This is a genomic window from Streptomyces paromomycinus, from assembly GCF_003865155.1.
GTDB lineage: Bacteria > Actinomycetota > Actinomycetes > Streptomycetales > Streptomycetaceae > Streptomyces > Streptomyces chrestomyceticus.
The window spans coordinates 2,506,842-2,622,184 of the sequence record NZ_BHZD01000001.1 but is presented as its reverse complement, the minus strand read 5'-3'; the positions used below and the strand labels follow the sequence as shown (position 1 = coordinate 2,622,184).

80 protein-coding genes, 3 rRNA genes and 3 pseudogenes (1 of these 86 only partly in view) are annotated in these 115,343 nt (G+C 71.4%); 57 read left to right on the top strand and 29 right to left on the bottom strand.

The window, feature by feature from the left end:
* Positions 1-51 precede the first annotated feature (51 nt).
* The 4 genes from OEIGOIKO_RS10475 to OEIGOIKO_RS10460 are packed head-to-tail and all read left to right on the top strand — an operon-like array spanning position 52 to position 8,439.
* Positions 52-1,605: a TIGR02677 family protein gene (locus OEIGOIKO_RS10475; RefSeq protein WP_125053821.1), complete on the top strand. Its 1,554-nt coding sequence runs from the start codon at positions 52-54 to the stop codon at positions 1,603-1,605.
* Positions 1,602-2,879 carry a TIGR02678 family protein gene (locus OEIGOIKO_RS10470; protein WP_125053820.1) on the top strand — a complete coding sequence of 426 codons (1,278 nt, stop codon included), beginning with the start codon at positions 1,602-1,604 and terminating at the stop codon, positions 2,877-2,879. Before OEIGOIKO_RS10475 ends, OEIGOIKO_RS10470 begins: the two co-directional genes overlap by 4 nt.
* Positions 2,876-7,099, top strand: coding sequence for a TIGR02680 family protein (locus OEIGOIKO_RS10465; RefSeq protein ID WP_125053819.1), 4,224 nt, complete (start codon positions 2,876-2,878; stop codon positions 7,097-7,099). Before OEIGOIKO_RS10470 ends, OEIGOIKO_RS10465 begins: the two co-directional genes overlap by 4 nt.
* Positions 7,096-8,439: a TIGR02679 family protein gene (locus OEIGOIKO_RS10460; protein WP_125053818.1), complete on the top strand. Its 1,344-nt coding sequence runs from the start codon at positions 7,096-7,098 to the stop codon at positions 8,437-8,439. Before OEIGOIKO_RS10465 ends, OEIGOIKO_RS10460 begins: the two co-directional genes overlap by 4 nt.
* A gap of 397 nt (positions 8,440-8,836) precedes the next feature.
* Here the strand turns inward: OEIGOIKO_RS10460 and OEIGOIKO_RS10455 are convergent, their stop codons facing one another.
* Positions 8,837-9,247 (bottom strand): hypothetical protein, encoded by a 411-nt coding sequence (locus tag OEIGOIKO_RS10455; protein WP_125053817.1) that lies wholly within the window; start codon positions 9,245-9,247, stop codon positions 8,837-8,839.
* A complete protein-coding gene (locus OEIGOIKO_RS43490; RefSeq protein WP_170251685.1) occupies positions 9,207-13,076 on the bottom strand; it encodes a polymorphic toxin-type HINT domain-containing protein in 3,870 nt (1,289 codons plus the stop codon). Before OEIGOIKO_RS43490 ends, OEIGOIKO_RS10455 begins: the two co-directional genes overlap by 41 nt.
* Positions 13,077-13,979: 903 nt before the next feature.
* Here OEIGOIKO_RS43490 and OEIGOIKO_RS10445 point away from each other — a divergent pair.
* Positions 13,980-14,978: a hypothetical protein gene (locus OEIGOIKO_RS10445; protein ID WP_218039987.1), complete on the top strand. Its 999-nt coding sequence runs from the start codon at positions 13,980-13,982 to the stop codon at positions 14,976-14,978.
* A 113-nt stretch (positions 14,979-15,091) separates the two neighbouring features.
* Here the strand turns inward: OEIGOIKO_RS10445 and OEIGOIKO_RS10440 are convergent, their stop codons facing one another.
* Positions 15,092-16,366, bottom strand: coding sequence for a PIN domain-containing protein (locus OEIGOIKO_RS10440; protein WP_125053814.1), 1,275 nt, complete (start codon positions 16,364-16,366; stop codon positions 15,092-15,094).
* A gap of 241 nt (positions 16,367-16,607) precedes the next feature.
* Here OEIGOIKO_RS10440 and OEIGOIKO_RS10435 point away from each other — a divergent pair, with 241 nt between their 5' ends.
* From OEIGOIKO_RS10435 to OEIGOIKO_RS42655, 3 genes are all read left to right on the top strand, one after another.
* Entirely contained in the window at positions 16,608-17,540 is a 933-nt protein-coding gene (locus tag OEIGOIKO_RS10435; RefSeq protein WP_125053813.1) for a helix-turn-helix domain-containing protein, read from the top strand.
* A gap of 793 nt (positions 17,541-18,333) precedes the next feature.
* Positions 18,334-18,528, top strand: coding sequence for a hypothetical protein (locus OEIGOIKO_RS10425; RefSeq protein ID WP_125053812.1), 195 nt, complete (start codon positions 18,334-18,336; stop codon positions 18,526-18,528).
* Positions 18,529-18,668: 140 nt separating this feature from the next.
* A complete protein-coding gene (locus OEIGOIKO_RS42655) occupies positions 18,669-19,826 on the top strand; it encodes a DUF2637 domain-containing protein (protein ID WP_246177299.1) in 1,158 nt (385 codons plus the stop codon).
* A 79-nt stretch (positions 19,827-19,905) separates the two neighbouring features.
* On the opposite strand, the gene OEIGOIKO_RS10415 is transcribed toward OEIGOIKO_RS42655, so the two are convergent.
* Together OEIGOIKO_RS10415 and OEIGOIKO_RS10410 are read right to left on the bottom strand one after the other, a co-directional pair.
* Positions 19,906-20,607, bottom strand: coding sequence for a hypothetical protein (locus OEIGOIKO_RS10415; RefSeq protein WP_246177298.1), 702 nt, complete (start codon positions 20,605-20,607; stop codon positions 19,906-19,908).
* Positions 20,608-20,708: 101 nt separating this feature from the next.
* On the bottom strand, positions 20,709-20,951 hold the full coding sequence (locus OEIGOIKO_RS10410) for a hypothetical protein (protein WP_125053810.1): 243 nt from the start codon (positions 20,949-20,951) through the stop codon (positions 20,709-20,711).
* Between the two features lie 438 nt (positions 20,952-21,389).
* Here OEIGOIKO_RS10410 and OEIGOIKO_RS10405 point away from each other — a divergent pair, with 438 nt between their 5' ends.
* A complete protein-coding gene (locus OEIGOIKO_RS10405) occupies positions 21,390-22,793 on the top strand; it encodes an FUSC family protein (protein WP_246177297.1) in 1,404 nt (467 codons plus the stop codon).
* A 127-nt stretch (positions 22,794-22,920) separates the two neighbouring features.
* Entirely contained in the window at positions 22,921-23,898 is a 978-nt protein-coding gene (locus tag OEIGOIKO_RS10400; RefSeq protein ID WP_125053809.1) for an iron-containing redox enzyme family protein, read from the top strand.
* On the opposite strand, the gene OEIGOIKO_RS10395 is transcribed toward OEIGOIKO_RS10400, so the two are convergent.
* From OEIGOIKO_RS10395 to OEIGOIKO_RS10385, 3 genes are all read right to left on the bottom strand, one after another.
* Entirely contained in the window at positions 23,878-24,180 is a 303-nt protein-coding gene (locus OEIGOIKO_RS10395) for a CDGSH iron-sulfur domain-containing protein (RefSeq protein ID WP_125053808.1), read from the bottom strand. The two genes, OEIGOIKO_RS10400 and OEIGOIKO_RS10395, sit on opposite strands and share 21 nt — an antisense overlap.
* Positions 24,161-24,823, bottom strand: coding sequence for a HemK2/MTQ2 family protein methyltransferase (locus OEIGOIKO_RS10390; RefSeq protein ID WP_125053807.1), 663 nt, complete (start codon positions 24,821-24,823; stop codon positions 24,161-24,163). Before OEIGOIKO_RS10390 ends, OEIGOIKO_RS10395 begins: the two co-directional genes overlap by 20 nt.
* Before the next feature lie 219 nt (positions 24,824-25,042).
* On the bottom strand, positions 25,043-25,813 hold the full coding sequence (locus tag OEIGOIKO_RS10385; protein ID WP_246177296.1) for a 2OG-Fe dioxygenase family protein: 771 nt from the start codon (positions 25,811-25,813) through the stop codon (positions 25,043-25,045).
* A gap of 274 nt (positions 25,814-26,087) precedes the next feature.
* Between OEIGOIKO_RS10385 and OEIGOIKO_RS10380 the strand changes: the two genes are divergently transcribed.
* Positions 26,088-27,287, top strand: a complete 1,200-nt coding sequence (locus OEIGOIKO_RS10380; RefSeq protein ID WP_125053806.1) for a glycosyltransferase — start codon at positions 26,088-26,090, stop codon at positions 27,285-27,287.
* 147 nt (positions 27,288-27,434) lie between these two features.
* On the opposite strand, the gene OEIGOIKO_RS10375 is transcribed toward OEIGOIKO_RS10380, so the two are convergent.
* Entirely contained in the window at positions 27,435-28,232 is a 798-nt protein-coding gene (locus OEIGOIKO_RS10375; RefSeq protein WP_125053805.1) for an ABC transporter ATP-binding protein, read from the bottom strand.
* Between the two features lie 154 nt (positions 28,233-28,386).
* Between OEIGOIKO_RS10375 and OEIGOIKO_RS10370 the strand changes: the two genes are divergently transcribed.
* Positions 28,387-29,388, top strand: coding sequence for an ABC transporter substrate-binding protein (locus tag OEIGOIKO_RS10370; RefSeq protein WP_125053804.1), 1,002 nt, complete (start codon positions 28,387-28,389; stop codon positions 29,386-29,388).
* Between the two features lie 64 nt (positions 29,389-29,452).
* Here OEIGOIKO_RS10370 and OEIGOIKO_RS10365 read toward each other — a convergent pair whose 3' ends face one another.
* Positions 29,453-30,631, bottom strand: coding sequence for an amidohydrolase (locus OEIGOIKO_RS10365; RefSeq protein WP_125053803.1), 1,179 nt, complete (start codon positions 30,629-30,631; stop codon positions 29,453-29,455).
* Positions 30,632-30,778: 147 nt separating this feature from the next.
* On the opposite strand from OEIGOIKO_RS10365, the gene OEIGOIKO_RS10360 reads away from it, so the two are divergent.
* Complete coding sequence (locus tag OEIGOIKO_RS10360) at positions 30,779-38,491, top strand: amino acid adenylation domain-containing protein (protein ID WP_125053802.1); 7,713 nt, start codon at positions 30,779-30,781, stop codon at positions 38,489-38,491.
* Between the two features lie 4 nt (positions 38,492-38,495).
* Positions 38,496-39,947: a DHA2 family efflux MFS transporter permease subunit gene (locus tag OEIGOIKO_RS10355; RefSeq protein ID WP_125053801.1), complete on the top strand. Its 1,452-nt coding sequence runs from the start codon at positions 38,496-38,498 to the stop codon at positions 39,945-39,947.
* Positions 39,948-40,175: 228 nt separating this feature from the next.
* On the opposite strand, the gene OEIGOIKO_RS10350 is transcribed toward OEIGOIKO_RS10355, so the two are convergent.
* Together OEIGOIKO_RS10350 and OEIGOIKO_RS10345 are read right to left on the bottom strand one after the other, a co-directional pair.
* On the bottom strand, positions 40,176-40,715 hold the full coding sequence (locus tag OEIGOIKO_RS10350) for a GNAT family N-acetyltransferase (RefSeq protein WP_125053800.1): 540 nt from the start codon (positions 40,713-40,715) through the stop codon (positions 40,176-40,178).
* A complete protein-coding gene (locus tag OEIGOIKO_RS10345) occupies positions 40,712-41,998 on the bottom strand; it encodes an XRE family transcriptional regulator (protein WP_170251683.1) in 1,287 nt (428 codons plus the stop codon). Before OEIGOIKO_RS10345 ends, OEIGOIKO_RS10350 begins: the two co-directional genes overlap by 4 nt.
* A 234-nt stretch (positions 41,999-42,232) precedes the next feature.
* On the opposite strand from OEIGOIKO_RS10345, the gene OEIGOIKO_RS10340 reads away from it, so the two are divergent.
* The 6 genes from OEIGOIKO_RS10340 (at position 42,233) to OEIGOIKO_RS10315 (ending at position 50,827) form a co-directional block, all read left to right on the top strand.
* A complete protein-coding gene (locus tag OEIGOIKO_RS10340) occupies positions 42,233-42,679 on the top strand; it encodes an ATP-binding protein (protein WP_125053799.1) in 447 nt (148 codons plus the stop codon).
* 229 nt (positions 42,680-42,908) lie between these two features.
* Entirely contained in the window at positions 42,909-43,088 is a 180-nt protein-coding gene (locus OEIGOIKO_RS10335; protein ID WP_030630840.1) for an FxLD family lanthipeptide, read from the top strand.
* A 220-nt stretch (positions 43,089-43,308) separates the two neighbouring features.
* Positions 43,309-46,260, top strand: coding sequence for a lantibiotic dehydratase (locus OEIGOIKO_RS10330; RefSeq protein WP_174857145.1), 2,952 nt, complete (start codon positions 43,309-43,311; stop codon positions 46,258-46,260).
* Positions 46,257-47,525 carry a lanthionine synthetase C family protein gene (locus tag OEIGOIKO_RS10325; RefSeq protein WP_125053797.1) on the top strand — a complete coding sequence of 423 codons (1,269 nt, stop codon included), beginning with the start codon at positions 46,257-46,259 and terminating at the stop codon, positions 47,523-47,525. The genes OEIGOIKO_RS10330 and OEIGOIKO_RS10325 overlap by 4 nt, the downstream gene beginning before the upstream one ends.
* Before the next feature lie 20 nt (positions 47,526-47,545).
* Positions 47,546-49,627: a methyltransferase, FxLD system gene (fxlM, locus tag OEIGOIKO_RS10320; RefSeq protein ID WP_125053796.1), complete on the top strand. Its 2,082-nt coding sequence runs from the start codon at positions 47,546-47,548 to the stop codon at positions 49,625-49,627.
* Between the two features lie 87 nt (positions 49,628-49,714).
* The gene (locus tag OEIGOIKO_RS10315; RefSeq protein ID WP_170251682.1) at positions 49,715-50,827 is read left to right on the top strand and encodes a hypothetical protein; all 1,113 of its coding nucleotides are present in this window, start codon (positions 49,715-49,717) and stop codon (positions 50,825-50,827) included.
* A 4-nt stretch (positions 50,828-50,831) separates the two neighbouring features.
* Here the strand turns inward: OEIGOIKO_RS10315 and fes are convergent, their stop codons facing one another.
* Together fes and fhuB are read right to left on the bottom strand one after the other, a co-directional pair.
* Positions 50,832-52,049, bottom strand: coding sequence for an enterochelin esterase (gene fes / locus OEIGOIKO_RS10310; protein ID WP_125053794.1), 1,218 nt, complete (start codon positions 52,047-52,049; stop codon positions 50,832-50,834).
* Positions 52,050-52,109: 60 nt separating this feature from the next.
* On the bottom strand, positions 52,110-54,476 hold the full coding sequence (gene fhuB, locus OEIGOIKO_RS10305) for a Fe(3+)-hydroxamate ABC transporter permease FhuB (RefSeq protein WP_246177295.1): 2,367 nt from the start codon (positions 54,474-54,476) through the stop codon (positions 52,110-52,112).
* Between the two features lie 109 nt (positions 54,477-54,585).
* On the opposite strand from fhuB, the gene OEIGOIKO_RS10300 reads away from it, so the two are divergent.
* The 5 genes from OEIGOIKO_RS10300 (at position 54,586) to OEIGOIKO_RS10280 (ending at position 59,290) form a co-directional block, all read left to right on the top strand.
* A complete protein-coding gene (locus OEIGOIKO_RS10300; protein WP_125053793.1) occupies positions 54,586-55,374 on the top strand; it encodes a 2,3-dihydro-2,3-dihydroxybenzoate dehydrogenase in 789 nt (262 codons plus the stop codon).
* Positions 55,375-55,503: 129 nt separating this feature from the next.
* A complete protein-coding gene (gene dhbC, locus OEIGOIKO_RS10295) occupies positions 55,504-56,709 on the top strand; it encodes an isochorismate synthase DhbC (RefSeq protein ID WP_125053792.1) in 1,206 nt (401 codons plus the stop codon).
* Positions 56,706-58,376 (top strand): (2,3-dihydroxybenzoyl)adenylate synthase, encoded by a 1,671-nt coding sequence (locus OEIGOIKO_RS10290; protein ID WP_125053791.1) that lies wholly within the window; start codon positions 56,706-56,708, stop codon positions 58,374-58,376. The genes dhbC and OEIGOIKO_RS10290 overlap by 4 nt, the downstream gene beginning before the upstream one ends.
* Before the next feature lie 45 nt (positions 58,377-58,421).
* Positions 58,422-59,054, top strand: coding sequence for an isochorismatase family protein (locus OEIGOIKO_RS10285; protein ID WP_125053790.1), 633 nt, complete (start codon positions 58,422-58,424; stop codon positions 59,052-59,054).
* Positions 59,055-59,059: 5 nt separating this feature from the next.
* Positions 59,060-59,290, top strand: a complete 231-nt coding sequence (locus OEIGOIKO_RS10280) for a phosphopantetheine-binding protein (protein WP_031012127.1) — start codon at positions 59,060-59,062, stop codon at positions 59,288-59,290.
* A gap of 77 nt (positions 59,291-59,367) precedes the next feature.
* Here the strand turns inward: OEIGOIKO_RS10280 and OEIGOIKO_RS10275 are convergent, their stop codons facing one another.
* From OEIGOIKO_RS10275 to OEIGOIKO_RS10255, 5 genes and pseudogenes are all read right to left on the bottom strand, one after another.
* Positions 59,368-60,213 (bottom strand): hypothetical protein, encoded by an 846-nt coding sequence (locus tag OEIGOIKO_RS10275; protein WP_125053788.1) that lies wholly within the window; start codon positions 60,211-60,213, stop codon positions 59,368-59,370.
* Positions 60,213-61,492, bottom strand: a pseudogene (locus OEIGOIKO_RS10270) (VWA domain-containing protein). The gene OEIGOIKO_RS10275 and the pseudogene OEIGOIKO_RS10270 overlap by 1 nt, the downstream one beginning before the upstream one ends.
* Before the next feature lie 138 nt (positions 61,493-61,630).
* The gene (locus OEIGOIKO_RS10265; protein WP_125053787.1) at positions 61,631-62,323 is read right to left on the bottom strand and encodes a hypothetical protein; all 693 of its coding nucleotides are present in this window, start codon (positions 62,321-62,323) and stop codon (positions 61,631-61,633) included.
* 167 nt (positions 62,324-62,490) lie between these two features.
* Positions 62,491-63,306 (bottom strand): DNRLRE domain-containing protein, encoded by an 816-nt coding sequence (locus tag OEIGOIKO_RS10260; protein ID WP_125053786.1) that lies wholly within the window; start codon positions 63,304-63,306, stop codon positions 62,491-62,493.
* A 350-nt stretch (positions 63,307-63,656) separates the two neighbouring features.
* A complete protein-coding gene (locus OEIGOIKO_RS10255; RefSeq protein WP_125053785.1) occupies positions 63,657-65,171 on the bottom strand; it encodes an SDR family oxidoreductase in 1,515 nt (504 codons plus the stop codon).
* Between the two features lie 780 nt (positions 65,172-65,951).
* Here OEIGOIKO_RS10255 and OEIGOIKO_RS10250 point away from each other — a divergent pair.
* From OEIGOIKO_RS10250 to rrf, 3 genes are all read left to right on the top strand, one after another.
* Positions 65,952-67,480 (top strand): 16S ribosomal RNA (locus OEIGOIKO_RS10250).
* 302 nt (positions 67,481-67,782) lie between these two features.
* A 23S ribosomal RNA gene (locus OEIGOIKO_RS10245) occupies positions 67,783-70,905 on the top strand.
* 76 nt (positions 70,906-70,981) lie between these two features.
* A 5S ribosomal RNA gene (rrf, locus tag OEIGOIKO_RS10240) occupies positions 70,982-71,098 on the top strand.
* The 16S, 23S and 5S rRNA genes sit together here, the layout of an rRNA operon.
* Before the next feature lie 122 nt (positions 71,099-71,220).
* Here the strand turns inward: rrf and cynR are convergent.
* Positions 71,221-72,156, bottom strand: a complete 936-nt coding sequence (gene cynR, locus OEIGOIKO_RS10235; RefSeq protein WP_125053784.1) for a transcriptional regulator CynR — start codon at positions 72,154-72,156, stop codon at positions 71,221-71,223.
* A gap of 145 nt (positions 72,157-72,301) precedes the next feature.
* On the opposite strand from cynR, the gene OEIGOIKO_RS10230 reads away from it, so the two are divergent.
* Both OEIGOIKO_RS10230 and cynS read left to right on the top strand, forming a co-directional pair.
* Positions 72,302-72,913 (top strand): carbonic anhydrase, encoded by a 612-nt coding sequence (locus OEIGOIKO_RS10230; RefSeq protein ID WP_125053783.1) that lies wholly within the window; start codon positions 72,302-72,304, stop codon positions 72,911-72,913.
* Between the two features lie 58 nt (positions 72,914-72,971).
* Positions 72,972-73,442: a cyanase gene (gene cynS, locus OEIGOIKO_RS10225; protein WP_125053782.1), complete on the top strand. Its 471-nt coding sequence runs from the start codon at positions 72,972-72,974 to the stop codon at positions 73,440-73,442.
* A 605-nt stretch (positions 73,443-74,047) separates the two neighbouring features.
* On the opposite strand, the gene OEIGOIKO_RS10220 is transcribed toward cynS, so the two are convergent.
* Entirely contained in the window at positions 74,048-74,377 is a 330-nt protein-coding gene (locus OEIGOIKO_RS10220) for a putative quinol monooxygenase (RefSeq protein ID WP_125053781.1), read from the bottom strand.
* A gap of 248 nt (positions 74,378-74,625) precedes the next feature.
* Between OEIGOIKO_RS10220 and OEIGOIKO_RS10215 the strand changes: the two genes are divergently transcribed.
* Positions 74,626-75,771, top strand: a complete 1,146-nt coding sequence (locus OEIGOIKO_RS10215) for an alpha/beta hydrolase family protein (RefSeq protein WP_125053780.1) — start codon at positions 74,626-74,628, stop codon at positions 75,769-75,771.
* A 66-nt stretch (positions 75,772-75,837) separates the two neighbouring features.
* On the opposite strand, the gene OEIGOIKO_RS10210 is transcribed toward OEIGOIKO_RS10215, so the two are convergent.
* On the bottom strand, positions 75,838-76,878 hold the full coding sequence (locus OEIGOIKO_RS10210; RefSeq protein WP_218039986.1) for an Lrp/AsnC family transcriptional regulator: 1,041 nt from the start codon (positions 76,876-76,878) through the stop codon (positions 75,838-75,840).
* 101 nt (positions 76,879-76,979) lie between these two features.
* Here OEIGOIKO_RS10210 and OEIGOIKO_RS10205 point away from each other — a divergent pair, with 101 nt between their 5' ends.
* Complete coding sequence (locus tag OEIGOIKO_RS10205) at positions 76,980-77,696, top strand: SDR family NAD(P)-dependent oxidoreductase (protein ID WP_125053779.1); 717 nt, start codon at positions 76,980-76,982, stop codon at positions 77,694-77,696.
* Positions 77,697-77,764: 68 nt separating this feature from the next.
* Positions 77,765-78,739: an amidohydrolase family protein gene (locus tag OEIGOIKO_RS10200; RefSeq protein ID WP_125053778.1), complete on the top strand. Its 975-nt coding sequence runs from the start codon at positions 77,765-77,767 to the stop codon at positions 78,737-78,739.
* A 13-nt stretch (positions 78,740-78,752) separates the two neighbouring features.
* On the opposite strand, the gene OEIGOIKO_RS10195 is transcribed toward OEIGOIKO_RS10200, so the two are convergent.
* Positions 78,753-80,318 carry an alpha/beta hydrolase gene (locus tag OEIGOIKO_RS10195; RefSeq protein WP_125053777.1) on the bottom strand — a complete coding sequence of 522 codons (1,566 nt, stop codon included), beginning with the start codon at positions 80,316-80,318 and terminating at the stop codon, positions 78,753-78,755.
* A 209-nt stretch (positions 80,319-80,527) separates the two neighbouring features.
* Between OEIGOIKO_RS10195 and OEIGOIKO_RS10190 the strand changes: the two genes are divergently transcribed.
* From OEIGOIKO_RS10190 to OEIGOIKO_RS10135, 11 genes and pseudogenes are all read left to right on the top strand, one after another.
* A complete protein-coding gene (locus tag OEIGOIKO_RS10190) occupies positions 80,528-81,787 on the top strand; it encodes an ATP-grasp domain-containing protein (protein ID WP_174857144.1) in 1,260 nt (419 codons plus the stop codon).
* On the top strand, positions 81,784-82,698 hold the full coding sequence (locus OEIGOIKO_RS10185) for a Rossmann-like domain-containing protein (RefSeq protein WP_246177294.1): 915 nt from the start codon (positions 81,784-81,786) through the stop codon (positions 82,696-82,698). Before OEIGOIKO_RS10190 ends, OEIGOIKO_RS10185 begins: the two co-directional genes overlap by 4 nt.
* A complete protein-coding gene (locus tag OEIGOIKO_RS10180) occupies positions 82,695-83,783 on the top strand; it encodes a PLP-dependent cysteine synthase family protein (RefSeq protein ID WP_125053776.1) in 1,089 nt (362 codons plus the stop codon). The genes OEIGOIKO_RS10185 and OEIGOIKO_RS10180 overlap by 4 nt, the downstream gene beginning before the upstream one ends.
* Positions 83,780-84,904: a dipeptide epimerase gene (locus OEIGOIKO_RS10175; protein WP_125053775.1), complete on the top strand. Its 1,125-nt coding sequence runs from the start codon at positions 83,780-83,782 to the stop codon at positions 84,902-84,904. Before OEIGOIKO_RS10180 ends, OEIGOIKO_RS10175 begins: the two co-directional genes overlap by 4 nt.
* Positions 84,888-86,144: an MFS transporter gene (locus tag OEIGOIKO_RS10170; RefSeq protein ID WP_125053774.1), complete on the top strand. Its 1,257-nt coding sequence runs from the start codon at positions 84,888-84,890 to the stop codon at positions 86,142-86,144. The genes OEIGOIKO_RS10175 and OEIGOIKO_RS10170 overlap by 17 nt, the downstream gene beginning before the upstream one ends.
* A gap of 20 nt (positions 86,145-86,164) precedes the next feature.
* A complete protein-coding gene (locus OEIGOIKO_RS10165; protein WP_125053773.1) occupies positions 86,165-87,040 on the top strand; it encodes a class I SAM-dependent DNA methyltransferase in 876 nt (291 codons plus the stop codon).
* 109 nt (positions 87,041-87,149) lie between these two features.
* Positions 87,150-88,748, top strand: coding sequence for an ABC transporter substrate-binding protein (locus OEIGOIKO_RS10160; RefSeq protein ID WP_125053772.1), 1,599 nt, complete (start codon positions 87,150-87,152; stop codon positions 88,746-88,748).
* 131 nt (positions 88,749-88,879) lie between these two features.
* Positions 88,880-89,827, top strand: a complete 948-nt coding sequence (locus OEIGOIKO_RS10155; protein WP_125053771.1) for an ABC transporter permease — start codon at positions 88,880-88,882, stop codon at positions 89,825-89,827.
* Positions 89,828-90,045: 218 nt separating this feature from the next.
* Complete coding sequence (locus OEIGOIKO_RS10150) at positions 90,046-91,026, top strand: ABC transporter permease (RefSeq protein ID WP_371859016.1); 981 nt, start codon at positions 90,046-90,048, stop codon at positions 91,024-91,026.
* On the top strand, positions 91,023-92,693 hold the full coding sequence (locus OEIGOIKO_RS10140) for an ABC transporter ATP-binding protein (protein ID WP_125053770.1): 1,671 nt from the start codon (positions 91,023-91,025) through the stop codon (positions 92,691-92,693). The genes OEIGOIKO_RS10150 and OEIGOIKO_RS10140 overlap by 4 nt, the downstream gene beginning before the upstream one ends.
* Before the next feature lie 137 nt (positions 92,694-92,830).
* Positions 92,831-92,947: pseudogene (locus tag OEIGOIKO_RS10135) on the top strand (aminoglycoside phosphotransferase family protein); the annotation flags it as partial.
* Positions 92,948-93,267: 320 nt separating this feature from the next.
* Here the strand turns inward: OEIGOIKO_RS10135 and OEIGOIKO_RS10130 are convergent.
* Both OEIGOIKO_RS10130 and OEIGOIKO_RS10125 read right to left on the bottom strand, forming a co-directional pair.
* Positions 93,268-93,939, bottom strand: a complete 672-nt coding sequence (locus OEIGOIKO_RS10130) for a class I SAM-dependent DNA methyltransferase (RefSeq protein WP_125053769.1) — start codon at positions 93,937-93,939, stop codon at positions 93,268-93,270.
* A gap of 145 nt (positions 93,940-94,084) precedes the next feature.
* Entirely contained in the window at positions 94,085-94,627 is a 543-nt protein-coding gene (locus OEIGOIKO_RS10125; RefSeq protein WP_125053768.1) for a hypothetical protein, read from the bottom strand.
* Between the two features lie 62 nt (positions 94,628-94,689).
* On the opposite strand from OEIGOIKO_RS10125, the gene OEIGOIKO_RS10120 reads away from it, so the two are divergent.
* The 10 genes and pseudogenes from OEIGOIKO_RS10120 to OEIGOIKO_RS10075 all read left to right on the top strand — a co-directional run bounded on the left by OEIGOIKO_RS10120 (position 94,690) and on the right by OEIGOIKO_RS10075 (position 108,489).
* On the top strand, positions 94,690-95,004 hold the full coding sequence (locus OEIGOIKO_RS10120) for a hypothetical protein (RefSeq protein WP_125053767.1): 315 nt from the start codon (positions 94,690-94,692) through the stop codon (positions 95,002-95,004).
* 200 nt (positions 95,005-95,204) lie between these two features.
* Positions 95,205-95,858: a chemotaxis protein CheB gene (locus OEIGOIKO_RS10115; protein ID WP_125053766.1), complete on the top strand. Its 654-nt coding sequence runs from the start codon at positions 95,205-95,207 to the stop codon at positions 95,856-95,858.
* A 26-nt stretch (positions 95,859-95,884) separates the two neighbouring features.
* Positions 95,885-96,619, top strand: coding sequence for a Crp/Fnr family transcriptional regulator (locus OEIGOIKO_RS10110; protein WP_125053765.1), 735 nt, complete (start codon positions 95,885-95,887; stop codon positions 96,617-96,619).
* Between the two features lie 925 nt (positions 96,620-97,544).
* Positions 97,545-98,123, top strand: coding sequence for a hypothetical protein (locus OEIGOIKO_RS10100; RefSeq protein ID WP_246177293.1), 579 nt, complete (start codon positions 97,545-97,547; stop codon positions 98,121-98,123).
* Between the two features lie 509 nt (positions 98,124-98,632).
* Positions 98,633-100,231 (top strand): S1 family peptidase, encoded by a 1,599-nt coding sequence (locus OEIGOIKO_RS10095; RefSeq protein ID WP_125053763.1) that lies wholly within the window; start codon positions 98,633-98,635, stop codon positions 100,229-100,231.
* A gap of 218 nt (positions 100,232-100,449) precedes the next feature.
* Positions 100,450-101,088: pseudogene (locus OEIGOIKO_RS43910) on the top strand (lysozyme family protein); the annotation flags it as partial.
* Positions 101,089-101,493: 405 nt separating this feature from the next.
* Positions 101,494-102,261: a hypothetical protein gene (locus OEIGOIKO_RS42645; protein WP_170251422.1), complete on the top strand. Its 768-nt coding sequence runs from the start codon at positions 101,494-101,496 to the stop codon at positions 102,259-102,261.
* Positions 102,262-102,342: 81 nt separating this feature from the next.
* Positions 102,343-104,187: a trypsin-like peptidase domain-containing protein gene (locus tag OEIGOIKO_RS10085; protein ID WP_125053761.1), complete on the top strand. Its 1,845-nt coding sequence runs from the start codon at positions 102,343-102,345 to the stop codon at positions 104,185-104,187.
* Positions 104,188-104,437: 250 nt separating this feature from the next.
* Positions 104,438-107,290, top strand: a complete 2,853-nt coding sequence (locus tag OEIGOIKO_RS10080) for a bifunctional glycosyltransferase/CDP-glycerol:glycerophosphate glycerophosphotransferase (RefSeq protein WP_371858906.1) — start codon at positions 104,438-104,440, stop codon at positions 107,288-107,290.
* Positions 107,290-108,489: a glycosyltransferase gene (locus OEIGOIKO_RS10075; protein ID WP_125053759.1), complete on the top strand. Its 1,200-nt coding sequence runs from the start codon at positions 107,290-107,292 to the stop codon at positions 108,487-108,489. Before OEIGOIKO_RS10080 ends, OEIGOIKO_RS10075 begins: the two co-directional genes overlap by 1 nt.
* 78 nt (positions 108,490-108,567) lie before the next feature.
* On the opposite strand, the gene OEIGOIKO_RS10070 is transcribed toward OEIGOIKO_RS10075, so the two are convergent.
* From OEIGOIKO_RS10070 to OEIGOIKO_RS10060, 3 genes are all read right to left on the bottom strand, one after another.
* On the bottom strand, positions 108,568-109,713 hold the full coding sequence (locus OEIGOIKO_RS10070) for a winged helix DNA-binding domain-containing protein (protein WP_246177292.1): 1,146 nt from the start codon (positions 109,711-109,713) through the stop codon (positions 108,568-108,570).
* A gap of 32 nt (positions 109,714-109,745) precedes the next feature.
* Entirely contained in the window at positions 109,746-110,576 is an 831-nt protein-coding gene (locus tag OEIGOIKO_RS10065) for a DUF4253 domain-containing protein (RefSeq protein WP_125053757.1), read from the bottom strand.
* A gap of 88 nt (positions 110,577-110,664) precedes the next feature.
* Positions 110,665-111,576, bottom strand: coding sequence for an alpha/beta hydrolase (locus OEIGOIKO_RS10060; RefSeq protein WP_125053756.1), 912 nt, complete (start codon positions 111,574-111,576; stop codon positions 110,665-110,667).
* Positions 111,577-111,739: 163 nt separating this feature from the next.
* Here OEIGOIKO_RS10060 and OEIGOIKO_RS10055 point away from each other — a divergent pair, with 163 nt between their 5' ends.
* The gene (locus OEIGOIKO_RS10055) at positions 111,740-112,711 is read left to right on the top strand and encodes a LysR family transcriptional regulator (protein ID WP_125053755.1); all 972 of its coding nucleotides are present in this window, start codon (positions 111,740-111,742) and stop codon (positions 112,709-112,711) included.
* A 47-nt stretch (positions 112,712-112,758) separates the two neighbouring features.
* Here OEIGOIKO_RS10055 and OEIGOIKO_RS10050 read toward each other — a convergent pair whose 3' ends face one another.
* Positions 112,759-113,268, bottom strand: coding sequence for a MarR family winged helix-turn-helix transcriptional regulator (locus OEIGOIKO_RS10050; protein WP_246177291.1), 510 nt, complete (start codon positions 113,266-113,268; stop codon positions 112,759-112,761).
* A gap of 171 nt (positions 113,269-113,439) precedes the next feature.
* On the opposite strand from OEIGOIKO_RS10050, the gene OEIGOIKO_RS10045 reads away from it, so the two are divergent.
* Together OEIGOIKO_RS10045 and OEIGOIKO_RS10040 are read left to right on the top strand one after the other, a co-directional pair.
* The gene (locus OEIGOIKO_RS10045; RefSeq protein ID WP_125053754.1) at positions 113,440-114,819 is read left to right on the top strand and encodes an FAD-dependent oxidoreductase; all 1,380 of its coding nucleotides are present in this window, start codon (positions 113,440-113,442) and stop codon (positions 114,817-114,819) included.
* 181 nt (positions 114,820-115,000) lie between these two features.
* A protein-coding gene (locus tag OEIGOIKO_RS10040) for a threonine aldolase family protein (protein WP_125053753.1) crosses the window boundary here: on the top strand, positions 115,001-115,343 show its start. Its footprint extends 683 nt past the window's final position; only the first 343 of its 1,026 coding nucleotides appear in the window; it begins with the start codon at positions 115,001-115,003; its stop codon lies beyond the right edge, outside the window.

Here is a 115,343-nt window from a genome sequence, read left to right as displayed (position 1 = left end):
CGAATCTTGAGCCGGTCGAAAGCCGACACGGTGGGAAGGAGGCTGACAGGCGTGCAAAGAGTTCCACCGGAGATGTTCCGCTTCACCACGGTGGAGAGAGCCGACCTGTACGGGGCGGTGCTCAACGCCTTCGGCGTGGCCGGGGAGTACCTGGAGACGGCGCTGGGGATCGACGCGGTGCGTGAGCGGTTGCGTGTGGTGGGGTGGGTGGCGGCGGTCGAGGACGCCGAGTTGCACGAGGTGCTCAAGAAGTTGGTGCAGTGGGAGTTGCTGGATGTGGTGCACAACCATGCGGAGAACTACCGCACGGCTGAGGAGTACGAGCGCCGCAACCTCCAGTACTCACTGACCCGGCGAGGGGAGGCCGCGCTCGCCGGAGTGCGGCATGCGCTGGAGGTGCTGGCCTCCACGGGAGCGCTGCAGACGGCCGTGCTGGAGGCGATCGCCGACCGGCTGGACGAGCTGAGCCTGCTGTCCGCCGAACCCGCCTCGGCCGATCGGCGGATCTTCAGCACGTTACGGGAGCTGGAGGGACATCTGGACGCCCTGGTGGAGAACACCAAGGCGTTCAACGGCGAACTGCAACGGCTCCTGCGCGCCGAGGGTGCGGATCTGGAGGTGTTCCACGAGGTCAAGGCCGCGACCGTCGCGTATCTGCAGGAGTTTCTGGTCAATCTCGACCGGCGCGGGCAGGCGGTCGCCGCCGCCGTCGCCCGGGTCGAGGAGCGGGGGACCGCGGTGCTGCGCGGGCGAGCCCTGCGCGGGGCCGAGCTGCCGCCGACGGCCGGTACGGATCCCGCGGCCGGCTGGCTGGAGGGCAGGCGGGCGCGTTGGGCGGGCCTGCGGGCGTGGTTCCTGCCGGACGACGGGGAGCGGCCCCGGATCGAGCAGCTGCACGACATCGCCCGTCGGGCCATCGTCTCGCTGCTCCAGGTCCTGGAGCGGATCAACGAGTCACGGCGCCGGTCCACCAGCGCCGTGCAGGACTTCCGGGAGCTGGCGCGCTGGTTCGCGGCGGCCCCGGCGGAAGAGGATCTGCACCGGCTCTGGTCGGCGGCCTTCGGCCTCGGTCCGGCGCGCCATGCCCACCTCGCACACCCCGACCCGGAGTTGATCCCACCGTCCCATTCCTGGTCCGAGGCCCCGCCGGTGGAGGTGTCGGCGCTGCTGCGGACCAGTGGACGGACGGAGCGCTTCACCCGCACGGGCAAGGTGCGGGATGTCACGGCGGTCAGGGCGGAGCGCGCGGAGCGGGCCCGTACGGAGCGGGCGGAACTCGCGCGTGCGTGGAACGTGTTGAAGACCGAAGGGCCCGTTCGGCTCTCCTCCTTCGGCACGTTGGATCCCGCCGTCTTCGACCGGCTGCTCGATCTGCTGGGCCGGGCGCTGTCCGCCAGGCCGGACGCGGGTGGCCTGCGGCGTGCCGTGACGGGGGACGGCCGGGTGGAGATCGTGCTGTCGCCGCCTCCCGATCAGGGCACTGTTGTCCTGCGCACCGCACAGGGAGCACTGGCCGGGCCGGACTACGTCATCCACATCACGGCTGCGGGCGGAGCGAGCGCCTTCCCCGCCCCGCGCGCCGCGCGGCAGGAGGCGGCCGGATGAGCACCCTCGCCAACCAGCTGGCCGCAGCGGAACGGGAGGAGGTCGCGCGCGCCGTCCGTCTCCTGCTGGCCCGCCCGCTGCTGACCGAGGCCGCCGACCCGGCCGGTTTCGAACTGGTGCGGCGCCGGCGCGAGCCGCTGGCCCAGTGGTTCGACTACACGTGCGGCTGGAGCCTGGTGGTGGAGCCCCGCCGTGGTTACGCGCGTCTGACCAAGGTCCGTACCGCCCCGGACGGATCCCGTCCCGCCCGCAGGACGCGTTCCGGCCGGGGCCCGTTCGACCGCCGGCGTTATGTACTGCTGTGCGTGACCGCGGCCGAGTTGCTGTCGATGCCGATGACGACCATCGGCATGCTCGCCGACCGGGTCGTCCAGGCCACCGCGACCGACCGTGCGCCGGCCGCGTTCGACCCGGTCCACCGGGCGGAGCGGACGGCGTTCGTCGACGTCCTGAAGCTGCTGGAGTCGTACGACGTGCTGCGCGCGGTGGACGGGACGACCGAGACCTACGTCGAGTCCGCGGAGGCGAAGGTGCTCTACCGCGTGGACACCACCCTGCTGATGCGGCTGCCCGCCGCGCCGGTCGGCGCTTCCCGGCTCGCCGTGCCCGCGGAGGAGGTGCCCGCGCGGTTCGAAGAGCTCCTCGCGGGGCTGGTGCGGGAGCGTCGCTACGGTGGCGTCGCCGGTGACGGCACAGCGGACGATGCGCAGCACGAGACCGCTGCCACGGATGCACAACGCAACCTGAGGCTGCGCCACTCGGTGCTGCGGCGCCTCTTCGACGACCCCGTGCTGTACCGGGCGGATCTCGCCGAGGACGAGCTGGCATACGTCACCTCTCTGACCGGCCGGCAGATCCTGCGCCGGTCGGTCGAGCAGGCCGGTTTCCTCCTGGAGGAACGAGCGGAGGGCTTCCTGCTCGTGGACCCGGACGGGATCGCCACCGACGTCCGGTTCCCCGACGACGCGTCCACCGCGCGGGTCGCCGCACTGCTCCTCCTGGAGCCGCTGTGCGCCGCGCCGGCCGGAATGCTGCCCGAACAGCTCGCCGAGGCAGGAGCGGATCTGCTGCGCCGCTTCCCGAGGTGGGCCAAGGCGTATCAGTCGGAGGACGGCGCGCCCCGGCTGGCGGAGGAAGCCGTACGCGTACTGCGCGATGCCGGGCTCGCCCGTAAGGTCGCAGGCCGCGTCGTCGCGCGCCCGGCGGCGTACCGCTATCGGCTGACGGAGACGACGGGCAAGGGCCCCGTCGCCGCAGAAGGAGATGCACGGTGAGTGTGACCGAGCTGCCCTTTCCCCGGCAGCAGGAAGCCGCCGAGGAGGCGGCCGGGGCACCGGCACAGGGGGAGGGCGCCGCCCGCAACCGCTGGCAGCCCCACCGCGCGGGCATCCTCAATGTCTGGCGCTACTACGACGAGACCTTCACCTTCCACCAGGGCCGCCTGCTGCTGCGCGGGCAGAACGGGTCGGGCAAGTCCAAGGCCCTGGAGCTGTTGCTGCCGTTCCTCTTCGACGCCAGCCTTCGTCCGCATCGCCTGTCCACGTTCGGCGGGTCCGAGCGCACCATGCACTGGAACCTGCTGGGCGAGGGCGCGTCCGGCAAGACGCGCGTCGGGTACGTGTGGATGGAGTTCCGTCGCGTCGGTGACGACGGCACCGAGCGGTGGTTCGGCTGCGGGGCGCGCCTGCAGGCCAGCGTCCACACCAGCGGAGTACACGCCGACTACTTCACCACCGGTTCCAGGATCGCCCACCCCGGCGGCGTACGCCTGGTCAACGAGGCAGGGCAGCCACTGACCCGCGCCGCCCTCGCCGACACCCTCCGCGACCGCGGTGACGTGCACGCCTCGGCCACCGACTACCGGGCGGCCGTACGACGTGAGCTCTTCGCCGGTATGACCGAGCAGCGTTACGAGTCGCTGCTCTCCGCCCTGCTCCAGCTGCGCCAGCCCAAACTGTCCGAGCGGCTCGACCCGTCCCTCCTCTCCACTCTGCTCTCCCGCGCCCTGCCCCCGCTGGGCGAAGGGGAGATCGCCGAACTCGCCGAGGGCTTCGAACGCCTGGACCGCCAGCGCGAACATCTCAAACGGCTCGACGGCGAAGTCACGGCTGCCGAAAACGTCGCGGCGCGGCAGCGCGCCTACGCGCGACGGGTCCTGCGCGCCGGCGCCGCCGCGCTGATCTCGGCGACCACCGATATGGACAACCTCACCCGCGTCGCCCGCCAAAGCGCCGAGGAACTGCAACAGGCGCTGGAGCGAAGGGAGTCGGCCCGGGCCCGGCGCGAGGAGGGCGAGCTGCGCGCGCACGCCCTGGAGGAGACCATCGAGGGCCTGCGCGACAGCGATGCCTACAAACAGGGTGAGGAACTCGACCGGCTCCGCCGCCGTACCGAGGAGGCGGCAACCGATGCCGGGCGGCAGCGAACCACTGCTCAGACTGCTCAGGCTGGAGCGGAGCAGGAGCAGAGGCACGCGGACGAGGCCGCAGAACGGGCCCGCAGCCTCGGCGAACACGCGCGTGAAGCCGCCGAGGAAGCACGCCGGGCGGCCCGTACCGCGGGCATGGAGTCCATTCACCACGAGGTCAGGGCCGTCCTCGACGCCGATCTGCCGGCGACCCTCCCAGATGGCCCGAGGCACGAGCCGGGCGGCGGTCGGCCCGAGGGCTCCGGCGGCACCCGCGCGGCGGGCGAAGACGGGGCCCGGCAGGCCCGTCGGCTGCTCCGTGGTGCGGTCACCGCCCGACGGCATCAGGTCACCCTCATCACCGAGGCGATCGAGGAACACGATCGTGCCGTACGTGACCGGAGCGCCGCCGAAGACCTGCTGGACGGGGCCCGTGGCCGGCTCGCCGAGGCCATCGCCCTGCGGGACACGGCGTCCGGTGCCTGGGACGACGCCCTTGCCGCACAGTCGGAACGCCTGCTGGCCTGGGCTGAAAGCTGCACGGAACTCCGCATCGCCGATCTGGGAGAGCTGGCGGCCGGCGCTGCGACCGAGGCCGAGGTGACGGCCTTGGTCGAAGCCGCCGCGCGCCCGTTGGAACAGGAGATCGGCACGGCCGAGGCCACCGCCCGGGCCACCCGTCAGAGCTTGCTGGAGGAACGGAGGCGGCTTGAGGAGGAAGTACGACATCTCAGCGGTGAAACCGACCTCCCGCCCCTGCCCCCACCCACCCGCACCACCGTCCGCACGGCGACGGCGGGAGCCCCACTGTGGCGGTTGGTCGCCTTCCGCGAAGGCGTCCCGCTCGCCGTCCAGGCCGCCGTGGAAGCGGCGCTGGAGGCGTCGGGCCTGCTGGATGCCTGGGTCAGCCCCTACGACGGGATCACGCTGCCGGGACACGACACCCGGGCCGAGGCGGCCCTGGCCGTGACCGCCCCCGGGGCCAGCCTGCTGGACGTGCTGATGCCCGAGGAGGACATCCCCGTACCGGCCGACACCGTGAACCGCATCCTCGCCGGCGTCGCCTACGGCACCACGCTGCCCGGCGGTCACCCGGCGGCCGTCTCCGCCGACGGTGCCTGGCGCCTCGCCCTGGCCACCGGAACGTGGAGCAAGCCGGAACCGGCCCACATCGGTGCCCTCGCGCGACAGCGGGCCCGGCAGCGCAGGATCGGTGAACTGACCGACCTCATCGGCGGGAGGAACTCTGCCCTCGCCGCCCTGGACGACCAACTACGCGACCTCGATGCGCGCCGCGCCCGGCTGGACACCGACCGCGCCGCCCGCCCCGACCACCGGGACCTCGGCGCCCGTCGGCGGGACTGGGACCGGGCCGAGGAGAAGGTGGCGGCCCGGGACGACGCCGTGCGCGACGCCGCCGGTCGCCTGGAGCGATGTGAGAACGAGGTGGCGAGCGCGCTGCGCACACTCAGCCGCCGGGCCGCGGAGCACGGGCTCCCCACCGACCGCGACCGCTTGCGTGAACTCTTGACCGCCGTCGACAGGTTCCGGGACACCGCCGACGGCTGGGTGGACGCCCACCTCACCGCGACCGCCGCTGCCGACAGAGCCCGTGAGACGGCCACGCAGGCGCAGCGCTCGCGCCGGGCCGCCGTGGAACAGGCCGGGCAAGCGGCTGCCGCCGAAGCAGAGGCGGCGGGCCTCAAGGCACGCCTGGAGGCGGTGGAGGCCACCGTCGGCGAGGACTATCGGCAGATCGTCGCACGCGTCGCCGAGGCGCGCACCGCGTTGCGCCGTTGCCGCGAGGACGCCGCTCGGGCAGCCGATCTCCTGCTGAGACTGGAAGGGCACATCGGAGGGCTGCGGGCCACCAGCAGCCAGGACACCGAGCGACGGGAGGAAGCCGTCAGGACCCGGGACTCCGCGGCGCACCGTTTCCGGCACCTGTGCCTGGTCGGGCTGGCCGAAGACGCCGGCCTCACACCGGGACCCGAGACCGGCGACGGCAGCGAGGCCATCGGGGACGGCATCAAGGCCTCCGGGGACCGCACCAAAGCCATCGGGGACGGCACCAAAGCCACTCTGGAGGCTGCCCGCGCCACCGCGGCCGAGTGGCCCGGCATCCCGCACGCCCCACGCAACCTGAGCGACGCCGCGACCCGCCTGTCCGAAGCGGTCCACGAGGCCCGCCAGCGCCTCGGGGCCCGAGCCGACCTGGACCTGGAGCCCGACGAGGACATCCAGCTCTTCACCGCCACCCTGGACGGCGTACGCGTGGGGGCGACGGGCCTGCTCACCGCCCTCACCCAGGAGCGCGACCGTAGCCGTGACGACATCACCGCCGCCGAACGGCGCCTCTTCGACCAGATCCTCACCGGCGACATCCGCCGCCACCTCGCTGCCCGCATCCGTCAGGCCGGCGAACTGGTGGACCGTATGAACGGGCACCTGGAGCGGGTCCGTACCGCCTCCAGAGTCGCCGTCCAACTCGTCTGGGACGTCCGCCCCGATCTGCCGGACAGCACCCGCACCGCCCGTCAGCTGCTCCTGAAGGACCCCGGCCGGGTCACCGAGAGCGACCGGGAGGCGCTGCACGCCTTCTTCCGCGCCCGCATCGAGGAGGCCAAGGGCAGCGACACGGCCGCGAGCTGGGAGGAGCAGCTCGGCGAGGTGCTCGACTACACCGCCTGGCACCGCTTCACCGTGCGCCTCGACCGGGCGAACGGCATCGGTTGGCAGCCGCTGACCAAGAAGCTGCACGGCGCGCTCTCCGGCGGGGAAAAGGCCATCGCCCTGCACCTGCCGCTGTTCGCCGCCGTCGCCGCCCACTACGAAGCCCTGCCCCAGGCACCCAGGCCGATCTTGCTGGACGAGGTCTTCGTCGGCGTCGACACCGTGAACCGCGGGCAGGTCTTCGCCCTGCTCACCGCGCTCGACCTGGACCTCATGGTCACCTCCGACCACGAGTGGTGCACCTACGGCGAACTGCCCGGCATCGCCGTCCACCAACTCCTCACCGACGGGAACGACGACGCCGTCACCAGCGCGCGCTTCGTGTGGAACGGCACCGGCCTGGAGACGGGATGACCCACACCGAACCGGCTCCGGGCGAACGCACGGTACGCCGCCCCGAACACCCCCCTGAACTCAACCTTGCACACCGCTCTGGACTCCGCCCTGGCCTACGCCTTGAACACCGCCCTGAACTCCGCCCGCTCTGGCACGCGGTCCACAGCCGCCTCTCCTCCGGCCGCCCCGTCACCCGGGTGCGCCTCGGGCCGCTCGACGACGCCCAGCGCGAGGCCCTCGCCGACCTTCTCGGCCTCGACCGGCTGCCGGACTCCCGCCCCTCCGTCCCGCTGGCCCGCTTGGAAGAGGCCGTCGACGAGCTGTCCGGCCGCACGGTACGTGCCGTCGTCACCGAACTCTTCGGCCCGCTGGGCGACCGGGCGGGCGACCGGCGCCGTCAGGCGGACGAACGTGCCGGCCTGTGGACCTGGCTGGCCGACCACGAGACCGTACGGGCCCAGCCGGTGCTCGCCGACTGGGCCGCCTCCTGCCGGGCCAACGGCCTGACCGGCGGCTCACCGGAACGCACCCGGGCCCTGCTCACCGACGCGCTCAAAGTGCTCGCGGAACTGCCCGCCCAGGCCGAGCCGTTGCCCGTCTTCGCCGCCCGGGTCCTCGACGGCCATGCGCACGCCCTCGACGACGGCACACCCCTGTCCACCCTCGTCCTGCGCGCCTTGGCGACCCTGTACGACACCGCGCCACCGCAGTCCGCGGCGGACCGGCGTGCCCTGTGGACCCGTGCGGGTGTCGCCGACGACGCCCTGTCCGCCACCGTTCTCGTAGCTGGATTGCGCCCGGCCGGGGAAGGCACGCCGGCTCGGGTGGCTCGCGTCTGCGCCGAGGCCGGGCAGGCCGCCAGCCTGACCCTCGCGCAACTGCGCTCCCCGGGCCAGTTCGCCCTCACCACCGGCCCCGCACCCGTGGTACACGCCGTGGAGAACCCCAGCATCCTGGCTCTCGCCGTACGCCGCTTCGGCCCGGACTGCCCGCCGCTCGTGTGCACGTCCGGCTGGCCCAACAGTGCGGCGATCCAGCTCCTGCGCATGCTCGCGGACCACGGCGCCACGCTTCGCTACCACGGCGACTTCGACGGTGAGGGCGTCCGCATCGCCGCGTACGTCCTGGACAAGACGTCAGCCCGTCCCTGGCGCATGACGGCAGCCGACTATCGCGCTGCGGTCGCCCGCAACCCGCTCGGCCCGCAGGTCGGGCGCGTCACCGAAGCGCCTTGGGATGCGGAGTTGGCCGTGGTCATGGCGGAGCATGGGGCCGCGGTGGTCGAGGAATTGGTGGCAGATGCGTTGTTGGAGGACCTGGCCGGTCACGCGTCATATGGCGTGCGTGGCGATTCCTGAGCCTGTCGAACAGGGCCGCTGACCTGCGCTTCGCCGTATCACGCGCTTGTCGTGCCACGGCCGGGAGATGGCTGTGTTCACGGCGATGGCTGATTCCGGGGATTAGTTCGGGCAGCCGAAAGCGGTGATTTATTCGCCGGTGCCCTTGACTGCGACGATGGTTGCGCTGCCGGATGAGGAAGGTGAGCATGGGGGAGTGGATGACTGTTTTTGATCGTGCGGGGCTGGTGAGTGATCGGCGCGGCTGCCCGGACACCCGGGACTCTGCCCTGGCCGAACTTCGCCCAACCTCATTGTGGCCCCGCCGATCGGTATCGGCGGGGCCACAACGGTGTAGATGATCAGCCTGCCATCGCGAGGCGGTAGCTGGCTTCGTTTTCCGCCTCACGGTGACGCTTCACTGGCTGCTGCTGAATCGCCCATAGAGGTCGCGGTCGCTCCATGAGTCGGAGAAAGCGTCCAGCATCGCTTCGTACAGCCGGATGTTGCTGACGTTCCCAGGGTTCTCGGTGAGCCTTCCCCTGATTTCCTGCTCTATTCGAGGCCACCGCAACTCGTGCATGGTGAAAGCCACCAGCTCGACGATGCCTTCCCTGGCCGGGTCGATGAGGGAAATCAGCTCCGTTTCAAGTTCTTCCCTCATTTCCGGGGCCGTTCGGAGTATTTCGAGTGCGCGTTCGAGGTCTGGTTCGAGAGCCTCGGTTCCGCATGACTCGCGAGCCCTCTTTGTGAGCGCCAGGGCGCAATTTCTCAGCGCTTCGACCGGGTCAGCAGTGGGGTGCTTCCCATGCGGCGATGTATTTTCCATCGGAGTGAAGTCCATTTCTATTGAAGGCCTCTACGGCAGCCTTCTGTGCGTTCTCTCCGTACGGTCGGTAATGGCCGGACTTATTGTCCAGGTAGACAATTTTTCCACCCTTGGTCTTGAACTCTCCCGCAGCCAGCACCGTACCTCCCTTGGCCAAGCTGACGTGGCCTGCGGTTCTCTTGCCGATGACCAGTTCGCCGCTTTCGAGCACCACGTATGCGTAATTGCCGGATCGAATCAAAACGGTGCCGGGCGCGATCGGCTTGAACCAGTCGGGCTTGTCCTCAGGGATGAGATTCTCGAACGATGCAGGGTCGGCGCTGTTGTGTACCAGAATCGACGTCTTCCCGGCAAGCACATAGTACGTGTGCAAGTCGTCCACGGTCAGGTTGTAGGTGCGAGCGTGTCCGGCGAACGGGTTGTTGTCGATCACCTTGACCGAGGACCCGTCGACTGACCGGAGAGTCATTCCCTTCCGCAGTTCAGTGGCTTTGAGCCACCCATGGTGCGAGGGCGACCAGAAAGGGTGGTCACTCGTAGCCGTCAGGTCGGCCCGGCCACGGGGGGTGGCCATGGTGAGGCGATTGAAGCGCTTGTCGTGGTCGGTGACGATCGCTGCGGTCACTCTGCGGGGAGCCGTCTTGCCGCTCATGGGATCCGTGGCCGTGACGAGATCACCCTTCCGCACCGTCTCTATGTTCTTCGTCGAGTTGTCACCCATGAGTACTTTGGTGCCGGCGAGGAAGCATTTGCATCCGCGCCCCGTCCATTTACGTACTTTCTTGGCGACCTTTTCGACCACTTTGCCACCGAACTTGACGGCGAACTTACCGGCAAGTTTGACGCCCTTGCCCCAGGGGGTGACGCCTATGAGGAAGGAGCCGCAGTCGGCGAGATTGGGGTCCTTGACGCAGTTCAGGGCCGTGTCGATGTCGGCGAGTTCCCATACGATGGCGGAGACGATGGGGTTGGGCTCGACCTGCTTGAGCTTGCCGCCGGCGGCCAGGCAGGGCAGGACGGCGAGTTCATGGGTGGGGTGTTCGTAGCAGATCTTCTGCTCGGACTGCTCCTTCTCCTTCCGCTTGCGCTCTTCTTCCGCCTTGCGGCGCGCCTCGGCCTCTTCGGCCTCTCGCTTCTTCTTCACCTCCGTCCAAGCCTGGGAAGCCAGGGAGGAAGCCTCCTCGGCGCTCTTTCCGGCTTCCAGCGCGGACTCCCGGGCATCGGCAGCGGCGTCGTCCGCGAACTTTGCCGAGTTTCGGGCGTAGTTGGCGGAGAATTCGGCCTGTGCTGCTGAGCGTTCGGCGTCGGCGGCGTCGCGCTGGGCGTTGTCGGCGGCGTTGCGGGCGACCTTGGCGGATTTTGCGGCCTGGGCGGCGCTGGCTTCGGCGCTGTCGGCGGCCTTGTCGGCGTCGATGCGGTACCCGTCCGCGAGTTTGGCGTTCTTCCTGGCCTCGTCGGCGGCCTTGTCGGCCTGGTCGGAGGCGTCGTTGGCCTTGGCGGCGGCGCCGGCGGCGATCCAGCGGTTGCGCTGGGCCTCGGCGGCGACGATGGACGCTTCGGCGACCAGGCGCTGGACCTGGGCGATGTGGGTGGCGGCGAGCTGGTCCTTGCGGTCGGCCATGTACTGGCCGAGCTGGACGAAGTCGTGCACCTCCTCCGCCGGACCCGCGAGGGCGACCTTGGCGGCAGCCTTGACCTCCGGGCCGCCGGTGTTGACCAGCTTGGAGGCGGCGACCTCTTCGTCGGAGTGCTGGGCGGCGTACTGGCCGGTGGTGATGAAGGCGGCCAGCACCTTGCCGCGCCCGTCCTTCAGCGCCGCCTTGGACGCCTCCTTCACACCCGGCCCGCCGGCATTGTTGATCTGCGAGACGCGCACCGTCAGGTCGGTGACGGCCACCTCGTACTGACCGGTGGTGTAGAAGTCCCGGATCTGCTGGTCCGAGCCCTTCAGGGCCGCGGCGGCAGCGGTGCGCACCACCTCGTACTCGCTCTGGGTACTCAGCTGGAAGACCCGCTCGCGGATCTCCTCCAGCCCGGCCTTCTGCCACCCGCTGCGCAGGTACTCCAGCACATCCTCGTCGGCGCCGGACAGCGCCCGGGTGGCCGCCTCCTGGCTCCAGGGTCCGCGCAACTTCAGCGCCTTCATCGCCAGCGCCCGGCCCTTGGCCACCAGAGCCTTGGTGTCGGCGTCGGGCTTGGCGGCTTCGGCGGACAGTTCGGCGGCGGTGGCGTCCAGCGACTTGGCGTCGACCGCGGCGGCTGCCGAGGCGGAGGTCAGCTCGGCGATCTGAGCCTTGCTGGACCTGGCCTCTTCGATGGCGGCGGCGGTACGGGTCGCCAGGTCTTCGGCCTCGGTGGCGCGGGCGATGTCGAAGACCTTCTTGGCGGCCGCGGCTGCGGCGTCCGATGCCTTGGCGGCCTCCTCGGCGGCCTTGGCGTGCTTGGTGGCCTCCGCGGCGGCGTCGGCGGCCTCGCCCGCGTGCTTGGCGGCCTCGTCGGCTGCCAGGGCGGCCTTCTCGGCGTGGTTGGCCGCGGACTCCGCGGCGGCGCGTGCCTCGTCGGCGGCGTTGGCAGAGCGGTTGGCCAGCGCCTGGGCGGCGTTGGCCGCACGCCGCGACTCGTTCGCGTGCCGGCGCGCCTCGATCGCGGCGTTGCGGGCCTCGCCGGAGTGAACGCCGGCCTCGTCTGCGAAGCGGTTGGCGCGCTCGGCGGAGTCGGCCGCGGAGTCGGCGTTGTCGCTGGCGCTCAAAGCTGCTTTGGCGGCGTTGCCGGATTCACGCGAGGCCGCGCTGGCCTTCTTGGCGGCTTCGACGGAGTTACGGGCCATCTTGGCCGCGTCGTGCGCCTTCTTGGCCATGTCCCGGGCGTGCCCGGCCTTGCCGGCGTCGGAGGCGGCGGCGATGGAGGCGTTGAGGGCGTCGTTGGCGGCGTTGGCCGCGTTGGTGGCGGCCGCGGCGGTCTGGGCGGCGGCCATGGCGGCGATGCGGGCCGCGCGGTTGGCGGCGTTGGCCGCGCCGATGGCGTGCTGGGCGGCTGCGGCAGCTCCCCGGGCCGCGTCGGCGGCCTGCTTGGCCCTGACCGCTGCGAGTTTGGAGTCCTTCTTGGCCAGTTCGGTCTGCTTGGCCGCCTCGGCGGCGGCCTCCTTGGCGGCTTCGGACGCCTTGATGGCGCGGTCGGCGGCGTCCTTGGCCCGGTCCGTTTCGTCGGCGGCCCGCTTGCCGGCCAGGGTGGCCTGTTCGGCCAGCTCGGCGATGGTGGCGTGCTCCTGGTCGCGGGCCCGGGCGGTGAACTGCCCGATCTCCAGGAACTCGGCGATGTCCTCGGCGGTGCCCTTCAGCGCCACCTTGCCGGCCGCCTTGACCGCCGGGCCACCGGAGTTGATCAGCGCCGAGACCTCGACCTCGTTGTCCTGCCGGCGCGCCGCGTACTGCCCCTTGTCCAGGAACGTGCTGACGGCCTCCGGGCCGCCCTTCAGCGCGGCCTTGCCGGCCTCTTTGACCCCGTAGCCGCCGAAGTTGATGACCCGCGAGGTCTCGACCTCGTTGTCCTGATGCAGCGGCGCCTGCCAACCGTCCCGCAAGAACGTACGCAGGGGCTCTGGGTTGTCCCGCTTGCTGGCCTTCAGGGCGGCCTTGGCCTTCTCGCGTACCGCAGGTCCTGAAGCGCCGAGGATCTTGCTGGCAGCTATGTAGTTGTCGTCGAACTCCAGGGCGTCCTTCTCGGTGAAGAACCTCTGGATGTCCTCGTCCGTGCCCAGCAGCGCCTGCTCGGCCGCCGCCTTGATGCCGGCGCCACCTTCGGTCCAGGCTTCAACCAGCTGCTCCCGCATCGAGATCAGGTCATCCTGATCGGGAGGAGTGGCATGGGCAGGGCCCGCCCCGAGCAGCCCTGTCACCAAAGACGCGGACAGTAACGTCGCACAAGCGCCACGCCGCGAGAATGCGCCCCGCTGGGAGCGGAAACCGTCACCGAGGGGCCGTCCGGCCCTCGGCGAAAACCGTCTCTGTTTCATCCGGTCAACTCTTTCTTGTCCATCATTCAATCGCTGGCAGGAGTTCCAGGCGCTTCAGGTACCAGTCCACCGCGGTCCGGGCGGCCCGGGGTGAGCACTGGAATGGGAGAGCGGAAGTGACCACACGTCCGGTGGCCTATGGATGCACGGAACGTGCGCTTCGACAGTTGCGCGAGCTTCGTCCGGGCCCGACTGAGAGGCGGGCGCATAGCTTACATAGGCTTTACTTCGCCTTTCGTGGGCCGACTGCCGTCCACCTCGCCCTCGGGAGGGCGCCGCGCCGAGGCCGTGGGCCAGCACGTGCCTGCTCAGCGGGCCTGTTGGCCGGCTCTCCCCGGCGGCCGTGATCGTCGGCCCGGCGGTCGCGCGGGCTGGGACGGAGTCTGCAACTTCGCCAACTGCGGGTGATTTTGCGGGATCTGCGGGGCCTGAGGATGTGCGGAAAGAGCCCGATGGCCGAGCCGAGTAGGGGAATGTGCGGGGAGTGCGGGCTATGGTCCTGAACTTGCCGAAGTGCTCCGCTGCCTCCCCGAAAGGGGTGCGCTCTGCGGGAGTTGTCCACTTCTATGGTCTGGGCAGACCGCGTGGACGCCACGGGTCTCGACCACCGGTTGCCGTGCACCCGAACTTGTCGGCTCGGACTGTGCAGAAATTCAGTCGCCCCGGGGAAAAGCGATGTCGCCCCTCATACCTTCATTCGTGATGTCAGGAATAGGAAAAATGGACAGCATACGTGTTCGCAGGGCGTTGACGACGGCAGTGACCGCGGTGGCGGTGGCCGGTGGTGCGGTGGTTGGGGCCGCTCCGGCGCAGGCCGCTGGTGGAGCGCCTGCGGTGGGTGGTTCCCAGGCGTCCGTTGTGAAGCCGGTCGCCGGTGTCGGTGCCTCCGCGCCGTGGGGCAAGGCCACGCACATCGCCACGGGGTACTTCACCGGTGGTTCGGCGGGTGGCGCCCGGCACATGGACATGCTGGTGCGTTGGAGTGACGCCGAGGTGACCCTCTACGAGGGCTCGGACGGCAAGGATCCCAAGCGGCCTTTCTCCGCCGAACACCAGCTCGTGGCGCCCGGTGTCGGTGGGAAGAAGAGTGCTTGGAGCTTCGCGGAGGGGATCACGGGGGCCAGCTTCGGCAACGGCTCGGACGGGCTCGTGGTGCGCTGGAGCGACGGGGAGCTGACCCAGTACACCCACGTGGACAAGAACGGTTTCCACGGCGAGAAGCAGCTCGCCCCGGCCAACGACAAGGCGTGGGGCCACGCCGCGCAGATCACCGCGGGCCGCTTCACGGCCAACGCGCAGCGCGACGACCTCGTGGTCGTCTGGGACGACGGCCAGGTCACGCTCCACCCCGACCTGGACACCAACGGCGTGCAGCCGGCCGCCGAGAAGACGCTGGTGCAGAGGAACGGCACGTGGAAGCATGCCGCGCAGGTCACCGCGGGTGAGTTCAGCGGCATGAAGACCGCGGACCTGTTGGTGCGCTGGGCGGACGGTGAGGCCACCGTCTACCCGGGCGTGAACTCCGAGGGCCTGCACGGTGAGACGCAGATCCGGCCGCAGCGGTCCGACTGGCTGCACGCCGCGGTGGTCGGTGCCGGTGCCTTCGTCGCCAACGAGCGGCCCAACGACGTCGTGGTGCGCTGGGCCGACGGCACGCTGAGCATGTACCCGGGCGTTGACGCCGAGGGGCTGCACGGCGAGGTCAAGATTGACGGCTGAGTCGGGGCGGTGATCGGGACCGGCCGGCCCGTCCGCGGCAGTACAGCGGCCGGGCCGGCCGGGCCTTCCGTCTTCTGGTGGGGGTGCCTGGCCGGTTCGGAAAAGGGTGAGGGTTACGACTCGTCGTCCGTAGCGTCGTTCAGAAGAGGCACGAGGCGGGGGTGGACGCGGAAGCCGGAGGCGCGGCCCGGGCCGTTCTGGTACTCGGTGGTGAGGACCGGGACCGCGGTGTCCGGGATGAGGCCGCGTTCGTGCAGGTTGCCGCTGATGCGTTTGACCGGCTTGGTGAAGCCCCGCAGGCTGCGGTCGTCGTCGTAGGCGCAGATGTCGTAGACCGCCGCGGCCTCGACATGGCCGTCCGTCTCGGCTGCGTGGCGGATGACGGCGACCCGGTCGCCGTAACCTTCGTACGACAGCCCGCGGAAGAGCTCTTCGAGGGCCGCGGCGGTCCATCCGCCGTGCGTGTCCTCGGCCTCGATGCGCTCGACGCGCTCGATGTCCTCGACCGAACCGTCCTGGAGGCTCAGGCGCAGGACGGGCGCGGCGACTTCGAGGAACTGCTTGGGGGAGAGCAGGAACAGCCGGCTGCCGCAACGGGACCGGAGTTCGGTGGTCAGCTCGGGGCGGGGGCCGCGGTTGTTGCCGCGTTCCTTGCGCCACCAGTCCTCCTTCGCGTCCGCGGTCACGAACAGGACGTCGCACCGGCGCCGGGACGCCTCGCGCAGCAGCTGTTCCCATACGAAGGAGTCGCCGACCGCGCCGTCGCCGTCCTTCTTGGCGTCCATGTACCCGGGCGGGACGCGGTCTCCGACCCGTTGGCGCCCCAGAGCGATCAGTTCGGGGGTCTCTTCGGTCGTGAACGGCCTCCCGACCCGGCGGGCCAGTACCTGCTCCAGCCTGGTGATCACCGGGTCGGCGCTGGTGTCGTGGCTGATGTGCTGCCATTCGCCCTCGCCGACCTCGGTGATCTTCTGCCGTACCTCGTCGAAGGTCCCGTTCAGCCGGTCCCGTAGCTGCTCGATCTCCTCGTCGCTCAATGCCACACGGTTGGCCCAGGTACGCAGTGCCTGCACCGCCTGCTGCGCGTGCACGGTCATCTCCTGGGCGGCTTTCGCGCTGGTCGACCGGGCGTCGGAGATGGTGCTCTCGCGGTTGCGCCAGAACTCCACGAGTGCCTGGTGCGGAACCCAGAGGCGGTCGCCGAGAGCGCCGAGCGCGTCCAGGAGGTCGGTGCGTGCCTGCTCGGTGTAGCGGTAGAGGTTGAGCAGGACGTTCGCGTCGGGGGTGACGAGGCCGTCCGTCAGTACGGCGGTGAGGTCCGCTGTCGTCGGAGTGCGGAAGGCCCCGAAGTCGTCGAACAGGCCGCGGGGTTCTTCGTCGTCCGCCATGCCGATCACCATTGCCGCCCGCCCCTGTCAACTGTGCTGCGCAAGCCGCCGGTTGGCGGCGTGTTCGATGGTGACCTTAGCGGGTCGTGTGCGTGGTGGAGAGGGGTTGGCGGAAGGGAGGCGGGGAGGGAGGGTGTGGGGTGGCGGTCGGGAGTGCGGAGGTGGGTTTGTGCGTACGGGGGCGGGGGCTTGACCTCCGAGGTCATGGCCGGTCCGCGGGAGTGTCGGTAGGGTCCGCCGGATGGGAGTTGATCAACTGCCGCGGGTCGGTGTGCTGTTGCGTGAGTGGAGGCTGCGGCGGAAGTTCAGTCAGCTGGAGCTGGCTCTGCGTGCGGACACCTCGTCGCGGCATCTGTCCTGTGTGGAGACCGGGCGCGCCCGGCCCAGTCAGAAGATGGTGCTGCACCTGGCCCACCATCTGGACGTACCGCTGCGCGAGCGCAACAGCCTGCTGATGGCCGCGGGCTATGCGCCCGTCTACCGCGAACGCCCGCTGGACGGCGTGGAGATGCGCGCCGTGCGGTCGGCGGTGGACATGCTGTTGGAGGGGCACGAGCCGTACCCGGCGGTCGTCGTCGACCGGCTGTGGAACGTGGTGCGCGCCAACCGGGCGATGGGCGTCATGCTCGACGTCGCCCCGCCGGAACTGCTGGCGCCCACGCCGAACGTGATGCGGCTGGCCCTGCACCCCGAGGGCCTCCCGGCGCACGCGGTCGGCTACGGGGACGTGCGCGCGTACCTGCTCGGTGGGCTGGCCCAGCAGGCGCACACCACCGGCGATCCCACGCTGAGGGCCCTGTACGACGAGGTCAGCGCCTACGAGGTGCCCGCGCACGAGGCCCCGGCGCCGCCGCAGGAGCGCGGACCGCGCGAAGCGGTGGTGCCGATGCGCTTCCGGACTCCGTACGGGGAACTGGCGATGTTCAGCAGCATCGCCACGTTCGGCGCACCGGCCGATGTCACGCTCTCGGAGCTGGCGATCGAGCTGTTCTTTCCCATGGATCAGCACACCGAGCGGGTGTTGCGGGGGCGGGTCGGTGAGCCGGGTACGTCTGGTGCCGGTGTGTCTGGTGCCGGTGTGTCCGGTGCAGATGCGTCCGGTGCAGATGTGTCCGGTACGGGTGCGGTGGATATGGAGGATGTCGAGGACGTGGCGGAGGGGGGCGGGGGATGACGGGTACGACGAGGAGCGCACCGGCTTCCAGTTCGGAGCCCGTCACCGGCCCGATGACATCGTCGGCGCCTGCCGCGCCGAGGACGTACGTCCGGCCGTGGAGTTCGCTGCCGCCCACGGCCTGCCGGTGGCGGCCTCGGACTGCTGTCCCGCACATACGGCTACGCCGCCTAGGGGGAGCGCCTGGCGGCACCGCTGCGCGAGGTAGGACCGCGCCTGCTGGACACCCGTGGTGACCTGCCGCAGACCGAGCCCGCCTCCGTCCACAACGACCCGCCGGTCAAGACGCTGCTGGAGATGGGCGGCCCCGGCACATCGGTGGCACGCTGTCCCGCCGGACCGGCGCCCCCCACGCCGTCGGGCACCGTCACGCTCAGTACACGCTCGCTGTGCTGTCCCCGCTCGGCGGCCCCTTCACGGCCGGGACCGCCCGGCCGGTGCAGCGGCGCCTGTTCGAGGCGCTGGAGCGGAGCGGGCTGATGGGTGGAGAGGTGCGGAAAGCGTGGTGTTCCGGTGAAGGCCGTAGGGCCGACACAGAGAAAGTGCCGGGATTGCCGGGGAATTTGACTCTTTGTTCGCGACTCTCCCTTTATGGTGTTGTCGCTGGTCAGTGACGCGCCTCGGTGGGGCGGTCCGATGGGGCCGCCGTACACTGCCCGGTCTGTTCCACTCGTGCCGGTGCGGCTGCTCCCGGTTCCGTCGGCGAAGCACCGTTATGAGGAATTAGTTATCTTAATTCTCATTCGCCCGTATGCCGCAGTCACCCGCTGTGAGGCGCGTTCGTTGACGACATATGACTGAGACGATTGTTTCCCCCACGCGCCAGCTCGGCTCCTGGCAGCTGAGCTCGACCGTGCCCCGCAGCGCGCCCGACGTCCGTCCCGACGTCCACCTGCTGCGCCCCGGGCAGCGCGTGCGGCTGGAATACACCGGCGACCTGCTGGAACAGCTGCTGGCCGCCCTCGACGGCATCAAGGACGGCCGGTAACGGCCCCTCCGGCGCCCGCCGCCCCTGCCGGGCGGCGCGTCGGCCGGCCCCTTCCCCACCGGCCACCACCGATTCCTGTGAGAGCTGTTGTGAACGACACCCCGCGGGTCCCCGTGCCTCCCGGTACCGGCCGGCACCGGTTGCCACGCCAGAGCACGGAGGAGCCCGTCGCCTTCCCCGGCGGCATTCCGTACCCGCATCACCCGCATCACCTGCATCACCCGCACCACCCGTACCACCCGCGCGACGGGTACCTGGGCCGGGAGATGGCCGACGACGGGTGGGACGCCGCCGTCGTGGAGGAACTGGGCCACGAGCTGGCGGAGCTGTGGGACACCACCGCCGAACAGCCCCCGGTGGCGGGCGGCCCGGCGGCCGTGTTCCCCGCCGGTGACCCGGTGTTCCCGGCGGCCGAGGCCGTCTTTGCGGCCGGCGACGCCGGGTTCCCCGTCGGCGATGTCGGGTTCCCGGGCGCCGAGTCCGTTTTCCACCCCGGGACCTCTTTCCCGGACACCGAAGAGTCGTTCCGCTCTCCCGGGGCCGTCTTCCGCACCGACGACATCGCGTACCACTTGGACCCGGACGACGCCGTCGGGTACCGCTCGGACCCGGACGACGCCGTCGGGTACCGCTCGGACCCGGACGACGACTTCGCGTACCGCTCGGACGACGGCGTCGCCCACCGCCCTGGCGGCGTCGTCCACCACCCCGGGATGGCGGTCTTCCACGCCGTCTCGGCCGAATGCTCCGCGGACGAGGCCGCGTTCGGCCCGGCGGACCCGGCCGACCGTGCCGCACCGGTCTCCGGCGCCCCCGCGGACAACGCCGCAGGGCCCGTCGGCTGGTCCTGGCGGCGTCTGCTCAGCGCGTCGTCCGTCCTGATGACGGCGGTGATCGCGATCGCCGTCGCCGCGCTGGGCGCGGTGGCCTCCTACCCGTCGCTGCGCGCGATCGCGGACGGCGTCGCGCCGTCGGGCATCGCGGGGCTGTGGCCCCTGCTGATCTACGGCCCCTGGGTCGTGGCCACGCTGTCCATCCTGCGTGCCCGCGCCTACCGGCGCCGTACGCTGCACTCCTGGGCCGTCGTGATCTTCTTCGCCGCCGTGGCCACGCTGCTCTGCATCGCCAAGGTGCACCCGTCCCCGGCGGGCATCGCCGTGGCGGGCCTCCCGCCGCTGACCGTCCTGCTCTGCTTCCACCAGTTCGTACGCCAGCTCGACCTCGCGACCGCACCGCCGCCCGCCGCACGGCACGCGCAGAGCAACCGGGGCCAGCACCGCCATCGTTCCGCGGGGTGAGGCGGGTGAGGCGGGTGAGGCGGGTGAGGCGGGTGAGGCGGGTGAGGTGAGGGTGTGAGGGGGGCCTCACCGTACGGCGTCAGGCCGTCGCTGTGTCCACGAGGTCGGTGACGAACTTGCGTACCCGGCCGCGGAGCACCGGTGTGACGCCGTGGATGACCTGCGCGCCGTACGCGACGGCCACCCCCGGTCCGGCGTCGGTCAGCCACCGGCTCTTGCGCGGCGCGCTCAGCCACTGCGGGGTGTCCTCGTGGGCGGCGGGGCCGTGCGGCAGGCTGCGGGTCAGCGGCGTGTCCGGCTCGTACCCGTCGGCCGCGCCCAGCAGGGTGTCGGTCCAGGGGGCGGAGTCCGACGTCGTCTCGATGTAGAACCGGCCGCCTTCCGCCGCGTCCGCGATCGTCACGCCGATCCGGCCGATGCGCCGGGGCGGCGTCCGCGGGCTGGTGATCCCGTCGAGGTGGGTGGGTACGCTCTCGCCCACGGCGAGTTCGGTGTAACCCCAATGACCGGACCCGGCGATGGACGGCATACTGCGCCGGATCGCGGGCAGCGCCCGCTGGGTGGCGTCGGCCAGAACCTCCTGGGCGGTGGCCGGGGCCTTGAGGACCTCGGCCTGGTGGCGGGGCCGCCAGCCGGCCGCCTCGCTGTCCATGATCTTGACCAGCCGGGAGATCTCCTCCGCGGTGAGGAACTCCTCGACCGTCTGCAGCATGAGCGTCTCGCTGATGTGGATCACTTCGCTCTCCTCGTCGGAGTCCGGGGTACCGGTTCTGTACTCCACGGTGCCGTCGGGGCGAAGGGGCGGGCAGGCGCAGACGGGGGCGCACACGCGCGCAGCGGCTCGTACGTGCGTGCGCCCTGGGAGTGGCTGCCCCCGGGCTGTCACTTCCCGGTGAGCGAGGCGCCCTTCTCCATGTTCAGCGGCCGGGCTGCCGTCTCGACGAGGCCCAGGACCGCCGCGACGTTGGACTCGCTCAGCGGAATGCGCAGCAGCCCGACGACCTCGGACTCGGTGAGGGAGGAGATCGTCGGGCTGGACGCCGAGTTCGCGGCGGCGGGCTGCGGGGCGAGGGCGGCCGCGCCGGCCGCGGCGAGCGCTGTGACGACTGCGGAACGGATACGCATCAGGGTGAGGCTTCCATGGGGGAGGAGGGGAGGAGGGGGAGATGAGGTACGGGGCGGGGGGTGCGGGGAAGAGCGCGCATCCAGTCAAGGCGCGCATGGACGGTTGCGAAGCGCCGCGGACGGTGCGACCACCCCTACGGGTGCCCGGGATCACCCGTGCGGCAGACGGAACGGCAGGGGTGTTCGAAGGCGGTGCGGTGCCCGGCGGCATCCGGCTCCCGCCGCTGTGCCGGCGCTGTCCGCTGCGCCGGCGCCGGCTGCCGCCCGGGCTCCGCTTCCGGCCCGGCCCGTACGCCCGTGCCCGCGTCGGCCCGCACAGGTGGACGCCGGTGGGGCGCCGCCGCGACTAGCCCGGACGATCATGGGTACCCAGCGCGCCGGGCCCCCGGTGACCGCGGCGGACCCGACCCGCACGGGAAAGTGAGCCGGGAGGCGGAGTTGGCGGAGGCGAGCGGCACGGCCGGGTGGCGGTGGGTGTGGTGGGAAGTGGCCGCGGTCGGCCGCACGGTGCGTGGCGCGGTCCGGGGGTCCGGGCCGGAGCGGGACACCGTCGTCCAGTCGCTGAAAGCGGCCGGTGCCGCGGTCACGGCCTGGGCGCTGACCGGCTGGTGGCTGAACGCGCCGCTGGCCCTGATGGCCCCGTGGACCGCGCTGGCGCTGGTCGACGCCACCGTCTACCGCTCGCTGCGCTCCGGACTCCAGCAGCTCGTGGTGATCGTGCTCGGCGCCCTGCTGGCCTCCGCGGCGATGGCCGTGACCGACGGCAGCACGCTGGGTGCCATGCTCATCGTGCTGCCGGTGATGACGCTGGTCGGCACCCACCGCAGACTGGGCGCCCAGGGCATCTACGGCGCGACCACCGCCCTGTTCGTCATCACTTACGGCGCCTACTCGCTGACCGAGGTCGGGCACCGGCTCATGGAGACCGCGATCGGGGCGGTCATCGGCATCGCCGTCAACGCGCTGATCCTCCCGCCGGTGCACCTGCGCAACGTCCACGACCAGCTGCGGCGGCTGCCCCGGGAGAGCGCCGAGCTGCTGCGGATCATGGCCGAGGGCCTGCGGGACGAGGAGTGGAGCGCCACGGACGCGGCGGGCTGGCACGACCGCGCGCGCCGCCTCGGCCAGGTGTTGCGGGCCCTGGCCAGCGCCCGCGAGTGGAACGCCGAAAGCTCCCGCTTCAACCCCGGCTTCCGGCTGCGCCGTACCGGACCGCCCCCGCCACCGCCCGAGAAGGCCGACGTGGTGTGGGAGCGGGCGGTCGCCCACCTCTCGGCCATCACCCGCACGCTGGCCGGCACGGCGGGGGAGAAGGCCCGGCTGACCGCGCCCGGCGCCGCGTTCCTGCGGCGCTACGCCGACCTCGCGGACGAGGCCGCGACGCTGTGCCGGGCCGAGGAGGACCTGATGGCGGACAGCGAGCGGGCGGAGGCGGGGGAGCGCTACCGCCGGGCGCGTGCGCGGGCGCAGGAGCTGTACGACGGACTCTCGGACGACTTCCGTGAGCAGCGCGACCCGCCGGCCGCCGCGGCGAGCGGCGAGCTGCTCGTGGAGATGAAGCAGCTGCTGCACGAGCTGACCCACTTCGGGGAAGGGGAACCGGACGCCCCGAAGAACGCGGAGAGCGCTGAGAGCGCTGAGAGCACGGAGAGCGCGGAGGGCACGCAGAACTCGGAGAGCAAGGCGCGAGCACGGAAGCCGGGGGGCCGGAAGAATGCGTGGCGGCAGGGAAAGCCGGGGCGGGAGGGGAAGCCGGGGCGGCCGAAGCCGGGAGAGCCGCGGGGACGGGACCGTACCGCAGCCGCGGCCGACACCCCCGTCCGGCCGACGGACCCCGGCTGACGGGCACCCGTCCGGCGCCCGCCCGCCCCCGTACCGCCAGGCCACGGCGTTTCCCCGGGAGCGCCGGGGGCACTCGTGAGCCACACGGCACACCGTCCCTCGGACGGGTGAAGGGAAGGACCGCGACGTGAAACGCCCCCCGGCCCGCGGAGACCTGTCGGCGGCGGTCGTCTCCGCACTGGAGCAGCCGCCCGGCACCGTACGGCTGCCGGACAGCCGTACGGCGGCGGCGTCGGACCCGTACGGCGACGACCTGCACCTCGCCCTCGCCCTCTGCTACGAGCTGCACTACCGCGGCTTCGACGCCGTGCCCGACACCTGGGAGTGGGATCCGGAACTGCTGCGTTTCCGGGCCGCCCTGGAGCACGCCTTCCTCGACGCGCTGCGCGCCGACGTCCCCGAGCGTGCGGACGTGGACGCGCTGCTCGACGACCTGCTGGTGGAGCCGGCGGACGGGGACGGCGTCTCGCACTTCCTGCGCGACAAGGGCGAGCACTGGCATCTGCGGGAGTACGCGGCCCAGCGGTCCCTCTACCATCTCAAGGAGGCCGACCCCCACCTGTGGGTCGTGCCGCGCCTGTGGGGCCAGGCCAAGGCCGGGATGATGGCGGTGGAGTACGACGAGTTCGGGGCGGGCCGTGCCGAGCGGGTGCACTCCCGGCTCTTCGCCGACCTGATGGACGACCTCGGCCTGGACCGTGCGTACGGCCGCTATTTGGGCGCCTGCTCACGGCAGATGCTCGCCGTCAACAACCTGATGTCGCTCTTCGGGCTGCACCGTGTGCACCGGGGCGCTCTGATCGGCCACTTCGCCTGGGTCGAGATCACCTCGTCGCCCGGTTCCCGCCGCCTCGCGCAGGCGCTGGAGCGGCTGGAAGCCGGCCCCGCGGCCGTGCACTTCTACGCCGAGCACGTCGAGGCGGACGCCGTGCACGAACAGGTGGTGCGCCACCAAGTGGTGAAGGGGCTGCTCCGGGAGGAGCCCGCGCTCGCCCCGGACGTCGCGTTCGGCATCGGGGCCACCGAACTGCTGGAGGACCGGCTGGGCGAGCACCTGCTCAGCGCCTGGCAGGCGGGCGAGTCCTCACTGTTCGCCGCGCTCTGACGCGTCCCCGGCCGTACGCGCGGCCGGGGGCCGCTTGCGGCCTCGGTGACTGGTGTCGCACCACGGGTAGGTCCGGCTGCGGCGGCACATGCACAGAGCGACGAACGGGCGGTCCGAACGGGCCACGGTCCCGTCGTCCGACTCCACTTCGACCGGACCTTCGACGAGCACCGGGCCACCGGGGTCCTGGACGACCCGGCGCGCCTCCTTGGGCGCCCGCTCCGCCCACTCCGCCCGCTCCGGTACGGATGCACGCTCCTGCTCACTCGGGTCGCTGCGCACGGACCACCACCAGCTCTTCCTTGTCCTGGCCCGGGGCGATCAGTCCCTGGGCCTCCAGCCACGGGGCGCGCTGCCGCATCACGGGCCCGAAGGGGATGAACCTCCGGTCGGTGACCGAGGTCTCCAGCCCGGCGCCCGTCAGCAGGTCCACGGTCCGGCCGGGGGCGCAGAGCTGCGAGTGCACGAGCAGCAGCACACCGCCCGGGGCGAGCAGCGCCGGTACCTGGGCGCACAGCCGGTCCAGTACGGCGCGCCCGTCCGGCCCGGCGTCCCACGCCCGCGCCCGGCCGCCGCGCGGCAGTACGGGTGCCGGGCAGGGAACGTACGGCGGGTTCGCCATGACCAGGTCGAAGCGGCGCCCGGCCACGGGGCGCAGCAGGTCGCCCCGGTGTGCGCGCACCCGGCTCGCGTGCCCGGCGAACCAGGCGTTCAACCGGGTGGTGAGCACGGCGGCGAACGCCGCGTCCGTCGCGGTGACCCGCCCGGCCCCGTGCCGGGCCGCGGCGACCGCCAGGGCACCGCTGCCCGCGCCCACGTCCAGCACCTCGGCACCCGCCCGCAGGGTCTCGCGCCGGAGGGCTGCGGCCAGCATTCCGGTGTCTTCCTGGGGCGCGTACACGCCGGGGGGTTTGATGAAGAACACGCGCCACGAGTACCCCGGAAACATCGTTCATTTCACGACGGACGAAAGTTGCGGGGACGGACGCCGAGCGGCCCGTCGGAGTCGCAGTGACGGGGCGCCGAGCGGCCCATCGGAATTGCGGGGACGGGGCGCCGAGCGGCCCACCGGAATTGCGGGGACGGAACGCCGAGCAGTCCCCCCAAGTCGCAGTGACGGGACGCCGAGCAGCTCCCCCGGATGTCACCGCACGGCGGTGAGCGTGGTCACCAGTACGTCGCGGTACGCGGGCCGCGACCGGTCCATCGGCCGGATCGGGGAGACGCAGTGCAGCGAGTCCCGGTCGTCCGACAGCAGCAGGCTGCCCGGCCGGTACAGGGTGGTGGACAGCAGTTCCCGCCCGTCGTGGGTGTAGACGCTGCTCTGACCGCCGGTGGCGTTGTCACGGTCGACGAGGAGGGACGACACCAGCGTGACGCCGTCCTTGTGGCGGCCCTCCGGGGTGGGGTCGCCCGCGTCGTCGGCCGTCGCGACGACCCGGAAAGGGTGCACCTTGACGATCCACCGCCCGGCGTCGTCCAGGGCGGCCGCCGCCTGCCCCAGCAGGGTGAACAGCGGCCGCAGCAGCGGATCGGCGACGAACGCGTCGGTCAGCGGCTCGAAGTGCCGGTCCACCGTCTCGTACAGCGGGTTGGTGTCCTTCGGCTGCACGAACGGCGTATGGGACAGCTGGACGAGTTCGCCGGTGGCCGGGGTGAGGGAGAACTGGCCGTACCGGCGCAGCCTGCGGGTGCCCTGCTCGGCCGCGTACCGGTCCTCGCCCAGGTCGTCCCAGTGGGCGGCGAAGCGCACCCACGCCGTGTCGTCCGCGCCCAGCTGGGCGCGGACGGAGGCCGCGGACATCAGGCAGACGGCGGAGTGGGTCAGGCACGAGCGTGCGGCCTCGACCGGGGAGCCGGCCCCGGCCGCGTCGCCGGTGCCGGACGGCGCCGAGCGGTCCTCGATGTGCTCCACGTCGGTTGTCCGCCTTCCTGCCGGGCGTGCGCCGCAGCGCCTGCGTGATCCCATCGTGGGGCGGCCGGAAGCTGATCGCATCTTGCGCGCACCCGGTGCCCGGTACGGGAGCGGCGTGGTGGATCATGGGCCGGGCCCTGCCCGCTCGGCGGCCTGTTCATGCCGGATGACTCAATGTCGTCGTATGTCGTCACCTTCCTTTGACACCTCTTTTCGGGGCTTCTTACGGTGATCGCACCGCCTCCGCCAGAGAACGCCCAGAGAAGAGGAACCCATGCGCGTCCTGTGCACCGCGACCGGCTCTCCGTCGCACGGCAGAGCCCTGCTGCCGCTGGCCCGCGCGCTGGCCGGGGCCGGCCACGCCGTCACGGTGGCCACGACGCCCGAAGTGGCCCCCGTCTTCGCCGCCGACCCGGTCACGGTGGAAACCTGCCTGCCCCGGATCGACTTCGGGTCCGGGCTGCAGGAGAACGCCGACGAGGCGGCAGACGCGGACGGCATGTCCGACGAGGACCGGCACATGCGCATGCTGCTCGACCGGCTCATGGGCGACATGGCCGTCGAGAGTCACGAGGTACTCGCCGAACTGGTCGGCACCGTACGCCCGGACGTCATCATCCGGGACGGCATGGACTTCGGCGCGTGCCTGCTCGCCGAACGCCTCGGCATCCCGCAACTGCCCATTCCCGCGGGTACGGTCAACATGCTCGACCCGGAAACCCTGCTGCCGGGGCTCAACAAGCTGCGCGAGCGACTGGAGTTGCCCGTACAGGAGAAGGCCGGATCGCTCTACCCGCACGGCCGCTTCGACTACCTGCCCGCCGCGTTCTCCTTCGCCCGCTTCCCCACGACGGTGCTGGCCTACCGCCAGACCACCGTCGTGGACCGCACCGCCGGGCTGCCCGGCTGGGTGGCCGAACTGCCCACCGACCGGCCCCTGGTGTTCGCCGCGGTGGGCACGGCGCTGCCGATGTTCCGCGAGGTGCTGCCGGAGGGCGCCCCGCTGCCGGTGGGGATGACCGACCCGGCCGAGCAGCTGGGCACCATCGTGGCGGCTCTGTCCCAGCTGGACTGCACGGCCGTGGTGGCGACCGGCGGCATCACTCCGGCCGGCGCGGAGCCCGCGCCGCACGTCCGCCTGACGGACCGTCTCGCGCAGCCGCTGCTGCTGGAGTGCGCCGATCTGTTCCTCACCCACGGCGGTTACAACAGCGTCAGGGAAGCGGTGCGCACGGGCACGCCCATGGCGGTGCTGCCGAACTTCGGCGACCAACTGCCCAACGCCCAGCGGGTGCAGGAACTGGGCCTCGGCCGGCACCTGACCGACACCGCGCCGGAGGCCGTCGCCGCCGTGTGCCGGGAGATCCTGGACAACCGCGGCATCGCCGCCCGGATGCGGCAGGCGCAGCTCGCCAGCCTCGCGCTGCCGGACGTCGGGCAGGTCGTGGACGACCTGGAGAAGATCATCGCCTGAGGTGGCACGGGTCGTCCGAGGCGGCGCGGGTCGCCTGAGGCGGCACAAGCCGGGAGTGCGGTGCCCCCGTCGTGGGACGGGGGCACCGCACTCTTGCGTTGCGTTACGGGGGCCTTCCCGGTGCGTTCCGGTGCGTTCCGGGAGCTTTCAGGTGCGTACGGACTCCGCCGCCGCGCGGGCCGTCGGTACGACCACCGGCGCGCCGTCGGACGGTGCGGCCAGGATCTCCGCGTCGACGCCGTACAGCTCCTTCACCAGCGGCGCGTCGATGATCTCGCGCGGCGGGCCGGCGGCGACCACCCGGCCCGCCCGCATGGCGACGACCGTGTCGGCGTAGCGGGCCGCCGCCGCGAGGTCGTGGACGACCATGACGATGGTCCGCCCGGCCGCCGCGACCTCGCGGACCAGGTCCAGCACCTCCACGGCGTGGCCGATGTCCAGGGCGCTGGTCGGTTCGTCGAGCAGCACGACCGGGGTCTCCTGGGCGAGTGCCATGGCCAGCCAGCAGCGCTGGCGCTGGCCGCCGGAGAGCTGGTCGAGGCGGCGGTCGGCCAGACCGGTGGTGCCGGTCGCCTCCAGGGCGCGGGTCACGGCCCGTTCGTCCTCGCGGGACCACTGGCGGAACAGGCCCTGGTGCGGGTGGCGTCCGTACCGTACGAGGCCCGCCACGGTGACCGCCTCGGGCGCCTGCGGGGACTGGGGGAGCAGGGCGATCCGGTGGGCCGCCTCCCGCTGCTTGAGCCGCCACACGTCGGCGTCGCCCGCGAAGACCTGGCCGGACGCGGGCTCGTGCAGGCGCGCCATGCAGCGCAGCAGTGTGGACTTGCCGCAGCCGTTGGGCCCGACCACCGCCACCACCTGACCCGACTCCACCGTCAGGTCGACCCGGTCGACGACCGGGTGACCGGCGTATCCGGCGGTGAGCTGCTCGACGCGGAGTTCCACTGAAGCCGGCCTTTCCCCGGGGCCAGAGGTCACACCTCTTGCCTATTTGTCATAAGGTAAGGCTAACCTTAACGCTAATCGGCGGAAGTGCGGCTGCCGCGGCAGCCGTACGCACGCCTCGTCACGTCGTGTTCATTGAAACCCGGAGCCCCCGATGACCGTGTCCCGCCGCCCACTTCTCACCGCCCGACGCCGTACCGCCTCGGCCGTCGCCGCCCTCGGTGCCGCGGCACTGCTGCTGACCGGCTGCGGCGCGGACTCCGGCGCGGACGCCAAGGACAAGGGCGGCAAGGACGCGGCGGCGTCCGGCGGCACCCGTACGGTCAAGGACGCCACCGGCAAGGTCGTCGAGGTGCCCGCGAACCCGCAGCGGATCGTCACGCTGACCCAGGAGGACCTGGACGCGGTCCTCGCGCTGAAGATCAAGCCGGTGGGCATCACCAACGGCCAGGGCCTGGACGAGCCGCCCGCCTACCTGAAGGACAAGGTCAAGGGCATCGACATCGTCGGCGGCCTGCTCAAGCCCGTCATGGACAAGGTGGTCGCGGCCAAGCCCGACCTGATCCTCGCCGGTGACATGCAGGACGAGCAGGTGCTCAAGCAGCTGCGTGAGATCACCCCCGCCACCCTGGTGACGATGGCGCCCACCGACGACTGGAAGATGTCCTTCCGCGGCATCGGCAACGCCGTCAACAAGCTGAACGACGCCAACAAGGTCATCGCCGACCACGAGGCGGCCGCCAAGGCGGCGGGCGAGAAGCTGGGCGCGAACAAGAGCGCCGCCGTCTCCATCGTGCGCTGGAACCCGGACGGGCCGAGCTGGATGGAGAAGAAGCAGTTCGCCAGCGGCGTCGCCCTGGAGATGGGCCTGCAGCGGCCCGCCAACCAGAACAAGGACGGCAACGCGCACGCCCCGTCGCTCAGCCTGGAGAAGATCGACGAGATCGACGGCGACTGGCTGTTCCTGTCCACCCTCACCTCCGACGGCGAGAAGGCCCTCAAGGACGTCCAGACCAAGCCCGCCTACAAGGAGCTGGGCGCGGTGAAGAAGGGCCACGTGGTGACGGTCAACGGCTCCGTCTGGTCCACCCGCGGCGGGCCGCTGGCCAGCGATGTCGTCATGAACGACATCAGCAAGGCGCTGACCAAGTCCTGAGCCGGAGCGGCCGGGAGGCCGCTGCGGTGCCGGTGGCACCCCTCGGGGCGCCACCGGCATTCCGTCATGCCCCGGCCGTGCCGTGGTTCCTGGTGTACGCGAAGTCCGCCGCCGTCCAGGCCAGGCCCACCGCTCCGTCGAGCAGGGCCTGCATGGCCTGCGGCGACACCGCCGCCTCCGCGAACTCCGGCTCGTGCGGCCCGCAGGCGCCCCCGCTGATGTCCAGCACGGGGTGGATGGCGGGCACCACATGGGACACGTTGCCCATGTCCGTACAGGCGAAGGGCCCGCGCTCGACCGGCTCGGGACGGCCCAGGGCGCGCGCGTTGGCGCCCCACAGGGCGATCAGCTCAGGGTCGCCGCGGAAGTCCAGGTAGTCGGGCTCCGGGCGCTCCAGCGTCACCTCGCAGCCGGTCGCCAGCGCACCGGCCCGGAAGCACGCCTCGACGCGCTCCCGCAGCTCGCGCAGGTCCTCGGCGGCCTCGGCACGGATCTCGTACTCGGCCGTCGCGCGGTCGGGTATCGCGTTCGGCGCGGAGCCGGCCGAGGTCGTGACGCCGTGCACCCGCCACTGCGGCGGCAGTTGCTGGCGCAGCAGACCCAGGGCGACCTGGGCCACGGTCAGGGCGTCGGCCGCGTTGCGGCCCTCGTGCGGGTTCAGGCTGGGGTGGGCGGTGCGGCCGGTGTACGTGACGGACAGCGTGCCGAGCGCGAAGGACCGGAAGTCGGACATCTCGAACGGGCACGGGTGCACCATCATCGCCGCGTCCACCCCGTCGAACGCGCCCGCCTCCAGCAGCAGCGCCTTGCCCGCGCCGCGCTCCTCGGCCGGCGTGCCCACGACCCGGACCGTCAGGCCCAGTTCCGCCGCGTACGGAGCCAGGCCCAGCGCCGCGCCGACACCGGCCGCGGCGATCAGGTTGTGGCCGCAGGCGTGGCCGAGGTCCGGCAGGGCGTCGTACTCGCAGGCGATGGCCACCGTGACCGGACCGGTACCGGTGGTGGCGGTGAACGCGGTGTCCAGGCCGTGGGCGGGCGCGGTCACCTCGAAGCCGTGCTCGCGCAGCAGCCCGGCGCACCAGGAAGCCGCGTGGTGTTCGGTAAAGGCTGTCTCGGGACAGCCGTGGATACGGCGGCTGAGGCCGGTCAGGACGGTGTCTTTACCTTTGATGTGCCGGCGCACGGCGTCCTTGACGGCGGCGAGCGCGGCGGGGCCGGGGGTGGGGGCGGGGGCGGACGTCATCGTCTCCTCTTCGGGCTCGGTGACCGGTGCCGGTGGCGGTCGGCGGCACCGCAGAAGAGTAAAAATAACTTAGGCTTCCCTAAGTTTGTGCGCGGGCTGCCGGCCGGCCCGCGAAGCTCGGTTTCCTCCCTGGGAGTTGTCACACACATGCATCAGCGTCCGGTCGACCAGGCAGTCCCCGCGGCACTGTCGCGCCCCAGCGCTCCCGCGCCGGGAACACCGCGTCCCGCCGGGCCCGCCGGATTCCCTCTGCTCACCGCGCAGGCCGGCATCCATTACGCGGGTCAAATCAATCCCAAGAGCCCGGCACTCAACACGGCGGACGTCGTCGAGATCCAGGGCCCCCTGGACGAGACGCTGTTCGAGCGCGCCCTGCTGCGTACGGTCACGGAGGCCGAGACGCTCGGCGTGTGTGTGAGCGAGACGGACGGCGAGCCGAGCCAGCGCGTCGTACCGCCGGACCCGGAACGGCTGCTGCACCGCATCGACCTGCGCGACGCCGGCCGGCCCGCCGAAGAGGCCGCCCGCGACTGGATGCACACCGACCTCACCCGCGCCGCCGACCTCGGCGAGGCCGGACAGCTCATCACCCAGGCTCTCTTCCGCGTCGCCGACGACCGTTACTGGTGGTACCAGCGGGTGCACCACATCGCCGTCGACGCCTACGCCCTGCAACTCGTCGGCAGCCGCGTCGCCGAGCTCTACACCGCCCTCGCCACCGGGCAGGAGCCCGCGGCCACCCGGTTCGCGCCGCTGCGTGAGCTGGTCGAGGAGGAGACGCGGTACCTGGAGAGCGAGCAGTACACCGCCGACCGGGAATTCTGGGCCGAGAGGATGGCCGGGCGGCCGGAACCGGTGGTCCTGGCGAGCGGCACGGCCGGCACCCGCGCGGCACGTGCCTCCGGAGCCCCGGTGACCGCAGCCCCGGTGACCGCAGCCCCGGTGACCGGAGCCCCGGTCACCGCAGCCTCGCTCGCCGACGCCATCGCCGCCGGTGACGTCCTCCGCACCCGTACCGATCTGCCCGCCGCCACCCTGGACCGTCTCACCCGGGCCGCCGAAGCGGTCAAGGCGACCTGGGCGGAACTGGTCATCGCCGCGACCGCCGGCCATCTGCACCGCCTCACCGGCACCGAGGACATCGTGCTCGGCCTGCCGCTGACCAACCGCCGCGGCCCCGCCGCCCTGCGCACCCCGGCCATGACCGTCAACGTCCTGCCCCTGCGCATCGCCGTGCGCCCCGGGGACACCGGCGCCGTACTGCTGCGCCGCATCGTCCTCGAAATGCGTGCGGTACGCCGCCACCAGCGCTACCCGCAGGCCGACATCCGCCGCGACCTCGCGCTCTCCTCGGCCGCCACGCCGCTGACCGGGCCCATGGTCAACATCAAGCCGTTCGACGGCGACCTCGATTTCGCCGGCCTGCCCGGCACGGTCCACAACCTCGCCGCGGGCCCCGTCGAGGACCTCGCCGTCACCGCCTCGCCCGACGCGGACGGCGGGCTGCGCATCAGCCTCGACGCACACACCGCACGGTACGCGGCGGACGAACTCGACCGGCACCGGGAAACGTTCCTGCGCTACCTCGGCGGGCTCGCCGACCTCCTGCTGACCGACCCGCACCGGCCCGTGGGCACCATCGACCTGCTGGACGCCGACGCCGTACGCCGGGCCACCACCGGACGCGACGAACCGCCCGCCGGCCGCACCCTGCCCGCGTACTTCGCCGCACAGGCCGCCCGCACCCCGCACGCCGTGGCCGTCCGCAGCGGCGGCACCGCGCTCACCTTCGCCGAACTGGACGCCGCCGCCAACCGCCTGGCCCACCTGCTGACCGGCCGCGGCGCGGGCCCGGAACGCCCCGTCGCCCTCGCCCTGCCACGCGGCACCGGCATGATGACGTCGCTGCTCGCCGTCCTGAAGGCGGGCGGCGTCTGCCAGCCCCTCGACCTCGGCCACCCGGCCGCCCGGACCCTGGCCGTCCTCGAAGACGCCCGCCCGGTGTGCGTCGTCGGCACCACCGCGACGCTGGCCGCGCTCCCCGCGCACGGACTGCCCGTCCTCGCGCTGGACGACACCGCCACCGCCGACGCGCTCGCCGCGCAGCCCGACAGCGCGCCCGCCGTGCCGGTCGCACCCGGCAACGCCGCCTACGTCATCCACACCTCCGGCTCCACCGGGCGCCCCAAGGGCGTCGTCGTCAGCCACGCCTCGCTCGCCAACCTGTACGCCGGGCACGGCAGCGACCATGTCGCCCCCGCCGTCGCCCGGACCGGCCGGGAACGGCTGCGTGTCGCGCACAGCGCCTCGTTCGCCTTCGACGCGTCCTGGGACCCGGTGCTGTGGATGGTCCACGGACACGAACTGCACCTCCTCGACGACACCGCCTACCGCGACCCCGCCGCCCTCGCCCGGTACGTGGACGAGCACCGCATCGACTACCTCGACGTCACCCCGTCCTACGCCGAGGCCCTCCTAGCCGAGGGGCTGCTGGAGGACGGACGGCACCGCCCGGCCGTGATCGTCGTCGGCGGCGAGGCCGTACCCGTACCGCTGTGGGAGCGGCTGACCACGACCGCGGGGCTGCACGCGGTCAACCTCTACGGGCCGACGGAGACCACCGTCGACGCGTACTACTGGACCGCGCCGGAGGCCGGGGGCGGCGAGATCGGTGACGGTGGCATCGGCGGCGGTGCGACCGACGCCAGGGGGACCGGTGGCGCGGCTGCCGAGGGGCGGCCGGTGCGCGGCTCCCGGGCCTACGTCCTGGACGCCTGCCTGCGGCCCACGCCGGACGGCGCGACCGGCGAACTGTACGTGGCGGGCGCCTGCCTGGCCCGCGGCTACCTCGGACGGCCCGACCTGAGCGCCGAACGCTTCGTCGCCGACCCGTACGGCGCGCTGCACGGCGCGCCCGGCAGCCGGATGTACCGCACCGGGGACCTCGTACGGCGCCGGGCGGACGGCACGGTCGAGTTCCTGGGCCGCAGCGACGACCAGGTCAAGATCCGCGGCTTCCGCATCGAACTCGGCGAGATCCAGGCCACCCTCGCCCAGCACCCGGCCGTCGCCCAGGCCGCGGTGATCGCCCGTGACACCCCGCAGGGCAAGCGGCTGCTGGCGTACGCGGTGCTGAGGGCGGACGCCGACGGCGCGGAGGCCGGGGACGCTGTCTCCGCCACTTCTCCCGGGGCCCCCGCCCCCGCCCCGCCCACCCCCACCCCTGCCCTCAGCCCAGCTTCCACTCCTGCCCTCAGCCCAGCTTCCACCCCTGCCCTCAGCCCAGCTCCCACCTCGGCCCCCACCCCCGCCACCCTCCGCGCGCACCTCGCCGCCACCCTGCCCGCGCACATGGTCCCGGCCACCGTGACGCTGCTCGCCGCGCTGCCGCGCACCGCCAACGACAAGCTGGACCACCGCGCCCTCCCGGACCCCGCGCCGGGCGTCCCCGGCTCCGGTGACGGCGGAGCCGACGGCACCGGCGCCGGTCCGGGCCGTGCCGGAACCGGTTCCGGCGCCGGGCTCGGCGGTACGGACTCCGCCGGCACCGGCAGCCCGCACACCGACATCATCAGCGGTCTGCTGGCCGACCTCCTCTCACTGGACACCAGCCCCCCGGCGGACGCCGGGTTCTTCGACCTGGGCGGTCACTCGCTGCTGGCCGCCCGCCTGGCCGCGCGTATGCGGGAGATCTTCCAGGCGCCCGTGAGCACCGCGGACGTCTTCCGCAACCCCACCCCGGCCGCGCTCGCCGCACTCGTCCACTCCGCCGCACCCGCGGACGGCGACCCCGGCACCGGCACCGACGGCAAGCCGTCCGCGGCCCTGCCCGTGACTCCCGTACCCCGCACCGGACACCTCCCCCTCTCGCCCGCCCAGCAGCGCCTCTGGTTCCTCCACCGGCTCGAAGGCCCCAGCCCCACCTACAACATCCCGCTCGTGCTGCGCGTCGACGGGCCGGTCGACCGTGGCGCGCTCCAGCTCGCCCTGCGCGACCTGACCGCTCGCCACGAGACACTCAGAACGGTATACCCGACCACTGACAACGGCGGGGAGGAGCAGCCCTGCCAGCGGATTCTTCCGGCGGACCATCCGTTGTCGCAGCCGGAACTGCATCTCGCCGGGCCCGGCGGTGACGACCTCACCCAGGCCGTACGCCACTGCTTCGACCTGGACGCCGAACCCCCGCTCCGCGCCACGCTGTTCAGCGACGGCACGGACCGCCACACCCTGCTCCTGCTGCTGCACCACATAGCCGGTGACGGCGCCTCCACCACACCCCTGGCCCGCGACCTCGCCACCGCCTACACCGCCAGACACGCGGGCCGGGCACCGGAGTTCACGCCGCTGCCCTTCCAGTACGCCGACCACGCCGCCCGGCAGCAGCAGCTCCTCGGCACGCCCGCCGAACCCACCCCGCTCGCCGCCGCCCAGCTCGCACACTGGAGGCAGGCCCTCGCCGGCCTGCCCGACCAGCTCGAACTGCCCACCGACCGGCCGCGCCCGGCCGTCGCCTCGCACGCGGGCGACACCGTCCCCTTCACCCTCGACGCCACGGCCCACGCCGCCCTCCAGCGCCTCGCCCGGACCACCGGCACCAGCGTCTTCATGACCGTGCAGGCCGGCCTCGCCGCCCTCCTCACCCGGCACGGCTGCGGCACCGACATCCCCCTCGGCACCCCCGTCGCCGGCCGCGCCGACGACGCCACCGCCGCCCTCGTCGGCTTCTTCACCAACACCGTCGTACTGCGCACCGACACCTCCGGCGACCCCGCCTTCCGCACGCTCCTGGAGCGCGTACGGGCCACCACCCTCGCCGCGTACGAGCACGACACGCTGCCCTTCGACCACCTCGTCGAGGAGCTGAACCCACGGCGCTCGCTCGCCCGGCACCCCCTGTTCCAGACGATGCTGGCCTGGCAGTCCGTACCGGACGCCGCGTTCGCGCTGGGCCCGCAGGCCACCGCCCGGATGACGGCCGTGCCGTCCGGCACGGCCAAGTTCGACCTCACCCTCAACGCGGGCGAGCAGCCCGGCGGCGGCATCGGCGGCTTCTTCGAGTTCCGTACCGACCTCTTCGACCGCGCGACCGTACAGGGCCTCGCCGACCGCCTGGCCCGGCTGCTCACCGCGGCCGCCGACGCGCCGGACACCCCCCTCGGCCTGCTGCCGCTGCTCGGCGACGAGGAACGCCACCGCGCCCTCGTCGCGTGGAACACCCCCGCCGAACCCCTCACCGTCCACCCCGCGACCACGCTCCCCGAGGTCTACGAGGCCGCGGCGGCCCGCCACCCCGGACGCACGGCGGTCAGCTGCGCGGGGCAGTCCCTCGGCTACGCCGAACTCTCCGCCCGTGCCCACCGCCTGGCCCGGCTGCTCGCCGCCCGCGGCATCGGCCCCGGCTCGATCGTCGCGCTCGCCCTGCCGCGCTCCGTCGACCTGGTCACCGGCCTGCTCGCGGTCTCCCTCGCCGGAGCCGCCTACCTGCCGCTCGACCCGGACTACCCGGCCGACCGCCTCGCCTACATGCTCGACGACGCCGCCCCGGCCGCCCTGATCACCGACACGGCGACCGCACCCCGGCTCCCGGCCCACACCCTGCCGCTGATCACCGTGGACGGCGGCGCGGCCGACGGATACGACGCCGGCCCGCTGACCCAGACCGACCGCACCCGGCCGCTGCGCCCCGACGACGCCGCGTACGTCATCTACACCTCGGGCTCCACCGGCCGCCCCAAGGGCGTCGTCGTCACCCACCACAACGTCACCCGCCTGTTCACCGCCACCGACCACTGGTTCGGCTTCGGCCCCGACGACGTCTGGACGCTGTTCCACTCCTACGCCTTCGACTTCTCCGTCTGGGAACTGTGGGGCGCGCTGCTGTACGGCGGCAAGGTCGTCGTCGTACCGCACCTGACCAGCCGCGACCCGCACGCCTTCCGGCAGCTGCTGGCCACCGAGCGGGTCACCGTCCTCAACCAGACCCCGTCGGCCTTCTACCAGCTCGCCGCCGCCGACCGCGAGAGCGACGGCGCGGAACTCGCGCTGCGGTACGTGGTCTTCGGCGGCGAGGCGCTGGAGCTGGGGCGGCTCGGCGACTGGTACGACCGGCACGCCGACGACGCGCCGGTCCTGGTCAACATGTACGGCATCACCGAGACCACCGTGCACGTCTCCTACTTCCCGCTCGACCGCGCCACCGCCGCCGGCGCCACCTCCAGCACCATCGGCGTCAACATCCCCGACCTGCGCGTCTACGTCCTCGACGACCGGCTCCAGCCCGTACCGCCCGGCGTCACCGGCGAGATGTACGTCGCGGGCGAGGGCCTGGCCCGCGGCTACCTGGGGCGCGAGGAGCTGACCGCCACCCGCTTCGTCGCCGACCCGTACGCCCACCTCTTCGGTGAGGAGGGCAGCCGGATGTACCGCTCCGGCGACCTCGCCCGGCGCCGTACCGACGGCGCCCTGGAGTACTTCGGCCGCGCCGACCAGCAGGTCAAACTGCGCGGCTTCCGCATCGAGCTGGGCGAGATCGAGGCGGTGCTCGCCGCGCACCCCGCCGTCGCGGACACCGCCGTCGTCGTGCGGGAGGACACCCCCGGCGACAAGCGGCTCGTCGCCTACGCCGTGCCCGCCGCGGACCAGGCGCCCGACCCCGCCGCCCTGCGCGACCACACCGCCGCCGAACTACCTACCCACATGGTCCCGTCCGCCGTCGTCCTCCTCGACCGGCTGCCGCTGACCAACAACGGCAAACTGGACCGCAAGGCCCTGCCGGCGCCCGACCGCCCGGCCGCCACCGGCCGCCCGCCCCGCACCCCGCGCGAGGAACTGCTCTGCTCGGTCTTCGCCGAGGTGCTGGGCCTGGACCGGGTCGGCGTCGAGGACAACTTCTTCGACCTCGGCGGGCACTCGCTGCTCGCGGTCCGGCTGGCCGGCCGCGTCAAGGCCGTGCTCGGCACCGAGGTGTCCATCGGTACGGTCTTCCAGTCGCCGACCGTCGCGGCCCTCGACGCCGCCCTGGACGCCGTACGCCACGACGACCCACTCGACGTGCTGCTCCCGCTGCGCCCGGCCGCCCGAAGCGCCGAAGGCGGCCGGACCCCCATCCACTGCGTCCACCCGGCGGGCGGCCTGAGCTGGTGCTACGCCGGACTCATCCGCCACCTGCCGGCCGACGTGCCGATCTACGGCCTCCAGGCCCAGGGCGTCGGCGCCGCCACCGCGGACCAGCCGCTGCCCGCCACCCTGGAAGAGCTGGCCGCCCACTACGCCGCACGTGTCCGCGAGGTGCAGCCCGAAGGCCCGTACCGGCTGCTCGGCTGGTCCACCGGCGGCATCATCGCGCACGCCATGGCCACCCACCTCCAGGACGAGGGCCACGAGGTCGAACTCCTCGCCATCCTCGACGCCTACCCGGCCGAGGGCTTCCGCGGCCTGCCCGTACCGGACGAGGCCGAAGCGCTCGAATCCCTCCTCACCATGGGCGGCTACGGTCCCGACAGTCTGGAAGGCAAGCCACTGACCACCGCCAACGTGGTGGAGGTCCTGCAACGCGAGGGCAGCCCGCTCTCCACCCTGTCCACCGACACCATCAAGGCGCTCGGCGCCATCTACCTCAACACCAACGACCTCGTACGGGCCTACGACCACCGCGTCTTCCGGGGCGACGTGCTCTTCTTCCGGGCCGTCGTGGACACCATCGACGACACCCTCACCCCCGACACCTGGACGCCCTACGTCACCGGCCGGATCGACAACACGAACATCGAGTGCTCCCACAAGGACATGACCTTGCCCGAGCCGATCGCGCACATCGCACGCGTGGTGGCCGCCCGCCTCACCGAACTGGAGGCGTGACCCGATGACCACCACCGAACCGACGACCCGGACCCGGCTGAACCCGAGAACCGCCGTCGTCCTCGTCTACACGGCCGCCATGTGCATGAACGGCCTCGACTCGACCATCGTCAACCCCGCCCTGTTCACCATCGCGGGCGACTTCGGACAGCCCGTCTCGGCGGCCAACACCGTCGAGACGGCCTTCCTCGTCGCCCTCGCACTGGCCCTGCCGGTCGCCGGCTGGCTCGGCGACCGCTACGGCACCAAACGCGTCTTCCTCGGCGCGCTCGCCGTCTTCACCACCGCCTCGGCCGCCTGCGGCCTGGCCCCCGGCCTGTCCGCGCTGGTCGTGGCGCGGGCGGTGCAGGGCCTGGCGGGCGGCCTGCTCACCCCGGCCGGCATGACCCTGCTGTTCCGCGCGTTCCCGCCGCACGAACGGGCCAAGCTGGGCAAGGTCCTCATCGTGCCGACGGCCCTGATGCCCGCGCTCGGCCCACCGCTGGGCGGCTTCCTCACCCAGCACCTCTCCTGGCACTGGCTGTTCTTCGTGAACGTGCCGATCGGCGCCGCCGCCGTCCTGCTCGGCGTCCTCGGACTGCGCGAGCACGTCGAGGGCGTACCGGGGCCGTTCGACCGCGCCGGATTCTGGCTCGCCACCCCGGGCCTCGGACTGCTCACGTACGCGCTCGGGTTCGGGCCCTCGCACGGCTGGACACAGCCCGCCGTCGCGGCCGCCGCCGTACTCGGCGTGGCGCTGGCGGTGGCCGCCGTCCTCCACCAGCTCCGTACACCGGAGCCACTGCTGAAACTCCGCCTGCTGGCCGGCCGGGCGTACGGCACGGCCTCCGCACTCGCCGTGCTCACCGCCGCCGGCCTGATGGGCGTGCTCTTCGTCTTCCCGCTGCTCTACCAGGCGGCCCTGGGCGCCTCGGCCCTCGACGCCGGCCTGAGCGTCTTCCCGGAAGCGATCGGCCTGATGCTCGCCTCCCAGGTCGTCGACCGGCTGCTGCCGCGCATCGGCCCGCGCCGCCTCGTGGTGCCCGCGCTGCTGCTCGCCGCGGTCGTCTTCGCCGCCCTCGCCGTACCGGGCGCCGCGGACAACGCCTGGCTGGTACGCGGCCTGATGTTCGCCATCGGCCTGGTGCTCGGCACGGCCGTGCTCACCGTCCAGCTCGCCGGCTTCGAGGACGTCGCGCCGCCCGACATGGGCCGCGCGATGGGCCTCTTCCAGATCCTGCGCACCCTGGGCGGCGCCCTCGGCATCGCCGTCTGCGCGGGCGTGATCGGCGGCCACGGCACCGGCGGCACCGGCCCGGCCCCGTACCGGGCCGCGGTGTGGGTGACGGCCGCACTGGTCGCCGTGGGCGCGCTGGTCGCCGTACGGTTGCCGAAGGACCCGCCGCAGCCGCCGCTGTTCGACGACGACCTCGACGAAGAAGCGGGGGAGGGGGCTCAGGCCCCGGCGGCGGGCTGAGGTTCTGTCGTACGGACATGACTGCGCACCCGGGGCGGGGGCGCAGTCATGGGCATCGCGGCGCTCAGCTTTCGGAGTGGGTCGGAATACATGCCCGTGGATGCCGTGTGATGCTTGATCCGGCTTGTGACGACGGGCGCCTCACCGTGCGTCCACCTACGCATCGCGCGCAATGCGCCTGCCTGCTCAATGAGAATCACCCTTCCTTGCGCGAGTGTGACCGTGACATCAGCGGTTGGCTCGGATCATCACAGTGAGCACCGGCGACGCCGGTGACGGCTGGCTCTGCCCGATGCCCGCGTACCCCCACGACTCGTAGAGCGCATGAACCTTTCCGTCGCCGGCGGCCGGGTTGACCATGAGCGTGACGTACGGCTCGTCGCGGTCGGCGAGGAGGGCGTCGTGGATGCGGCGGGCGGTGCCGGTCTTACGCCAGGCCGGACGGACGCCGATCTCCTTCAGGGCGATGATCGGGTGTTCGGTGTACTTCTCTGCCGGCTCCGGGCTGGTGCGCTGCCAGTAGCGGTCGCCGCGCTCGATGCTGTTGGCGTAGGCGTAGCCGACGGGTTGCCCGTTCGCGTATGCGAGGACGGCTGTGAACCCGGGCTCGCTGCTGTGCCGGTCCAGGCGCTCGCCGAACGCGGTGACTGCGTAGTTCGGCAGGTGGAGGAGGGGTGCGCGTACCTCGGCGTACACGTCGAGGAGGTCACCGCGGACGGCGTCGAGCGTGTCGAAGGTGCGCAGTTCGATGGTGGGCGCCGTGGTCATACCGTGGTCCTCCAGGTGGCGACGTGCTCGGTCCAAGTTTGCACGGTGGCGGTGTGCGGTGCGGTGGCGCGCAGAGCGGCACCGAACTCTTGCAGCATGCGCGCCACTCGGGCGTGCTGGGTAGCGGCGCTGGCGGTGACGTGCATGGCGGTGGCTGTGGCTGCGTCGGCCGCTCCCTGGGCGAGTTGTGCGTGCGCAAGCCTGGTGGTGGCGATGGCTCGGGAGCGCACCATGTGGGGGCGGAGGGCAGCCAGGCAGCGGTGGGCGTGGTACTCGGCTGCTGGATAGTCGCCGAGTGCCAGGTATGCCGACAGGGCTAGGGAGTCCAGTTCGGCCTGGTCGTAGAAGGCGAGCATCCACACGGGGCGGTAGTCCGCGAGGTCGGCGCGCAGCATGGCTTCCTGGGCCTGCTCGAACGCCCGGCGGGTTGAGGTTCTGTCCTGCGCTGTGCCGTGAATGGCTCCCTGCCGGGCCAGACCGAGGGACGCGAACAGGGGATCGCGGCGCGTGAGACTCAGATTGCGGGCGACGTCGTTGGCGGCGAGCGCGTCGGCGGGCCGGCCCATGTGCCGGTACATCGTTCCCGCGTGCCTCCAGATGCGGAACTTGATCGACTGATCGCAGGACATTTCGGCGAGGGCCTGGGCCTCACGCATGTGGGCCTTCGCGACGTCGTAACGGCGGCCGTCGATGGCTGCCCACATGGCCGAGGAACGGAACGCCGCCGCGGAGGCGTAGAGGCGGCCGCGTACACGCTGGGAGGCGCTGCCCGCGTTCTGGAGGTTCAGTGCCTCGTCGGCGAGCGCGGCGGCTTTCTGCTCGGTACCGAGTTGTCCGCCATGGCGGTGGTCGCTGGCGATGATCTCTGCGAAGCGCTTCTGTAGACGGTCGACGTCGCTCATTCCGATCCGGCGCGGTGAGGTGTCGCCCGGAGCGGCTGCCGCTGCGGCTGCTGCGGCAGCGATACCGCCCACAAGGGTACGGCGCTTCATATCGGGGTCCTCCTGCTGCTGTGGAGCGGTGACGGACGGCGCCCGGCCCCGTGGCACGAACCCTAAAGCGATGGCAGGCAGGCCCGCGACGTCTTCGAGAGCCCTGCGGGCAGCCGACTTGGGCCACTTGACCCGGCCGGCCTTCCAGTCGCGGATCGATGATCCGTCGAGACCACCTGGTCGGCCTGTGAGACGTTCGAGGGACCTGTTCACGGCCTCAGCGAGGCTGTTGGAGCTGTAACCGTGTTCGGCCATCCACGCCTCAAGAACGGCGTTGCGCGTGGAGTCCATCCAGGCAAGGTAGCGCCCGCACCGGTCGGGCCCCAGGTAATCGCCTGGTCAAATCGCCCTAGGCGGTTCTTCCGGGTGACTGGCCCATCGCCCTAACCAGCGGGGCTCCGAACGTTGTTGTCTAGGTGTTGGTCGCCCGGCAGCACCGTTCGGGCGGCTGTTGACGGCTTGGTCCGCGCCCCATGCGTATGGGGAGCGGCCCGGGCGCCGAGACAACGCGAGGGCTCTACCCCAATGACGAGTCTCAGTGAGCGGGAACACAGCAGCACCGCCAACCGTGCCATCTATAGCCAGACAGTCCCATGCGAGCCGTCCACAGCCGAGGCCGGGCGCCAGCTCGTCCAATCCGTTCTCGGCCTGTGGCAGCTCGAAAGCCTCGCCGACAGCGCCGCGCTGATCGTCACAGAACTGATGGCGAACGCGGTGAGGCACACCTCGTGCCAGGAAATCCGGCTCACCGTCGGCTGGCCGAGTGCGGCGCGGCTGCGTATCGGGGTCCTCGACCGAGAACCATCACGACTGCCTGTTTGCGGCCGGGCCGAGGATGACGCCGAGTCCGGGCGCGGCCTGGTTCTCATCGATGCTGTGGCCGATCGCTGGAGCTACGACCTCTGCGGCTCGGGCCGCTGTCCGTGGGGCAAGGAGGTCTGGGCCGAGCTCTCTGCCAAGGGGGAGCAATGAGGTCCCATGCGCTGGCCTATTCGCTGGAGCAGCGGTCAGCCCCGGCCTGACCAGACTCCCTGCTCACGATCTCCCGGCGTGAGGCCAGCGCCCATGAGCGCCGCCGCCTCTGGCCGGGCTTCCAGGAGCCGACCGAGAGGCCGGCTCCTGGCAAACCTCCGCGTGATGACACCCGGAGGCGACTGGCAACACAACCCCGACGCCACTACTCACAAGAGGAGTCAGAGAAATGACACGGAACACCGTGGTGCCCAGCCACACCCAGGTACGGCCGCAGCCGCCGGAGGCGACCGACGGCTTCGACCTGGACGTCTCCCTCGTCGAGGTCGCCGATCCCGCTGGGCTGGTCAACCTGACCGACGACAACTGCGGATCCACCTGCGGCGCCTGCACCACGAACGTCGCCTGAGCTGCTTCCCAGCTCTGTCCGCCCTGGTGCCGTCGCGTCTCGGCGCGACGGCACCGGCCGCCCGTCCCCTCTCTTATGGAGGCAGTCGATGGTTGCTCCGCTCCCAGCGTTTCGGACCGGCTCTGCCGCTCTCGTGCGCGCCGTGGCCCGGCCTTCACTGCCGGTGCCTGCTTGCCCTGACCTTGATGACCGCTCGCCCCGCGGTTCGTCCGCCTGTGTGATGTGGTTGCGTACCGTCTGGGCGGACAAGGACGTGGCCGAGGCACTTCAGCACGCCAGCCCGGCTCTGGCCGCGCACGTGCGGTCCTTGTGCATGGCCGAGCGTCCTGCCTCACGGGACGTGCGGCGCACGGCGCTGTCCGTAGCCCGTTATCTGCTGCGGGCCCAGCATCGAGCGACCCCCTTCGGCCTGTTCGCCGGCGTGACCACCTCGGAGTTCGGGACGCAGGCACGTGCGGCCTGGGGCGACCGACACATGGTGCTTGGCCGCGCGGGGGCAGAGTGGCTGTCTGCCGTGATCGAACGGCTGGAACCGTGCCCGGACCTTCTCGAACGGCTGACCGTCGTCGCCAACAGCACCGCGACAAACCGGGGAGACCGGCTCATCGTGCCGTTCCAGTCCGATGTCCAGGGCGACCGGAGACGCGCGGTCGAGACGTCCCTGGCCCTGACCGAACCAATGCGCACGGTCCTCGCCGCAACCCGGACGCCGATCCGCTGTGGCACCCTCGCGGACAAGCTCCGCGCGGAGTTTCCCGAGGCCGGGATAGAGAAGGCGCGCCGCCTGCTGACAGAGCTGATCCAGCGACGGGTGCTGATCACGAATTTGCACGTGCCGAGCACCGAGACCGACGCCCTCGGGCACCTGCTCAGACAGCTCGATGCGAGCGACGCCGGAAGCCTCGCCCCGGTCGCGGAGATGGTGCATGAGCTGCGCGCGATCCGAGTGGACCTGGAGGAATGCGCCACGCGCGGCGGCCGGGAAAGCGTCGCGGCGCGGATGCGGGCTCTCGTGCCCGGCCTGCGCCGTCACCCCATCGCTCACGACCTACGACTGGATGCGCAGATCGTGCTGCCGGAGGAAGTGGCCAAGGAGATCGAACGTGCCGCTTCCGTCTTGACGCGGGTGTGCACCCGCCCGTACGGGACCGCCGAGTGGAACGCGTACCACCAGCGCTTCTACGAGCGGTACGGCATCGGCACGATGGTGCCGCTCACGGAGGTTGTCGCGGACAGCGGTACGGGCTACCCCGACGGCTACCCGGGCACCCCCGCTGGCGTACGCCGGCCTCGTATCTCCACTCGGGACGACGCCCTCGTTCGCCTGGCGCAGGCCGCCGTGCTCGACGGCCGCGATGAGGTGGTCCTCACCGATGACCTGATCGCCACCCTGGACGTGGGGTCCGATGAGCCCCGGATACCGCCGCACCTGGAGGTAGGGGTGCGGGTGCACGCGGCCAGCCTGGGGCAGTTGCAGCGCGGGCAGTTCCGGTTGGAGGTCGTGAGTGTGTCTCGCGGGGCGGGCGTCTCGACAGGCCGGTTCCTCGACGTGCTGTCCCCCGCCAGCCGTAAGGCCCTCACCACAGAGCTGACTGACCTCCCGGCTGCGGACAAAAACACCGTGCCCGCCCAGCTCTCCTTCCCACCGCTGCTCCCGGAAAGCGCTCACGTCACCCGCGCCCCGCAGGTCTTGCCCACCGTGATCAGCCTTCAGGAGCATCGCGGCCCGAAGGACACCGCCCTCACCCCAGAGGACCTGGCCGTTGGGTGCGACGGCCGCCGCATGTATCTCGCCGTCCCCGAGCGCGGCCACCGCGTGGAGGCCGTCGGGATGCACGCGCTGAACCTGCGCACGCACACTCCACCGCTGGTGCGGTTCCTCACCGAGCTCTCCCGCGCTCAGTGCGCACAGGTCACCGTGTTCGGCTGGGGCGCCGCCGCAGCGATGCCGTTCCTGCCGCGGCTGCGGTACGGGCGTACGGTGCTGGCCCCGGCACGCTGGCGGCTGGAGGCGTCCGAACTGCCCGGCCGTACTGGCCCCCGGGCCCAGTGGGACACCGCCCTCATCGACTGGCGGGTCCGGCGGCGACTGCCGCGCCGCGTGCTACTCGTCGAGGACGACCGGCGCCTGTTCCTCGACCTCGACGAGGCCGGCCACCGGGCGATCCTGCGCCAGCACCTCGACCGTACGCACCTGGCTGTGCTCGTCGAGGCCCCGGAACCGGAGGCTTACGGCTGGTGCGGCGGGCGAGCTCACGAGGTCGTAGTACCCCTCAAGGCGTCCCGTCCCCCGACGTGGCCGCCACTGCCCGCTCCCACTCAAGTTCGCGCTCTGTCTCCGGCCCAGGTGCAGACACCCGCCACCTCCTCAGTGCTGCTCGCCGCCCTGTACGGAGACTCCCGCCGCCAGGACACTCTGCTCTCCCAGCACATCCCTGGCCTCCTCGAACAGCTCGGCAACCCACCGTGGTGGTTCATCCGCTTCCGCGACCCGGACCAGCACCTCCGCCTACGCATCGCCCTCCCGGACCCAGAAGCCTTTACCCGGACTGCCCGCACCGTGAGCGCCTGGGCCGACGAACTGCGCAGCGCCGGCCTGCTGTCCGAGCTGGGCTACCCCACCTCCTACCGAGAGATGGGCCGCTGGGGTTCCGACGCCGCATGGGAGAGGGCCGAGGACGTGTTCCGAGCGGACTCGTGCGCCGTCATGGCCCAGCTCGCCCAGCCGGAGCGCCCCGGTCAGCGAACGCTGGTGGCGGCCCATACCGTTGCCATCGCCTCCGCGTTCCTCGGCAGTACCAAAGCCGCCATGCGCTGGCTGACCGACCACATTCCCTCGACAGCCCCCGCGCCTGTTCCGCGTCCGCAGTTCGCCGAGGCTGTACGGCTCGCCAACCCGTCCCACGACTGGGCCGCGCTACGCGAAGTTCGGGGCGGGGAGGCCATCGTGTCGGGATGGGCAGACCGTGTTGCGGCGCTCGCCGCGTACCGGACGCATCTGCCGGGCCCGGACGCCCGGGGCATCGCCGTCGACGACGTTCTCACCTCCCTCCTGCACGTCCACTTCGTGCGGCACGTCGCGGTCAACTTCCCCGAGGAAGAGGTGTGCCTCTACCTGGCGCGTGCCACCGCCCTGGCCTGGACCGCCCGCACTAACGGGAGGCCGTCGTGACTGACCACCCCACACTCGCTCTTGCTGACGCCATCGCCACCCAACTTGCCGACCCCGGTACGGGGCCTCTCGTCCCCCAGGAACACCGGCAGCACCTCGCCTACGGGCCGCCCGGCATCGCGCTCTTGCACATTGAGCGAGCCGCAAGCGGCCTCGGGCCCTGGCAGCGCGCCCACGACTGGCTCGCCGCCGCCTCCCGCCAGCCGGTCACGAGCGGCCCCGACAGCCACCCCTTCTATGGAGCACCTGCCTTCGCCCACGCCCTGGCCTGCGCCGCCGACCACCTGCCCAGCGCCTACCAGCGTGCCCTGGACACGATAGACCGACAGGTCAGGGCCGACGCCCGGCGTCGTCTTGACGCTGCACACCGCCGCATCGACGCCGGACGCCTGCCGAAGCTCGCCGAGTTCGACACCATCCGGGGCCTCACCGGGTATGGCGCCTACCTCCTGCGCCGCGACCCCGACGACTCCACCCTGCGCGCCATCCTCGACTACTGCGTGCGTCTCACCGAACCGATCACCCACCACGACGAAACCCTGCCGGGTTGGTGGACCGAGACCGGCCCCTCGGGCAGCCCGGATGATCACCGTTTCCCCGGCGGGCACGCCAACAGCGGCATCGCACACGGCATCGGGGGGGTACTCGCACTCCTGGCCCTCGCCGCCCGGAACGGCACCGTCACCGATCACCACCACACGGCACTGCACACCATCCTGGTGTGGCTGGACCGCTGGCAGCAGAAGGCGGGCTGCGGACCAACTTGGCCTTACTGGGTCACCCGGACCGAACTGCGTACCGGCCGTCTCAACCCGTCCGCGCCCCGGCGGCCATCCTGGTGCTACGGCACCGCCGGCCTCGCCCGCGCCCAGCAACTCGCCGCGCTAGCCCTCGGCGACACCGGCCGCCAGATCGATGCGGAAAACGCGCTCGTGGCCGCCTTGACCGACCCGAACCAGCTCAAAGCCACGACAGATCTCGGCCTGTGCCACGGGGTCGCCGGCCTCGCCCATGTCGCCGCCCGCACGGCCGAAGACGCCCATCCGTCAACCATGGGCCGACTCCGCGCCGCGATACCGCCACTTCTGAACGCGATCACCCAGCCGGGCAACGACCCCGAACGCATGGCCACCGACCTCGTCCGGAACGCGGAACCTGGCCCAGGTCTGCTCGACGGCGCCGCTGGCATCGCCCTGGTCCTCCTCGCGCCCAGCGCCGCCGCACCACCCCAGGCCGCCTGGGACGCCTGCCTACTCACCGCCTGATCACCGACCGAAGGACTCCCGTGCCCCCTGACCGCTGGCAACAGCACAACATCACTTTCACCGACCGGGCGAATGCCAGGCACGTCATCGTCGAACGACTCGGCCCCGCCCTGATCACAGCCGAGGCCGAGGAACAGCTCACCGGCTGGTGGTTCATGAACAAGCAGCCCTGGCCACTGCGGTACCTCGCCGATCAGCCCTCTCCGGTCATCGAGTCGCTGCTGACTGACCTCACTGATGACGGGACGGTCGAGTCGTGGCGGCCCGGTATCTACGAGCCAGAGACCGAGGCGTTCGGCGGCCCGGACGCCATGGACACCGCCCACGACCTGTTCCACAGCGACTCCCGCCACCTGCTCACCTACCAGCCGAGCCCGGATCGCCTGGGACGCCGGGAGACCGCCGTCCTGCTGGCGAGCGCCATGATGCGCGGTGCCGGGCTCGACTGGTTCGAGCAGGGTGACGTATGGGCGAAGATCGCCGCCCTCCGGCCGGCCACCAGCCCTCCACTCCCCGAACGGGACGCCGAGCTGACCCTGGCCGTACGGAAGCTCATGACAGCCGACGCCCACGGCCTCTGCCACCCGGACGGGCCACTCCACGGGCACGACGCATGGGTGGCCGCCTTCGAACGGGCGGGTAACACGCTCGCCGACCTCTCACGCCGCGGCATGCTCACCCGCGGCCTGCGAGCAGTCATCGCCCACCACGTGATCTTCCACGCCAACCGTGCCGGTCTCCTTCGGGACGACCAGAGCATCCTGTCCCACATCGCACGAGAGGTAGTCATGGGAACGAGTGACCACACCGCGTCGCCCGGCAAGGCGACGACCGACGCCGATAGCGTCAAGGCGGTGAACACCGACACGATCGACATCCCCACGGCGGACGCTGCGCGCCTCCGCAACGCCCTGGTCGACCAGCTCCGGGCCGATGGACATGCTTGCACGCCCGCCGTCGAAGCGGCGCTGCGCACCGTGCCGCGTCATGTGTTCGTGCCCGACGCGTCGCTCGAAGACGCCTACGCCAACGCGCCGGTGCACATCAAGTACGACACCGACGGCACGTCGATCTCCTGCGCCTCCCAGCCGGGAGTGGTCGCCCTCATGCTGGACCAATTCGACGTCCGGCCCGGCCAGCGCGTCCTCGAACTCGGTGCCGGCACCGGATACAACGCCGGCCTGCTCGCCCACCTGGTCGGCGCAAGTGGACACGTGATCACCCTCGATGTCGACGACGACCTCGTGGAGGGTGCCCGTGCGCACCTCGCCGCCGCCGGCATCAGCAACGCCGAGGCCGTGACCCGCGACGGAGCCCGGGGCTATGCGGAAGGAGCGCCGTACGACCGCATCATCGCCACCGTCGGCGCGCACGGAGTGCCGCACGCCTGGCTGCAACAGCTCGCCCCCGGCGGCAGGCTCCTCGTACCCCAGCGCCTCAAGGGCACGGTGTCCCGCTCCATCGCCTATGAACAGCAAGACGGCCGGTGGGCCTCCCTCAGCAGCCAGATGAACACCTTCATGCCGCTCAGGCGCGGCATCGCCGACGATGACCGCCGAACCATCCCGCTCAGCACAGACGGCACCGTCCGGCTCCAGGCCCCCACCGGTCAGAGCATCGACGCCGAAGCTCTGACCGGTGTCCTCGACCAGCCACGCATCGAGGAGTGGACCGGCATGACGGTCCGCGCCATGGAGTCGCCCGAGTGGATGGAACTGTTCGTCGCCTGCGCCCTCCCCTCCGGCCTCATCCGGATGCTCTTTCCGCAGGCCGCCAAGGGCACCCTGCTCATCGAAGACCCCTACCCCTCATCGACAGCGGCCGTCGACAAGGGCGCCGTCACCTACCTCGCCCGGCGCCTGTCGCAGGAGAAAACCCCCGAGGGCGACAAGCTCTGGGAGTTCGGGGTCATCGGTCATGGACCCGGCAGCGATGAGTTGGCCGCGAAGGTCGCCGCAGCCATCCGCATCTGGGACCGGGAGTACCGCGGCCGCGAGGCCACCTTCGAGATCCAGCCCCTCGATGCCCCCGCGATTGAGCAGCGCCCCGGCCTCTTCGCTCTCGACACCCCACTGAACCGCATCGTCGTCGACTGGAACTGACGCCCACGCGCAGGTGACGGTGCCCACCAGCACACGTTGGCGGGCACCGTCGTCTCAACCAGCCCTCACTCACCACCCGGGGGATACATGGACCCGCACGGACCAGTAGCCCAGCGCTTCCCTGTCGTCGCCCGATTCCGGCCCGCCTGCCTGCCGCTGCCCCAGCGCGTGCACGCGCTCGTCGACCTGGCCGACACCGCGCTGAAGAAGAGCGATCAAGGAATCGCCTCGGCCGTCTACAACCAGGCGGCGCTCCTCGCCTCCGACCTCGGCCTCCCCGACCTCGCCCGCGAGATGTGTCACCAGCACGCCGCTGCCTACCTGCACGCCTGTCCCCTCGCCAGCACCAGCGTGATCCGAGGACTGGAACCGGTCGTCAACCTCGCCCGCCTCCAGATCCGCGCCGGCCGTACTGACGAGGGCCGTCGGCGACTGCTCGACCTCTACGAGGCGGTCGAGACGGGCACAGCCGCCCGGTTCGAAGGCATCGAAGTACCGGCGGACCTCCCCGCGACCGACAAGGACCGCCACGAGGTCGGCGCATGGCTGTGGCGCGTGCTCCTCGCCGACGGCACCCGCGCCCTCACCACCGAGGGACGTTGGGCCGAGGCCCTGGCACACATCGAAGCCCACCGAGGAGTGGGCAAGCGGATGCTCGATGGGCGCCAGGTTGCCGTACTGGCCTCCCTCGTCACGGGGGACACGGCCGCAGCCATTGTTCTGCTCGGCGACACGATGCCCGGCGAACCGTGGGAGCAGGCCGTTACGGCTTGTCTGGCTGTCCTGTGCCGTCATTTGGCTGGGCAGCCGGCCGACGGCCACTTGGCGGAGCTGGCAGCCACCTACCTGGAGCGGCAGGCCGAACCTGGAATGACCGTTTTCGACATCCGGCTCGGCCTTACGGCCCTTGACGCGATCGGCAGCGCTGATTCGCCCTCGGCGCACCGCCTCGTCGATGACCTTTACCGGCGGATGACGGCCGCTGAAGACGGCTATGCGGCACGTGAGAACCTGGCGCATCCCCTATTCAGCGAGATCGCCACGGAGAGGCAAAGGCAGGGCTGTCGTGCGCTGGTGCGCGCCTGCGCCTTGGGGACAGGGGCACTGCCGGACCGGCTGCGAGAAGAACTGACGGCAGCGGTGCACGCAAGCGGCAACGTGATCAGGGAGGGCCTTGCCTGTCCCTCCGATCCTGCATGAACCCCTACGGAGACAGCAACGCCCCCAACCCCGTAGCCAACCCCCCACGCCAACACGCATAATCATGCCCGCCGTTGAACTCCTCGTACGTCACGTCGTAGCCGCGCGCCCGCAGTACGTCGCGCAGGCGGCGGTTCTCGGCGAGGAGCATCCACTCCTGGAGGCCGACCTCCAGCCGTATCCGTACCGGGCGGCGTTGGGCGGTGGCGTACTGGCCGGTCAGCCACTCCGTGCCGCGCTCGTCGTCCGGCCACCAGAAGGAACCGGACTGGGAGAGCGCCAGACCGAACCGGTCCGGCCGGCGGAAGGCGGCGAACGCGGCGGTCAGGCCGCCCGCGCTCTGTCCGGCGACGACGGTGCGCTCCGGGCGCGGATCGGTCCCGTACGCGGCGTCCGCCCATGGCAGCAGCGTGTCCGCCAGCCAGTCGACGAAGTCACCGCTGCAACTGAGGTCCTCCATGCGCCGCCCCATCGTGTCCACGAGCAGGGCGACCGTGGGCGGTACGGAGGCGTCGGCGTGCAGGTTGTCGAGCAGGTCGCCGGCGCCGAGGACCGGGCCCCACATCTCGCCGTCCAGCAGCACCGCGACCGCGTACGGGCCGCCGTCGGCGCGGTGGCCGGGCGGCAGATGCACCGTGATGTTCCTGCCGTCCACCTGGGCCTGTACGGAGGTGCCGCGTGCCGCGTCGGGTCTGCGGCCGGTGCACGGCTGTGCCGGGGCGCCGGGCAGCTCCAGGACGGAGGCCGGGTTGCGGCCGTCCCGTGACGGCAGGACGGGCGCGGTGTTCAGCGGGTCGGGTACGGCGCTGTCCAGGACCTTCAGCCACGCCTCGCGGTCCGTGCGCAGCAGGTCCTCGCGCGGGCCGGTGCCGGGGTGGAACTGGTACGAGGCCCGGTGGTCGGAGCGCAGCCGGTGGCTGAGTGCCCAGACCGCGGTGCCCTCGACGCGCGTCATCAGGTTCGGCGTCAGGTCGCCGGCGTGCCGGTCCCGGTCGGTGACGGTGTGCAGGAGCGCCAGTACGTCCGTGGCCGGGGACGCGGGGTCGTCCCGCCACAGGAACGTGACGAGGACGTGCCCGGGGTCGCCGTCCGGGTCCGGTTCCACGAGTGGCGTCCCGGTCGCCGCGGCCCGGCGCCAGAACTCCTCCTCGGCGCCGGGCCGCCCGGCCCGCACGTCGGTGGCGAGGTCTTGCAGCAGCGGGCTGCGGACAGCAGCGGTCACTTGCGTACTCCCTTCAGGAGCGTCGTCAGCATGGAGCGTGCGTCGTGTGCGTCGTGTGCGTCAGACACGGGTCGCCGCCGAACGGCCCAGCAGCACCCACAGCAGGAAGGGCCCGCCCAGGACGGTCGTCACGACACCCACCGGCACCTCCGTGCCCGCGAAAACGATCCTGCCGACCGTGTCGGCCGCCACCACCAGCAGCGCGCCCGTCAGCATCGTGCCGACGAGCGGCACCCGCAGCGGCCCCGCCAGCCGCGACGCGATGACCGGCGAGGCCAGCGCCACGAAACCGACCGGCCCGCAGATGCCGACGGCCAGGCCCGCCAGCGCCACCGCCAGCAGCAGGCACACCGCGCGGGTCCGGCCCGGAGCGGCGCCCAGCGAGGAGGCCGTGGCGTCGTCGAAGCGCAGTACGCCCAAGTGGCGGGCGACCGCGAGGCTCAGCGGTACGAGGACGGCCAGGCCGATGAGGACGGGCACGGCGACCGCGTAGCTGCGCCCGTTGAGGCTGCCCGAGGTCCACACGTACAGCGAACTCGCCGAGTTGAGCGAGCGCCGGGAAAGGGCGACCTGGGTGGCGGCGGAGGCCAGCGCGGACATCGCCAGGCCCACGACCAGCACGCGGTAGCCGCGCTGCCCGAGGCCCCCGGAGACGACCGTGACCACGACCGCCGCGACCAGCGCGCCCAGCGGGCCCGCCCACCAGGCGCCGAACGTGCCGGTCGCGCTGAGGGTGACGGACAGCAGGACGGCGGCGGTCGCGCCGTCGTTGACGCCGAGCAGTTCGGGGGTGGCCAGGCGGTTGCGGGCCAGCGTCTGGGTGAGGCAGCCGGCCAGGCCCAGCGCGGCGCCCGCCGCCAGCCCGGCCACGATCCGGCCGAGCCGGAACTTCTGCACCAGCAGGACGTCGAACCGGTCGCCCTGGCCGAAGATCGCCTGGAAGGTGCGGGTCACGCCCATGTCGCTCTGCCCGGCGTACGCGGACAGCACCACCGCCAGCAGGAGGAGTACGGCCAGCAAGAGCCCCGCTAGCGTGGCGCGCCGGGCGACTAGGAAGGAGAGCGGGCCGCGGCGCAGCACGAATGTGTCGGCGGGGCGGACCCGGCCCGGCTTCGGGGTACGGCGCTTCGGGAGACGGCGCGTCAGGCGTTCCCGCAGCGCGTGCAGTACGCCGCGTGCCGCCTTGCCCGAAGCGCGCTCCTCGGTCGCCGGTTCGGTCATGCCCATCGCGGTGAGCTGCCGGGACCGGACGATGCCGATGAGGACGGGCGCGCCGATCAGCGCCACGATGACGGAGACCGGCGCCTCGAACGGGCGGGAGACCACCCGGGCCGCCACGTCCGCCAGGACCAGGACGGCGGCACCGATCAGCCCGGCCAGCAGCAGCCGGGCGGCGAGCCGGGTCCCGGCGACCGCCCGGGCCAGAAAGCCCGCCAGCAAGCCGAGGAAGGAGATGGGGCCGGCCAGCGCCACCGCGGCCGCGGTCAGCAGCGTCACTCCGACGGCGACCACGGTACGGATCACCGGCGGCCGGTGGCCTAGGCTGCGGGCCAGGTCGTCACCGAGCGCCAGCGCGGACAGCGGCCGGGCGACCAGCAGCGCCACCAGGAACCCGACGAGGAGGACGGGCGCGAGGCGGCCGAGTTCGCCGAAGCCCTCGACGCCGGCCAGCGAGCCGAGCACCCAGAACCGGAACCGGTCGTAGGTCTCCGCCGAATTCACCACGATCACGCTGGTCAGCCCACCGAAGGTGGCGCCCAGCGCGGACCCGGCCAGCACCAGCCGCATCGGCGAACCGCCGCCCCGGCGCCCCGCGATGAGCAGCACCAGGCCACTGGCGACCACCGCCCCGGCGAACGCGCACACCAGGTACGCGTAGCCGCTGTCCAGGCCCAGCAGCGCGATGCCCGCGACGACACCGAACGAGGCCCCGGCGTTGACGCCGAGCAGGCCGGTCTCGGCGAGCGGGTTGCGGGTGACGGCCTGGAGCAGGCACCCGGCGACGCCGAGCGCGCCGCCGACGAGCAGGGCGGTGAGCGTACGGGGCAGCCGCAGGTCGCCGACGACGAGCGCCAGCCGCGGGTCGCTGCGCGCGCCACCACGGTCGAGCAGGTAGTCCAGGACGCCGCTCGCGCCGACCTCGCCGGCGCCGACGCACAGGGACACGGCGGCCAGGACGAGGACGGCGGCGGTGAAGCCCGCCACGGCGAGCGCGACGGTGCGGCGCGTGGTGCCGGCGGGACGCCGGTCCGCGAGGTGCTCGTCCGAGGGGCGCTCGCCGGGGCCGGCGGCGGGCCGCCCGGAGGCAAAGCGCGGGTCATCGGCAGGGGGTCGGGCATCCTTTTGCGCCACCGCGCCCGGCAACGCGACGCCTTCGGCGCCGTGTTCGGAGGGCGGGGCGGCTATACCCGTACGCTGCTTTTGCATAAGGTGAGGCTAGCCTAACCATTTCTGCAGCGTGCGGGCGGAATGGCGGAGTGGCTGGGCACCTGTCCTATATTAGGTTAGGCTTGCCTAATAAATGGGGAGGTTGCTCATGCCTGAGCACATACCGGGCCGCGCCGAATTCGCCGGCCGCATCGCGCTGGTGACCGGCGCCGGGCAGGGCATCGGCGCCGCGGTCGCCGCCGCCCTGGCGCGACAGGGCGCCCACGTCGTGGCCACCGACCGCACCGCGCCCGCGGCACCGCCGGCCGGGACCGACGGCGCGGGAAGCGTCACCACCGAGGCCATGGACGTCACCGACCGCACCGCGGTCGACGCCACCGTCGAACGCGTCGAGCGCGAACTCGGCCCGATCGCCGTCCTGGTGAACGTGGCCGGCATCCTGCGCCCCGGCGCCGCCGCCGAGCTGACCGACGCGGACTGGGCCGACACCTTCGCCGTGAACACCACCGGCGTCTTCCACACGTCCCGCGCCGTCACCCCGCACATGGTCGGACGCGGCGCCGGAAGCATCGTCACCGTCGGCTCCAACGCGGCCGGTGTCCCCCGTACCGGAATGGCCGCGTACGCCGCCTCCAAGGCCGCGGCGGCCATGTACACCAAATGTCTGGGGCTCGAACTCGCCCGCAGCGGAGTGCGCTGCAACATCGTCGCGCCCGGCTCCACCGACACCGCCATGCAACGCGCGCTGTGGACCGACGACGACGCCCCCCGCCGAGTCATCGCCGGCGACCCGCAGACGTACCGCACCGGCATCCCCCTCGGCCGGATCGCCGACCCGTCCGACATCGCCGACGCGGTCGTCTTCCTCGCCTCCGACCGCGCCCGGCACATCACCATGCAGGAGCTGTACGTCGACGGCGGCGCCACCCTGCGGTGACCCGCGCCGCGTCCCGCCGCCCGGGACGCACGCACCACCGCACCCCCGCTCTCCGCACACCCCCTCCGCACCACCACCCGTATCAGCCGCACCCCGGAACCTCGCAGCCTTCCGAGAATTGGAGCTCCCGTGCCGACGGCACCCGAAGTCGCCACGCACGTCCCCCTCGCCGAGACGGCCCACCCCGCCGTAGGAGCCGCCACCTCGCTCCTGGGCGCCTACACCCCCGGCGCCCGCTTCCTCGGCACGCCCACGCGCACCATCCTCGCGCAGGGCACCCACAGCGAAGTCCCGCACGACGAACGCCCCCTGCACCGGCGGGTCGCCGCCACCCTCGGCGCCGCACAAGCGGCGGGACACGACGCGCCCATGGTCATCGGCGCGGTGCCCTTCGACCAGACGGCGCCCTCCGCGCTCACCGTGCCCGCCACCGTCCGGACCGCGCCGCCGCTCACCGCCGACCCGCTGATCGCGCTGCCCGCCGACCCGCCCGCCGCGACCCACTGGGACATCAGACCCGTACCGGCCCCCGAGGTCTACGGCAAGGGCGTGGCCGCCGCGGTCGAGCGCATGTGGCGCGGCGAGTTCAGCAAGGTCGTCCTCGCCCGCACCCTCGAACTGACCACCCCCGGGACGCTCGACATCCCCGCGCTGCTCCAGCGCCTGGCCCGCCGCGACCCCTCCGGCTACACCTTCGCGCTGCCCACCACGCCCGGCCGCACCCTCCTCGGCGCCAGCCCCGAACTGCTGGTCACCCGGCGCGGCCGGCGGGTCGTCGCCAACCCGCTGGCCGGGTCCGTCCCGCGCAGCGACGACCTGGCCGAGGACGTCCGCCGGGCCGCCGCCCTGCTGGAGTCCGCCAAGGACCTGCACGAGCACGCCGTCGTCGTGGACGCCGTCCACCGGGCCCTCGCCCCGTACTGCACCGACCTCGACGTCCCCGTCCGGCCCACCCTGGTGCGCACCGCCGCCATGTGGCACCTGTCCACCACCGTCACCGCCACCCTCGCCGCGCCGGACACCTCCGCCCTGGAACTGGCCTGCGCCCTGCACCCCACCCCGGCCGTCTGCGGCACCCCCACCGACACCGCCCGGCAGGTGATCACCGACACCGAACCGTTCGACCGCGGCTTCTTCACCGGTATGGTCGGCTGGGGCGACGCCTGCGGCGACGGTGAGTGGGTGGTGACCATCCGCTGCGCCGAGGCCGAGGAGCGCGCCCTGCGCCTGTACGCCGGAGCGGGCATCGTCGCCGCCTCCGACCCCGGCGCCGAGACCGCCGAGACCGGCGCCAAGTTCCGTACCTTCCTGAGCGCCGTCGGAGCCGAACTGTGACCGATCAGTACGCCTACGCCCACTCGCACGCGCCCGCCTGGCCCGCGGAGTTCGCCGAGCGCTACCGCGCCGCGGGCTGGTGGCGCGGCGAGACCTTCGGGCAGATGCTGCGCGACCGGGCCGCCGCCCACCCGGACCGGGTCGCCGTCGTCGACCCGGCCGGCGAGGGCCGCCGCTGGACGTACGCGGAGCTGGACCGCCGCGCCACCCGGCTCGCCGCCGGACTCCACGCGCGCGGCATCGTCCGCGGCGACCGGGTCGTCGTGCAGCTCCCGAACGTCGCCGAGTTCTTCGAGGTGATCTTCGCCCTCTTCCGGCTCGGCGCCCTGCCCGTCTTCGCGCTGCCCGCGCACCGCGAGACCGAGATCCGCTACTTCTGCGAGTTCACCGGCGCCGCCGCCTACGTCATCGCCGCCGAACACGGCGGCTACGACTACCGCGCGCTGGCCGCGACGGTACGCGACGACGTCCCGGGCCTGCGCCACGTCTTCGTCACCGGCGGCGACCCGGGCCCCTTCGAGGCCCTCGCGGACGTACCGGCCGACCCCGCCTCCGACCCGGCACCCTGGGACGAGCCCGCACCGGACGACCTCGCCTTCCTCCAGCTCTCCGGCGGCAGCACCGGCGTCCCCAAGCTCATCCCGCGCACCCACGACGACTACATCTACTCGCTGTGGGGCTCCAACGAGCTGTGCGACGTGGACGAGCACAGCGTCTACCTGTGCGTCCTGCCCGCCGCCCACAACTTCCCGCTCTCCTCGCCCGGTTCGCTCGGCGCCCTGTACGCCGGCGCCCGCGTCGTGCTGAGTCCGCAGCCCAACCCGGACGTGGCGTTCCCGCTCATCGAGCGCGAACGCGTCACCATCACCGGCCTCGTCCCGCCGCTCGCCCTCGTCTGGACCGAGGCCGCGCCCACCACCTCGTACGACCTGAGCAGCCTCGACGTCCTGCTGGTCGGCGGCGCCAAGTTCAGCGAGGAAGCCGCCCGGCGCGTCCGGCCCGCCCTCGGCTGCACCCTCCAGCAGGTCTTCGGCATGGCCGAGGGCCTGGTGAACTACACGCGGCTGGACGACCCCGAGGAGACCATCGTCACCACCCAGGGCCGGCCCATCTCCCCGGACGACGAGATCCGCGTCGTCGACGACCAGGACAACGACCTGCCCGTCGGCGCGACCGGCCACCTGCTCACCCGTGGCCCGTACACCATCCGCGGCTACTGGAAGGCGCCCGAGCACAACGCCCGCTCCTTCACCGCGGACGGCTTCTACCGCACCGGTGACGTCGTCCGGCTCACCCCCACCGGCCACCTCGTCGTCGAGGGCCGCGCCAAGGACCAGATCAACCGCGGCGGCGAGAAGATCGCCGCCGAGGAGGTCGAGAACCACCTGCTCGCGCACCCCGCGGTGCACGACGCCAACGTGGTCGCCGAACCCGACCCGTACCTGGGCGAACGCACCCTCGCCTACGTGATCCTGCGCTCCGGCGCCGAAGCGCCGACCTCCGTCGCCGTCAAGAAGTTCGTCCGGGCCCGCGGCCTCGCCGCCTACAAGGTGCCCGACCGCGTGGTGTTCGTGGACGCCTTCCCGCAGACCGGCGTCGGCAAGATCTCCAAGAAGGACCTCAGGTCCGCCGCGACCTCCGCCACCGGCGACGCCGGCCCGGCCTGACCGCCCCGCCCCTCCCGACCCGTCCTGAAGGGACCGCACCGCACCATGGCCCTGCCCGCCATCGCCCCCTACCCCATGCCGTCCGCCGGCGACCTGCCCGCGAACCGCGTGGACTGGAAGGCCGACCCGTCGCGCGCCGTCCTGCTCGTCCACGACCTGCAGAACTACTTCCTGTCGGCCTTCGACACCCAGGCGTCCCCCGCCACCGACCTGCTGCGCAACGTGGCGGCGCTGAAGAAGGAGGCCGCCCGGCTCGGCATCCCGGTCCTCTACACCGCGCAGCCCGGCGGCCAGACGCCCGAGGAACGCGGCCTCCAGCAGGACTTCTGGGGCCCCGGCCTGCCCGCCGACGAGCACGCGGCGGCCATCGCCGACGCGGTCGCCCCGGGCCCGGACGACACCGTGCTGACCAAGTGGAAGTACAGCGGCTTCGTCCGCACCGACCTCGAAGAGCGGATGCGCGGCCTCGGCCGCGACCAGCTCGTCATCACCGGCGTCTACGCCCACATCGGCGTCATGATGACCGCCTGCGACGCCTGGATGCGCGACCTCCAGGCGTTCCTCGTCGCCGACGCGGTGGCCGACTTCTCCGCGGACGACCACGCGACGGCATTGCGCTGGGCGGCCGCCAAGTGTGCCGTGGTCACCACCACCGCCACCGTCTTCGAAGGGAAGTGACCCCCGTGGCACTGACGCTGGAGCAGCTGCGCAAGGACGTCGCGGACGTCCTCGGCGAGGACCCCGCCGACATCCCCGACGACGAGAACCTCGTCGACTACGGCCTCGACTCGGTCCGCCTGATGGCCCTGGCCGGCCGCTGGAACCGCGACCACGGCATCGAGGTCGCCGTCACCGACCTCTCGGAGGAGCCCGCCCTGGAGAAGTGGGCGGTGCTGCTCGGCGCCACCGGCTGAGCCTCCGTACGTACGGCAGCGGGGCGGTACGCGGATCACTCCGCATACCGCCCCGCTGCCGTATACGCGTGGCGCCGTCAGACGCCCGGCGGCACCCGCGACGGGCGGCCGCTGCCGCGCGTCATCGCGTACCCGCCGATCCCGGCGAGCGCCGCCAGCACACCGCCCGCAGCCGTCCACACCCACCGGTCGGACCACCGGCCCGAGGACCAGCCGCCCTCCGGCTCGGACGCGGCGACCGACCGCTTGCCCGCCGCCGAAGCCGACGCCGACGGCTCCGGGGAAGCGCTCTCCCCGTCCTTCGGGCTCGCGGCGGCGGCCCCCGGCACCAGTGGAGCGGCCAGCTTGCCGTCCACCGCGTACGCGCCGCCCGTCCCAGCCACTGTCGGCTCGAACTCCGCGTGCACCGGCAGCCCCAGGTCGTCCTGCGGCAGATCGGTGACCGTCAGCCGCACGAAGTACGTCCCCGGCAGCGGATCGTTGGACGACTGCTCGGCCCAGGAACGGACCGTCCGCAGCGTGCAGGACAGCTCCACCGAAGCGGCGTCCGCGGCCGCGGCCCTGGTCTGCGCGCCGTACGTGCACGCCTGACGCCGCCGCAGCCCGTCGTACACGTCGAGCTGCCAGGTCGCCGAGCCGTGCCGGGCCGCCTTGGGCAGCGTCACCTTCGCCTTCATCGTGGCGCGCTGTCCGGTGTCCACCGGTACCGCCCAGTACAGGTAGTCACCGGTGGACGCCCCGGCCGTCGCCCGCTGCCCCGGCTGCACCGGCGTCGCGGTACGGAACGACGTCCCCGCCTCCGTCGGCCCCTCGGCACCGCCGCTCGCGGACGGCGACGGAGTGTCCGCCACCGCCCCGCCCGCCGTACCGAAGAGCGCGGCCCCCGCCAGCAGCGCGGCGGTCACAAACGTACGCGTACGCATCAGTTGGTCCTCCAGACGGCGACACGCCAGCGCGACAGCCAGCCCCACAGCAGACCGGCCACCAGGCCGGCGAGCACCAGCGCGCCCAGGAACCACCAGCCGCGGCCCAGACCGAAGGACGCCACGTCCGAGGCGTCCGACGGGCCGTCCACGACATCGACGGCCAGCTCCACCGGCAGGCCCGGATCGGTCTTGACCCCGGCCGGCGCCGCGAAGGAGTTGCTCAGCCGGAGGCAGACCGTCTCCGGCGCGTCCTTCGCCGCACCGTCGGCGTTCTTCAGCGGCGCCTTCGGGTAGCGCAGCCCGGACGAGATGACGTCGGTACGCCCGTCACCCGCCTCCGAGCCGCGCACGATCTCCCGGCCGTGCACGGTCGAGGCGCGCAGCAGCACGCCGTAGTCGTTGTGGACGGCACGGTCGGCGCCGATGCTCGCCGACGCGCGCAGCTCCTGGCCGGGCCGGACGTCCACCCGGTACCAGCGGTGCTCGGCGAACTTCTCCCGGTCGGTGTACAGGCCCGGCTTGAGCACCGGCGCCTTGGCACACTGGTCCGCGCCCTGTGTCGCCACCGGCGTCACCACGGGATCGGCCGCCCGGTCCACCAACTGGTGCACCCGGTCCCGCAGTTCCTCGGTGTGCTGGACGGAGGTGTACGTACCGCCGGTGGCCTCCGCGATGCAGCTGAGCTGCTTGCGGGTCTTGGCGTCCGGCAGCAGACCCAGCGTGTCCACCGTCAGGTGGATGCCCTTGGCCGCGATCTCCCGCGCCACCTCGCACGGGTCGAGCGGGGCGCAGGTGTCCTCACCGTCGGTGATCAGCACGATCCGGCGGGTCGCGGCACCGCCCTTGAGATCGTCGGCCGCCCCCAGCAGGGCCGGGCCGATCGGCGTCCAGCCGGTGGGGGCGAGCGTCGCCACCGCGGTCTTCGCCTCGGTCCGGTCGAGCGGCCCGACCGGGTAGAGCTGCTTGGTGTCCTTGCACCCGGTCTGCCGGTCCGGGCCCGGATAGTTCGCGCCGAGGGTACGGATGCCGAGCTGGACCTCGCCCGGCACCGCGTCCAGCACCTCGTTGAACGCCTGCTTCGCCGCCGACATCCGGCTCTGTCCGTCGATGTCCCGCGCCCGCATCGAACCGCTGACGTCGAGCACCAGCTCGACCTTGGGGAGGGCTTCTTCGCGTCCGGTCCGTCGGCGGCTGCTGCGGAGGTGGGCAGCAGCCCCACGGCCAAGGTGGCGAGCAGGCCGCACACCCCGGCCGCCAGCCGTTTTCTTGTGATCATCGCCGGATCGTATTGACGATCGGGCTCGGTGATCAAAACGGGCGGACACCGCTGACGGGGGATCAGTGCCCGGAGTGTGCGCGGCCGCCCCGGTGGACCGTGCGGTCACCGGGGCGGCCGGGGGACGTGCGGGCGACGCTAGCCCCAGGTCACGACGAGCCTGGCCGTGGACGGGTTGAAGGTCTTGTACGCGTCCGAGCTCCGCTCGTTCGCCGCCTTCAGCCCCAGGGTCATGCTCGGCCACCGGTTCTGCTGGGCGGCCCGGGCACTCGGTGTGACGTCGAAGGACAGCGTGCGGTTCTGGCAAGGCGGCCGCTGGGAGGGCGAGACCCAGCTCAGCAGCCGGTACCACCGCGGCTGCTTGTGCCACGTCGTGGACGGGTAGACCCGCCCGGTGTCCCAGGCCTCGACGTTGTAGGGAGCGCACGACTGGGACGTGGCGTTCCTGATACGGAGTTCGGCCTTGCGGATCGTTCCGGGCCGGTGCAGGTCCTGGGCACCCATCGTGATGAACGAGCGCCAGACGCCGTTCAGCTCACGGTTGTTCCTGAGGTCCCGCTTGCCGACGCGCGCGATGTCGTCCGTCTGGCCGTGGTAGGCCCGGTTCGGACTGCCACTGTTGACGCTCGTCCACAGGCCCACGCGGCCCCTGGGAGCGGCCGGTCCGGGCTGGCGCTGCTCGCTGACGGACGTACCGGTCTGTCCGGTCTGCGTGCCGGGGCTCGCGGCGACGGCCGCCGGGGCGGCGAGGCCGCCGACGAGACCGCAGGCCAGCAGGGCGTATCCCGACCGGGAACGCCTCCGGCCGGTGAGTGAACGGGTTGTGGGCATGATCTGCCTCCAGTGCGGGGAACGGCTGAACGGTTTCCAGCCTTTCGCCGCCGTCGGCACACCGCGCTCCCACCGCGTCCGACCGTGACAGCGGCCGCCGCGTATTCACTCGACCGACGGAAGGCCATGAACGGAGGGTGACGGCGGCCCCGGACCGGCCGGGAGCCTCAGCCCTTGGACCAGGTGACGGCCAGCTTGGCCGTGCTCGGGGCGAACTTCTTCCACGCGTAGGTGTCGTTCTCGTTCGCGGCCCGCAGCCCCAGGGTCATGTCCGGCCACTTGTTGGCCTTCGCCGCCTTGGCGTTGTCCGTGACGTCGAACGCCAGAACGCCGGCCGGGCACTCCTTGGCGCTGTGGCCCTTGGCGTCGGTGACGGTGGCCAGCAGCTTGTACCACTTCGGCTGCTGGTTCCACGTCGTGCTCTTGTAGGCCCGGCCGGTGTCCCAGAGCTGGACGGGCCGCTTGGCGCACGACCAGGAGTAGGTGTTCCTGATCTCGAAGGCGGCGCTCTTGATCGTCCCGGTCCGCTGCAGGTCCTTGGTGCCCATGGTGATGAACGAGCGCCAGGTCCCGCCCGTCTCGTTCTCATGGCCGACGCGCGCGACGTCCCCGGTCTTCGCCCAGTAGGACGTGCTCGGATACTTCTTGTTGACGCTGGTCCACAGGCCCACCGGCCCCCTGGGAGCGCGCGCCTCGGGCAGGCTCTGCTCGGTGGTGTACGTGCCTGAGGGGTTGGCGTACACCCGCACGGTGTCGGTGCGCTGCGACTGCACCTCCACCCGCCGGCCGGAGGAGGCGGCCTGCTCGGAGGCCCGCCGGAACTCGGCCTGCTGGGCCGCGGACGACCGCGACTTCGTGTCGTGGGCGTCGGACCCCGCAGCCCAGGCGGTGGGGACGGCCAGGCCGCCGACGACGCCGCAGACCAGGACGGGATACCACGGGCCGGACGGCTTCCAGCCGGTGAGGGAACGGGATGTGGGCATTGCGCACCTCTCATTGCCGGGAGCGGCGAACGTACAAGGGCCAGTCACCGCCACCCGCACGCCGCGCCGCCCCTGCGGCCGTCCGGGGGAAGCCACCGGCCTCGCAATTCACTCGTTCGTCGGAATGATGAGGACGGAGGGTGACGGCAGTCGGGTGGCGCCTGCGGTCTTGGGACGGGGGACACCGCGTCAATGTCGCCGCTGTCCGCTGTCCGCTGTCCGCTGTCCGCTGTCCGGTGCCTGCTGTCCGGTGCCCGCTGTCCCCGATCGCCTGTCGGGCGCCCGGTGCCCGGTGCCCGGTGCTCCGCATCGGCATGGACGTTCCGGCACGGCGCCCCGCGTCGACGCCCCTACGCAGCTCCGCAACCCACCCCCTGCGCCCGGCCCGCCGAGGTGTCCCGCTCCCGCGCCGCGGCGGCGATGTTGCGCGCCATCCCGCCGAACACCACCGAGTGGAACGGCGCGACACTCCACCAGTACGCATGGCCCGCCAGCCCGTGCGGATGAAACACCGCCCGCTGGAGATAGACCGTACGGCCCTCCCGGTCCCGTCCCACCTTCAGCTCCAGCCACGCCAGCCCCGGCAGCCGCATCTCCGCGCGCAGCCGCAGCAGCCGCCCCCGCTCGATCTCCTCGACCCGCCAGAAGTCCAGCGAGTCACCGGCCCGCAGCCGCTGCGCGTCCCGCCGCCCGCGGCGCAGCCCGACACCGCCCGCCAGCCGGTCCAGCCACCCCCGCAGCGCCCAGGCGAGCGGAAAGGAGTACCAGCCGTTCTCGCCGCCGATGCCCTCGATGACGTCCCACAGCGCCTCGGGCGAGGCGTCCACCCGGCGTGCCCTGCGGTCGGTGTAGAGACTGCCGCCCGCCCAGTCCGGGTCGGTCGGCAGCGGGTCGCTCGGAGCTCCGGGTACCGAGGCCGACGACCAGCGGGTGGCGACCCGTGCTTCCCGTACCCGGCGCAGCGCCAGCTCCACCGCGCGGTCGAAGCCGGTCAGCCCGCCTGGCGGGTCCGGCACGTACCGCGCGATGTCGTGCTCCTCGGCCACGGCCTCGTGACGCAGCGACTCCGCCAGCGGACGCGCGATACCCGCCGGTACGGGTGTCACCAGGCCCACCCAGTGACTGGAGAGTCCCGGCGTCAGCACCGGCACCGGCACGATCAGCCGGCGGGGGAGCGCCGCGACCCGCGCGTACCGCTGCATCATCTGCCGGTACGTCAGTACGTCGGGGCCGCCGACGTCGAAACCCCGGTTCACCGACTCCGGCAGCGCGGCGCAGCCCACCAGGTAGTGCAGCACGTCCCGGACCGCCAGCGGCTGGATACGGGTACGCACCCAGCTCGGCGTCACCATGACCGGCAGCCGCTCGGTCAGATACCGCAGCATCTCGAAGGACGCCGAGCCCGACCCCATGATCACGGCGGCCCGCAGCACCGCGGTCGGCACCCCGGACTCCAGCAGAATGCGCCCCACCTCGTCCCGCGACCGCAGATGCGGCGAGAGTTTGCGCCGGTCGACACCCCTCGGCACCGGGCCGCCCAGATACACGATCCGCCGCACGCCGGCCTTCCGGGCGCATTCGGCGAACGTACGGGCCGCCCGGCGGTCGGTGTCCTCGAAGTCCTTCCCCGAGCCCAGCGCGTGCACCAGGTAATAGGCGACCCCGACACCTTCCAGCGCCGCCGTGAGCGATGCCGCGTCCGTGACGTCGCCGCGCACCGTCTCCACCTGCTCAGACCAGGGGTGGTCCCGCAGCTTCCCCGGCGTACGCGCCAGACACCGCACCGGGTACCCCGCGGCCAGCAGCTCCGGCACCAGCCGCCCGCCGATGTACCCGCTCGCCCCGGTCACCAGACACCGTTCCACGCCGCGCCTCCCACAGCCGCTCGGTCCCACAAGCCGATCGCTCCCGTAAGCCGATCAGTCCCGTACCTTCTGACACCTACTACCCCCTGCCCTTCTGACACCTACTACCCCCCGCGGCACGCGCCCGCGAATGCGGCGCGGCAGTAGAGGGGGGGTGCCTTTGGCCCCTCCGACCCGTCGTGTAGTGTTCTCCGAGTTGCCACGGGGCCGACCGGCGCCGCGACAGCCTTCACGCCAGACCGGCAAGCACCATCACCACTGCACGGCTCCTCAACGGGAAGAATTTCGGCATGCCGAAATTCGGAACAGCGACTCGATTATGAGTCGCCGGGGAAAACCGCTAAAGTAGTGAGCACGCCGGAAGGCGCGAACAAAACCCGCTCCAACAGGGGCCGGAAACGGAAAGCGGAAACGCCGAACGGATCTGGTAAGGTTGGAACCGCGAAGAAGCCGAAAGGCCGAAACGCACCGGCGGAAATCAGGACCGCGAGGATCTGATAGAGTCGGAAACGCAAGACCGAAGGGAAGCGCCCGGAGAGCCTGGTGAAACAGGCACAAAGGAAGCGTCCGTTCCTTGAGAACTCAACAGCGTGCCAAAAGTCAACGCCAGATATGTTGATACCCCGTCCACCGGCACACGCCGGAGGATGAGGTTCCTTTGAAAAGCCCACCAGCACCCGAGCGGTGCGGGTGGCACACACAGCGAGGACGCTGTGAACGGGAAGCCTATTCCGCTTCCTGTTCCGCTCTCGTGTGTGTTACCGGGATAGCCCGGAAACATTCACGGAGAGTTTGATCCTGGCTCAGGACGAACGCTGGCGGCGTGCTTAACACATGCAAGTCGAACGATGAACCTCCTTCGGGAGGGGATTAGTGGCGAACGGGTGAGTAACACGTGGGCAATCTGCCCTGCACTCTGGGACAAGCCCTGGAAACGGGGTCTAATACCGGATACGACACGGGATCGCATGATCTCCGTGTGGAAAGCTCCGGCGGTGCAGGATGAGCCCGCGGCCTATCAGCTTGTTGGTGGGGTAATGGCCTACCAAGGCGACGACGGGTAGCCGGCCTGAGAGGGCGACCGGCCACACTGGGACTGAGACACGGCCCAGACTCCTACGGGAGGCAGCAGTGGGGAATATTGCACAATGGGCGCAAGCCTGATGCAGCGACGCCGCGTGAGGGATGACGGCCTTCGGGTTGTAAACCTCTTTCAGCAGGGAAGAAGCGCAAGTGACGGTACCTGCAGAAGAAGCGCCGGCTAACTACGTGCCAGCAGCCGCGGTAATACGTAGGGCGCAAGCGTTGTCCGGAATTATTGGGCGTAAAGAGCTCGTAGGCGGCTTGTCACGTCGGATGTGAAAGCCCGGGGCTTAACCCCGGGTCTGCATTCGATACGGGCAGGCTAGAGTTCGGTAGGGGAGATCGGAATTCCTGGTGTAGCGGTGAAATGCGCAGATATCAGGAGGAACACCGGTGGCGAAGGCGGATCTCTGGGCCGATACTGACGCTGAGGAGCGAAAGCGTGGGGAGCGAACAGGATTAGATACCCTGGTAGTCCACGCCGTAAACGTTGGGAACTAGGTGTGGGCGACATTCCACGTCGTCCGTGCCGCAGCTAACGCATTAAGTTCCCCGCCTGGGGAGTACGGCCGCAAGGCTAAAACTCAAAGGAATTGACGGGGGCCCGCACAAGCGGCGGAGCATGTGGCTTAATTCGACGCAACGCGAAGAACCTTACCAAGGCTTGACATACACCGGAAAACCCTGGAGACAGGGTCCCCCTTGTGGTCGGTGTACAGGTGGTGCATGGCTGTCGTCAGCTCGTGTCGTGAGATGTTGGGTTAAGTCCCGCAACGAGCGCAACCCTTGTTCTGTGTTGCCAGCATGCCCTTCGGGGTGATGGGGACTCACAGGAGACTGCCGGGGTCAACTCGGAGGAAGGTGGGGACGACGTCAAGTCATCATGCCCCTTATGTCTTGGGCTGCACACGTGCTACAATGGCCGGTACAATGAGCTGCGATACCGCGAGGTGGAGCGAATCTCAAAAAGCCGGTCTCAGTTCGGATTGGGGTCTGCAACTCGACCCCATGAAGTCGGAGTCGCTAGTAATCGCAGATCAGCATTGCTGCGGTGAATACGTTCCCGGGCCTTGTACACACCGCCCGTCACGTCACGAAAGTCGGTAACACCCGAAGCCGGTGGCCCAACCCCTTGTGGGAGGGAATCGTCGAAGGTGGGACTGGCGATTGGGACGAAGTCGTAACAAGGTAGCCGTACCGGAAGGTGCGGCTGGATCACCTCCTTTCTAAGGAGCTTCTAGGCAGCCGCAAGGTTGTCCAGAGCCACTACGCAGGCGAATGTTCTGCGGTGGTTTGCTCATGGGTGGAACGTTGACTACTCGGCACACTCGGTATGGGGATCATTAGTACTGCTTCGGCGTGGAACGTGAATCTCATCTGGGAGTGTCGGGCACGCTGTTGGGTGTCTGAGGGCACGGACCAAGGGTCTGTACCTTCAAACGCCGGCCCCGGTAAAGGCCTGCTTCGGCGGGTTGTGACGGGTGGCTGGTCGTTGCTTGAGAACTGCACAGTGGACGCGAGCATCTGTGGCCAAGTTTTTAAGGGCGCACGGTGGATGCCTTGGCACCAGGAACCGATGAAGGACGTGGGAGGCCACGATAGGCCCCGGGGAGCTGTCAACCGAGCTTTGATCCGGGGGTGTCCGAATGGGGAAACCCGGCAGTCGTCATGGGCTGTCACCCATACCTGAACACATAGGGTATGTGGAGGGAACGCGGGGAAGTGAAACATCTCAGTACCCGCAGGAAGAGAAAACAACCGTGATTCCGGGAGTAGTGGCGAGCGAAACTGGATGAGGCCAAACCGTATTGGTGTGATACCCGGCAGGGGTTGCCAGTGCGGGGTTGTGGGATCTCTTTTCTGCAGTCTGCCGGCTGTGGGACGAGTCAGAAACCGTTGATGTAGGCGAAGGACATGCGAAAGGTCCGGCGTAGAGGGTAAGACCCCCGTAGCTGAAACGTCAGCGGCTCGTTTAAGAGACACCCAAGTAGCACGGGGCCCGTGAAATCCCGTGTGAATCTGGCGGGACCACCCGCTAAGCCTAAATATTCCCTGGTGACCGATAGCGGATAGTACCGTGAGGGAATGGTGAAAAGTACCGCGGGAGCGGAGTGAAATAGTACCTGAAACCGTGTGCCTACAAGCCGTGGGAGCGTCGCGCAAGAACTTGTTCTTGCGTCGTGACTGCGTGCCTTTTGAAGAATGAGCCTGCGAGTTTGCGGTATGTTGCGAGGTTAACCCGTGTGGGGAAGCCGTAGCGAAAGCGAGTCCGAAGAGGGCGCCCAAGTAGCGTGCCCAAGACCCGAAGCGGAGTGATCTAGCCATGGGCAGGTTGAAGCGGAGGTAAGACTTCGTGGAGGACCGAACCCACCAGGGTTGAAAACCTGGGGGATGACCTGTGGTTAGGGGTGAAAGGCCAATCAAACTCCGTGATAGCTGGTTCTCCCCGAAATGCATTTAGGTGCAGCGTCGTGTGTTTCTTGCCGGAGGTAGAGCACTGGATAGGCGATGGGCCCTACCGGGTTACTGACCTTAGCCAAACTCCGAATGCCGGTAAGTGAGAGCGCGGCAGTGAGACTGTGGGGGATAAGCTCCATGGTCGAGAGGGAAACAGCCCAGAGCATCGACTAAGGCCCCTAAGCGTGTGCTAAGTGGGAAAGGATGTGGAGTCGCAGAGACAACCAGGAGGTTGGCTTAGAAGCAGCCATCCTTGAAAGAGTGCGTAATAGCTCACTGGTCAAGTGATTCCGCGCCGACAATGTAGCGGGGCTCAAGCACACCGCCGAAGTCGTGTCATTGCAGTATGTACTCCTAACGGGGACTGTGATGGGTAGGGGAGCGTCGTGTGCCGGGTGAAGCAGCACCGGAAGGTAGTTGTGGACGGTTCACGAGTGAGAATGCAGGCATGAGTAGCGATACACACGTGGGAAACGTGTGCGCCGATTGACTAAGGGTTCCTGGGTCAAGCTGATCTGCCCAGGGTAAGTCGGGACCTAAGGCGAGGCCGACAGGCGTAGTCGATGGACAACCGGTTGATATTCCGGTACCCGCTTTGAAGCGCCAAACATCGAATCAGGCGATGCTAAGTCCGTGAAGCCGCCCTGAGCTCTTCGGAGCGTAGGGGAGTGGTGGAGCCGACGAACCAGACTTGTAGTAGGTGAGTGATGGGGTGACGCAGGAAGGTAGTCCAGCCCGGGCGGTGGTTGTCCCGGGGTAAGGGTGTAGGACGCACGGTAGGCAAATCCGTCGTGCATGAAGTCTGAGACCTGATGCCGAGCCGATTGTGGTGAAGTGGATGATCCTATGCTGTCGAGAAAAGCCTCTAGCGAGTTTCATGGCGGCCCGTACCCTAAACCGACTCAGGTGGTCAGGTAGAGAATACCGAGGCGTTCGGGTGAACTATGGTTAAGGAACTCGGCAAAATGCCCCCGTAACTTCGGGAGAAGGGGGGCCATTGCTGGTGATGAGTCTTGCACTCTGAGCTGGTGGTGGCCGCAGAGACCAGCGAGAAGCGACTGTTTACTAAAAACACAGGTCCGTGCGAAGCCGTAAGGCGATGTATACGGACTGACGCCTGCCCGGTGCTGGAACGTTAAGGGGACCGGTTAGCTCTGTTTCGACAGGGCGAAGCTGAGAACTTAAGCGCCAGTAAACGGCGGTGGTAACTATAACCATCCTAAGGTAGCGAAATTCCTTGTCGGGTAAGTTCCGACCTGCACGAATGGCGTAACGACTTCTCGACTGTCTCAACCATAGGCCCGGTGAAATTGCACTACGAGTAAAGATGCTCGTTTCGCGCAGCAGGACGGAAAGACCCCGGGACCTTTACTATAGCTTGATATTGGTGTTCGGTTCGGCTTGTGTAGGATAGGTGGGAGACTGTGAACTCGTCACGCCAGTGGCGGGGGAGTCGTTGTTGAAATACCACTCTGGTCGTGCTGGATGTCTAACCTGGGTCCGTGATCCGGATCAGGGACAGTGTCTGGTGGGTAGTTTAACTGGGGCGGTTGCCTCCTAAAGAGTAACGGAGGCGCCCAAAGGTTCCCTCAGCCTGGTTGGCAATCAGGTGTTGAGTGTAAGTGCACAAGGGAGCTTGACTGTGAGACTGACGGGTCGAGCAGGTACGAAAGTAGGGACTAGTGATCCGGCGGTGGCTTGTGGAAGCGCCGTCGCTCAACGGATAAAAGGTACCCCGGGGATAACAGGCTGATCTTCCCCAAGAGTCCATATCGACGGGATGGTTTGGCACCTCGATGTCGGCTCGTCGCATCCTGGGGCTGGAGTCGGTCCCAAGGGTTGGGCTGTTCGCCCATTAAAGCGGTACGCGAGCTGGGTTTAGAACGTCGTGAGACAGTTCGGTCCCTATCCGCTGTGCGCGTAGGAGTCTTGAGAAGGGCTGTCCCTAGTACGAGAGGACCGGGACGGACGAACCTCTGGTGTGCCAGTTGTCCTGCCAAGGGCATGGCTGGTTGGCTACGTTCGGAAAGGATAACCGCTGAAAGCATCTAAGCGGGAAGCCTGCTTCGAGATGAGGGCTCCCTCCTCCTTGAGAGGGTAAGGCTCCCAGTAGACGACTGGGTTGATAGGCCAGATATGGAAGCCCGGTAACGGGTGGAGTTGACTGGTACTAATAGGCCGAGGGCTTGTCCTCAGTTGCTCGCGTCCACTGTGTTAGTTCTGAAGTAACGAACTCGCCTTGCCGGCTGGAGTTGTTATCTTCATAGTGTTTCGGTGGTCATAGCGTTAGGGAAACGCCCGGTTACATTTCGAACCCGGAAGCTAAGCCTTTCAGCGCCGATGGTACTGCAGGGGGGACCCTGTGGGAGAGTAGGACGCCGCCGAACTCCTTTTGATAGTGGGAAGCCCCGCACCGTATGGTGCGGGGCTTTCTGCGTTTGTGCGCCGTGTTGTGCGCCGTCCGCGGCCACGGACAAGGCCCTGCCGACTCACCGGCAGGGCCTTTCGATCAGCCCTGTCCCGACCGCTCGCCGTGCTCCGGCCCCGGCCCGTCCCCGTGCTCCCGCCCCCACTCCCGGGCCAGCCGCGCGAAGGCGCCGGACGCGGCGCTGCGGTAGGCCGTCTCCCGGTACAGGAGCGCCACCGTGCGGGCGGGGAGCGCGGGGGAGAGGGCGACGGGGTGCAGGCCGGGCTGTTCGCGGGTGATGGCGTCGGGCAGCACGGTGGCCAGGGGAGTGCGCCGGAGCAGTTCGGTGAGGGTCGTGATGGAGTTGGCCTCCACCGCGATGTCCGGCCGCACCCCGTGCTCACCGAAGTGCGTGTCGATGTGCAGGCGGGTGGCGAAGTCCGCGCTGAGCAACGCCAGGCGGTGGTCGCGCAGGGAGCGGATCGGCAGCGGCGCCGTACGGCCGGCGTACGGGTGGGTGGGGCCGACGACCAGGCTGAGGGACTCGGTGAACAGCTCGGTGCCGGTGACACCCGGCAGGTGCGGCCCGCTGAACGCGATGCCGAGGTCCAGCTCGTCCGCCAGCAGCGCCGACTCCATCAGCTCCTGCGGCATCTCGCGCAGGGTCAGCGAGATGCCCGGGTGCCGGGTGTGGAATTCCCCGGCCAGCGGGCCGACGAGATAGGCGGTGAAGGTCGGCGTCGTGGCCAGGCGCAGCGTCCCGCGCGACAGGTCCCGTACGTCCAGCACGGCGCGCTCGGCCGCCTCCAGGTCCCGCAGCGCGCTGCGGGCGTAGTGCGCGTACGCCGCGCCGGCGTCGGTCAGCCGCACGGTGCGGCCCGTACGGTCCAGCAGCTGCACCTTCAGCGTCCGCTCCAGCTGCCTGACCTGCTGGGAGAGGGTGGGCTGCGAGACATGCAGGGCTTCGGCGGCGCGGGTGAAGTTGGCGTGCTCGGCCACCGCGAGCAGATAGCGGAGGTGGCGCAGTTCCAGGGCCATACCGGCCACTGTAAGCGGTCACACGCAGCAGCTATAGGCAGCGCTGATACCTGCCATGAGTTGTACGTCTTGGACGCTATAGCGGCAGGTCACGCATGGTGGAGGCATCGGCTTCCCGGCCGGTTCCCCTCAGCAAGGAGTGGCTGTGCACCCCGACCTCACCGACGGCGTCCGGCGTTTCCGCCGCGACGTCCACCCCGCCAGAGCGGGCCTGTTCGAGCGGCTCGCCACCAGCCACCGGCCGGGCGCGCTGTTCATCGGCTGCTCCGACGCCAGGGTGGTACCGGAACTGCTCACCCAGTCCGGACCCGGTGAGCTGTTCGTGATCCGTACGGCCGGGAACCTCGTGCCGGTGTACGGGCCGGCACCCGACGCGGTGTCGTCCAGCATCGAGTACGCGCTGGCCGTGCTCGGCGTCCGTGACGTGATCGTCTGCGGGCATTCCGGGTGCGGTGCGATGACGGCCCTGGCCACCGGTGAGGACCTCACCGAGCTGCCCGCCCTCGACGGCTGGCTGCACACGGCCGGGCCCGCCGGCCCCCGTACCGCCGGGCGGGACGACGGGGCCGAGGCGGCCGTCACGGCGCTCGTCCACGACAACGTCACCGTCCAGCTCGCCCACCTGGCCACCCATCCGTCCGTGGCCCGCGCCCTCGCGCGGGACGCGGTGGCGCTGCACGGCTGGACGCACGACATCCGTACCGGAGCCGTCGACGTCCTCGACCCGCGCAGCGGAACGTTCTCCCCGCTCGCCTGAGCCCCCTGCCGGGCGCGGCCCGCCCGGGCCCCGCCCCCGCTTCCGAAAGGACGCTTCCATGCCCCATGCCCAGCTCGACCCGCAGGCCCGCCAGGACCTGGCCCTCGCCGTCGTCGAGGCCAAGATCCGCAAGGACCTCACCTGGCAGGAACTGGCCGACGCCGCCGGCCTGTCCGTCGCGTTCGTCACCGCCGCGCTCCTCGGCCAGCACGCCCTGCCCGCCGACGCCGCCCGGGCCGTGGCCGAGCGCCTGGACCTGGACGAGGCGGCGGAGCGGCTGCTGCAGACGATCCCGCTGCGCGGCAGCATCCCGGACGGCATCCCCACCGACCCCACCCTCTACCGCTTCCACGAGATGCTCCAGGTCTACGGCACCACCCTCAAGGCCCTGATCCACGAGCAGTTCGGCGACGGCATCATCAGCGCCGTCAACTTCCGTCTGGACATCCAGAAGGTCGACGACCCCGAGGGCGGCTCCCGCGCGGTGATCACCCTGGACGGGAAGTACCTCCCGGCCACGCCGTTCTGATCCTGTCGCCGGTCTCCCGGCAGGCCCGGTCGGCGGCCGCTTCGTCCGCCTGCACCTGGTCGGTGAGCCAGTCGTGCAGCGTCCGGGGGATGTACTCCATGAACAGCGCGATGCTCGCGGAGGACCGCTGAAGGCCTTCGACGCGTCGACGCATCCCCGGTCCGCTTCCCCAGTAGGCCACGGCCCGTTCCGCGTCGGCGAGTTCCCGCCACGCCCCGAAGCCCCGCGAGCTGATGCCGTACTGGCAGAAGGCGGGCAGCCCGGAGAGGTTGGCCGTGGACCGCCCGTGCTCCGGCAGCCCAAGGGCGTACCTGCGTCCAGGAGTTCGCGCAGCTCGTGATCGCTGCGCAGGGCGAGGGGCGTGGCGACGGCGCTGTAGGCGGTCAGGCGCGCGGTACGCGAGGTGCCTGGCTGCCCGGCCGCTGTCCGCATCGCGATGGCGCCCTCGCTCCCGCCCTGAGCGGCCGCCGCGGCCGCCGTCCCCGCAGCCTGGGCGAAAGCCGGGACGTCACGGCCACCGGAGCCCGCGAAGCCCGTCGGCCGTGCGATTCTGCTCGCGCGGCCGACGGGCGGGGTGGGGCGCCGGCGTGCGGTGCCCCGGCGGATCAGGCCTCGCGCGGTGCCAGCTCGCCCATGGGGCCCCAGCCGTCGGCGTCGATCTCGCTGCTGATGATCTGCGGGGTGGTGGCGATGGCGCCGGCCATCGTCTCCAGGCCGGCCTTGAAGTGCGCGGAGTGCACGTGCTTGTCGCCCGCCTCCCGGTCGGCGAAGCCCTCGACCAGGACGAACTGGTGCGGGTCGTCGACGCTGACCGACCACTCGAAGAAGAGGTTGCCGGGCTCCTGCCGGGTGGCCTGCGTGAAGTCGTCCACCAGCGACAGCCACGAGTCCTGGTACTCGGGCCGGACGGTGAACTTGACGACGATGAAGATCATGCTGGCTCCTGCGCTGGTACGGACCGGCTGCGGCTGCGTGGCCGGGCGGGCTGCACGCCCGCGTCGTCCCCCATGGTGGGCGTCCCGGGCCGCCCGCCGAAGAAGGATCGCCGCGCATTCCGGCCCTCCCGGAAAATCCGGTGCCGCAAGGGCGGGGAGCGACCGGTGCGCGGAAAAATCCGGTGCGCCGCGCCGCCGGGCGTGATCGGATGGGCCGCCTGCGGAATCGAGGGAGAGGCAGCGGACGGATGGCGCGGACCAGTGACATCGCCCGGGACACCGACGGTACGGCGTCGGCCGGACGCACCGTACCGGGCCTGGAACTTCCCCCGCCCACCGGCCGGCACGCCGTGGGCGTGCGCACCGCCCACCTCGTCGACGACGGGCGTGCGGACCCGTTCCGGCCCGGCCGGCCCCGCGAGCTGATGGCGCAGCTGTGGTACCCGGCCCGTGCGGAGGCCGGTCAGGCGCCGGGGCGGTACGTGTCCGACGCGATGTCGCCCCTGGTGGTCGACGGGTGGGAGGAGGAGCCCGGCTGCTCCGGACTGCCGCGCGACACGGCGGCCCGGGTCCTCGTGCACGGCACCGCGGACGCGCCGCCCGCTCCGGAGGCGCGCGGCTGCCCGCTGGTCCTGCTCTCGCCCGGCCACGGCCGGTACCGCGCGGACCTGACCGCGCTCGGGGAGGATCTCGCGAGCCGCGGGTTCCTGGTGGCCGCCCTGGATCACCCGGCGGACGCGATCGGTGTGGAGTTCCCGGACGGCCGGATCGTGCCGTACCGGGAACCGGACGGACTGGCGGACGGCGACACCGGCGACCTCTCCGGCCGCTACCTCGACGTACGGGCCGCCGACCTCAGCTTCGCGCGCGCCCGGCTGACCGCCCCCGGATTCTGGTGGCACGCCCTGCTCGACCCGGCACGGGCCGGTGTCGCGGGCCACTCGCTGGGCGGCGCGGCGGCGGCCGAGGCCATGCGGCTCGACCCCGGGTTCACGGCCGGGGTGAACCTCGACGGATTCCCGTACGGCGATGTCCTCCGCACCGGCCTGGAACGGCCGTTCCTGCTGTGCCAGTTCACCCCGGACGACCCGGATTTCCCGGAAGAGACACAGGCCCTCGGCCGCCTGTGGAACGTGCTGCGCGGGCCGCGGCACCACCTGCTGGTCGAGGGTGGCGGGCACGGGTCGGCCACCGACCTCGACGCCCTGGCCGGTCCCCTCGGCTACCGGGAGTTCACGGACGCCGAGGAGTACGCCTTCGCGCTCGGCTCGCTTCCCGGTGGCCGGGGGACCGAGATCACCCGGGCGTGTGTGGGCGGGTTCTTCGAGGAGCGGCTGCGGGGCGCTCAGGGCTTCTTGGAGGCACTTCCGCCGGAGGTCACGGTGGTGGGCTGAGGGAACGGCGGCGCCGGTCGGGCCGCCGCCCGGTACGGCCATGCGGGGATCGGCCGTACCGCATGCTCACGTACGCCGTGTCTCGACCAGGCGATCACCGAACAGCAGCGTGCCGGCCTGTTTGACGTGCTGCAGCACCGGTGAGACCTCCATGCTCTGCAGGCCGTCCAGGGACCCGATGCGATCCGTCGTGAACTGGAACAGCTCGTCGAAGTCGCGGCAGTGCGCGACGGCATGGAGGTTGCAGGGCCCGGACACGGCCGCGGCGAAAGCGATCTCGGGTTCCTCCGCGAGCGCGCGTCCGGCGCTCTTCACCGCCGAAGGGTGCACGCGCAGCCACAGGTTCGCCCGAGCGTGATAGCCCAGCGCGGCTGCCGCGATCTCGACGTCGAGGTGGACGACGCGGCGGTCGAGCAGCGCGTGCAGACGGCGGGACACCCGCCCCGGGGTGGAGTCCGCCGCCGCGGCGAGGTCGACGAGACTGGCGCGGCCGTCCGCGGCGAGAACGCCCAGGATCTTCTCGTCCTCCGCGGTGAGGTGCGCCGGGTCCCTGGCGACGACCGGGCTCTCGGTGAACGGCGGCCCCGCACTGCCCAGCGCGGCTTCCTCCGCCGCGGACAGGACGCCTCGCAGAGCGGCCCAGTAGTGGCCGCGGCCGCCCATGAACTGACGGAGCATGGCGAAGGCGTTGATGTCGAGCACCGCCGCGGTGCGCGGAAGCCGTTGACCGAGCAGTTCTTCGCGCTGCTCCCGCGAGCGTGACTGCGTCGCGCAGGTGATCTCGGAGCCGGCCGCGCTCAGGGCGACCCAGTTGACGTCGTCGCGCTTGGCGAGCGCGTCGGCGATCGCCGAGACGCTGCCAGGACGGCAGCGCAGCCGTACCAGCCACCTGCTCTGGCCCAGCGCACCGGGATTCACCAGCCCCGCGACACGGACGACGCCGTCGGCGCGCAGGCGCCGGTAGCGGCGGTTGACGGCGCTTTCGGTGAGGCCGAGCGCGGCGGCCATCGAGGCGAACGACGCTCGCGGAGCGACCTGTAGTGCGCGAATGATCCGCACATCATCAGGCTGCAGAACGCCGAATTCACGCATAGGGCCTTCACTCATGGCGGGAATCCTACAGAAGGGCCGTTTCGGTTCGCTCCGGCGCCAGCGCGGCGAACAGACTCGCAGAGCCCTTGGAAGCGAAAGAACGGAGAGGACGCCGTATGTCGTCGAACGGCACGGCCCAGCACCCGCCGACCGCACTCGTCATCGGGGCCTCGCGCGGCCTCGGCCATGCGATGGCGGCCGAATGGTTCGACCGGGGGTGGCACGTCGTCGGTACGGTCCGCGACCCCCGTTCCCGGACGCCCCTGCACGATCTCGCGGACCGTTCCGGCGGGCGGGTGGACGTCGAGCACCTCGACATCGACGAGCCCGGCCACCTGGCGCCGCTGCACGAACGGCTCGCGCACCGCCGCTTCGACCTGCTCTTCGTCAACGCCGGGACCACGAACAACGAGCAGACCCCGATCGGCGCGGTGCCGGCGTCGGACTTCGTCCAGGTGATGCTCACCAACGCGCTCGGTCCGCTGCGCGTCATCGAAGCGCTCGACGACCTGGTGACGCCCACCGGACTGATCGGTGCGATGTCGTCCGGGCAAGGCAGCATCACGGACAACACGACCGCCGGCCGCGAGGTCTACCGCGGCAGCAAAGCCGCCCTGAACATGTTCCTGCGCAGCTACGCGAACCGGCAGGCCGCGACGCGGCGCGCCTTCGTCCTCCTCGCCCCGGGCTGGATCCGCACCGCCCTGGGCGGGCCGGACGCACCGTTCACCGTCGAGGAGAGCGCCCCCCTGCTGGTGGACGTCCTGCTGTCCCGGCTGGGCACACCCGGGCTGGCGTATCTGGACCGTACGGGCCGGACCGTGCCCTGGTGAGACCACCTCACCTGATGCCACGGGAGACCACCGCTCCCGCACGCCGCCGGAAGGGAAGACGACCAACCATGCCGCTCATCGCGATCGAGGAACACTGGAGCATGCCGGAGGTGACGTCCGCGCTGCGCGCCGTGCCGCACAGCGACGAAAGCCTCGTCTTCCACGAGGCGGGTGACAACCGGCAACGTCTGGAGGACCTGGCGGCCGGCCGTGTAGCGGCCATGGACGCGCAAGGCATCGACCTGTCCGTCCTCGCTCTCACCCCGCCGGGGACCCATCCGCTGCCGCCGCGGCAGGCCCTGGGTCTGAGCCGAGCCGCGAACGACGCGGCCGCCGCGGCCGTCTCCCGCCGCCCCACCCGCTTCCGGTCGTTGTCCACCCTGCCCATGTCGTCGCCGAAGGACGTCGCGGGCGAGCTCGAACGGGCCGCTGGCCTGGGGCATGTGGGCGCCATGGTCCATGGCCGGGCAGGAGACCTGTTCCTCGACGATCCCGTCTACGACGACTTCTTCTCGGCCGCGTCAGAACTCCGCCAGCCGGTCTTCATCCACCCCCAGCTGCCGTCGGACGCCGTCCGGGACGCCGCGTACCGTGGCTTCGGTCCCATGACGGACCTGGCCCTCGCCACCTTCGGATGGGGCTGGCACCTGGACGCCGCTACGGCGGCCCTGCGGCTGATCCTGCGCGGCACCTTCGACCGGCATCCGGACCTCCGGGTCGTGCTCGGTCACTGGGGGGAGACGCTGTTGTTCTGGCTGGACCGGGCCGACAGCCTCGCCCGTGTCGCGGGACTGCGACGACCGGTTTCGGACTACGTCCGGTCGCATTTCCACATCACCGCCTCCGGGATGTTCAACCCGGCGCTTCTGCGGCACGCCCTGTCCGCCACCTCCGCCGACCGGCTGCTCTTCTCGACGGATTACCCCTTCCAGCGGCCGGCGAAGGAGGAGATCGATGCCTTCCTGGACCACTTCTCCGCGGCCACGGACCGTGAGCAGTTCGCGTGGGCCAACGCGGCCTCTCTGTTCGGACTCGACCTCTGATCCTCGGCCGGGGTCACGGCTGCCGCGGGGAGGGCTCGGGCAGCCCCGGGCCGTCGCAGTGCACGTCCCTGGCCGGGACGGTGCCGCCGACGAGGTATGCGGCCACCGTGGAGTCCACGCAGGAGTTGCCGCGGCTGGCGAAGACACCGTGCGAGTAGTCGTGGTGCAGGGTGACCAGCCGGGATCCGGGCAGCGTGCGGCCGAGGGCCCGCGCACCGGCGATCGGCGTCACGGGGTCGTGCGCGGACGCTACCAGCAGCGCCGGGGGCGCCGCGGGGCTGCCGAGCCGGGTGTGCTCGGTGGGGCGGGCGTGCCAGTACGCGCAGCTCGCCGCCTCCAGGCCGGTCAGTACGGGCTGCGGGTCCAGGCGCCGCAGCCCACGGATGTCGGCGATGACCCGGCCCGGCGTGGGCCCCGGGCCGTCGGCGCACTTCACGGCCCGGTTGGCGGCCTGGTACGTACGTGACTCGGGCCCGTCGAAGGGCTCGGTGGGGCGGAGCCGGTCGACCACGCCCTCGTCCAGGTAGGCGCGGAGCCCGTCGCCCAGGGCGGTCCAGCGTTCGGTGCGGCCCAGCGCGCGGTAGACGGCACGGTCGAAGGCCGCCGCCCCGAAGCCGGCCACCGGGCGCGCGGTCAGGCCGTCGCGCGTGCGCAGGTAGGCGGCGCGGACCTCGCGCGGGGTGGTGCCGAGCCGGAAGCGGGAGTCGTGCCGCGCCAGCCAGCCGAAGAGCACGTCGCGTTGGCGCAGCACGGCGCGGGCCTGCCGTACGTCGAACGCGTGCCAGTCCTCCGGGCCGACCACGCTGTCCAGCACCAACTTGTCCACGCGGTCCGGGAACCGCGCGGCGTACGCGGCGCCGAGGTAGGTGCCGTACGAGACGCCGAGGAAGCTGATGCGCGGCTCGTCGAGCGCGGCCCGGACGGCGTCCATGTCGCGTGCGGTCTCGCTGGTGGACAGGTGGGGGAGGGCGCGGCCGGTGCCCGCGGCGCAGTCCGCGGCCAGTCGCCGCTGGGCGTCGAGGTAGGCGCGTTCGCCGGGACGGTCGTGCGGTACGGGGTCGAGCGGCGCGGAGCCGGCGGCCGGGCTGTCGAAGAGCCCGCCCATCGGCCCGCAGTCGGCGGGTGCGCTGTGCCCGGTGCCGCGTGGGTCGAACCCGATGACGTCGTAGGCGCGGCGTACCGCCGCCGGGAGTTTGGCGCGCTTGGTGACGGCATACGGGAGCCCGGAGCCGCCCGGACCGCCGGGGTTGACCAGCAGGACGCCGCGCCGTTCGGCGGGCGTCCCCGAGGCCCGGACGCGGGAGACGGCGATCCGTATGTGCTCACCGTCCGGGCGGGCGTGGTCCAGCGGCACGCGCACCGTGCCGCATTCGACGCGGTCCGGCGCGGGCGGTGCGGGAACCGAGTCCGGGCAGGTGCCGAAGTGCGGGGGCGGGGCGGCGGAGGTGCCGGGTCCGGTGGCGGTGGTTCCGGGCCCGAAGGAGGTGGTGGGTTCGGCGGTGGCGGTGCCGGTGGTGAGCGGTACGGCGCAGGTCAGGAGTGTGCAGAGCAGGGCGGTGCGGCGCAGGGCGGGAGGCATGGGGCTCGCATTCGGTGAGGGCGGGGCCGTGCGGTGGAGGGGTGACGGCAGGCGTCAGGGAGGCGGGCGGCCGGAATAGATGGCCCACCCATGAGGTGACAATGAAAATCATTACGGTTAGCATCGCGTTCGGTCAACACCGCACCGCGGCACCGGGGGCCTCCCCACGGCGTGCCCGGACGCGAAACCGCCTGCGCAGAAGGAGAGTTGTGGCGCATCTGCTGATGGTCGAGAGCTGGGTCGGGTCGATGGGCAGGCTGCTGCCCCGCGCCCTGCGCGAGGCCGGACACGACTTCACCTTCCTCACCCGTGACCTGCACCACTACCTGCGGGCCGCCCCCGAGGGCACCGCCCACCCGCTGCTGGCGGCCCGCAACGTGATCACCGCCGACACCAACGACACCGACACGCTGCTGCCGTACGCCGAACGCCTGCACACGGCGACGGGCTTCGACGGCGTCCTCAGCTCGTGCGACTACTACCTGCCCACCGTGGCGCGCATCGCCGCGTACCTCGGCCTGCCCGGGCCCGCGCCGGAGGCCGTGGAGGCCGCCTGCCGCAAGGACGCCACCCGGCGCGCCCTGGAGGCGGCCGGAGTCCCGGGCCCCCGGTTCGCCGTGTGCGCCGACTGGGCGCGGACCGCCGAGGCGGCGCGCGAGATCGGCTTCCCGCTCGTCCTCAAGCCGGTGGACCTGTGCGCCGGGATGTACGTACGGCGGGTGGACGACGAGGCGGAGCTGGCCCGCGCGCACCGTGCGCTCGCCGGGTTCCCGGTCAACGCGCGGGGGCAGCTGCGGGCCCCGGTGGTGCTGCTGGAAGAACTGCTCGACGGGCCGGAGGTCAGTGTCGAGACCGTGTCGTACGGCGGCTCGGTGCATGTGGTCGGCGTGACCGACAAGAGCGTGGGCGGCGCCCCGGCGTTCGTCGAGACGGGGCACATGTTCCCCGCCGCGCTGAGCGCCGCCGACGCTGAAGCAGCGGCGGACACCGCGTGCGCCGCGCTCAAGGCACTGGGGCTCGACCAGGTCGTCGCGCACACCGAGATCAAGCTCACCGCGGACGGGCCGCGCGTCGTAGAGGTGAATCCGAGGCCCGCGGGCAACCGCATCACCGAACTGGTCCGGCACGTCACCGGCATCGACCTGGCCGCCGCCTTCGTGGAAGTGGCCCTCGGCCGCACACCGGATCTCGCGCCACGCGAGACCGGACTGCGCAGCGCCGCCATCGGCTTTCTCGTGCCCGAGCGCACCGGAGTACTGGAGGGCATCTCCGGGGCCGACGGGCTCGACGCACGGCCCGGTGTGCTGGAGGTGCAGTTGGCCGAGGCCGGCAAGACCGTCAAGGACACCGGGAGCAACAACGGCTACCTGGGGCATGTCATGGCCGGTGACGGCGAAGGGGCGGGCGCCCGCGCCCGCGTCGAGGAACTGCTGGCCGGGCTGTGTCCGCGGGTGGTGGAGGAACGATGAGCCCGCTGGGACAGGGGACGGCGGCCGACGGCGCCGTGGAGACCGTGGCGGCGGACCGAGCCGGGCGGCCCGTGGCGGCCGGGCTCCCGGACCTCGTACGCCGCGTACGCGCCGGTGAGCTGGGGCCCGACCCCCGTACGCAGAAGATCGCGGTGGCCTTCACCACCAGCCAGGCCGTACGCCACGAAGGGCGCAGCGGCGGCTACCGCAACGAAGTGCTCAGCCTGCGTCTCGGCAGCGCGGTGGGGTCCTGTGCCGTGGAGCCCGGCGCGCTGCCCGCCGCCGCGATCGACGAGTGCGTGGGCGCCGACGTCGCGACGCTGCTCGGCCATCCGCTGGCGTCCGTACGGATCGCCGCACTGGACGCGTACCTGATGCATGCCCTGCCGCACACGCCCGCGAACGGCGCGCGGCCGTGGGAGCTGCCCGCCGGCGACTCGCTCGCCAAGTCCCGGGCCCGTGCCCGTGGCGTCGCCGGGCTGCTGGCCGTCGCGCCCGGCCGCACCGTCCTGGTCGTCGGCGTCGTCAACTCGCTGCTGGAGGCGCTGCGGGCCCGCGGCCTGGTCTGCGTACCGTGCGACCTCAAGGGCGGCCGGACCGAGTGGGGCGAGCCGGTCCGTACCGACGCGCTCGCCGAACTGGACGGCTGCGACGCGGTGCTGGCATCCGGCATGACGCTGGGCAACGGCACCTTCGAACCGCTGCGCGCCCACTGCGAGCGGCACGGGAAGCCGCTGGTGATGTTCGCCCAGACCGGCAGCGCCGTGCTGCCGCGCCTGCTGGGCGCCGGAGTGAGCGCCGTGTGCGCCGAGCCGTACCCGTTCTTCTGGCTCGACGGCGGGCCCGGCGTCGTCCACCGCTACACCGGCGACGCCGCTTACGCGCTGCTGGGCCGGGGAGGCGACCGATGACCGCCGCCGTACTGGGCGCACCCACCGCCAACCGGGAACTCCTCGCTCTCGTCGGCCGTACGCCGCTGGCCCGGATCACCGGCGACCTGCCCTGCCCGCACCCCGGCTTCTGGGCCAAGCTGGAAGGGCTCGGCGCGGGCGGCATGAAGGCACGCGCCGCCGTGTCCATGCTGCTCGGCGCCCGCGAGCGGGGCGAACTACGGCCCGGCGCACCGGTCGTGGAGTCCACCTCCGGCACCCTCGGCGTCGGCCTGGCCTTCGCCGGGCAGGCGCTCGGCCACGACGTGATCCTGGTCTGCGACAGCGAACTGGAACCGTCCATGCGCCGGCTGCTGCGGGCGTACGGGGCCCGGCTGGAGATCGTCGACCGCCCCGCCCCGGAAGGCGGCTGGCAGGCCGCCCGGCTCGCCCGGCTGCGCGAACTGCGCACCGTGCTCCCGCACGCGTACTGGCCCGACCAGTACAACAACCCGGACAACGCGGCCGGTTACGCCTCACTCGCCGCCGAGATCGCCGCCGACCTGGACCACCTCGACGTCCTGGTGTGCAGCGTCGGCACCGGTGGCCACAGCGCCGGGATCATCGGCCCACTGCGCCGCCACTGGCCCGCGCTGCGCCTCGTCGGCGTGGACGCCACCGGCTCCACCATCTTCGGACAGCCCGCCCGGCCCCGCCTGATGCGCGGCCTCGGCAGCAGCATCCACCCGCGCAACGTCGCCTACGGGGCCTTCGACGAGGTGCACTGGGTGGGGCCCGCCGAAGCCGCCGACGCCTGCCGACGGCTCGCCCGGGGCAGCTTCGTCAGCGGCGGCTGGAGCACCGGCGCCGTCGCCCTGGTCTCCGCCTGGGCGGCCCGCGTGCACCCCGGCGCGGTGGTCGCCACCGTCTTCCCCGACGGCCTGCACCGCTACCTCGGCACCGTCTACGACGAGGACTTCGCCGCCGCGCACGGCCTGGACCGGCAGCCCGTCGCCACCCGTCCGGTGGAGATACCGCATCCCGGGGCGGCCGAGGCCATCGGCTGGGGGCGCTGCACCACGGTCGTGGACCCGAAGGCGGCGACCGCGGGGGAGGGCGTCGCATGAACGTCACGCTGCGCGTCGTACGCCTTCAGCTCGCCGAACCCCTGCGCATCTCCCGCTCCGTGACGACCGAACGGAACGCCGTCTGGATCACCATCGAGCACGGTGGCCTGCGCGGCCATGGCGAGGCTGTGACCAGCGTGTACTACGGGCTCGACACCGACACCCTGCGCCGTCTGCTGGCGGCGGCCGGCGCGGAACTCGGCCGCTTCGCCGGCCCGGAGAGCGCCCTCGACGCCCTGCGGGACGGCGAGCTGCCCGCGCCCGGCACCCCGCCCGCCGTCACCGCCGCCGTCGAGTCGGCGCTGCTCGACCTGGTGGGCAAGCGGGCCGGGCAGCCGGTCCACCGACTGCTCGGCACCGCACGGCGGCCCGTCGCCGCCACCGCCCGCACCATCGGCATCGTGTCCGCCGAGCGGGCCCGGACGCAGGCCCGCTGCCTGGCGGAGAGCGGCTTCGCCGTCCTCAAGATCAAGGCCGGTACGGCGGACCCCGAGGACGACCTCGCCCGCGTACGGGCCGTACGGGACGCCGCGCCCTCGACGGCGCTGCTGCTCGATCCCAACGGCGCCTGGACACCGGAGCAGGCCCGGCATCTGCTGCCGCGCTTCGCCGCGTTGGGCGTCGAGGCCGTCGAACAGCCGACGGTGCCCGGCGACCCCGAAGCGCTCGCCCGGCTCGCCGAACGCTCCCCGCTGCCCGTCATCGCCGACGAGGACGCCGTCGGCCTCGCGGACGTGGCCCGGCTCGCCGGGCGGGTGCAGGGCGTCAACGTCAAGCTCGCCAAGTGCGGCGGCGTGCACGCGGCACTGCGCATCGAGGAGCTGATCGCGGGCAGCGGCACCCGGCTCATGCTCGGCTGCCTGACCGCCGGCACCCTCGGCATCGCCCCCGCCGTCCACCTCGCCGACCGTGCCCGCTGGGTCGACCTCGACGGGCACCTGCTGCTGGCGCACGACCCGTGGACCGGCATCGGCGGCACCGACGGGACCGTACGCGCCGGGACGGGGGCCGGGCTGGGAGTACGGCCGGTGCCGCCGCGCGCTGGACCGGCCGTACCCGCCCCGCCCCTCGCACAGCCCGCAGTACCGAAGGAAAGGCACCACCGTGAAGACGTGGAGTGAGATGCGGGCCTTCCCGCTCGCCATCCGGCTCCTGCTGGTCAACCAGCTCGGCGTGAACATCGGCTTCTACCTGCTCATCCCGTACCTCGCCACCCACCTCGGCCAGGACCTGGGGATGTCCGCCGCGGTCGTCGGCATCGTGCTGGGCGTACGCAACCTCAGCCAGCAGGGCCTGTTCATCCTCGGCGGCTCGGCCGCCGACCGGCTCGGAGCCCGCGGCGTGATCATCGCGGGCTGCGCGCTGCGCACTGTCGGCTTCGCCCTGTTCGCGCTGGGCGACGGGCTGCCCGTCCTGCTGGCCGCCTCCATACTCAGCGGGCTCGCCGGGGCCCTGTTCAACCCGGCCGTGCGCGCCTACCTGGCGGCGGAGGCGGGGGACCGCAAGGCCGAGGCGTTCGCCCTGTTCAACATCTTCGCGACGACCGGCGCCCTGGTCGGGCCGCTGATCGGCAGCGCCCTGCTGCTCGTCGACTTCCGGGCCTCCGCCCTCACCGCCGCCGCGATCTTCGCGCTGCTCACCGTCGCCCAGGCCGCGGTGCTGCCCGCCCGTGAGGTGCCCGCCTCGAAGGGCAGCGTGCTCGGCGACTGGCGCGAAGTCCTCGCCAACCGGGCGTTCCTGGCCTTCTCCCTCGCCATGGTCGGCATGTTCACCATGGAGAACCAGCTCTACCTGCTGCTACCGGACGGCGCCCGCAGGGCCACCGGCTGGGACGGCGCGGCGGGCATCGTCTTCCTCGTCGGCACACTGGCCAACCTCACCCTTCAGATGCGCATCACCCGTTCCCTCAAGGAGCGCGGCAGCCGGGCACGTTGGGTGGCCGTCGGGCTGGCGCTGATGGGCGTGGCGTTCGTCCCGCCGATGGCGGTCGCCGGGACGTCCGGAACGGGCGGCGGCGGTGCGGGCGGGGCCGCGCTCGCCCTCGTACCCGTACTGGCCGGGGCGCTGCTCCTGTACGTCGGCGTCATGATCGCCCAGCCGTTCGTCATGGAGCTGATACCGGAGTTCGGCCGCGCCGAGCTGACCGGTACCTACTTCGGGATCTTCTACGTCGTCTCCGGCATCGCCGCCGCCGTCGGCAACACCGTCGTCGGCTGGGCCATGGACGCGGGCGGGCACGGGGGCGCCGCCTGGCTGCCCTGGGCGTGCTGCCTCGCCTTCGGCCTCCTGTCGGCGGCCGGCGTCGGCTGGCTGCACCGGCTGCGGGCCCTGCCCGTACGGGCCGTGGTGGTGACGGCGTGACGGGCCGTGGTGGTGACGGCATGGCGGACAGCGCCGTCGCCCGCAATCTGCTGACCGACAACCCGGCCCTGTACGAGGCCCGGTTCCCCGACCCGGAACGGCTCGCCGCCCGCTGGACCGAGGACGTCCTGTGCCGGTACGGCGCCGGGCCGCGCGTCCTCGACATCGGCTGCGGCACCGGGCGGGACGCCGCCCACCTGCGAACCACGGGCCGTACGGTCGTCGGCGCCGACGTCTCGGACGCGATGCTGGCGTATGCCCGTACCCACCACCCCGGGCCCCGGTACGTACGAGCCGACCTGCGCCGGTTCCACCTCGAGGACCTCGCGCCGCGACCGTTCGACGCCGTCGTCTGCCTGGACAGCGCGCTGCTGTACTGCCACACCAACGACGACCTCGACGGCTTCCTGGACTCCTGCCGCCGCGCCCTGGCACCCGGCGGACTGCTGGTCGCCGAGATGCGCAACGGCGCGTTCTTCCTCGGCCGTACGGAACTGCTGGACGCACCGGCCATCCGAGGTTTCGAGTGGGAGGGCACCGTATACCGGTCCGTCACGACGCTCACCGTCGACCGGCCGGCCCAACTGCTGCGCCGACGCCGAGTCTGGACCACGGAGGACGGCACACCACCGGTCGAACAGCGCTCCGCCTGGCGACTGCTGTTCCCCCAGGAACTGCGGTACGCGCTGGCCGCGCACGGCTTCACGGTGCTGGAGCTGCACGACGGGCCCGGCCCCCGGACGGAACCGGCCTGGCGGCCCGGGCCGGCCCCGTCTCCTGTCGGCCTTGCCGGGCCGGACGCGTCTCCTGGTGGCCCTGCCGGGCCGGGCCCGTCTCCCGGCGGCTCCGCCGACGGCGACCGGCTGCACCTCGTGGCCCGATGGGGCGACGGCTGACCGCCCACCGCTCCCAGCCCTTTCCCGCCCCCCTGTCCTTTCCCGCCCCCTGCCCTTTCCAGCCAGCTCTGCCTTTCTGCTCACCCACTCACCCGAGGCGAGACCCACCATGACCGAACTCCCTCCCACCGAGCGGGAAACCGCCGTCCCGCCCGGCCTGCGGCGGCGCGGCTTCCTCGCCGCGACCGCGGGCGCCACGGCCACCGCGGGGCTCGTCCTGGCCGGCTGCGGCACCGGATCCGGCTCGTCGGACACCGGCGGCGGTACGCCCCGGCGCGGCGGCCGGCTGCGCGCCGCCTTCGCCGGTGGCGGCGCCTCCGAGACCCTCGACCCGCACCTGGGCAACCTCTTCGCCGACGCCGCCCGCGCCAAGGCCCTCTACGACAAGCTGGCCGACTGCGGCACCGACATGTCCGCCCGCCCCCGCCTGGCCGCCAAGTGGGAGCCCAACGGCACCCTCGACCGCTGGCGGATCACCCTGCGCAAGGCTGCCTTCCACAACGGCAAGCCGGTCACCGCCGAGGACGTCCTCTACAGTTTCCGCCGCATAGCCGACCCCGAGAAGGCGTACCGCGCCAAGGCGTCCCTGGAGCCCATCGACCTGGCCGCCAGCCGCGCGGTGTCCCCGGACACCGTCGAGTTCCGCCTCAAGCGCCCCACCGCCGAATTCCCCAACGTGCTGGCCGCGTTCGGCGCGTACATCGTCCCGGCCGGCACGACCAGCGCGGACTTCGCCCGGCCGGTCGGCTCCGGACCCTTCCGCTTCGTCTCCTTCACCCCGGGCCGCTCCTGCGTCGTCAAGCGCAACGACGCCTACTGGGACGGCGCGCCGCACCTCGACGAGCTGGAGTTCGTCGTCGCCAACGAGGAATCCGCGCGGGTCAACGCCCTGCTCGGCGGCCAGGTCGAGTACGCGCACGAACTCAACCCCACCACCGCGCGCGCCCACGAGGGCAAGGGCCAGATCGAGATCGTACGGCTGCGCAACAGCGCCATGCAGTCCTTCGCGATGAAGACCGACCGCGCCCCCTTCGACGACAGGCGGGTCCGCGAGGCGTTCTTCCTCATCGCCGACCGCAAGGAACTCGTCGACGGCGCGCTCTCCGGAGCCGGCGAGATCGGCAACGACCTGTTCGGGAAGGGGTACGAGTACTACGCGGCCGACCTGCCGCAGCGCCACCAGGACCTCGACCGGGCCCGCCACCTCCTCAAGCAGGCCGGTGCCGAGGACCTGCGCATCACCCTCGACACCTCGCCCGTCGCCGCCGGGTTCACCGAGGCGGCCGGCATCTTCCGCGACCAGGCCGCCAAGGCGGGCGTCACCGTCCAGGTGAAGTCCGGCAGCAAGGACAGCTACTGGAGCGACATCCTCGACTCCGGCACCCTGTGCTGCTACCGCTCCGGCGCCATGCCCATCGAGTCGCACTTCTCGCAGCGGCTGCTGAGCGGTTCGACCACCAACGCCACCAAGTGGCGGCACAAGGACTTCGACGCCCTGTACCAGCAGGCCCAGTCCACCAAGGACAAGAAGGAACGGGCGGCGGTGTACGGGCGGATGCAGCGCCGCCTGTACACCGAGGGCGGGTTCCTGGTGTGGGGTTTCGCGGACTGGATCGTCGGCACCTCCCGCCGGGTGCACGGCGTGGCGCACGACGCGCCCGCGAACACCCTGGACTGGGCCCGCTTCGACACGGTGTGGCTGGCGTGAGCGCACCCGTCGCGCCGCCTCGGCGGCTGGCTGATCGCGCTGGACGTGGCGGGCGAGACGGGCGCGCCGGACGGGGTGGGCGAGACGGGCGAGACGGGCGCGCCGGACGTGTCGTATCCGTCGTACCGGCCGTGCTGCGCTCCTGGCTCGCCCGGCGGCTGTTGCTCGGTGTCGCGCAGACCGCCGCCGTCGTGCTGCTGGTCTTCGTCCTCACCGAGGCGCTGCCCGGGGACGCCGCCGTGGCCCTGGCGGGCGACCAGCCCGACCCGGCCCGCATCGCGGCCATCCGTACGGAGATGGGCCTGGACCGCCCGGCCGCCGAACGCCTCGCCGACTGGGTACTGGGGCTGCTCCACGGCGACCTCGGGACCTCGCTGGCCTCCGGTCGGCCGGTCGCCGCGTACCTCGCCGACGGCTTCGGTCCCACCCTGCTGCTCGCCGCCGTCACCGTGGTGCTGCTGGTGCCGGCCGGGGTGGGGCTCGGTGTCCTGGCCGCGCGCCGCGAGGGCTCCCTCGCGGACCGGCTGGTCAGCTCCACGACCCTCGCGGTGTACGCCGTACCGGAGTTCGCCCTCGGCGTGCTGCTGGTCACCCTTTTCGCCCTCCGGCTGGGCTGGCTGCCGCCGACCGCCGTCGGCTCCGGCGGCGACCTGCTCGCCCAGCCGGCCGTCCTCGTCCTGCCCGTCCTCGTGCTGCTCTCCCGCCCCGTGTGCTCGATCAGCCGTCTGGTACGGGCCGGGATGATCGACGCGCTGCGTTCCCCGTACGCCCGACAGGCGGCCCGCTACGGGCTGTCCGCGGCGCGCGTCCGGTACGCGCACGCCCTGCCGAACGCCCTCGCGCCCGCCGCCCAGCAACTCGCCCGCACCGTCGACTGGCTGCTGTGCGGAGTGATCGTCGTCGAGGCGCTGTTCGTCATCCCGGGCCTGGGCACCGTCCTGATGAACGCCGTCGCCGAACGCGACGTCCCCGTGGTTCAGGGCCTGGCCGTGGTCTTCGGCCTGGTCGCCGTCGTCCTCAACCTCGGCGCGGACCTGGTCGCCCGCCGGCTCGCGCCCCGGGCGGGGGTGGCGGCGTGATGCGGAGGTTCGATGGTTCGGGCGGGTGGTGGTCCGGTCTGCTGCGGAAGTCCGGGGGCAGGTCTGGGCGGCGGTCCGGTCTGATGCGGAAGTCCGGGGGCAGGTCTGGGCGGCGGTCCGGTCTGATGCGGAAGCGCGAGGGCATGGCGGGGCGGTGGCCCGGCCTGCTGCGGAAGCCCGCGCGTACGGCTGGGCGGCGGTGGCCCGGCCTGACACGCCTGACACGGAGGGCCGCGCGTACGGCTGGGCGGCGGCGGTCCGGCCTGGCCGGACTGCTGATCGCCGGTGTTCCCCTCCTCCTCGCCCTCCTCGGGCCGCTGCTCGCGGGCGAACCCGGCCCGCGGTCCGCGTCCTTCACGCTCGGCGGCGGCCACTGGCTCGGCACCGACTTCGTCGGCCGCGACGTGGGACGGCAGATCCTGCTCGGCGGGCAGTCGGTGGTGCTCGTCGCCCTGGCCGCCACCGCCCTCGCCTACGCGGTCGCCGTCCCGCTGGGCCTGGCCGCCGCCCTCACCCACCGCACCTGGCTCGAAGAACTGCTGATGCGCCCGCTGGACGTACTGCTCGCGGTGCCGTCACTGCTGCTGATCCTCCTGGTCGCCGCCGTCTTCTCACCGGGCGCCGCGGGACTCGCGCTGCTGGTGGCCCTCGTCAACATCCCGGACGCGGCCAGAATCGTCCGCGCCGCCGTCTCGGAAGCGGCCGCGCGCCCCGCCGTCGAGGCGCTGCGCATGCAGGGCGAGACCTGGTGGCGTACGGCGATCGGTTATGTCGGCCGGTCGGCACTGCGCACCTTCGCCGCCGACGCGGGCGTCCGTCTGACCGGCGTGCTCTACCTGGTCGCCACCGCCGCGTTCCTCGGCGTCGGCGTGGAACCGGACGCCGCGGACTGGGCGGTCATGGTCGACCGCAACCGCACCGGACTCTTCGTACAGCCGTGGGCCGTGGTGGTGCCCGCACTGCTGATCGTGGGGTTGTCGATGGGCGGGAACCTGGTCGTCGATGCGGTGCTGGGAGGGGAGGGACGGAGGTCGGAGGCGGCCAAGCGTGATGCATGTGATGGGCCCGATGCACCGCGAGCACCTGACGTGCCTGATGCACCGCAAGCACCTGACGGGCCTGATGCATGCGATGCACCTGACGGGCCTGATGTAACTGACATGTCTGATGTGGCTGATGTGAAGGAGGGGCACCGGTGAGTGTGGCAGCGGACGTCGTAGCCCAGGTCGAGGACCTGCGGGTGGAGGTCGGCGGCCGGGCCGTCGTCGACGGAGTGCACCTGCGGGTCCGCGCGGGAACGGTGACCGCCCTGGTCGGCGCCTCCGGCAGCGGCAAGACCACGACCGGACTGGCCCTGCTCGGCGCCTACCCGCCGGGCGCCCGGGTCTCCGGGACGGTGACGGTCACGGACCGCCTGGTCGGCCACGTACCGCAGCACCCGGCGACGGTCCTCAACCCCGCCCGCCGGGCCGGTGCCCTGCTGACCGACATCGCCCGTACCCAGGTACGCCACCTCCCGCGCCGCGAGCGCGCCCGAGCTGCCGCAACCCGTATCGACGAGGCGCTCTCCCGCGCCCAACTCGACGGCCCCTCCGTACTCTTGCGTCGCTACCCGCACCAGCTGTCCGGCGGCCAGCAGCAGCGCCTCGTACTCGCCCAGGCCCTGCTGCTGGGCGCCCGCGTCGTGGTCGCCGACGAACCGACCACCGGACAGGACGCCCTCACCAAGCGCCGCATCGTCGCGGAGCTGACCTCGGTCGTCCGGCAGGGCATCGGCGTCCTGCTGCTCAGCCACGACCTGGACGTGGTGCGTGAACTGGCCGATGAAGTCGTGGTCCTTAAGGACGGACGGGTGGTCGAAGCGGGACCGGTGGAACAGGTGATGAAGGGGGCACGGCATACGTGGACCCGCCAGTTGTTCGGGGCGGGGGAGGAGAGCGGCGCCGTACCTGAGGTGAGGGGCGACACCGGGCCTGACGCGCCCCCGGAGGTGGAAGTCGACGCCGATGCCGGCGCCGGTGCAGCCCTGGAAGCGCAGAGAGAGACCGCTGCCGTCCTCGAAGTACGGGGCCTGACCGCCCACCACCACCGCGGCGGTGCCCGTCGTACCGTCGACGTGCTGCGCGACGTCTCCCTGCGTGTCCGGCCCGGCGAACGGGTGGCGGTCGTCGGCCGTTCCGGCAGCGGCAAAACCACGCTCGGCCGGTGCCTGGCCGGACTGCACCGCACGTACGACGGCGAGGTGCACCTCGACGGCGTACCGCTGCCCCGCAGCCTGCGCAACCGTACGCCCCGGCAACTGGCCGCGGTGCAGTACGTGTTCCAGGACGCGCACTCCTCCTTCGACGAACACCGCACGCTGCTGGCGCAGGTCGCGCGCACGGCGGTACGCCTGCGCGGAGCCACGCCCGTCGATGCCGCGCGGGAGGCGGAAGCGCTGCTCGCGGAGGTGGGCCTCCGTGAGCAGCACATCCACAGCCGTCCAGGCAGGCTCTCTGGAGGCGAACTCCAGCGCGCGGCGCTCGCCCGCGCCCTGCTCGCCCGCCCCCGCGTTCTGGTCTGCGACGAGATCACCTCGGGTCTGGACACGGTGACCCGGCGCACCGTTCTCGCCGTCCTCGACCGGCTGCTGCGCGACCAGCCGGACCTGACCCTGGTGTGGATCACCCACGACCTGAACACGGCCGCCGGCACCGACCACATCCTGGTGCTGGACACCGGCGACGTAGTCGAACAGGGGCCCGCCGCCCGTGTCCTCAGGGCCCCCGGGCACCCCTACACGGCGGCTCTGGTCGAGGCAACGGGAGAGGGAGGTGAGGCGATCCGGGGACCGCGTACGGCGACAGCACGGGCTCAGGACTCCTGACGGAAGTGGTGGGTTCGTCCTCGTCGGAGGCCGGTGCCGCGTACCAGGCCGCCGGGTGGCGGGACGCGGTCAGCCGTGCGATCGCAGGAACGATGAATCCGGCGACCTCGGCGATCATCCCCGGGTACCGGTCGCCCATGGATGAGGTCGAAGTCGTCGTCGCGCATTCCGAGCGCGCGACCGTGCGCGTCGGCGACGTGTTCCTGAAGGCGGACGCCGATGAGGCGCGCATCGACGCCGAGTGCGAGTCGCTCGTGACGAACGGCCTCCTGCCCGCTCGGCTCCCGGCAGGCCTCGATGTCGTAGCCGTGGCCGTGGCCGTAGCCGTGGCCGTGACTGCGGTTGCGGTTGCGGTTGCGGTCGGTGTGCGGGCGCCCGGGGCGGACCGGTGGCCGATCCGCCCCTCATTGCGCGGATGTGACTGGTGTCGACCGTGCGCGGAAGAAGCCCAGCAGGCCTGCGGCCCTCAGTTCGGACAGCAGCAGCCCATGCAGGCACTGCACTGCCGGAGCCCGTCCTCGGCCCAGTCCCGCAGCCGCCGCCGGCGGTCAAGGGCGGACAGCGGCCCTCTTCCCTACGCCGGTCCGTCCGCTGCCGGTTTGCGGGCCATGAGGAAGGCCTGGGCCGTCCGCTCGGCGAACCTGCCCTCGTAGGGCTCGCGTACCAGACGGGCGCGTACGGGCAGGCCGGCCCGGTCCAGCAGGTCGGCCATCCGGTCCGGGTGCCGCCGGTGGAAGTCGAGCGAGATCTGCCGGCCGAAGGCTTCCTCCAGGCGCAGCGGTTCGTCCCCCACCTGGAAGGCGGCCAGCAGATGGCCGCCGGGCGCGAGCACCCGGTGGAACTCGGCGAACGCCTCCGGAAGCAGCACCAGCGGTACGTGGATGGTCGAATACCAGGCCACGACCCCACTGAGGCTGTTGTCGGGAAGGTCGAGGGCCAGCATGGAGCCCTCGTCGAAGCGCAGGTCCGGGTGCTGACGGCGGGCCACCGCGAGCATGCCCGGCGACAGGTCGATGCCGGAGACGGAGAGGCCGAGGCCGGCCAGATGCGCGGTCACCCGGCCGGTGCCGCATCCCACATCGGCCACCGGCCCGCCACCGGCGGCCTGCACCTTCTCGGCGAAGCCGGCCAGCATCGCCCGGTCCAGCGGCTTCGCTTCCAGGTCGCCGTGCTCGAAGGCGACGTACTCGTCGGCTATGGCGTCATAGGACCGCCGGGTGTCCTGCAGGAAGTCTGGTTCGGTCATGGAGGAGGACCCTACTGCCCAGGCCACGGCCCACGCCCCGCGGCCTGATGCGCACTTGGCGCCGAGCCTTCCTGGGCAGCGGCTCATCCTCCCTGTGAGTGGCTCAGCCTTCCTGGCCGGCGGCTCGTCCTCGCTGCTCAGCGGCTCAACCTTCCTGATGAGCGGCGCGAGCGGCGTCGATGAAGTCCTCCAGTGCCTTCCAGAAGGGCGAGAAGGCGGTGCCGAACTCCTGCTGTGCATCGGTGTCCCCCTCCATGGACCCCTTGACGCAGCGGTAGAACGTGCCGGTCGTCCGCTGGAGAGCGAGCGCGGCGGCCGCCGCCTCGGGCGGGCCCTCCAGTTCGACGACGCGGGCACAGCGACGGATCTTCGCGTACTCGGCGATCTCCCGGTCGTGCAGTTCCTTGAGCACCTCCGCCGTGCCGCGGTCGCCGGTCCCTGCGCTGTTGCGCAGGACGGCCAGGATCTCCCAGTAGAGCTCGCCGAGGCGGTGCGTCTGCTCGATCAGGTCGAGGTACGCGGTCCGGCGGCTCTCCCGCAGCCGCTCGGTGCGCTGCGCGCGAGCGGCGATCTCCGCCTGGATGCGCGCGGCCCGCGTGCTGCCCCGGCCGGCCACCCAGCTCGCGAGTACGGCGGTGCCGCCCGTCACCGCCGCGATGGCCAGAGTCCACACTGTGCTGTCACCCACGCGACGCCACCCTACCGAGCCGCCGCAACGAACCGTGCTCCGGAAGGCCCGTACGGACCGGCATGGACGTACGGCCTGTCACAGCTCGGTACGGCTCCGTACGGCCCCGCACGGTCACCGCAACTGCCCGCAGGCGGCGCCCGCTTCGGCAGCCCCGCGCCTCCGACGCGGGTCACTCGCAGGCGATCGCCGCCAGCATGTCCGTACGGACCGCACGGCGGGCCGGCATGGGGGCGGGCAGCCCCGCCGCCCGCCCCTACACCTGGTGGCGCATCCTGCTGATGCTGGCCATGGCCTTCGCCGCGGCAGCCGGTCTGCTCCTGGAAGCGATAGGGATATGCACCCGCCGCGCGGCGACCACCCGGCCGGCCACCTGACTGTCCCCGTTCCCTTCCGCAGCCACGCCACGCCGCGCCACGACGGGGAAGGGCCGGAGCCGCGTCACTGCCATCGGTCCGCGGTCGCACCCGGCCGTCACTTCGATGGCGTAACCGGGACGAGCGATCTGGGATGACGCCCAGTCGGCATTTTCCGCCGAGCAATCGTTGTGTTCGGTTCCGGGCATTAGAGTGGTGCGGTGTTCGGTACCGTGCAGAAGACTTCCGCCGCCTTCGATGTGGTCTGTATGACCGCATCGCTCGGCGGTGTGAGCGCCTACCGTGAGATTCTGGCGGCGCTGCCCGAGAGTTTCCCCGCCGCGGTGGTGCTGGTGCAGCACCGGCCGGTGCGGGAGCAGGACGGCTTGGTGGGAGTGCTGCGCTACCGGTCCACGCTGCCGGTGCGGTTGCTGGAGGAAGAGGATCAGCTGGCCCCGGGCGTCGTGCATGTCGTGCCGGCCGGTCACTGGGCCGCCTTCACGCCGGAGGGCAAGGTGTCGCTGCATGTGGCGGACAGGTACCGTGCGGCGGATCCGATGTTCGCCTCGGCCGCGGCAGCGTTCGGCCCCCGGCTGCTGGCGGCCGTACTGACCGGGCGCCTGGAAGACGGGGCCCTGGGCGTACGCCACGTCCGCGGCGCGGGCGGCCGGGTGCTCGCCCAGGACATCACCACGGCGGAAGCCTTCGGTATGCCGAGCGCCGCGATGGCCACCGGCTGCATAGACTTCGTGCTGCCCCTGCCGGTGCTGGCTCACGCAGTGGTCAGCCTGGTGATGGTGCCGGGTGCCGCGGGTCTGATGCGGGTGTCGCTGCCGTCCTGGGCGGCGGTGATCCCACCGGCGGTCGCCACCTGACCACGGGGACGAAAGGCGGGCAGATCATGGCAAGCGGCGTAACCGATTCGTACGACATCCGCGGCAACCGCATTCTCGCCGCGCTGCCGGAAGCCGAGCAGCGGCGACTGCAGGCGCACCTCGAACCGGTCGAGCTGAGCACCGGAGACCTCCTGTACCGGCCCGGGGGCCGGATCGAGACCGTGTGGTTCCCCCTGACGGGTGTCTGCTCCATCCTTGCCGAGCTGGACGGCCCGGCTGTCGAGGTGGCCACCGTCGGCGACGAGGGCATGGTCGGGCTCCCGGTGTTCCTGGGCGTCGGCAGCCCGACCGAACGGGCCGTGTGCCAGGTCGCCGGGTTCGGACTGCGGATGGACGCCGACCGGTTCCGGCACGAGATCGCCGTACTGGACGGGAAGCTGCAACAGATGCTGCAACGTTTCACCCAGTCCATGTTCACCCAGCTGGCGCGCAACGCGGGGTGCAACCGCAGCCACCGCACCCGCCAGCGGTGCGCCCGCTGGCTGCTCATGACGGCCGACCGGATGCACAGCAACGAGTTCGACCTGACACAGAAGTTCCTCGCCCAGATGCTCGCGGTCCGCAGGTCCTCGGTCAGCGAGGTCGCGGGCGCCCTGGCCGAGGACGGCTGCATCAGCTACCGCCGCGGCACCATCACCATCCTGGACCGTGCCCGTCTCGAAGCGAACGCCTGCAGCTGCTACCGCGTCATCCGGGAAGCCATCGACGCCACGTTCCCGCCCGCCACGAAAGAGGCGTGACACGGCCGGCAGGTCACGGGTTGCCTCCGAAACAGACCACGAACGCGTCCGGCCCCACCTGGCTGAAGGCGCCGGTCGTGCCCGGCACCCCGGAACACTCCGAAGTCGCGGACACGCCGCCCTGACGACCTTCACGACCGAGTAGCCCGCGCCCGATTCCGTGCAGCTCAGCTTCTCCGGCCGGGGCTTCTTCGTGGCCCCCGTTTCCCGACGGTGATGGCGGAACCTGGCGTAGTTCGGACGGGCACGGGAACACAGGGGAACCCTGCCCGCCTCCGGCTTCCTTGCGGCGGGCGCGGGCGCGGGCGCGGGCACGGGCGCGGGCACCGGCACGGGCACTGGCGCGGGCACCGGCACCGGCGCGGGCCCTGGGTGCTGGTTGGCTCCGGGCGAGCACAGAACTCCGCCCGTGGTTTCTTCCCGACGTCGCCGAAGCCCCCGACTCCGACTTCATCTCGACGAGTCCGGAAGCCCAGCCTCCGGCCCCGTGACCGTCACCAACCTGGCGCAGTTGTCCCGGGTTGCCGCCTTCAGAGCTGTAGCCGGCGCGGCGCTCGGCCGGCCCGGCCGTACGAGTCGGGGGAGGCCGGTCAGGAAGGCGTCGTCCCGGTCAGCTTCGTGGGCGGAGCGGAAGGGCTCCGACGCTGCTGAAGCCCACAATCGGAAGGCCGGGCGTCTCCGTCCGGACGCCGTCATGACCGTCGCTGAGCATCACATCCGGGGGGAGAAGCGGAGGGGGACGGCGAAAGGGAAGCGGCGCGAGGGCGAGGTTCGCCGTGGCGCTGGAGCCGCTGTCTGGACACCCCGTGAGGCCGCACAAAAGGGCCTGGTCAGGTGCCGTTCGGTTGGCGTACGCGGCCCGCATACAGCGCGCGTTGGGGGAGTTCGTGGGATTGCAACTGAGATGAGGCCACAAAGCCTCCATATGCTTTACTTCGCGTTCCGTGGGCCGACTGCCGCCCACCTTGACTCCCGGAAGGACACCGTGGCGATGCCTCGTGCCCGTAAAGCTCTGCTCACCGGTCTCATCGGCGCGTTCTCCGTGTCGGCTGCGATAGCCGGCCTCACTGTTGCGCAAGCCGCACCGCAGTCCGCTGCTTTGCCGGCCGTGGCCTCGGCGGCCGATGCCGATATGCCGCCCACTGTCGAGGACTTCGCTTATCCCGGCGCCGACCGCATCCTTCAGGACCGGAAGATCACGCTGAAGCGGGGTGACGGTCACATCACGCTGGTCGACTGCGCCGCCGCTCACGACATCATGGTCAAGTCGCGTGCCGGCTCGGGCGAGTTCTGTTTCGCGGTCAGCGGCAACAAGGGCTACCTGGCCCTGGAGTTGGATCAGGCATTCGGCATGTGGACCGAGGGGCACCCGGTGCAGGCCAAGGTCACGTCCGACGGCAAGGAAACCGTCATCAACGCGCCCAAGAACGACTACAAGCCCTTCGGTGAGGCCGGAAACGCCGGTCAGTCCACCGTGCTGGTCGAGCTGCGCGTCACCAGCTGACCGGCTCTCGACATCGTTCGACCGGTCCTGACGGGGCATGACCGGTCCTGACGGGGCCCGAGCGGCCCTGACGGGGACCCGGTGGCGGGCAGGCCTGCCCGGAACGAACGGCAGGAGCCCGCCTGGACGCCGAGGCGTACGGAGCGGGGCTGCCGGACCGTACGCGTGCCGGGGAGCGTTGCCGGAAACGGCTGCCGCGCGGCCTCGGGACTTGCCGAAGTAATTCTCGCTCTTCGAGCGGCGGTTCATCAGAACGCCGCAGTCGCCTGTAATTGAGGTGGCTTCAAAACCGTCCGACAGTTCGCCGTAGAAGTGACGATGCGACTGTCCGCCGGAGAACCAGCCAGTGCCCGTACCGAAGGGCCGGCCGGTTGTTTTCACGCAGTGCCGTACAGCTTCCCGATCCTCGGTCCGCAATCCGCAACCGGACGGTGCGCCTTGCTGCGCGAAAACGGGGGAGGGTGTGCGCGTCGCTACGTGCCTCATCTGCCATTTCAGGAAAAGGGAAAATGGAAAAGATACGTTCCCGCAGGGCGTGGCTGACCGCGGTGGCTGCCGCCGCGGTCGCGAGTGGCGCGCTGGCCACCGCCGCCCCGGCGTCCGCCGTGTCCGGAAGCCCGGTCACGAACGGCTCCTACACGTTCGCCGCGAAACTGGACATCGGTGACGGCGTGCGCAGTTGCTCGGGTGCGCTGGTGGACCGTCAGTGGGTGCTCACCGCTGCCCGGTGTTTCTCCGACGATGTGAATGACACGCGAGTTGCCGAAGGTGCGCCGAAGTGGAAGACCACGGTGACCGTCGGCCGTACGGACGTGAGCGCCGCGGGTGGAGCGGTTACCGAGGTCACCGAGCTGGTGCCGTACGCGGGCCGGGACCTGGTGATGGCGAAGCTGGCCAAGCCGGTCAGCGGTATCAACCCGGTGGCGGTCAGCTCGGCGGCTCCCCGGCAGGGCGACGAGCTGAAGGTTCTCGGGTACGGCCGGACCAAGGCCGAGTGGGTGCCGAACCAGCTGCACGCGGGTTCGTTCACGGTCGGTACGGTCCAGGCCGGGAAGCTGGGCGTCACCGGCAAGGACGCGGCGGTCTGCAAGGGCGACACGGGCGGTCCGCAGCTGCGTGAGGCGGGCGGCCGGGTGGAGCTGGTCGGCGTCAACAGCGCGTCGTGGCAGGGCGGGTGCCTGGGGACGGACCCGGCCGAGACGCGTACGGATGCGGTCGGCGCCCGGGTGGACGACATCAGTACCTGGGTGCAGAAGGTCCGCTACGGGCCCGTCTTCGCCGCCGCGCCGTGGGGCAAGGCCACCCACGTCGCGACCGGGTACTTCACGGGTGGTTCGGCGGGCGGCAGCCGGCACATGGACATGATCGTGCGTTGGAACGATGCCGAGGTGACCCTTTACCAGGGTGCGGAGGACAAGGACGCCAAGGTGCCCTTCGTCGCCGAGTACCAGCTTGCGGCCCCGAACACGCCGACGAAGAAGAGCACCTGGGACTACGCGCGGGGCATCACCGGCGCGAGCTTCGGCAACGGCTCGGACGGGCTGGTAGTGCGCTGGAGCGACGGTGAGCTGACCCAGTACACCCACGTGGACAAGAACGGTTTCCACGGGGAGAAGATGCTGGCCAAGAGCGCGGACTGGACGAAGGCCGCGCAGATCACCGCGGGCCGCCACACCGCCAACGCGCAGCGCGACGACCTGGTGGTCGTCTGGAACGACGGCCATGTCACGCTCCACCCGGATCTGGACTCGAACGGTGTGAAGCCGGCGGCGCAGAAGGTCGTGGTCAAGGCGAACACGACGTGGCCGCACGCCACGCAGATCACCTCGGGCGAGTTCACCGGCAAGAAGACCGCGGACCTGCTGGTGCGCTGGTCCGACGGTGAGGCCACCATCTACCCGGGCGTGGACACCGCCGGCCTGCACGGCGAGACGCAGATCCGCCCGCAGGGTTCCGCCTGGACCAACGCGACCGTGGTCGGCGCGGGGGCCTTCGTCGCCAACGACCGGCCCAACGACGTCATGGTGCGCTGGGCCAACGGGTCGCTGAGCATGTACCCGGGCGTCGACGCCGCGGGTCTGCACGAAGAGGTCAAGATTGTCGGCTGAGCCGGGCCGGTGATCGCTCCGGCCGGCCCGTCCGCAGCACAGTGGACGGACCGGCCGGGCCTACCGGCCCCCACCCTCCGGTGGAGGCGCCGCCCCGGTACGGAACCGGGCCGGCGCCCCGCCCGCCGCTCGCGGCACACGGACCGGTGTCACTGGGTGCCGGCCCGCTTTCGCTCCGTACGCCGAGGACCCGTACACCTGTGAAGACGTTTCCCCCGATGCCTGCTCTGTCCACTCTGGTCGCGCGCCGGGTGCGGCAGGGCCTGTGCGTGTGCGCGCTGGCCGCCGGCCTGACGGCCGCGGTCGCCGTCAATCCTCTGCCGCTCGGCGGTCCCGCCCGGGCCGGTGCCGACGAGGCCGGGCCCGGCCCCGGCAGCCCGCAGTCCCGGCACCGGGGCGATCCCGCACTCGATCTGCCCAACCTCTTGAAGGAGGGCGATGAACCGCAGGGGCCGACCGGTGATGGCGTCGCTGCTCCGGGTTCTGCGGGTATTCCCGCCACGGCGTTGGCTGCGTATCGGAAGGCGGAGGGGGTGTTGCGGGGGAGTCAGCCGTCGTGTCGTCTGCCGTGGGAGTTGGTTGCGGGGATCGGGCGGGTGGAGTCGGTGCATGCCTCTGGTTACGGGTTGCGGGGTGACGGTTCGACGGCGCGGCCCATTCGGGGCCCACGGCTGGACGGGGTGCAGTTCGCGCTGATCCGGGACACCGACGGGGGCCGGTGGGACGGGGACGCGGTGTTCGACCGTGCGGTGGGGCCGATGCAGTTCATTCCGTCGACGTGGGGGAGCTGGGGTGCTGACGGCAACGGTGACGGGGTCAAGGACCCGAACAATATCTTCGACGCGGCGTTGGGTACGGCGCGATATCTGTGTGCGGGGGACCGGGATCTGAGTCGGTCCGCTGATCTGGACCGGGCGGTGTTGAGTTACAACAATTCCCGTGCGTATGTGAATGCGGTGCGGAAGTGGATGGACACGTATCGGGGTGTCGGGGTGGTGGAGACGCCGGATGATGCTCCTGCGGCGCCGCACCGGCCCGATCCTGCGGACAGAACTTCTGGCGTGCGGCCGGGGCCGGGTCCCCTTCCAGGGCGGGGGCAGGGGCAGGGGCGAGGGCAGGGGCCGGTATCGCCCGCACCGCAGCGTCGCGCGGACAAGCCTGTTCCTGAGCCCGCCGAGAAGCCGAAGCCGGTAGAGAAGCCGGAGCCCACAGAGAAGCCGAAGCCCGCCGAGAAGCCGAAGCCCGTCGTGGATCACCGCACCGTGACCAGGCTGGAACCCCTCGGCAGTCGCGAGCTGGAGGCCGAGGTCGGGCAGCCCCTCGCCAGACGTCCGCAGGTGCGAGTGGTCGATGCTCACGGGCACGCCGTTCCCGGCGCTCGGATCACCTTCCGTATCGGCGGCACGGGTGGGGTCGGCGGCACCGGAGGGATACGTTTCGCCGCCGCGCCCGCCACGACGCCCGGCACCACCCTCGCCACCGTGACCTCCGACCCCCACGGCACGGCCACCGCCCCCGCCCTCCAGGCCGGCGACCGCCCCGGCCGCTACCCGGTCGTCGCGACAGCCCCGGGCGTACGTGGACCGGCCGCCGTCTTCACCGCTACGGTTCGTCCCGCTGCGGAACCCACGGCCGACCGCCTGGAGTTGTGGGATCCGGAGACGGCAAACTTGCCCGAGTTGTTGCGAGCCGGGACAGGGAGCCGCTTTCCCGGCCTTCCGTCGCTTCGGGCCACGGATCGCGCCCGGCCCGCCTCCGGCGTGCGGATCACTGCCACCGTCCTCCCCGCGGACCGGGAGGAGGGCGCCGTGGGCGGCACGGTCGGGCCCTGTTTCGAAGGTGCGCACGGTGAAGAGGTCCGTACTCTTACCCTGCCGCCCGCCGGTGCGGACGGCCGTGTCACGCTGCCGACGCTGTTCACCGACCAGCGCCCCGGCACCTACACCCTTCGTCTGACCACTCCGTCCGGGACCGTGCTGGACTTCCCCCTGACGGTCACACCGCCCGGTAGCGGGCCCCGTACGTCCTGATTCTCCTTTCGTCCCACTTCCCTTTCGTCCCACGTGGCCGGGCGCTGTCCCGGCCACGTCCTCCCCAACGGAAAAAACTTCATGAGACGAATACCTCGCCTGCGCACCGCCGCCCTCGGCGTCTGCGCGTCGGTCGCCCTCGCCGTCCCGGCGGCCACCGCCTTCGCCGTTCCGCTTCCGGGTCCGAGCGGCCCGGCTTCAGCGCCGCGTGCGTCCGGGGACGTGCCTGCCGAGCAGCTGCGTGAGGCGCGGGAGGCGCAGCGGTACTGGACGCCGGAACGTATCCGCAGTGCCGTGCCGGTGGAGGCCGCCGAGGCCGGCGCCAGGAGCGAGGGCGGGCAGCCCTCGCCCGGCGTGCGGAGCAAGCGGTCGGCGGAGCCGACCCACCAGGTGGCCGAGGGCATCGCCACCGTCGGCGTCTTCCTGCTGCGCGGCAGCGACGGGTCCGCCACCCCGGACCAGTTCTGTACGGCCAGCACCGTCACGTCGGGCTCCAAGAGCCTGGTGGTCACCGCCGCGCACTGCATCAAGGGCAACACCTCGCTGCGTGACGCCGCCTTCGTCCCGGGCTACCGTGCCGGGACGACCAAGGCGGGGCAGGTCGGCGAGCTGCCGTACGGGATCTTCCCCGTGCTGGACGGGAAGGTGTGGGTCGACCACCGCTACCAGCAGAGCCCGGCCGACGACGACGTGGACTTCGCTTTCCTGCGGGTGGGGGTCAATGCGCAGGGCCAACTGCTGGAGGACGCCGCGGGCACAGGCAACACCCTCACATCCGTCGATTCCGCGCATCTGGCGCGCCCGGGGATTACGGTCGTCGGTTATCCGGCTGGGCAGAAGACGCCGTTGTCGTGCACGAATGACACCCGGGCTTTCCAGGGCCGTTTCATGGAGATCCGGTGTGACGGTTACCGGAACGGGGTGAGCGGCGGTCCGTTCATCGAGGATTTCGACGGGACGCGCGGCAAGCTGGTCGGTGTCATCGGCGGTTACAAGACCGGTGGACAGTACGACCACACTTCGTACACCTCGCAGTTCGACGACGACGCGGTGTGGCTGTACCGGCAGGCTGTCGCCGACCTTCCCCTGGACGGCAAGTTCACCATGGGCGGGGCCGGCACCTGGCAGCACGCCCGCGCGATGACCGCCGGCAGTTTTCATTCCGCGTCGGTGCGCAAGAACATCAGTGATCTGATCGTGCGGTGGTCGGACGGGGAGGTTTCCCTTTATCCGGGCAACGGTGCTTACGGTTTCGGCAAGGACGTGCAGCTGGCCAAGGACCCGGAGTGGAAGAACGCGGCGGTGATGACCGCGGGTGATTTCACCGGGGACGGGACCAGTGATCTTCTGGTGCGCTGGACGAACGGCAAGGTCACCCTCTACAAGGACGTCAACGAGACCAACAAGCTCAAGAACGCCATCCAGCTCAAGGCACCGAATGGTACCTGGACGCAGGCGGTGGGGATGGCCGCCGGCCGCTTCGGCGGCGGAAACACGCGCGGTGATGACGTGGTGGTGCAGTGGGCCAATGGTCGCGTCACCTTCTTCACCGACGTGGACGCCAACGGTTTCCACGCCGAGTCGCGGCTGGCCGCCCCCAACGGCACCTGGCCGCACGCCCGCGACCTGGCGGCCGGCGACTTCAACCCGTCCACCGGCGACCAGGACCTCTTCGTGCGCTGGTCCGACGGCGAAGTCACCGTCTACGACAACGTCGGCACCAACCAGCTCAAGACCGAGCACAAGCTCCGCTCCGCGAGTCAGACATGGAGCGAGGTCAGCCTCGCGACGGTCGGTGCCTTCGGCGGAGACGCGGCACGTAGCGACGATGTGGTCGTTCTGTGGCCCAACGGCCGCCTCACGCTCAACAGCGACACCACCACCTCCTCCCTCAACCGTGAGCGGACCCTCGTCCCCGCCTCCTAGCTCCTGATCCACCCGGGCGCTCCGTGCGCCCGAGCCCTTCGTGTGCCCCGTGCCCCGTCGAAGCGTGATCTGCCTCGGCGGGGCACGGGGCTGCGCCGGACCGCGCCGCGGAGCGGTCGGGGGCCACCCGCAGTCATCGGCGCACTGCAGCCTGTCGTACACTGTTGCGATTTGTGGGCGATATGGCGTCTTGGCGCGGATAAACCCTCATCTTTTGCCTGGTTGTCGTCTTTTCGGAGAGATGGTTTCTGTGACCGAAATCTCAGTCGTCGTAATCGTCTACAACGATGCCGAGCGGTTGCCTGCTGCGGTGCAGTCGGTGCTGGGGCAGTCGTTCGGTGATGTCGAGGTGGTGATTGTCGACGACTGCAGTACGGATGGTTCTTTTGCGGTGGCGCAGGGGCTGGCGCGGCGGTGGCCGGGGCGGGTGCGGGCGTTTCAGCTGGAGGAGAACAGCGGGGCGGGGGGTGAGCCGCGTAACCGGGGTGTGCGGGAGGCGGTGGGGCGTTATGTGATGTTCCTGGACAGTGATGATGTGCTGGAGCGGAATGCCTGCCGGAATCTGGTGGAGGCGGCCGAGGCGACGCGGGCGGATCTGGTGTCGGGGCTGTGTGTGCGGCTGCACAAGGACGCGCCGGTGGAAAAGCGCAATGAGTGGTATGCGTGGCTGTATCAGCGGACGCGGACGCTGGAGTCGGTGGCGGAGCTGCCGGATCTGTTCGTGTGGGACACGCTGTCGACGAACAAGTGTTACCGGCGCGATTTCCTGCTGGAGCATGATCTGCGGTTTCCCAAGGGGATGTTCTATGAGGATCTGCAGTTCATCGCGCAGGCGTATCTGGCCGCTGGGCGGATCACGCTGATTCCGAATCAGGTGTATTTCTGGCATGTGCACCAGGCGGCGGCGGTGAAGTCGGTGACCAACCGGCGCCATGAGATGACCAATTACGCGCACCGGCTGGAGGTGCACCGGCGGATCGATGCGATGCTCGCCGAGCGGGGCATGGCCGAGATGCGGGTGGCGAAGGATGTGAAGTTCCTCAAGCACGATCTGGTGCTGCATCTGCGGGATCTGCCGTTTCGGGATGCGGCGTACCGGGCGGAGTTCGCGCGGCTGTCGGCGGGGTATCTGGCGACGCTGGCTCCCGAGGCCTACGGGCGGGCGCAGCCGCTGCAGGCGGTCTGCGGGTATCTGCTGGGGCGGGGGGACTGGGCGAATCTGATTCCGGCGGTGGATGCGCTGCTGAATCCGGGCAAGGTGGCGGTGCCGCTGACCGAGCGGGAGGGGCGGGTGTTCTGGTGCGCGGAGCATCTGGAGGATCCGCTGGGCCGCGAGGTGCTGGATGTGACGGAGCTGGGGTATCACACGCGGCCGCTGGAGAAGATGTTCCTGCGCAACCAGCTGACCGTCTTCGAGGCGGCGGCCGGCGGCGGGGTGCGGCTGGCCGGGCGCGTCACCAATGCGCTGGGGCGTATCGGTGCGGGGGCGGTGCTGCGGGCGGAGCTGGAGTTTTCCGCGCGGCGCCGGGGGCTGCAGGCGTTCACCTTCCCGGTGGCCGCGGTGCGCCACGCCGGGGAGGTCATCGAGTGGGAGGCGGTGGCCGATGTCAGCGGGCGGCTGCGGCCGCTGGGCATCATCGATGCGGTGTGGGACGTGCGGCTGGTGCTGGAGGCGGACGGGGTGCGCACCACGACGCGGCTGAGTGTGGCGGACACCGATCTGTCGGGGCGGCCGCTGCCGGTGCGGCCGCGGCTGACGCGGATGGTCGCCGACCATGTGCGCCCGCACGTCTCGGCCAAGGGGCATCTGGCGTTCGAGCTGGTGGGTGAGGATCCGGGCCGGGAGCGGGCGCGGGAGCTGATCACCAAGTCGGTGCAGGGCCGGCCGGGGGCGCTGGCGAAGTCCGGCTACCGGCGGGCCCGGGCGCTGCGCCGGCAGCTGACCTCGGGCGATGCCAAGCTGCGGGCGTATCGTGAGGTGTTTTCGCGGCTGCCGGTCAAAAAGGGCACGGTGGTCTTCGAGAGCCATCTGGGCCGGCAGTACAGCGACAGTCCGCGGGCGCTGTATGAGGAGATGCGCCGCCAGGGCCTGCAGTTCGAGGCGTACTGGGCCTACTCGGGGGACCCGGGGGCGTTTCCGGCCGATGCGACGCTGGTGCGGCGCTGGTCGCTGCCGTATCTCAAGGCGCTGGCGCAGGCGGAGTTCTGGGTGGACAACCAGTCCTTCCCGCTGAAGCTGGACAAGCGCCCGGAGACCACCTACATCCAGACCTGGCACGGGTCGGCGCTGAAGAAGATGGGCTTCGACCAGCCCGCCCAGAAGACCCTGACCCGCGCCCAGCAGGCCGAGCAGCAGCGGGCGCTGGACCGCTTCGACCGGTTTCTGGTGCGCTCGGAGCACGATGTGCGCACCCTGGCCAGGGCGTTTCGGCTGCCGGAGCGGGCGCTGCTGCGCGTGGGCTATCCCCGCAACGACGCGCTGGTGCAGGCCCGCCGGGCCGAGGAGGCCGGCCAGGCCCGGGTGCGCGGCCCGCTGGCCGCGGAGCTGGGCATCGACGCCGGCAAGCAGGTCATCTTGTATGCGCCGACGTTCCGCACCGGCGGGGGGCGCTCGCACCGCTTCGAGCTGCCCTTCGATGCCGAGCGGTTCGCCGAGCGGTTCGGGGACCGCTATGTGCTGCTGGTGCGCTCGCACTACCTCAACCACGTCACCCTGCCGCCCACCGTGGCCGGCTCGGTCCTCGACGTCTCGGCGCACCATGACGTGGCGCCGTTCTTGGAGCTGGCGGATGTGCTGGTGACCGACTACTCGTCGGTGATGTTCGACTATGCGCTGCTGGACCGGCCGATGGTGTTCTTCACCTACGACTACCAGGCGTATGTGCACGAGCAGCGCGGCACCTACTTCGATTTGCGCGAGCACGCGCCGGGCCCGCTGGTGGAGACCGAGGAGGCCTTCTTCGGCGCGCTGGAGGAGCTCGGCGCGGGCGGGCGGGAGTACGCCGCGGCCCGCAAGCGCTTCGTTGCCCACTTCGGCGAGTACGAGCGCGGGGACGCCGCCCGCACCCTCGTCGAGCAGTTCTTCTCCCACTGGAGCCGTTGATGACCACCACCCCCATACCCGCCACCGCCGCGCAGAGCCCGACGGCGGTGCCGGTGCGCGACCTCTTCTTCGTCTCCAACAGCGTCAACGAGCTGGGCGGCATCACCAGCTGGTCGCACCAGATGGCCGAACTGTTCGCGGCCCGCGGCCACCGGGTGCACCTGATCGGCATCACCCCGCCGCCGCCCGGCCGCGCCCGCCCCCTGGCCGACGGCCTGCCGTATGCCACCACGACGCTCTATGACGAGCATCCGCCGCAGGTGCGGCCGGTGCGCACGCTCAAGGACCGGGCCAACCTCGCCGAGCACCGGCGCCGGGCGGCGCGCGAGGCGGGCATGCGCACCCAGGCCGCCAAACTCTCCGCGCTGTTCGCCGCGGCCCGGCCCGGCGCGGTCGTCATCGTCACCCAGGTCTGGGCGATGGAGTGGGTGGCGCTGGCCGACACCTGCGGCCACACGGTGATCGGCATGAGCCACGAGTCCTTCGAGACCTGCCGCAAGTCCTCCCGCTTTACGCGGGTGAAGACCTTCTACCGGGACGTGGACCGGATGCTGGCGCTGACCCGCGAGGACGCCGACGCCTGGATCCGCCAGCGCCTGGACAACGTCGGCTTCATGCCCAACCCCCTGCCCTTCTTCCCCGAGACCCCCTCCGCCCGCACGGCCAAGGTGGTGGCCAGCATCGGGCGGCTGCACGAGGAGAAGGGCGTCGACCTGCTGCTGGAGGCCTGGGCCCTGATCGCCGCCCGCCACCGCGAGTGGACCCTGCGCCTGTACGGGGCCGGCGAGGAGGAGGCGGCGCTGCGCAAGCAGAGCGCGCAGCTGGGCATCGCCGACAGCGTCGCCTTCATGGGCCGCACCAGCGACGTGCCCGGCGCGCTGCGTGAGGCGTCGGTGTTCGCGCTCAGCTCCCGCGGCGAGGGCTTCCCGCTGGCGCCGATGGAGGCGATGGCCACCGCCGTGCCGTGCGTGGCCTTCGACGTCGCCCCCGGAGTCCGCGAGATCATCCGCGACGGCGAGGACGGCCTGCTCGCCCCGCCCGGCAACACCAGCGAACTCGCCCGCCACCTGGACACGCTCCTCAGCGACCAGGCCCTGCGCGACCGCATGGGCGAAGCCGCCCGCACCAACATCCAGCGCTACGCCACCGGCGAGATCGTCCAGCGCTGGGAGGACCTCTTCACCTTCCTCCAACGCTGAACCACCGCCCCGGCGACGGAGCCTCCGCAGCAGATCATCCGGCCGTTCGACACCTTGGCCGGTCGATCGCTCGGTGGCTCAGTCGCCGGGCAGCAGCCGTGTCTCGGCGGCCGGGAGACCCTTGGTCCACCAGTGGTCGTAGCGGCGGTAGGGCGCGGGATCCCGGTCGGCCAGGAAGGCCGTGAGCGACCGGGCCTCCGCGGCCAGCTCCTCCCAGACCTCGTCCGGGAGGGGGTGGAAGGCGGTGGCTTCGATGCCGCCGTCGGCGGGACGCCAGACGCCGGCGACGTAGCCGTCCACCAGCAGGGTGGGCAGTACGTCGCCGTTCATACGGATCACGAGCTTGCGGTACGCGGGCGGGATGACGCGGCCGCGGTCGGCGTAGGCGAGCAGGATGCTGTCCCACATCGCCATCAGCCGGGGTGGGGCCGGAGTGTCCTCGGCGGGCCGGGGCGCGTCGGGGACGTCGTACAGCACCGTGCCGTCCGGACCCGCCAGCTGTACGAGGCCGTCGGCGAGCGCCTGCAACGCGGCTTTGACACGGTCCCGCCGTACCAGCGAGAACTGGGCCACGTCCGCCACCGACGCCGGACCGAACCCGGCGAGGTAGCGGTGTACCAGAACTCGCAGGCTCGCTGCCGCAGCATCGGGGTCGGTCAACGCCGGTCGCCCGCTTGCCGCGACGTAGGACAGCCGGGTGTTGAACAGCCACGGTGCTTCGGCGGGCGCGTGCCACAGGGGGACGTACTGGCGCAGCATCCGCCAGGCCGACAGTTCCAGCGGCGCGCCGAGCCGCTCTTCGAGGTGGTTCTGCAAGGCGGCGGAGGTACGCGGCCGGTCGGCGTACGCGAGCAGTTCCGGGACGAGGGTGTCGGCGTCGGCCGCCGTCAGCCCGGACGCCCGGAAACGGGCGTCGCCGAGTCTGGAACCGCGCAACGTCGGCTCCATGGCTTCGCGGAAGGCCCGGTAGTCCTCGGCACGGACCAGGTGCAACGTGATCCGCATGAGCGTGGCCTTGACCGCTTCACGACCGGACACGGCAGCGTCGAGATCGCCCGGGGTGAAGCCGGCCAGCCGGTTCCACAGGGCGATGTACGGCGAGGCGGGCTGCTGTGCCTGGAGGGCGACCACCTGCCGCAACGCGTCGGTGATACTGACCGGTTCGCGGTCGAGCAGCAACTGCCGTGCGAGCGTGGCGCGGTTGAGGGAACGCGCAGTGATCACACCGGTCTCACCGGTTCCCCCGGCGCGGCGAGTCAGTCCCACCACAGCTCCCAATGTCCGGCGCCTATGAGACCTTCGGCGTACGAGTCGAGGGACGGGTGGCAGCCCTGCCAGAGGAGGTCGGGGCAGGCGGCGAAGTGCTCAGCGGCGATGAGCAGGGCGTCCTCCTTGTCCGTCGGCGGCGCGGCGACGCTGAGGTGCAAGGTCGAGAAGCCGACCGCCACCACCCGGGCGCCGAAACGCCGTTCCCAGCCCCCAACGACCGCGGAGTACTTGGCGGTGTCGTTGTCGTAGTTCATCGGACCGCTCCAGCCGACGGCTGTGAGGGCGTCGGCCCCGCTGCCCGCCGCGACGAGACCCAGGCGTACGTGCGGTCTGCGCGCGGCGAAGAGCCGGGCGAAGGCGACGGCCGCCGCCTCCGGATCCGCTGCCGGCTCCCGGCCGGGCGCGCACCCCGGCCACGACAGCCCGAACGGGGCAGTGGCGGCCGGGGAGCCGTCCGGCGACTGCTCGCCCTCGCCCTCCTCACCGTCCTGGGCGAGGCTGTCGTGAGCGTGCTTTCCCCACCACGTGGCGAGGAGGCCCGCAGGGGAGTGGGCCTGCGGCGAGGACATGTCCTGGGGGTACAACTCGCCCGAGGCCCAGGGCCGGTACTCGTCGTCGCCCGGATCGAGCGAGTCGAGCAGCAGCGGCCACCACCCGGTCACGGCGTGCTCGGCACACAGCCGCGCCCAGAGGCCGGCGGGGGCGGCGCCGTCGCTCAGCCACAGGGGCGCCACGTCCCCGTCCCCCTCGTCGGACGTGATCAACCGGCCGGGTGGGAGGGCGGTGTCGGCGGGTGGGCCGAGCAGTTCCGTGTTCATGCTCGCATGGTAGATCCGGGGTCTGACATCGCCCCGGCAACAGCCTTCAGCACCGACTCGGCACGGCACGGCCTGGCCCGGTCCGGCCTCACCGCACCAGAGCCGAAGCCAGCTCCCGCGGCCGTGCGGCGAACGGGCTGTGGCTGCCCGGGAGGGTGCGTACGGTGAACGGGCGGGCGGGCGCGGCCCGGTCGGCCTCCGTGATCATCAGGTCCTGTACGGCGGGAGGCAGCGCGTGGTCGTCCGCGCAGCGCAGGAAGGTGCGCGGAATCCGGCCCCACCGCGCCGGGGTGACGGTGACCGGGGAGCCCACGACCGCCAGCGGCAGATCGGTGCTCAGCAGGGACCGCCAGCGGTCGAAGCGGTCCGCAGGCGTGTCCTGGTAGTGGGTCTGCCGCAGCAGCTCGACGTAGGCGGGGTCCGGCGAGAGCGGGTTGATCCGTATCGCGCCCAGGGCCTGCGGGTCGCCGAGGGTCAGGCCCTGTCCCAGGGCGGTGGCGTTCTCGGGTGCGTCGATGTAGTCGGAGAATCGGGGGCGACCACCGGGGACGAAGGCGGACAGGTAGACGATCCGGTCGACGAGTTCCGGTGCCCGCTCGGCGGCCAGTGACGCCGGGCCGCCGCCCGCGCTGTGGGCGACGAGCACGACGTCCCGGTGGTGACGGACCTGGCGCAGTACGGCCAGCACGGCGTCGGCGCAGTCGTCCATCGTCACGGCGGCGGCCTGCGACTTCTCGGTCAGCAGGCCCGGCTGTCCGGGCCGCAGGTAGCCGGTGGGCAGCGGCGCTTCGGTGCCGTGCCCGGGCAGGTCGACGGCCACGCTCGCGACACCGAGCCCGGTGAGGGCCCGCTGCGTGGGCGCCCAGTGCGCGGAGCTGTGCCAGGCACCGTGGACGAGGACGAAGACGGTGCCGGTGAGGGAATCGCCGGCGCTGGGGCGGGAGTTGCCCGTATGGGTCAGGGAGCCGCCCGTCGGGCCGGACGGGGAAACGTTGTTCATACCGCCATCCCAGTCGGTCACCGCGGCGTCATCCAGCGGAAGATCTGAGAAGGTGAGCGGTGATACCTCTGGGATATCGCCAGGGGACGGAGGGGCCGGATGGTCCCGAGGGGCCCGGAGGACCGGAGGGGCTGGAGAGTCGGAGCACCGGAGGCTGTTCGTCATGGAAGCCCGCCACCTGCGGTACGCGCTCGCGCTCGCCGAGCACGCGCACTTCGGCCGGGCGGCCGGTGCGCTGGGGATCGCGCAGCCTCCGCTGTCCAAGCAGATCGCCGACCTGGAACGCGAGGTGGGCGCCCGGCTGTTCGACCGCACGCGCCGGGGGGTGTTCCCGACGGCCGCGGGCGAGGCGTTCCTCGCCCGGGCGCGCCGGGCGCTCGGTGAGATGACGGCGGCCGCGTCCGACGCGGGCCGGGCCGCGCGGGGGGAGACGGGCCGTCTGCGTCTGGGGTTCATCGCCTCGGCGCTGCTGGAGCCCCTGCCGGTCGTCCTGGGCCGGTTCGGCCGCGAGCGGCCCGATGTGCGGCTGGAGCTGCACGAGATGGCGACCAGCCGCAGCACCGCCGCCCTGGTCGCCGGGGAGCTGGACGTGGCGGTCACGCTCGGGTACCCGAGGGGCGCCGGGGCCGAGCATCTCGTGTCCGTACCGATCGGCCATGACCACCTGGTCGTCGTCGTGAGCACCGCGCACCCGTACGCGGGGCGTCCGTCGGTGAGCGTGGACCAACTGCGGCACCAGCGGCTGATCGTGGCCTCCGGCGAGGACGAGCCCGCCATCTCCGCCGGGCTGCGCGCCCTGCTGGGCGAGGACGCCGCGGCGCTGTGCGGCGCGACCGTCGCGCGGGACGTCCACACGATCATCGGTCTCGCCGCCTCCGGGGTGGGCGTCGGCCTGGGGCCGTCCCGGATGGCGGCGGCCCCGCGTCCAGGGACGTGGCTGTGCGAGGTGACGCCGCGTACGCCGCTGCCGGACCTCGTCCTGTCCTTCGCGCCCTCGGAACGGTCCCCGGTGCTGCACGCCTTCCTCGACGTGATCCGGGGGAGCTGCCCCGATGTCGGCGCCGCACTCGATCACCGGCTCGATCACGGGCCCAGTCACCGGCCCGGTCGCCGCCCGAACCCGCCCCGCACCTGACGGACGTCACCGACGCCCCGCACGGGTACGTGCCTACGGCGAAATCCTCAGTCCCCCGTGGCCAGGCGCGCCGCGTGGTCCCGCTGCCGGCGCGTGGCGAAGCGGAGGAAGGCGACCATCTCGCCCAGGGTGTCCGGGCCGAGTCCGCGCAGATACTCCGCTCCTTCGCGCGCGATGGGCGTGAAGATCTCGGCGACCACCGCGCGGCCCTTCTCGGTGGGTGTCACGATGACCCGGCGCCGGTCGGCGGTGTCGCGGACGCGGGCCGCGTAACCGGAGCGTTCGAGGCGGTCGATGGCGGTGGTGACGCCGCCCGTGGTCAGGCCGGCGGCACCGGCCAGCTCGCCGGGGCTCATGGGGGCGGGCCCGAAGAGCAGGTCGAGACAGCGCAGATCGGTGCGGTTGAGCCCGAGCCGGTCCGCGACCTGCTGGTCGAGGGTGTCTGTCGAACGCTGGAACTCCTGCATGACCAGGCCGCATTCCTCGATGAGCCGCTCCCGCCGCTCGTCCTCGGGCGTCGGCTCGGGCTGCCGGCCGGTCGCCTGCTCCGCTGTCACGTCGGATCCTCTCCCCGGTGTCTCTTGAAATTCTAGCGATTCACTCCGTACAGTCGGCCGAGAAGTAGCTAGAAGATCTAGTGACTAGAACTTCTCCTCATTCCCGCACCGCCGAGCACACCACCAGCCAACGCAACACACCCGCAAGAAACGCGAGGCGAACACCCCGACATGACCGACGCACCGTTCCACGTCCTCATCATCGGCGGCGGTACCGGTGGCATGGCCCTGGCGCACGGCCTCAAGCGGGCCGGAATCAGCTTCGCGGTCTACGAGCGCGAGCAGACCCGCAGCGCCGGCCTGCACGGTTACCGCGTAGGCATCAACCCCGACGGCAGCCGGGCGCTGAAGTACCTGCTGCCGCCTGAACTGTTCGACACCTTCCGCGTCACCTGCGCCCGGGCACCGAAGTACTTCAGCTTCCTCAAGGAGGACCTGAAACCCAGCCTCACCCTCGGCCTCGTCGACAGCGGCGACCCCGTCAACAGCGAGAAGTCCGTGAGCCGGATGACCCTCCGGCAGGTGCTGCTCACCGGCATCGAGGACGAGGTCCGCTTCGGCAAGACCTTCACGCACTACGAGAAGGAGGCCGACGGCCGCGTCACCGCGTACTTCGACGACGGCACCGCCGCCACCGGCGACCTGCTCGTCGCCGCCGACGGCTCCAACTCCCGCGTGCGCCGGCAGTACCTGCCGCACGCGCAGGTCAAGGACGCCGGCATCGTCTCCGTCACGGCCAAGGTACCGATCACCCCGGAGAGCAGGGCGCTGATCCCGCCCGAGGTCTTCCAGGGCATCGGCCTGGTCGTCGCCCCCAAGGGCTACAGCTGCATCCTGCACACCATGGAATTCGGCTGGGACCACGAAGGCCGGATCAAGGACGGCATCGGCGGCAACGACGCCGAACTCCTCAAACGGTGGCCCGGCCTGCTCTTCGACAACACCCGGGACTACATCAACTGGGGCTTCTGGGCCTCCGCCGACAAGTTCCCGCCGGACGTCCTGAAGAAGTCCCCGGACGAGCTGATCGAGACCGTCCTGAACATGACGCCCGACTGGAGCCCCGCGCTCCGTGAACTCTTCGGCATGGGCGACCGGCGGACGACCTTCCCGATCAACATCCGCACCTCGGTACCGGTCCCGCGCTGGAGCGCCGGCAACATCACCCTCCTCGGCGACGCCATCCACACCATGACCCCCGGCCAGGGCGTCGGCGCCAACACCTCCCTGCGCGACGCGGCCCGGCTGTGCAGCGGCCTGATCCAGTACGTCCGCGGTGACACCACACTGCTGCAGGCCATCGACACGTATGAGGAAGGGATGGTCCGTTACGGCTTCGAAGCGGTCAAGGAGTCACTCAAACAGACCGGCGGCGACCAGCCCCTCCACAAGCCGGTCATCGGCCGGGTCGCCCTGGCCGCCCTGCGCGGCTACTTCTGGGTCGCCCGCCACGTCCCCTCCGTGCGGGAGAAGATGGCGCGGGACCTCTACCTGGACCGCGGTGGCGACCGTGCGGAGTACGGCCGGCTCGTCCCTCCGGGCGAGAACTGACCCAGCTCTCCAGCTCCGTAACGCGGTGGGAGTCACGGAATGCCGAGTCGTCCATTCCGGATAGGGCGGGAGTCGGATTCGAGGTCTTCCCGGCGGTGTGCGCGGAGATGTCGGTCACAGTGTTTCGAAGAATTGGTCAAAAGTCCGCGCAGGCCTGGTGGTTGTGTGTTTGGTTGCTGCCATGAATGCTACTCAGGCCATCGATCTGCGATCTGACACGGTCACCAAGCCCGACGCCGAAATGCGTGCCGCAATGGCCTCCGCGGAAGTGGGGGACGATGTTCTCGACGGTGATCCCACGATGCGGGAACTGGAGGAACGGGCGGCTCAGCTTCTCGGTACGGAAGCGGCTCTGTGGGTGCCTACCGGGTGTATGGGCAACACCATTGCGCTGATGCTGCATCTGCAGCGGGGGGACCGTTTTCTGGTGCCCCGCGCGGCGCATGTGCTGGACAACGAACTGGGCACCGCGGCGTGGCTCGCCGGTGGGATGCCGGAGCCGTTGGCGTGGGACGCGGGGCCGG

Coding starts and splice junctions, on each gene's coding strand:
- OEIGOIKO_RS10470 (WP_125053820.1), top strand. CDS start 1,602: ATGAGCACCCTCGCCAACCAGCTGGCCGCAGCGGAACGGGAGGAGGTC.
- OEIGOIKO_RS10460 (WP_125053818.1), top strand. CDS start 7,096: ATGACCCACACCGAACCGGCTCCGGGCGAACGCACGGTACGCCGCCCC.
- OEIGOIKO_RS10455 (WP_125053817.1), bottom strand. CDS start 9,247: ATGGAAAATACATCGCCGCATGGGAAGCACCCCACTGCTGACCCGGTC.
- OEIGOIKO_RS43490 (WP_170251685.1), bottom strand. CDS start 13,076: ATGCGGGAGCAGCTGGTTGAAGCCTGGACCGAAGGTGGCGCCGGCATC.
- OEIGOIKO_RS10445 (WP_218039987.1), top strand. CDS start 13,980: ATGGACAGCATACGTGTTCGCAGGGCGTTGACGACGGCAGTGACCGCG.
- OEIGOIKO_RS10440 (WP_125053814.1), bottom strand. CDS start 16,366: ATGGCGGACGACGAAGAACCCCGCGGCCTGTTCGACGACTTCGGGGCC.
- OEIGOIKO_RS10435 (WP_125053813.1), top strand. CDS start 16,608: ATGGGAGTTGATCAACTGCCGCGGGTCGGTGTGCTGTTGCGTGAGTGG.
- OEIGOIKO_RS10425 (WP_125053812.1), top strand. CDS start 18,334: ATGACTGAGACGATTGTTTCCCCCACGCGCCAGCTCGGCTCCTGGCAG.
- OEIGOIKO_RS10410 (WP_125053810.1), bottom strand. CDS start 20,951: ATGCGTATCCGTTCCGCAGTCGTCACAGCGCTCGCCGCGGCCGGCGCG.
- OEIGOIKO_RS10380 (WP_125053806.1), top strand. CDS start 26,088: ATGCGCGTCCTGTGCACCGCGACCGGCTCTCCGTCGCACGGCAGAGCC.
- OEIGOIKO_RS10370 (WP_125053804.1), top strand. CDS start 28,387: ATGACCGTGTCCCGCCGCCCACTTCTCACCGCCCGACGCCGTACCGCC.
- OEIGOIKO_RS10365 (WP_125053803.1), bottom strand. CDS start 30,631: ATGACGTCCGCCCCCGCCCCCACCCCCGGCCCCGCCGCGCTCGCCGCC.
- OEIGOIKO_RS10360 (WP_125053802.1), top strand. CDS start 30,779: ATGCATCAGCGTCCGGTCGACCAGGCAGTCCCCGCGGCACTGTCGCGC.
- OEIGOIKO_RS10355 (WP_125053801.1), top strand. CDS start 38,496: ATGACCACCACCGAACCGACGACCCGGACCCGGCTGAACCCGAGAACC.
- OEIGOIKO_RS10350 (WP_125053800.1), bottom strand. CDS start 40,715: ATGACCACGGCGCCCACCATCGAACTGCGCACCTTCGACACGCTCGAC.
- OEIGOIKO_RS10345 (WP_170251683.1), bottom strand. CDS start 41,998: ATGGACTCCACGCGCAACGCCGTTCTTGAGGCGTGGATGGCCGAACAC.
- OEIGOIKO_RS10340 (WP_125053799.1), top strand. CDS start 42,233: ATGACGAGTCTCAGTGAGCGGGAACACAGCAGCACCGCCAACCGTGCC.
- OEIGOIKO_RS10335 (WP_030630840.1), top strand. CDS start 42,909: ATGACACGGAACACCGTGGTGCCCAGCCACACCCAGGTACGGCCGCAG.
- OEIGOIKO_RS10330 (WP_174857145.1), top strand. CDS start 43,309: ATGTGGTTGCGTACCGTCTGGGCGGACAAGGACGTGGCCGAGGCACTT.
- OEIGOIKO_RS10315 (WP_170251682.1), top strand. CDS start 49,715: ATGGACCCGCACGGACCAGTAGCCCAGCGCTTCCCTGTCGTCGCCCGA.
- fhuB (WP_246177295.1), bottom strand. CDS start 54,476: ATGCAAAAGCAGCGTACGGGTATAGCCGCCCCGCCCTCCGAACACGGC.
- OEIGOIKO_RS10300 (WP_125053793.1), top strand. CDS start 54,586: ATGCCTGAGCACATACCGGGCCGCGCCGAATTCGCCGGCCGCATCGCG.
- OEIGOIKO_RS10285 (WP_125053790.1), top strand. CDS start 58,422: ATGGCCCTGCCCGCCATCGCCCCCTACCCCATGCCGTCCGCCGGCGAC.
- OEIGOIKO_RS10275 (WP_125053788.1), bottom strand. CDS start 60,213: ATGCGTACGCGTACGTTTGTGACCGCCGCGCTGCTGGCGGGGGCCGCG.
- OEIGOIKO_RS10265 (WP_125053787.1), bottom strand. CDS start 62,323: ATGCCCACAACCCGTTCACTCACCGGCCGGAGGCGTTCCCGGTCGGGA.
- OEIGOIKO_RS10260 (WP_125053786.1), bottom strand. CDS start 63,306: ATGCCCACATCCCGTTCCCTCACCGGCTGGAAGCCGTCCGGCCCGTGG.
- cynR (WP_125053784.1), bottom strand. CDS start 72,156: ATGGCCCTGGAACTGCGCCACCTCCGCTATCTGCTCGCGGTGGCCGAG.
- cynS (WP_125053782.1), top strand. CDS start 72,972: ATGCCCCATGCCCAGCTCGACCCGCAGGCCCGCCAGGACCTGGCCCTC.
- OEIGOIKO_RS10220 (WP_125053781.1), bottom strand. CDS start 74,377: ATGATCTTCATCGTCGTCAAGTTCACCGTCCGGCCCGAGTACCAGGAC.
- OEIGOIKO_RS10215 (WP_125053780.1), top strand. CDS start 74,626: ATGGCGCGGACCAGTGACATCGCCCGGGACACCGACGGTACGGCGTCG.
- OEIGOIKO_RS10210 (WP_218039986.1), bottom strand. CDS start 76,878: ATGAGTGAAGGCCCTATGCGTGAATTCGGCGTTCTGCAGCCTGATGAT.
- OEIGOIKO_RS10205 (WP_125053779.1), top strand. CDS start 76,980: ATGTCGTCGAACGGCACGGCCCAGCACCCGCCGACCGCACTCGTCATC.
- OEIGOIKO_RS10200 (WP_125053778.1), top strand. CDS start 77,765: ATGCCGCTCATCGCGATCGAGGAACACTGGAGCATGCCGGAGGTGACG.
- OEIGOIKO_RS10195 (WP_125053777.1), bottom strand. CDS start 80,318: ATGCCTCCCGCCCTGCGCCGCACCGCCCTGCTCTGCACACTCCTGACC.
- OEIGOIKO_RS10185 (WP_246177294.1), top strand. CDS start 81,784: ATGAGCCCGCTGGGACAGGGGACGGCGGCCGACGGCGCCGTGGAGACC.
- OEIGOIKO_RS10180 (WP_125053776.1), top strand. CDS start 82,695: ATGACCGCCGCCGTACTGGGCGCACCCACCGCCAACCGGGAACTCCTC.
- OEIGOIKO_RS10175 (WP_125053775.1), top strand. CDS start 83,780: ATGAACGTCACGCTGCGCGTCGTACGCCTTCAGCTCGCCGAACCCCTG.
- OEIGOIKO_RS10165 (WP_125053773.1), top strand. CDS start 86,165: ATGGCGGACAGCGCCGTCGCCCGCAATCTGCTGACCGACAACCCGGCC.
- OEIGOIKO_RS10160 (WP_125053772.1), top strand. CDS start 87,150: ATGACCGAACTCCCTCCCACCGAGCGGGAAACCGCCGTCCCGCCCGGC.
- OEIGOIKO_RS10130 (WP_125053769.1), bottom strand. CDS start 93,939: ATGACCGAACCAGACTTCCTGCAGGACACCCGGCGGTCCTATGACGCC.
- OEIGOIKO_RS10120 (WP_125053767.1), top strand. CDS start 94,690: ATGGACGTACGGCCTGTCACAGCTCGGTACGGCTCCGTACGGCCCCGC.
- OEIGOIKO_RS10110 (WP_125053765.1), top strand. CDS start 95,885: ATGGCAAGCGGCGTAACCGATTCGTACGACATCCGCGGCAACCGCATT.
- OEIGOIKO_RS10100 (WP_246177293.1), top strand. CDS start 97,545: ATGCTTTACTTCGCGTTCCGTGGGCCGACTGCCGCCCACCTTGACTCC.
- OEIGOIKO_RS10095 (WP_125053763.1), top strand. CDS start 98,633: ATGGAAAAGATACGTTCCCGCAGGGCGTGGCTGACCGCGGTGGCTGCC.
- OEIGOIKO_RS10085 (WP_125053761.1), top strand. CDS start 102,343: ATGAGACGAATACCTCGCCTGCGCACCGCCGCCCTCGGCGTCTGCGCG.
- OEIGOIKO_RS10075 (WP_125053759.1), top strand. CDS start 107,290: ATGACCACCACCCCCATACCCGCCACCGCCGCGCAGAGCCCGACGGCG.
- OEIGOIKO_RS10065 (WP_125053757.1), bottom strand. CDS start 110,576: ATGAACACGGAACTGCTCGGCCCACCCGCCGACACCGCCCTCCCACCC.
- OEIGOIKO_RS10060 (WP_125053756.1), bottom strand. CDS start 111,576: ATGAACAACGTTTCCCCGTCCGGCCCGACGGGCGGCTCCCTGACCCAT.
- OEIGOIKO_RS10055 (WP_125053755.1), top strand. CDS start 111,740: ATGGAAGCCCGCCACCTGCGGTACGCGCTCGCGCTCGCCGAGCACGCG.
- OEIGOIKO_RS10045 (WP_125053754.1), top strand. CDS start 113,440: ATGACCGACGCACCGTTCCACGTCCTCATCATCGGCGGCGGTACCGGT.